The following is a 104056-nucleotide window of genomic DNA, read 5'->3' as shown; positions in this document are numbered from 1 at the left end:
CGATTTAACGGCGCTTACGCAAGGGTTGTCACCTAGTCGTGGCTGGTTTCGTTTTTTGCTCCGCCTTTGAACCAGCGAAACAGGATGGCCATGACGGCCGCCAGCCAGCAGGACCAAACTGTCTCCCGGCAGGGGCAAAAAGACGAATGCGGACTCCAGCAGCACCAGCATCAGGCAACTGATCAGCAGGGGGATGCAAGAAGGGTGATCGGCAGAGATAAAAAGCCCCTCATCTTGCGCGCACAAGGGAGAGGGGCAAACAGGCACAGAAATAAAACGGTTACTCGGCGGTGGCCATCTGCCAGGTTTTAAAGCCGCCGGAGAGATTCTTCACTTTAAAGCCGTGCTGGCTCAGCAAGCGGCAGGCTACATGGCCGCGCAAGCCCACCTGACAGCTGATAAGCAGCTCTTTTTCTTTGGGCAACTCATGGAGGCGACCACGCAACTCGTCGAGGGGGATATGCAACGCCCCCGGAATGCGGCCCAGCTTGTCGAGCTCGGGGCCGTTGCGCACATCCACCACCAGCTGATGGGGATGGCGAGCCTGCACCTCCGCCACGTGGCAGAGCAGGGTATCCCCTTTCAGGTGGTTGCTCGCCACAAAGCCCGCCATGTTGATCACATCCTTGGCCGACCCGAACGGCGGCGCATAGGTGAGCTCCAGATCCTGCAGATCAAACACGGTGAGACCAGCACGCTGGGCCACTGCCAGCACGTCGATGCGCTTGTCGATGCCATCCTTGCCGATGGCCTGGGCGCCGTAAATCTTGCCATCCGGGGCAAACAGCAGCTTGAGGCTGACCGGATGCGCACCGGGGTAGTAACCGGCATGGCTGCCCGGGTGGACATAGACCTTCTCGAACGGCAGCCCCAGCTGCACCAGTCGCTTCTCGTTCAGCCCCGTACTCGCCACCGCCAGATCGAACAGCTTGCAGATGGCGGTGCCCTGGGTCTTCTTGTAGGTTTCGCTGCGGCCCAACATGTTGTCGGCGGCGATGCGCCCCTGCCGGTTGGCCGGGCCCGCCAGCGGGATCAGCACAGACTCGCCGGTGACGAAATCGGCCTCCTCCACCGCATCCCCCACCGCGTAGATAAAAGGATCCGAGGTACGCATCCCGGCATCCACCTTGATGCCACCGCGCGGCCCCAGCGCCAGCCCCGCCTTGGCGGCGAGCAGGGTTTCCGGTTTGACGCCGATGGCGAGGATCAAAAGACCGGTATCAAGATGGGAACCGTCAGTGAGGGTCAGGCGCAGGCCACCACTGTTGGCGGTCGGCACGGCGGAGGTTTTCTCGGCAGGCAGATCCAGACTCTCGATGGCGGTGAGGCCGGTGCGCAAACGCAGGTCGATCCCCTCTTCCCGGATGCGGGCATGGAGCATATTGGCCATCTCCTTGTCCACCGGCGCCATCACCTGATCGGCCAGCTCCAGCAGGGTAACATCCAGCTTGCGCTGATGCAGTGCCTCCATCATCTCCAGGCCGATAAAACCGCCGCCTACCACGGTGACGTGGCGCGGCTGATCATGGTGCATGGCCGCCAAAATGCGATCCATGTCCGGGATGTTGCGCAGGGTATAGACATGGGGGCTGTCGATGCCGGGGAAGGGAGGACGGATCGGCGCCGCCCCCGGGCTCAGCAGCAGCACATCGTAATGCTCGCGCTGCTCTTCACCGGTTTGCAGGTTGCGCACCAGCAAGGTCTTGCCCGCCTTGTCGATCTCAATCACATCGTGGAAGACCCGCACATCGACGTTGAAACGGCGCTTGAAACTCTGGGGAGTCTGCAGCAGCAAGGCATCCCGGTCGGGGATATCGCCCCCGATGTGATAGGGCAGACCGCAGTTGGCGAAGCTGACAAACTCGCCCCGCTCGAACATCACGATCTCTGCCTCTTCACTCAAACGGCGGGCGCGGGCGGCCGCCGATGCGCCTCCCGCGACACCACCAATAATCAGGATCCGTTTCATCTGCAAGACTCCTTATACTTGATAACGGGCACCAAATTAGACCTTTCTAATTTAGAACTCAATGAAATTTTGTTTCGCACTATTTTGCAGTATTCTTGCTACCCCGACGGTTGCTTAACAGGATGTTGTTTGTTCATGTCGTCTACCGCTCTCAGTCATCTTTCTCCAGCCCTCCAGACGCCGCTCTTTTTCCGTCTGGATCTGCGCAGTCAACGGCTGGTCGCCCTGACCGACGTGATGCAAACCCCGCTCTACTGGCTCGACGAGCCGCGCGCCCCCTGGCCTGCCCAGCTCCCCGATGCTCTGCGACGGCCCATCGAACAACTGTTGGCCAACGGCCATGGTGGCAAGATCACCGTGCGTTTTGCCAATCAGCTGTGGCATATCGCCCTCGCCCACGAGCAGGATGGCTTCTGGCTCATCTGTCTGCAGGCCCTTCGCCAGGAGCCCATCGCCGATCTGGCATTGCAGTTGCCACGCCTCAGCCAGATGGCGAGCCAGCGACAGTATGCGCCCCTGCTCGAGAGCCTTAAAGAGAGTATGGGGGCCGATCGGCTCATCCTCTGGCACTATCAGGTCAACGGCGAACTGGGCTGTGAACAGCTCACCCCGGTGTTCACTCTGGGGGTCGATGCGCTCTACCCCATTCGCGGTGACAGTCGCTATATCCGCGCCCTGCGTACCCGCAAATCCTTAAGCTTCTCGGAAGCGGCCCACCAGCCCATGTTGAGCAATCACCTCTATCTGGCCAGCGCAGGTGTCAGTTCACGCCTGGACGGCGCCCTGCTGGAACAAGAGAAGCTGTTCGGCGTATTGAGTCTGGAGTATCTCGACCCCACACCGCTCAGCGACGAGATGCTGCAACTGGTGCGCAGCAGTGCCCAGCTGCTCGGCCACTGGCAGCCACAACCCGAGGAGGGCTCCACCGGGCTGACTCTGCCGGCAGAGCTGAGCCAGCAGACCGGCATCGACTACTGCAAGACCCTGCTGAGCTGGGCAATGACAGCCAGCGGCGCCCGGGTGGGCTGGATCGGCGAGTTCCAGCCCCGTGGTCAGGAGCTCTGGGTCATCCCCCGCTGCGCCATCAACGAGGCGGTCTTCTCCACCCTCAAGCCCATCCAGCTCGACCCTGGTCCCGCTCAGGAGCTGTTCCAGCATGGTCAGGCCATCTATGTGGAAGACCTGCCCGTGCGCTATCCCAAGGCGACCCGGCTGCTGGCCCTCAATGCCAGCGCCTACATCGGCATTCCGCTCCATGGTCAAAGCGGTGCTCCCATTGGCCAGATCACCCTGCTGCTCGATACCCCCCTTGAGGAGCCCGAACAGCTGCTGGATCTGTTGAGCAGCCAGCACCAGCGGGCGGCCATCGAACTCAAACGCCTCGCCACCGACGATGCCCTGCGGCTGGCCGAAGTGGCCTTCAATACCCACGATGGACTGATCGTGATGGATCACAGCGGCATCATCCTCAAGGTAAACCACTCGTTCTGCCGGATCACCGGCTTTGGCGAGGTAGAGGTGATCGGTCACTCCATTCGCAAGCTGCGCCCCACCTACTACGGGGATCGTCTCAAGGAGGATGTCAGCCGCACCGTCAACGAGCAGGCATTCTGGCTCGGGGAAGAGCGCTGTCTGCACAAGGATGGCCACCTCTTTCCGGTGCGCCTGATGGTCAGTGGCATCAAGGATGAACAGGGGGATCTCAGCCACTTCATCTGCAGCTTCTACGACATTACCCAGGAAAAAGAGGCGGCCAAGCACATCGAGCAGCTTGCCTACTATGACGAGCTTTGCGGCCTGCGTAATCGGCGCAGCCTCAACACGATTTTGCAGCAAACCCTGAGCGAACCCAGTGGTCAGTGGGGAGCCCTGCTGCTGCTGGATCTCGATAACTTCAAGTCGATCAACGACTCCCTCGGCCACGCCTGTGGCGATCAACTGCTGCAGGCTGTGGTGCTGCGCTTCCAGGATCTTCCCCAGGACAATCTGGTGCAGGCGCGTATTTCAGGGGATGAGTTTGCCCTGCTCTTTACCCAGCTTGGACAAGGGGAGGTTACCGCCAAAATTTTGGCCGAGCACTTTGCCCGCGAGCTGATGGGGCTGTTTCGCACCCCGTTCAACATCGGCGATCACAAGCTGCACTGCAGCGCCTCGGTGGGGATCAGCCTCTTTTCCAGCAACGAGACGGATCATCTGGTCCTGATGCAACGGGCCGACACCGCGGCCCACATGGCCAAGCGGGCCGGCCAGGGCCACTACGTCTTCTTTACCGAGGCGATGGCCCAGCAAGAGAAGAACCGGCTGACCCTCACCAATGAGCTGCGCGATGCCCTGCGTCATCACGAGCTGCAACTGCACTATCAACCGCAATACCGGGTCGACAATGGCTCGCTGTCGGGGATCGAGGCGCTGCTGCGCTGGCAGCGCAGCGACGGCACCATGGTGCCGCCCGGGGAGTTTATTCCCATCGCCGAAGAGACCAGCCTGATCCTCGAGATCGGCTACTGGGTGATGAAGACTGCCTGTGCCCAATACAGCTTCTGGCTCAACCGCGGCCTGCAGATCCCCCATCTGTCGGTCAACGTCAGTGCCCGCCAGTTCCACACCCAGGGCTTCGTGCAACAGGTGGAGTACATCTTGCGCGATACCGGCGTGCCCCCCTCCCGCCTGCTGCTGGAGGTGACCGAATCGGTAGTGCTGGAGAATCGGCGCGAGAGCATCGCCAGAATACGCCAGCTCAAGGAGCTGGGCATCCTCATCTCCATCGATGACTTCGGCACCGGCTACTCGTCGCTGGCTTATCTGCGGGATCTGCCCGCCGATGAAGTGAAACTCGACAGAAGCTTCATTCAGACCCTGGTACACAGCGAACAGGACCGAGCCATCGTCAAGGCGATTCTCGATCTGGCCCAGGTCTTCCGCTTTACCGTCACCGCCGAGGGGGTGGAAGAAGAGGCACAGCTGGCCATCCTCAAAGCACTGGGATGCCAGCATTATCAAGGTTTTCTCACCAGTCGGCCGCTCACCGTCAAGGCGCTCGAGCAGCTGCTTGGCAGCCGGGCGCCGGACTAAAGGTGTAGGATCAATAGGGGTTTATGTAATAAAATAACGGCCTGCTCGAACCGTTGGAGTTGTCTATGTCAGTCATAAACCGGATCCCTGCCGTTGAAATCAGTGAATCTGCCGAGAGTCACGGCACCCTTGGCCGGATCCATTCCGTTGAAACCTGCGGCACTGTCGATGGTCCGGGGATACGCTTTATCGTATTCATGCAAGGCTGCCTGATGCGCTGCAAGTACTGCCACAACCGTGATACCTGGGATACCGAGGGTGGCCGCGAGGTGACCGTACCTGAGTTGATGAGTGACATCACCAGCTATCGCCACTTCATGAACGCCTCCGGCGGTGGCGTGACAGCGTCAGGTGGTGAAGCCATGCTGCAACCGGCTTTCATTACCGAACTCTTTACCGCCTGCAAAGAGAAAGGGATCCACACCTGTCTCGACACCAACGGCTTCGTCCGTCATCTCGACGAACAGGTGGACAAGCTGCTCGAACAGACCGATCTGGTGCTGCTCGACATCAAACAGATCAATGACGAGAAACACATTCCACTGACCCACGTCAGCAACAGATACACCCTGGAGTTTGCCCGCTATCTGGCGGCCAAAGGCAAGACCATGTGGATCCGCTACGTGGTGGTACCGACCTGGAGCGATGACGACGAGAGCGCCGAAGGGCTGGGCCAGTTCATCGCCGAGCTGGGCGAGAGCGTGGAGAAGGTGGAGCTGCTCCCCTACCATGAGCTCGGCAAACACAAGTGGGATGTGCTGGGCGATCCGTACGAACTGAGCGGGATCAAGCCCCCCAGCAAGGAGACCATGGAACGGGTCAAGGGCATCCTCGGCAAGTACCACAACAACGTCAAATATTGATGGTAAAAGCAGGCTGACTCGTCAGCCTGCTCTGCTATGGGGCGGTCGGGAAGGCCGTTCGGACTCGCCACTACTGCATGCATGGACGACAAGATGAGTGAAGGACAACTCGCCGCCCTCCTGATCTGGCTGGTACTGCTGGCCTTCAGCCTGCGCCGCTCCCTGTGGCAAACCCTCCATGACACCCCCCTCTATCAACATCTGTTGCTGGGCAGTGCCATCGCGCTGGTCCCCCTCTGGACGTTGCGGGCCGGCCTGCATGAGGGACTGGAGGTACACTTTCTCGGGCTCACCTCCCTCACCCTGCTGCTGGGCTGGAGGCTGGCGCTGCTCGCCCCCTGTCTGACCCTGCTGGTGCTCGGTTACTTCGGCGTCACCAATCTGGCCGATTTTGGCTGGCAAGCGCTGGTTGGCATCGCCCTGCCGGTAGCCACCAGCTGGCTGCTGTTTCTGGCCAGCTGGGCCTGGCTGCCTCGCCACCTCTTTGTCTATATCTTCGTTGCCGCGTTTCTCGGCGGCGCCATCACCATCTCGGTCAAGGTGGCAGCCAGTGCGTTGCTGATGGGGCTGAGCGACAGCTACCCCTGGCACACCATCACGGCAGATTACCTCTCCATCTGGCCGCTGCTGCTGTTCCCCGAAGCGCTGCTCAACGGCATGGCGATGACGGTACTGGCCATCTACCGTCCTCACTGGGTCAATACCTTCTTCGATCGCACCTATCTGGGCCAGTAACCTACTTTTTCCTGATCTGCGCCCATAAAAAAGGAGAGGCCATGGCCTCTCCTTTTGGCATTCCGAATGGTGCCAAATCCTGGCTTAGTGCAGCTTCAGGGTCGGACGCAGTACCCGGTTGATGCGACCCACCAGCATGATGAGGCCGGTCTTGACGTAGCCGTGAAGGGCGATCTGGTGCATCCGGTAGAGGGAGATGTAGACCAGACGGGCGATGTAGCCCTCTACCATCATGGAGCCACGCATCAGGTTGCCCATCAGGCTGCCCACGGTGGAGAAGCGGCTGAGGGATACCAGCGAACCGTGGTCGTGGTAGAGGTAGGGCTTCATCTCGCCGCCGTTCATCTTGGCCAGAATGTTCTTGAACGCCTGGCTGGCCATCTGGTGGGCAGACTGGGCGCGCGGCGGCACAAACTTGCCATCCGGCTGCGGACAGGCGGCGCAGTCACCGATGACGAAGATGTTCTCGTCACGGGTGGACTGCAGGGTCTCTTTCACCACCAGCTGGTTGATGCGGTTGCTTTCCAGACCGGCGATATCCTTCATGAAGTCCGGCGCCTTGATACCGGCCGCCCACACCATCAGATCCGCTTCAATCAGCTCGCCATCCTTGGTGTGCAGCCCTTCGGCGGTCGCTTCGGTGATCATGGTGGCGGTACGCACATCCACACCCAGTTTGACCAGCTCCTGATGAGCGGCTCCGCTGATGCGCTCCGGCAGGGCCGGCAGAATGCGGGGGCCCGCTTCCACCAGAGTCACCTTCAGGCTATCCGTCGTGAGATTCTTGAAACCGTACGCGTAGAGCTGCTCGACTGCGTTGTAGAGCTCGGCAGAGAGTTCGACTCCGGTGGCACCGGCACCGACGATGGCAATTTTCACCTTGTCGCCCGGCTGGTATTCGGTGGCGAACTGCAGGAAGCGGTTCATCATGCTGTTGTGGAAACGGTGCGCCTGGGAGGGACTGTCGAGGAAGATGCAGTGATCCTTGATCCCCTTGGTGTTGAAGTCGTTGGAGACAGAACCGATGGCCATCACCAGGATGTCATAAGGCACGGCACGCTCGTGAACCACGATGTCACCATTGTCATCATGGATCGGCGCCAGCACGATGCGTTTGTCGTCGCGCTGGATGTCAGTCAGGGTGCCGAGCTGAAAGTCGAAACCGTGGTTTCTGGCATGGGACTGGTAGCTCAGGGCGTCGATACCCGCATCCATGGAGCCGGTGGCCACTTCGTGCAGCAGCGGTTTCCACAGGTGAGTGCGGTTACGATCCACCAGGGTGATCCTGGCCTTGTTCTTTTTGCCCAGCTTGCGGCCCAGACTGGTGGCCAGCTCCAGACCACCGGCGCCGCCGCCTACAACGACAATACTCATCATGATGATTTTCCTCGGTTCCTCAAAACGAAAGGGAGCCATTGGCTCCCTAAAACGAAATCGGTCGACGTGATGGATCAGGCTTCTTTGAAGGCCTTCATCCGCTGCAGATGATGCGAGATATTTTTGAATTTATGGGTCTCGCGCTCATCCCACACGATGTCGTAATAGTTCTTCAATTCACGTTCAGTGTCGCGATTATCGCGCACTTCATCCCGAACGGAAAGGATGCACAGGCAGTTTCCTGAATTTTTATTACGAAATTCAGTTACACACTTGGTGCCTATATCCTCATATTCCTCCGGCCGGTCGATCTTGCCCTGCATGCTCTCTTCCGGGTGGAGGTTGGGGTTGAAGATCACCTGGCGGATGCCGCACAGAAAGCCGATCCGCTCGCTCCAATAGCCACCCAGACCCACCCCGCAGATCAGCGGTTTGGGATCGGTACTCATGTCGAGCTGCTTTTTCACTTCCTTGAGCAGGTGGCTCATGTCATGACGGGGGTGAACCGTGCTGTAGTGCACGAAACGCACATCATCATCAATAAACTGCAACTGCAGCACTTTTTCGTGATTGCCTGGGCTGGTGGCATCAAAGCCATGCAGATAGATGATCATGGATAAGACCTCAGGATCTGTGTCGGTTTTATCGAAACTACCCCAGCGTCGACCCCACGCGCCACCAAAACATCCAACTTTCTTGCTTTGGATCACGTCCCCGCCCCCGATTGCGCCCTGCGACCCGCAAGGGCCATCACACGCAGGCAGAAGCGTTGCGAACGACTGGCGGATTTTCGGCTATCAAAGTGAGATCGCCAGACCGATAATGATAAACCCCTTACCAATCTGAGATGCCCCCACCTCCTTCCCCTGCCAACAGCCGGACACTTATCTGGCCGGGATGTGACTCATCCCGCAAAACAAGGCGTTAGCGCCCAACGTTTTCGCTCATGAGCGGCGTTGTGCATGTTTTGTGCACTGACCCGTGCGGCACCGGCTCCCTCTCACCACTGCCGAGGGATCTGGTACCTCTGTCAATACACGAGATCAATGACCGGGAAAGCTTCAGCTTTCACTATCTTGCCTGTAGCCGTTGCGCAGGCTTCAAGGAGTGATCTGTTCATGAACGAGACCAATCCCCCCTCCCCCCGACCGGGTTCGCGCAAGCGCCCGGTGGATGAAGTGGAGCGCATGCTCCCCATGGGCCAGCTCTTTACCCTGGGCCTGCAACATGTGCTGGTGATGTATGCCGGCGCCGTGGCGGTGCCACTGGTGATTGGCGGCAGTCTGGGACTACCCAAGGAGCAAATCTCCTACCTCATCAGTTCGGATCTCTTCTGCTGTGGCATCGTCACCCTGCTGCAATGTGTCGGGATTGGCCGCTTTGCCGGGATCCGGCTGCCGGTTATCATGTCGGTCACCTTTGCCGCCGTGATGCCGATGCTGGCCATCGGAGCCAACCCGGATCTGGGTCTGACCGGTATCTTCGGTGCCACCATCGCCGCCGGTATCATCTCGACCCTGCTAGTGCCCCTGATAGGACGCATGATGCCACTCTTCCCCACGGTAGTGACCGGGGTGGTTATCACCTCCATCGGGATCAGCATCATGCAGGTGGGGATCGACTGGATGGCGGGGGGCAAGGGCAATCCGGAATATGGCAGCCTGCGCTACATCGGCACCAGCTTTATGGTGCTCGCCTTCATTCTGGTGGTCACCCGCTTTACCAAGGGGTTTTTCAGCAACATCTCGGTGCTGCTCGGGATCCTGTTTGGCTTCGTGGTGGCCATCGGTATGGGGGAGGTGAGCCTTGATGGCCTTGGCGAAGCGGCCTGGTTTGCCCCCATTGTGCCCTTCGCCTTCGGCTGGCCCACCTTCGATCCCATCTCCATTGCCACCCTGACGGTGATCATGCTCATCACCTTTATCGAGTCGATGGGGATGTTTCTGGCCCTTGGCGACATCGTCGGCCATCCAGCCAGGTGCGGTGATATCGTACGCGGGCTGCGGGTGGATGGTATCGGTACCATTATCGGTGGGATATTCAACAGCTTCCCCCACACCTCGTTCTCCCAGAATATCGGTCTGGTGAGCGTGACCGGGGTATCGAGTCGCTGGGTCTGCGTGATGTCGGGGGGGATCCTGCTCGCCTTTGGCCTCATCCCCAAGATGTCGGTGCTGGTCGCCTCTATTCCACCCTTCGTGCTCGGCGGCGCTGGCATCGTGATGTTCGGCATGGTACTGGCCACCGGCATTCGCATCCTGGCCCGCACCGATTACAACGGCAACCGCCACAACCTCTATATCGTCGCCATCAGCCTCGGGATTGGCATGATCCCGACGGTCTCCGGGGATTTTTTCCAGCAGCTTCCGGCGCAGCTACAACCGCTTTTTCATAGCGGTATTCTGCTGGCCACCATCAGCTCGGTGCTGCTCAATCTCTTCTTCAACGGCTATCAGCCGGATCTCACTCACCAGACCCGTCCTCTGTTCGTTGGTCCGATCAAACCGCAGCAAGAGCAGGCATAACCAACAGCCCCCGGACAGCGAGACTGTCTGGGGGCCTGTTGTTCATATCACAGCTGACCCAGTCAGGCAGGCACCGCGCGCAGCGTTCATGTCCGCTTCCAGCTCGGGGCTATCGAGGCCCGGGTAGATATGGTCGTTATTCTACTGCTGTTGGTACATAGCGTCTCGTAAAGGCCTTCGGTCACCGTTCTCACAGCCGAGGGACCGAAAGCCGCAAAAGAAGGGAGATGGAACAGAGCCCGGTATAGACAAAGACCGGGCGACCACGCTTATCCCTTGGCCGGGGCAAGGCGGCTCACCAGCGTCATCACGACCACCAGTAGCAGGCCCGCCACCACTCCGGCCACGGCGTTGAGCAGGGTCGGCGTCACTGCGGCCAGTACGGCCCCCACAGTGGGCAGGGTAGCAACAACAGCGGCGGCGCCTTCAATGAGGTGATGGGCAAAGGGCCAGCCATGCACCAGAATGCCGCCGCCCACCATAAACATGGCGATGGTGCCGACCAGTGCCAACAGGTGCATCAGACGAGGCGCCGTCACCAGCAGCCCTTGTCCCACTACGCGGCGCAGGGCGCTGCCATCGGGCTTTTGCAGCAGATGCAGACCGATGTCATCGAGCTTGACGATCAACCCCACCAGCCCGTAAACCCCGATGGTCATCAGCAGGGCGATCCCCGCCACCACCGCGAGCTGCAGGGCTAGGCTTGCTCCCTGTACCGTGCCAAGGGCGATAACGATGATCTCGGCGGAGAGAATAAAATCGGTGCGGATCGCTCCCTTCACCTTCTGCTGCTCAAACGCGACCAAATCATCGGGAATGGGGGCTGTGTGCACCTCACCCTCACTCGCCTCATGGGGCAGGAACTTGTGGGCCAGCTTCTCGGCCCCCTCAAAGCAGAGGTAGGCGCCCCCCAGCATCAAGAGTGGCGTGATAAGCCAGGGCACCAGCGCACTGATGGCGATGGCGGCGGGCACCAGAATCAGCTTGTTGCGAAATGAGCCCTTGGCCACCGCCCATACCACCGGCAGCTCCCGCTCGGCGCGCACCCCGGAGACCTGCTCCGCATTGAGGGCGAGATCGTCCCCCAACACCCCGGCGGTCTTCTTCGCCGCCATCTTGGTCATCAGCGCCACGTCATCGAGCACGCTGGCGATATCATCGAGCAGAGCCAACAGACTGGTTCCGGCCATCAGGAATTCCTCATTTCGGGCAAAAGATGGCACAGTGTAACGAGAAGCCGCCGTTTCGGCAGCACCTCTGAGTCATTTGAACTTGGTTCCCTCTGAAGCACCCCAAAGCGTTCCCATGCCCCCCCTGACAACCTCTGTTCGATCTCTGGTTTGGCGACGAAGCCGATGAGGCCATCCGAGCCACAGGACAAGCCCCCCCTCTGGTGGGGAAAAAACAGCGAAACAGATACCTTGCTGGCCAGCCGCTTCGGCGAGCTGGCACAGGCTGCAGTCGAGCAGGTTGGCACACCGGCGCAAGCGACCTTAGCCGGATTTGCCGACTCTGCCCGCCGCCATCGGGTGATCATCGAGCGCGTTGGCCACTTCCCCCACCGCAACGACATACCGGGGTGCACCAGTACACCGGAAGAGGCGGCATTGTTGCAACAACCTGGCTCAGGCTTCTCAACAGCCATATAAAAAAATCCCCACCAGATGGCTGGCGGGGAGAACGGATGCAACAAAACTGTTGGTGTTACTGAATACGGTAGCGGGATATTTGCTGGTGGATGCTCTCGGTGGTGACATTAAGCTCTTCGGCTGCAGCCGAGGTCTCTTGCGCAGTGCTGCTGGTCTGCTGCACGACCTGCGCTATCTGCTCCACCTGATGAGCAATCGACTCGGCGGCAGAACTCTGCTCGCGTATTGCATTGGTAATCTCACCCACCTGTTCCATCACCCGGTGCGATGAACTCCGGATCTCGGAAATAATGGCGCCACTCTCCGTCGCCATGATGACCCCCTGGCTCACCTTCTCCTCCACCAGATGCATACGGGAGACCGTATTATTGGACTCCTGCTGAATGGCCTCAACCGTCGCAGATATCTCCTGAGTGGATTGAGCCGTCCGCTCAGCCAGTTTGCGCACTTCATCCGCGACCACCGCAAAACCACGACCGGACTCCCCGGCTCTCGCTGCTTCAATAGCCGCATTCAATGCCAGCAAGTTGGTCTGCCCCGCGACATCGCGGATCACGTTGACCACTCCGCCAATACGGGAAATGCCCTCACCCAGTGCAATCACCTCGGCCGAGGCCTGCCGGATGGAGTCGGCAATCTCGTTGATGGCATGGACGGTACGCTCGATGGTCCTGCCCCCTTCGGTCGCCAGCTGACCCGACTCGTTGGTGATACGGCTCGTCTCCTGAGTGCGGTGGGCGATATCGGTGATGCTGACCGTCATCTCTTCAACACCGGCGGCGATCAGACTGGTCGCATCATTGGCCTGACTGGCCGAACTGGCAAGGTGTTGTGCCGCTTGGGAGAGGGATTCAGCGGTGCTCTTGATCTGCAAACTGCCGACAGAAAACTCGGTGAATGTCTGTTGCAGCGTATCGAGCAGACGGTTGACTGCATTGAGGGTCAGGCCAATCTCATCCTGCTGCCTGACATCCGCTCTGAGGGTAAAGTTGAGCTCACGCTGGATCCGGGTCAGGGTATCCATAGCGGTGCGAAGCGGACTGGCCACCTGATTGAACAACCAGACAAACAGCCCCAGCGTCAGCACGGTGGCACCACCGGCGATAAACAACAGGATTTGCAGGCTGCTGTCGTAGTGTTCTTGGCCCTCCTTCTTGAGCGCCACTCCCAGATTCATATTGAAAGCGACGTGAAGCTCGATCGCCTTGGCAAATTGCTGGAACACTCTGGAGGCTTCTCCTGCCAGCATGTCTCGCGCTTCGTCGTTTTTGTTTTGGTGAGAGAGCAGCATAACCTTGTCTATCTCCTGATAATATTGCGCAATAATGCGCTGATCATCGTCAGTCAGGCGCCGATCTTCGTCATTGGAGAGCATTTCGGCTTTATATTTGTCCAACAGCGAATTGATCTGTTTACGATGCTCGGCAATGTCCGTTTCGATCTGCTGCATCTTGCTGTTGTCGGTGTTGAGGATATGGGTCTGCACCTGCGAGTGCAGCTCATAGAAATCGGCCTGAACCTCCTTGATAAGCGCAATACTGGGCACTGTATTGCCCGTCACATAGCTCAAGTCACGGTTACCTGCCCCTAGGCGATTGATACTGAACCAACTGAGAAAAATGAGCGTCAGCATCACCAACAGGGCGATCAGTTGAAGTCGACGAGCAATATTCATAACCGTACACTCCGGATGGAAACTATCTCGCAGTGTAGACGAGCCATAAACAACAACGGCCCGCATTGGCGGGCCGTTGTTGTTTATTTTTCATAGCGTTGTGATCAGGCCTTGGCTGGTTCACTCTCGCCCAGCGCGACAGTTTCGTCCAGACTGTCTTCGGTCTTGGCAACCACGCTGGCGGCGATGGCGTTGCCCAGCACGTTGGTAGCAGAGCGGCCCATGTCGAGGAAGTGGTCTATCCCCAGCAGCAGCAGGATGCCCGCTTCCGGAATATGGAACTGGTTCAGGGTGGCGGCAATCACCACCAGAGAGGCGCGCGGTACCCCGGCCATCCCTTTGGAGGTGACCATCAGCAGCAGCAGCATGGTGATCTGCTGGGCCATGGAGAGCTCGATGCCATACGCCTGGGCGATGAACATCACCGCGAAGGTGCAGTACATCATGGAGCCATCGAGGTTGAAGGAGTAACCCATCGGCAGCACGAAGCTGGCGATGCGCTTGTCACAACCGAACTTCTCCAGACGATCCAGGGTCTTCGGATAGGCCGCTTCAGAACTGGCAGTCGAGAAGGCGAGCAGGATGGGCTCGCGGATCATCGCCAGCAGCTTGATGACGCGACCACGCAGGAAGACGCTGCCCATGGCGATCAGCAGCAGCCAGAGGCAGGCCACCGCGATATAGAACTGGGCCATAAAGCTGCCGTAGGTGACCAGAATGCCCAGCCCCTCTTTGGCCACCATGGCGGCGATGGCGCCAAACACCGCGAACGGCGCAAAGTTCATCACGTAACCGGTCACTTTCAGCATGATCTCGGCAGCGCTGGCCATCAGCACCACCACCGGCTTGGCCAGATCGCCGAGCGCAGCGGCAGCCAGACCGAAGAAGAGGGAGAAGACCACGATCTGCAGGATCTCGTTGGTGGCCATCGCCTCTACCACGCTTTTGGGGATGGCGTGGGTGACAAAATCTTTCAGGGTAATGGCGCCGGCCGCAATGCCCGAGCTGGCGGTATCATTGGGCAGGGAGAGCGAAAGCCCCACACCCGGCTGCATCAGGGTCACCATCACCAGACCCAGGCTCAGGGACATCAGGGAGGCCAGCATAAACCAGCCGAGGGTCTTGGCACCGATGCGCCCCACGGTGCGGGTGTCGCCCATCTTGGCGATACCGACCACCAGGGTGGTGAAGACCAGGGGAGCGATGATCATCTTGATCAGTCGCAGGAAGATATCGGTCAGGATCGTGATGTTATTGGCGAAATCCGCAGCCTGATCGGCGGCAAACATGCGATAGCCCTGGCCGGTGAGGATGCCAAACATCATGGAGATGAGGATGGCGACCGTCAGTTTATTCATTTTCATGGGGGAGTCCCGGTTTTGATTGGTGCAAGCTGTAAACAGTGGCGTGGGAGCCACTACAGTCCGTTTTTGTGATCCGAGCCGTTGATTCCTGGCGGCTGGTATGCTGGGAGAATGCCTAAAAGCAGGGGGTAAATCCAGAGGCTTTCTCCAGAATTTTATCCTGCCATTAGGTGCATATGATATGAATCTTGCAAATCACCAATATTAATCGCTGTTTATTTTGATTTCAGCGAGATATTTCACATTCAGCGTTCGCTCATCGATTGCTTGTGACAACAGGCGAAAAGTAAGCAGCGCCGAGATGGTGTGCTGCACCTGCATCTGGGCCATAAAAAGATCCGGTTCATCCTCGTCAAAGCCGAAGATCGGCCGTGATGGGGTCACCCTGACGGCATCGCGGTTAATGGTCAGCTCATCGACCTTGAGCCAGGAGTAACCCTCTGCCAATGCCAGCTCCCCTGCCCGCTTGAGCACATATTTGCGGGCGGTCTCCCTGTCCACCAGATCGTTGCCGACAAACTCCAGCTGCCACTTGTCCGGGCCAAGCCGGGTCTGGGAAAAACCGGTCTGGCCATTCCAGAACGACTTTTCACTCTGGTAAGGGGTGGCGCAGCCTGCCAGCAGCAGGGTGAGCATCAGCAGACAACAGGGTTTAGATACGGATGCAGACACGAGGGGCCTCGCCAGGCAAATGAGCAACATAGTAGTTACTACATCATAAAGCGCGGTGGCTGCACAATCCGCTCGCGCCAGCAGCGGCCAGCGTGTATCACCACAGGCTTCACGCCTCTAGGGCAAATCGCAGGCAAAAGAAAAGGCCTTGTCGTTTGACAAGGCCTTTATCGGGGAATTTGGTCGGTGTGAGAGGATTCGAACCTCCGACCCTCTACACCCCATGCAGATGCGCTACCTGGCTGCGCTACACACCGACTTAAGTCAGCTCGGCTGACGGGGGCAGAGTTTATGGAGATGACCCTGCCCTGTCAACAAGGAAACGCCGCCAATTTCCCGGCCACGGTGCGTTCGCCTGCTTTACGAACAATCAGCGGTTAAAGGTCAGCCGCTTGCCCAGGATCTGGTCAGTCACCTGCCCGTTTTGCCAGGCGATCTGGCCATTTACCAAGGTCATCTCAACCGTACTGTGGAAGCGGTAGCCGTTGAAGGGCGACCAGCCACAGTGGTAGAGGATGTTGTCATCGTTGACCACATAGGGCTTGCCCAGATCCAGCAGCACCAGATCGGCGAAGTACCCCTCGCGGATATAACCGCGATCTTCCACCTGGAAGCGCTCGGCCACCGCGTGGGAGGTCTTCTTGACGATGGTCTCCAGGGTAAACACGCCGTTGTGGTAGAGCTCCAGCAGCGCCTGCAAAGAGTGCTGCACCAACGGTACGCCGGACGGCGCCTTGAAGTAGCTGTTCTGCTTCTCTTCCCAGGTGTGGGGGGCGTGGTCGGTGGCGATGATGTCGAGCACGTCGTTGCGCACCGCATCCAGCAGTGCCTGCTGGTCGGCGGCACTCTTCACCGCTGGGTTGCACTTGATCAGGCTGCCCTGGGTCTCGTAATCGGCTTCATTGAAGAAGAGGTGGTGAACGCACACCTCGGCGGTGATGTTCTTGTCCTTCAGCTCGCTCAGGTCGTGGCTGGCGGTAAAGAGCGACAGCTCCTTGGCCGAGGTCAGATGCAGCACATGCAGCTTGGCACCGTACTGCTTGGCCAGCGCCACCGCCATGCTGGAGGATTTGTAGCACGCCTCGTCACTGCGAATGCGGCCGTGCTCGCCCATCGGCACATGCTCGCCCCACTTGGCCCGCGCCGCCTCTTCCGCCTTGGCGATAGTCGGGGTGTCTTCGCAGTGGGTCACGATCATCACCGGGCTCTCGCGGAAGATGGCCGCCAGGGTCTCCTGATTGTCCACCAGCATGTTGCCGGTCGAAGAGCCCATAAACACCTTGACCCCGCAGGACTGCTTGGGGTCGAGGCGCTTGATCTCTTCCAGGTTGTCGTTAGTGGCGCCGAGATAGAAGCTGTAGTTGGCAACGGAGGAGTTGGCGGCGATCTGGTATTTGGCTTCGAGGGCGTCGAGGGTGGTGGTCTGGGGATTGACGTTGGGCATTTCCATAAAACTGGTGGTGCCACCGGCCACGGCGGCGCGGGATTCGCTGGCGATGGTCCCCTTGTGGGTCAATCCCGGCTCCCGGAAGTGGACCTGATCATCGATCATTCCGGGGATGAGATGGCGACCTGCGGCATCGATGACCAGCGCATCGGACGCCTCGATATCGGGTGCAATGCGGGCAATCCGTTCCCCCTCGATCAAGACGTCGGAAGCATAGATGCGGCCTTCGTTGACCAGGGTGGCATTTTTAATAAGCAGTTTGTTCATGGGGGGTTCCAGTTCCTTTGCCGATAATCGCGGGTCATAATATCGCAAACTGCCCTTTCTCTGTAGCAAGGCCTGACTGATGAAGTTATTTGTAAGAGATTTGACCGTGATCGACTCCAGCTACCTGTGCGAACGCCGCGGCATGGTGGGTGAGAGCTGGCTGGTAGATATCGAAATGAGCGGAGAGCTCAACGAGATGAGCATGCTGCTGGATTTTGGCCGGGTAAAGAAGCTGATCAAGTCGATCATCGATGAAGAGGTGGACCACAAACTGCTGGTGCCCACCGAATGCGCCCTGATCCATGTCGAACATCTGGAAGGGGACGAAAGCACCGTCGACCTGCTGCGCCAGGGGCGATCCATCCATCTACGCTGCCCGACCCAGGGCTTCGCCTTTATCCCGGCTCCGCAAGTCGATAAAGAGTCGGTGACCCGCTACCTGCTGGCGGTGCTGGCCACACGGCTGCCGGGCAATATCAAGGATCTCTCCCTGACCCTGCGTCAGGAGGCGATCACCGGCGCCTTCTACCACTACAGCCACGGCCTGAAAAAACACGATGGCAATTGCCAACGCATCGCCCACGGCCATCGCTCCCCCATCGAGATCCACGTGGATGGTGAACGCGATGGTGAGCTGGAGTTCAACTGGGCTGAACGCTGGGGCGATATCTACCTCGGCACCGAGGAGGACAAGGTGGCGCTGACCGAGCTCACCTTGAGCCCTCGCGCCAATGCCCAGCTTGGCGAGCATCACTTCGGCTTCCAGTATGTGGCGCCCCAGGGGCTGTTCCAGCTGGCCATCCCCAGCGCCGAGGTGGAGATGATCGACACCGACACCACGGTCGAGCTGCTGGCCTGCTATATCGCCCGCGAAGTGAAGAAGATGGTGGGTGACAAGTTCGTCAAGATTGTTGCCTATGAAGGGGTCGGCAAGGGGGCCATTGCCTACGCATAAGCGCTCAGCTAACCGCATTAACAACAAGGCCCCGCATCTGCGGGGCCTTGTTGTTTCAACCTTCGACCATTAGGCGCTAAGGCGAAAGCGCTTGACCAGGCTCTCCTGCTGCTCGACAAGCGCATCCAGCTGCTGACTGGTCTTGGCCACCCGCTCGATCCCCTGATAGTTGAGATCCGAGATATCAGAGATGCGATTGAGGTTGGTGGCGATATCGGCGCTGGTAGCCTGCTGCTGCTCGGCGGCAGAGGCGATCTGGCTCGACATGTCGCTGATGAGCACCACGATCCCCTGCACCTCCTCCATGGCGTTGTTGGCATGGGAGCTCTGTTCCACGCAGCTGTCCATCTCGCGGGAGCACTCCTGCATCACGGTCACCGCCTTGGCGACCCCCTGCTGCAGGTTCTCGATCATGGTCTGGATCTCGCTGGTTGACTGGGCAGTGCGCCCCGCCAGACTGCGCACTTCATCCGCCACCACGGCAAAACCGCGCCCCTGCTCGCCGGCCCGCGCCGCTTCGATGGCGGCGTTGAGGGCCAACAGGTTGGTCTGCTCGGCAATGCCGCGAATGACGTCGAGGATATTGCCGATCTGGCTACTCATGGCGCTCACATCGCCAATCACCTTGCCGGTCTGTTGCAACTTGCCTGCCAGCTGATGGGTGGTGGTGATATTGCCTGCCATCACCTTGCGCCCCATTTCGGAGGCCTTCTCCACATCCATCACCCGCTCCAGGGTCTGGTTCGCAGCCTGCGCCACCTCCCGCACCGACGCCTCCATCTGGGTCATGGCGGCGGCGACCGAGGCGGTCTCCTGACGCTGTTTCTCCAGATCCGCCCGCACCGCTTCAGTGGTATGACGGTTGCCGTGGGCGGCATCGTTAAGCTGGGCCGAGGCCTGTGAAAGCTGCGCCAGCACCTCCCCCATCTGGGCGATCAGCAGGTTGATCTGGCTGCCCAGCTGACCAAATTCGTTCTTGCTGCGAAAACCGATGCGCTGGGTCATGTCGCCCCGGGTCACCTCGGAGAGTACCTGCAGCAGCTCCCTGAGCGGACGACGAATGGCCTTGCCGAGGGTATAGGCCACCAGCATGGCGATCACAATGGCGACCGCAATGCTCGCCCCCTGAGTGAGAGTGCTCCTGCTCTGCGCAGCTTTGGCATGCTGAATGCTCTGGCTCATCAGCTGTTGGCTCTGAGCGGTGATCCGCTCAAGCCGATCCTGAATTGCCACAATAAGCGCGCTCGCCTGCTTGCTCTTCTCCCGCATCTGCTCCTGCTGCAGCCTCAGCGCCAGATACTGGGCCAGTACACCTTCATTACTGGTCGTATCGCGCACGAAACCGTGGACGTAGTGACCCATGTCGTTCTTGAAATTCTCGAGCTCCCCTTGCAGATCCTTGATGGTGCTGTTAAACCCCTCAATCTGCATCCTGTTACGCTTGAGTGCCCCTTCGATGGGGGCCGGAATGGTCTGATTGAGGGCGTCCATGGTGGAGAGTTCAATAGCGGAGAGTTTGGTGGTCAGGGTCTCGGAGAGCATCTTGATGAAGCTGTCGTCGATGGTGACCATCATGTCACCCAGACTCTTCTTGAACTGGGGCAGGCTGACCTGGAACTGCCCCTTGGCCAGATTGACCTTCTGCAGCCTGGTGAGCAGTGCTTCGTGTTCACCGGGCAGGGCGTCGGTCAGTTGCAGATAACTGCCGACCTGCTGTCCCAGTGTGCCCATTTCCCCTTGCAGTTCGGGGTGGTTGGCCACCTGCTGGCGCAAAGCATCAAGGCTCTTGCTCACCGCAGCCTTGGCCTGTTTCAGTTCGGCCACTTCGGCCGGTAGCTGTTGGGGATCCTGCTCGGTGAGCACATCACCCAACCACTTGTTGGCACTGAGCAGGGTGATCTGAGTCTGGCTGCTGGCGATCACCAGCGGCATCGACTGCTGGGTCACCTGCTCCAGCGCGTTCCCCAAGGTCTCCTGACTACGAAATGTGAACAGTGAACTGGCCACCATCACGGCCACCAGGATTGCGAAGCCAAGATAGACTCGCTGCAAGATGGAGAGATCCGACATTATTTGTTTCATTATTGTCCCGCTGTATATGCAAAAGTCCCTTGCCTGAGTACCCCGTCCTTTTGATACCCTGCAGACCCCCTGAACAGGCGCTGCAGATGACGTCCCTCTGGCTATCGGTATTTTTAACAATAACTGAAGGGAATGGGACTTCAGCTGTGTCAAATGTCGGCTTGTGTCACACTTGGCGTGCTGCTCGCCCCCCTTTCGGGAGCCGCTTGGGGTTCTAGTTCAATTTTCTTTTTCATATAAGGGAGTTACTCGTGGCGCAAGAAACCATTTTCAGCAAAATCATCCGTAAAGAGATCCCAGCCGACATCCTTTATCAAGACGATCTGGTGACCGCATTCCGGGATATCCAGCCCAAGGCCAAGACCCATATTCTGATCATCCCCAACACCCTGATCCCCACCGTCAACGATGTGGAAGCCGAACATGAACTGGCCCTGGGCCGGATGTTCACCGTGGCGCGCAAACTGGCCAGCGATGCGGGCATTGCCGAGGATGGCTACCGCCTCATCATGAACTGCAATCGCCACGGCGGGCAGGAGGTCTACCACATTCACATGCATCTGGTCGGCGGCCAGCCGCTGGGACCGCTGCTCAGCCTGTGATCCTCCCACACCTTCGATTGGCCGGCCTGATGCTGGCCAGTACCCTGCTGGGAGGCTGCGCCTCCCACTGGCAGGATATGTTCGTCTCCTACTCCGATCAGATGGTGCCCCTGCGCAACCAGCTGCTGCTGGGCCATGCCGCCGAGGCGCTGCCCGAGGTACGGGATTCCACCCTTGGGGATGATACCTTTGTGCTGGATCGGCTCGAACAGGGGCGTATCGCCTGGCTGGCGGGTCAGGATGCGGGCAGCAAGCAGGCGTTCACCGCCGCCGACAGCCGCCTTGAGTGGGAAGATAATCAGGCCGAATACCGGCTGAGCCACGGTCTGGATCAGGTGGGTAGTCTGCTCACCAACGACCAGTCGATGGCCTATCGTAGTCCCGATTACGAGCGCACCATGTTGCACCACTATCTGGCCCTCAACTACCTGCAACGGGGGGATGCCGATGGCGCCCTGGTAGAGGTACGCCGCGCCAATCAGGTGCAGGAGCAGGCGCTCAAACGGCGAGCCGATGAGGTGCGCAAGGCGAAGGATGAGAGCGAAGAGGCCGAAGCAGAAGGCGAGATGCGCCAGCTGATGTCGCGCGGCGCACCGGATCTCGACCGGTTGATCGGCAAGGTCAAGAACGGTTTTCAGAACGCCTACACCTTCTACTTTTCCGCCGTGCTCTATGAAGCGGCGGGGGATCTCAACGATGCCTGGGTCGACTATCAGCGCGGCTACCAGATAGCGCCGGACAACCGCAGCCTGCAAGATGCCTTGCTGCGACTGGCAGTACTGCGTGGCTCGCCGGACGAGATCCGCGCGACCGAGAAAAAGATAGGCCGCAAGGCGCCGCCGCTTGTAAAAGATCAAGGCCAACTGGTAGTGCTGTTTGAAGATGGTCTGATCCCGGCGCGGCGCGAACTCTTCCTGCCGCTGCCCATCGCCACCTCTGGCGGCGATTTTCGTACCTTTACCGTTGCCATCCCCTATTACGATAATCAGGCCAGCGGCACCGGCCCGCTGACCGTGGAGGTCGGCAAACGGGTCGAGCAGACCAGCGAGCTGGTCAGGCTGGAAGCGCTGGCCGCCAAAGATTTGCAGGAGCGACTGCCCGGCATGCTGACCCGTCAGGCACTTCGACTGGTGGCCAAGGAGCAGATGCGCCACACTGCCGCCAAAGAGGGGGGGGATGTTGGCAATATTCTGGTGGGGATCTTCAATACCCTCTCGGAGCGGGCCGATACCCGCAGCTGGCTGACGCTGCCGGCGCAGGCATCGAGCTGGCAGGGAATGGTGCCGGCAGGTGAGGTAAATCTCACCCTGGGCGCGGGGGCAGCGCAGCGGCAATTGCCGCTTACCATCCACAAGGGACGCACCACCCTGGTCTGGGTACAGCGCCTCGGCGCCGGTCTGACCACCCGGGTAATGCCGCTCTGATCAGATGGCGAAAAGAGATGAGCAAGACGATTAACCGGGCAGCCCCCAGTGCTGCCCGACTCACTCCAATCAAGGAGAGCAAGATGAAAGCATACGGGTTGGCCCTCGGGCTCGCGCTACTGCTCAGCGGCTGCGCCACCAATACCTCCGGCATTGCGCTCTATGGCCCGGCGGGCGGTGCCCCCACGCTGGAGTTGCATCAAAACGTCAATGTCACCCTGACCGAGCTCAGCCGCCGCCAACAAAATGGCCTGCTGCAGGTCAATGTGGCTGCAGCCAGCACCCAGCGCGGCGATAACAAGCTGCAATATATGTTCTATTGGTATGATGAGGCCGGTCAGGAGGTCGCCAGCGATGGCCGCGGCTGGACCCCCATCAAGCTGCATGGCTATCAGACCCGCACCCTCTCGGCCCTGGCTCCCAGCCCAGCGGCGCAGGGTTACCGGATTTACGTACGCGAAGTGATTGAGGAATCCTACTGATGAAAATGAATCATGCCCTGCTGATCCTGACCGGCGCTTTGCTCTTGGGCGGCTGCTCCAGCACCACCGTCAGCTATGGCGATCCCACTGAAACTGAAACCGTCACCGTCGATTACGGCTCAAGCGATCTGCAGGCCATCGCCGACAAGATGGCGGACTCCATGCTGGCCTCCCCTGCCACCAGCGAGATCACCGCCGGCGGTCGTCCGGTGATGTTTATGGACTCCATCCGCAACAAGACCTCAGAGCACATCGATACCGAAGCCATCACCGACACCATCCGCACCAAGCTGCTGCGGGCCGGCAAATTCCGCTTCGTCGACATGAGCAAGGTGGCCGCCGTCAAGCAGCAGCTCGAATACCAGCAGAGCAGCGGCATGGTGGATCCTGCCTCCATGGTGCGTCTGGGCAAGCAGACCGGGGCCCGCTACATGGTCTATGGCAACCTCGCCAGCATCGTCAAAGACAATGGCAAGGTGAAGGATGTCTATTACCAGATGACCATGAACCTGATGGATCTGCAAAACGGCGAACTGCTGTGGGCAGATCAGAAAGAGATCCGCAAACAGGCGAAGAAATCCACCTTTGGCTGGTAACAAGCTCCCGCTGGGGGGCAACTGTGATGCGCTGCTGGCCAGCCTGCCCGCCCCTTGGTGTGACGGACAGCTGGAAGCGCTCGGGTTAGGTCTGACCAACTGTAACTATCGACTGCGCCTCCCCTCGGGGCGCAGTTACTTTTTACGTCAGGGCCACCCCGATCCGGTGCGCTTGGGCATCGACCGTCCCACCGAGTGGCAGCTTTATCAGGGGGCGATGGCTGAAGGGCTGGCGCTGCCTTGCCACTATGGCGATCCCGCCAGCGGTCTGATGCTGCTGGCGTGGTACGATGAGCCAAACTGGTCGCATGCAGCGCCACCGGCTGCCGATCAGCCCCGTCTGCTGGCTGGGGTGCTGCGCAAGCTCCATCGCCTGCCGCTGCCTGCGGTGGTGATGGCGGTGCGGGCCCACGCGGCGGGCTATCGCGCCAGACTGGCCCACATCCCCTTCTGGCTGCCCGCGCTGGAGCGGAGCTTGCTCGCCAGCAGTGAGCCAAATGATTGCTGGCGCCCTTGCCACCATGATCTCAATCCGGCTAACTTGTTGGGAAGCAAACCCTGGGTCATCGACTGGGAGTATGGCGCGGCAGGTCACCCCGGCTTTGAGCTCGCCAGCATCCAGCGCACCCATGAGTGGCCCGCCGAGCGGCGCGACGCGCTGGAAGCGCACTATCTGCAGGCCCTGCCGCGCCACCAGTGGCCCGATTTTCAGAGCGAGGCATTTTTACCCTGGGTCGACTACATCGGCCTGCTCTGGGCCCTGCTGATGGCAGAGCAACAGGCCTCACCCGACTATGACACCCTGATCGCCATCAACCGGCAACGACTGGAGTAACCGATGATAAACAAGGTGCGCTGGCACAAGCCGAAAACCTGGGGTCTGCTGCTGATCGGCCTACTGCTGACCGGTTGCTCCACCCGGGTGATCTACTACTGGCTCGATACTGCCATCATCTGGCAGCTGGATGACTACTTCGCCCTCTCCGACTCCCAAAAGGACCTGCTCAGCCGCGAAGTGAAGGGGCTGATGGCCTGGCATCGCCAGCATGAGCTGCCCCGCTACGCCAATGATCTCGATGCGCTGGCCAAGGCGGTGGCCAGCCCCATGACACCGGAACAGATCTCGACCAACCTCGATGCGGTGCAGCAGAGCCTGACCCGCACGCTTGAAAACACCATCCCCCGCGCAGTCAGACTGGCGCGCACCCTGACCGACGAGCAGGTGGCCCGCTTCATGACCGATCGGGTCAAGCGGCAACAGGAGCGGCAACAGGACTTTGCCACCGAGCCCAAAGAGCAGATGCTGGCGGAGTTTCGCCACAAGATGAACAAGCGGCTGGCGTACTGGATTGGCGAGGTGAAACCGGCACAAGCGCCACTGGTGGCTCAGTGGGCCGAGTGGCAATACGAGCTGATGCCCCCCTGGCTCGAGTTTCAGGCATCCTGGACCCAGGAGCTGGACAGGTTGATGAAGCAGCGCCAGAGTCCCGACTTTACCCGCGAGCTGACCAACCTGCTGGCCGAGGGGGATGGCCTGATGGATGGCCGCTTTACCGGCTATACCGAGCAGTCACGCCAGCGTACCGTCAACTGGCTGAGCGCCATGAGCCAGTCGCTGGATATCTCCCAGCGAGCCCATCTCTACTCCCTGCTCAAGGGCTACGCCCGCGACTTCAAGCAGATGAGCGGCAGCTAACGACCGGCCCCTCTGTGGCGCCACACGCCCGGTGTGTCGTGGCCTGTGACCCTGTTCACACCGCGCGCGTGTGGTAGCGTGCCTGCCTTATTTATCGGGAATTAACTTTTTGCGCCTTATCGACAAAGCCAAACGGGTGCTGGTAACCCTGGTTATCGCCCTCAGCCTGCTTTGTTCCATCACCCAAATGGAAGGCCCGCTGCTACCCGCATCTCCCCAGAGTGAGCAGCAGCAGAGTCAGGTGTTCAATCAGGTTAGCGACTGTGATGATGGCATCATCAAATTTGTCGGCAGCCATCAGAATCACCTGCTGCGTCTTGAACCATCCCTACGCAGTGACAACCAGCCAACAGCTTGGTCTACGAGCTGATCCAGAGCTGGTCGGCCCAGGCCATCCTGCTGTTGCTGCTCGGCTGGCTGATACTGGCCCCCGAGCGCTATCACAGACAGCGTTTTCGCGATCGCTTCGGCGCCATCTGCAGCGCCAACATCTGCAATATCGCTTCACCCAGAGTTATCTGAGTGCCTGACCCCTGAGGGGCTGGCACACCCACTGTTTGCTCATCTCCTCTTCCTGACGGATCCGGCGGCTGCCTGATCCGCATCTGATGCATCCCATTTTTTGCGCCTTGCCGAGCCTTGTTGCTATCGGCCCGGGCACCATTCTCCTGACAGCGGCTTGTTTGCCATGAGAAAGAGCAATCGCACCGTTCTCAACCGCATGAGCAAGTGGCAGTACGCGCTGCTGCTGTTGATACTGTTGACATTTACCTTTTACTCCCTGCCCACCTTTTTCGGTGAGCGGCCCTGCGCGGCGCCAGCGTCACGCGCAGCGCACAGGGCGCCGTGCTGACCCTGCCGGGGATCGCAGATCGGGTGCTAACAGTGGGCATGGCGGTGGATACCCATGAGCTGATCTTCGAGCGGATCAAGGATCGTCTGCGAGAAGGGGGCTCACTGGCCAACGCCATCGACTTTGGCTATCGCTCGGCCTTCCACACCATTTTCGATGCCAACATCACCACCCTCATCTGCGCCGTGGTGCTCTACTCCATCGGCTCCGGGTCGCTGCAGGGCTTCTCCATCACCCTCATTCTGGGTCTGCTCTCCAGCATGACATCGGGATCTGGGGGACGCGCGCCATCATCAACCCCCTGTGGGGACACAGCAGCGAGTGCACGCTGAAGATGTAACGGGACAGCAGTCCCTCTGATGAACGGCTTTGGCTACGCCATCGGCCATGGATATGGCCGGGGCGGCCACTTTTCCCTGGCTTGTCGCGGCACGTCGTGATGGGCCAACAGCCTGATGCAGGATGGCCAAGGAGAGAATGATGTTGAGAATGGTCGTTGCAATGGGGCTGACCCGTTGGCGTTATATTGGCCTCTGGGCCTCCATCCTGCTGACTGTGGCCAGCGTCGCCATCTTGCTGGTGAACGGCCTGATCCTGGGGCTCGATTTTACTGGCGGGGGCCGTTGAGCTGAGCTCGGCCGGTACTCCCGGCGAGTGGCTGATCAAGCGGCCCCCCCACGAACTGCCCTGGCCTGCGGCAGATCTCGCCACCATGCTGACCCAGCAGCTGGGGATGCCGGTCGAGTTGCTGCGTACCACCATTGTCGGCCCCCAGGTGGGTGCCGAGCTGTTCCAGCAGGGGATGCTGGCGGTGTTGGTAGCGTCCCTGGCGATGTCGGCCTATCTGGCGTTTCGCTTCGAGTGGCGTCAGGCCACCGACATCCTGCTCTAAGTGGTCCATGACGCCATCGTGGCGCTGGGGCTGTTATCACTCTTTCAGATCGAATTCGATCTGAACATCATCGCCGGTTTGATGGCGGTGATCGGCGGCTCCCTCAACGACAACATCATCATATCGGACAGACTGCGGGACCTGCTCAGCTCGCGCACCCAGATGAGGATCCACGCCTGCTCCGATGTGGCGATCAAGGCAACCTCCAGCCGCACCATGATCACCTCGGGTATCACTTTGTTTACCGTGGGTGCCCTCTTGCTGTTTGGCGGTGACACCCTCTACGGCTTCTCCTTCACCCTGTTTGCCGGGATCCTGGTGGGCACCGTCTCCTCCATCACCGTCGCCTCGACCGTGCAGTGGCTGCTGGGGCTGACACCTCCAGCGTACCAGAAACAGGCAGCCCCCCAGTCCCGGCAGGCATAACCCTGGCGCCTCCTACCGTTGGCCACTGCGTCTGACTGTCGAAAGATTGATTACCGCCTCGGCATATCATATTTGATATTGCCTACAACAATGATATATTACTTAATAATCAGCGCAGCCGATGTTCTGCGACTGAAATCGCTTACATTGGGCCTCAAAAAAGGCATCATCAGGATGAGTTAACCATAAAGGGATAAAAAATGTTGTTACAACCTGCCAATACAGCAAAAGCCAGACAGTTGCTGAACGAGACCATGGCCTTGGTGCTCGCAGGAGGGCGGGGGAGTCGCCTCAAACAGTTAACCGACAACCGTGCCAAGCCTGCCGTTCATTTCGGTGGCAAGTTCCGTATCGTTGACTTCGTGCTCTCCAACTGCATCAATTCCGGCATCCGCCGCGTCGGTGTCGTTACCCAGTACAAGTCTCACAGCCTGTTGCGTCACCTCCAGTCCGGCTGGTCTTTCCTGCGCTATCAAATGAACGAATTCATCGATCTGCTCCCCGCCCAGCAGCGAGTGGATGAGGTGAACTGGTATCGCGGCACAGCTGATGCAGTCTACCAGAATCTGGATATCATCCGCGATCACGCCCCCAAATATGTGGTGGTGCTGGCTGGCGATCACATCTACAAGATGGATTACGCCGCCATGCTGCTCGACCACGTCAATATGGGCGCCAAGGTCACCGTGGCCTGTATCGAGGTGCCACGCAGTGAGGCAAGCGCCTTCGGGGTGATGGCGGTGGATGATAATCGCAAGATCAACGCCTTCGTCGAAAAGCCTGCCAACCCGCCCGCCATGCCGGGCAAGGCCGACACCGCGCTGGCCTCCATGGGGGTCTATATCTTCGATGCCGAGTATCTCTATCAGTTGCTGGAAGAGGACCTTGCCAACGCACAGTCCCACCACGATTTCGGCATGGACGTGATCCCCCGCGTGGTGAAAGAGGGCACCGCATTCGCTCACCCGTTTGGCATGTCCTGTGTCGGCTGCAGTCCGGATCGCCGCCCCTACTGGCGCGATGTGGGCACAGTGGACTCCTTCTGGGAAGCCAATATGGATCTCGCCTCCGTCACTCCGGAACTGAATCTCTACGATCAGGAGTGGCCCATCTGGACCAGCCAGAACATGACCCCCCCCGCCAAGTTCGTGCAGGACAGCAACGGCCAGCACGGCATGACCATCAACTCGATGTTCTCCGGCGGCACCATCGTCAGCGGCTCCTTCATCCTGAGTTCGGTGCTCTTCACCAATGTACGGGTCGACTCCTTCTGTACCCTGGATCAAGCGGTGATCTTCCCGGGTGTGGAGATCGGCGCGGGTTGCCGGCTGCGTCGGGTGGTGATCGACAAGGGGTGCAAGCTGCCGGAAGGGATGGTGATCGGTGAGAACGCCGATGAGGATGCCCGCCGCTTCCATCGTTCCGAACAGGGGATCGTACTGGTCACCAAGCCCATGCTGGATGCACTGGCAAAAACGGCGCGCAAGCAGGCTGTAGAGCCGGCTGTAGAGCCAGCTGTGCCGGCATAACTCTCTGCCCAGTACTGTTATCGCGAAAAAAACGGGAGCCCTTGCAGGCTCCCGTTTTTTACTGCCAGTTGCCCCGCCATTCGACCTCCCCTTGCCAGATCGTAAAGATATTATTACAGCAGTAGCTTTTCATGGACGAATCTGGCAGTTAATCCAAACCATTGGCTATGAACAGCACTTTTATATTGCCAAAAGGCTATTAAATTCCATATTCACACTTGAAAGTTGGCATTTACTTGGTATTGTGGTGGCTATTGTAACGAAAGCGGTACTTTCGTAAACTTAAATTTACAGCCCAGTGATATCAGAGCCAATGTGCTGACGCTGGCGAGGCGAAGAGACGATGCAACGAGATCCCCTGAACAATATCCATATCCAGTCCGAACAAGTGATGATCACCCCAGCTCAGCTCAAGGAGAAGTTACCCATCTCCGACAAGGCACTGGCATTCGTGCAAGGGGCCCGCACGACCATCGCCGACATCATTCACCGCCGCGATCACCGCCTGCTGGTGATCTGTGGTCCCTGCTCCATCCACGACATGGACGCCGCCAAAGAGTACGCAACACGGCTCAAAGCGCTGCATGACGCCTATCAGGACTCTCTCTACATTGTCATGCGGGTCTACTTTGAGAAGCCACGCACCACGGTCGGCTGGAAAGGCTTTATCAACGATCCGAATCTGAATGGCACCTTCGATGTGGAGCTGGGGCTACACCGCGCCCGCGAGCTGCTCTGCTGGTTGGCGGAGCTGGAATTGCCACTGGCCACCGAGGCACTCGATCCCATCAGCCCGCAATACCTGGCCGAGCTCTTCTCCTGGTCGGCCATCGGCGCCCGCACCACCGAATCCCAGACCCACAGGGAGATGGCGTCCGGTCTCTCCATGCCGGTGGGCTTCAAGAACGGCACCGACGGCAATCTGGGGACCGCCATCAATGCGCTGCAGGCGGCCTCCTCCCCTCACGCCTTTATGGGGATCAACCAGCAGGGTCAGGTCGCCCTGCTGCAGACCCAGGGCAACCCGGATGGCCACGTGATCCTGCGCGGCGGCAAACATCCCAACTACGACTCGGTCAACGTGTCGCTGGCAGAAGAGGCGCTGGAGAAAGCAGGTCTGCTGCCCGGCCTGGTGGTGGATTGCAGTCACGGTAACTCCAGCAAGGATCACCGTTTGCAGCCCAAGGTGGCCGACAATGTCATCCACCAGATCCAGGAGGGCAACCGCTCCATCATCGGGGTGATGCTCGAATCCAACCTGTTCGAGGGTAACCAGTCCAGCGAGCAGCCCAAAGAGCGGATGCGCTACGGGGTCTCCATCACCGATGCCTGCATCGACTGGGACACCACCGCCACCCTGCTGGCCCGCTGCCACAATCAGCTGGCTGATCCTCTCAAGGGCAGAACTGCGCGGTAAGCCGTGGTATCTTGTCGTAACCTATTGAACAATCAGGGTATCACCGCTGGTGGCCTCCAGCCGCTCACGCCGTGATACCTTATTGCATCTTGAATTTCAGGGCGCCCGCGGCGCCAGCAGGGACAGGATATGGCTGAAGAGTTGAATGTGCTCAGGGACAAGATAGACGCGGTGGACAAACAGCTGATCGATCTGCTGGCCGCCCGTCTTGCCCTGGTGGGAGAAGTGGGTGAGGTAAAGAGCCGCCACGGCCTGCCCATCTACGCCCCGGAACGGGAGGCGAGCATGCTGGCCCGCCGTCGTGCCGAGGCCGAGCTGCTGGGAGTGCCCGGCGATCTCATCGAAGACGTGCTGCGCCGTGTGATGCGCGAATCCTACATCCTCGAGTCGGCCAGCGAAAAAGATAACCACTTCAAATGCATGAAGCCGGATCTTGGCAAGGTGGTCATCATCGGCGGTCAGGGCCAGCTGGGCCGGCTGTTTGGCCACATGTTCGGCCTCTCAGGCTATCGGGTCGAGACCCTGGAGCAAGCCGACTGGCCGCGCGCTGACGAAATCCTCGCTGGCGCCGGTCTGGTGATGGTGGCGGTGCCCATCGACATCACCTGCCAGATCATCGACCGGCTCGGCAACTTGCCCGCCCACTGCCTGCTGGTCGATGTCACCAGCGTGAAGTCGGTGCCGCTCGAACACATGCTGGCGGTACACCCAGGGCCGGTACTGGGGCTGCACCCCATGTTCGGGCCCGATGTGGCAAGCCTTGCCAAGCAGGTGATCGTCTGCTGTCAGGGTCGTGACCCCGCCGCCAGCCAGTGGCTGCTGGATCAGATGACCATCTGGGGCGCCCGTTTGCAACAGGTGGAAGCCAAGGCCCACGATGAGGCGATGACCCTCATTCAGGCGCTGCGCCACTTCGCCACCTTCGCCTATGGCTGGCACCTCTCTCGGGAAGAGGCCAATCTGGAGCGGCTGCTGGCGTTGAGCTCCCCCATCTACCGGCTGGAGCTCGCCATGGTGGGGCGGCTGTTTGCCCAGGATCCCCACCTCTATGCCGACATCATTCTGTCGTCCCCACAGAATCTGGCGATGATCCACCGCTACTACCAGAACTTTGGCGAAGCGCTGGGGCTGCTGGAGCGAGGGGACAGAGCAGGCTTTATCGACGCCTTCTCGCAAGTCTCCTGTTTCTTCGGCGAACATGCCGACCAGTTCCTGCGCGAGAGTCGCATGCTGCTGGCCCAGGCAAACGACCGCCGCCAACACAGCTGATCCTGCAAAAGCAACCACCGCTCATATCACCAAAAAGGGAAGATGCCGAGGCATCTTCCCTTTTTTTTGTTACCGATTTAAACGCTAACGTCAGTCACAAGCGGCGATTATCCTGCCTCCCATTCCCGCTATGGCAACAGCTCCCCTTGCGGTTCACCTGCTCCCGATGTTGCCGAGGGCACCAAGACGGGCTTGCCGAGTTCCGTGTATCCGAATGATTGCTCATTGCTTTAGGTGCCACCTGTCCCCCGAAAGCTTTGATGTCAGCGTGATCCCATCTAATAGAGGATCAACCGGCTTCGTACCGTTTTGGCTTCGGCGCATCAGCATCTTGCGCCGGTTTACAATGACGGGGTTTATCAGTGATTCACATACAGCTAGCCTAGCCCCTCATCCGCCTGATGCTGGCAGCATCCCCTGTTTTCCTCGCGGTAAACAGACCCCTTGCGGGTGGGTACATGGTCAGGGTGCTGCAGACAACTCCGTTACCGGACATGCCCTACCCCTAGGCTACCGTGGGCTGAACCACGGGATCCTATCTCCGACTCCCCTACAGGGAAGAAGTGGAGTCGGGTGGAACAATCGCATACACAGCTTGCGCGTACGAATATGGCAAAGAGGCTGACCGGAGGTCTGAATCCTCTTCCTTATTTACATGAATGTCAGGCTGCACTTGACCACTGGGCAGACGCAAATGGACGTCATACCGACACATGGAATGAATTGCAGGACTGAAAGTCGATGGTGGAGAAACCCCGCGCCTGGGGGCGCTTGGAAGACTCATCATCTATGGAGGGCAGTTGGAAGCACAACCCGACCTCAGGGAGGCTAAAGGGTTGGGTGACACTGGGTCGATCTCTGTCAAAGGAGCATAAGATCGAGTGACACTATTGAGTTACCGGTTGCAAATCTTTCGACTTGTCCGTTTCCCGAGGGTTTCCCCTGGGATATTTGGAGTGAGCAGAACCCGCTTGGGCTTCCCTTCGCTCTCACGCTGCCTTAAGGGTAAAGGAGTGGTTCCGGCGCGACCCGGAACCACTTTCTTTATCTAAATCAATAATTTAGACTGATATTTGTACGACTCTCGTCGCACATTAGAAGTTGTACTGCAGAGCAACAGTCCAAGCATCGTCAGCATCATCCAGATTATTCACCTGATATTCAGCCCAGGTCTTGAAGTTGCTGGTAAAGCTGTACTGAACACCCAGTTTGAAGGCATCGGCAGTGTCCAGGCTATTAACATTATCACCGTCTGCTTCCTGATAGGCATAACCGGTGTACAGGGTCCACGCGTCGATGCCGTAGGAGGCAACCAGATCATAACCATCCAGCGTCAAATCACCAGAATAGTTACCTGCTTTCACACCGTTCAAATCAGAGTGAACATAGGCAGCACCCAGGTACAAGGAGTTCCAGGTGTAGCTAGCTGACAATGCATAGTTGGTCTTGTCATCGATGTTATCACTGACCAAGTCTTCGTAGTGAACGCCACCATAGACGGCCAGACCAAAATCGAAGACATAGCCGAGCGTTCCTGCATAGCTGCTATCCAGTTGAACATTGTCAAACCCGAATTCATTACCATCCTGGTCTTGGCCACCGAATGAATATTCATAAGTCGGGTCTTGGAACTGATAAGAGGCGCCGACATAGAAGCCACCGAAATTGCCAGTATAAATTACCTGACCTTCCTGGCGACCGACTTCAATACCGGAGAAGGCTTCATAACCATAAGTATTGAAAATATCGGTTGCGGCTACGGCTTGATAAAACGCGGTATCAGACTGACCAAATACCAGTGTCCCGTAATCAGCATGTTCAAAGCCGGCGAATGCGTGGCGTGCTTTGAAATTGTCTTTATCGTCTTTGTTATCAGTATTTTCGGCTGTGACACCCCATTCGCCTTTGGCGATACCGGCGATTTTGTCGTTCAGCGCAACCTTACCCTTAACACCGAGTCGGGCAGAACCCATGCCATCGACACTATTTTGGCTGTCATTATTATTAAAGTCATCATCAGCACCGTCGTCATATACATCAAATTGCGCACGGCCATAAACGTCAAATACAGTGCCATCTTTGTCATATACGGTGGCGGCGTTAGCCGCAGAAGCAAACAGAGCCGGGATAGCAATAGCCAGAATTGTTTTTTTCATAGTTTCCAATGCCTACTGTAATTAAACACTAAATTGTAAGTTGTTATTCCCTGTGTTAGTGATGATCCATGCATCACTATGCAGCCGAGACTAACATCGGTTTTTTTTAACCGCAATGAAAAAACTTGGAACTTTTTATGAAAATGAGAGTCATGGAGGCAAAAGTGTGATCCAAATCACGCACCATAACGAAGCAAAAGGAAAACGTTTGCAATCAATCCCACTGACTCTTTGGACTCAAATAGCTAGTTTTGCATGCCAATAACGCTAACCACCTGATAAACAACCAACGCGGTCTGAACGGTGTAACACTGCCGTGATAATGGCAGTTGCCTCGACCTCACCAAGGGGTTGCGGGTATCCTTGTCCTTCATTAACTCCTAACTGGCCTTCTCTTCATGCTCTCTACTCGCCTCAAAGCCACCATTCGTCAAACCTACCGCCAGATTGCCGATGGATTACCCGGTTTTGTGCCACGCAAAGAGCAGAACTTTCTGGTGGCCGAGATAGCCAAAACCCTGACCGGGGAGTACGACAAACAGCGCCGGATCCTGGTGGCCGAAGCGGGCACCGGTATCGGCAAGTCCCTTTCCTACGCGCAGGGCGCCATCCCGGTAGCGCGGCTCACCCAGAAGAAGCTGGTGATCTCCACCGCCACCGTGGCCCTGCAAGAGCAGTTGATCCACAAAGACCTCCCTTTTTACCACCGCCACAGCGAACTGCCGTTTCGCTTTATGCTGGTCAAGGGTCGTCAGCGCTACTGCTGCGAGCATCTGCTGGAGCAAGCTGCCAGTGGTGCCGAGATGGCCAACTTCGAGCTCGACTTCGGTGCATTGAGCAAACACAAGCCATCAGACAGCGACAAGGATCGTTACCAGGCGCTGTGGCAGGCCTACACCAATGGCAAATGGGACGGGGACCGGGACAACTGGCCGGCCCCCCTTCCCGACACTTGTTGGGGTCGCATCGCCGCCGACCGCCACACCTGCAACAAGGCGCTGAGCCATCATCAGCACTGCCCCTTTCATCGCGCCCGCAACGATATGAACAGTGCCGATGTGCTGGTCGTGAACCATGCCCTGCTGCTCTCCGATCTCACCATGGGCGGTGGCATCATCCTGCCGCCACCCGATGAGTGCATCTATGTACTGGATGAGGCCCATCATTTGCCCACCATCGCCCGGGATCACGGCGCCGCGTCGGCCAGCATCAAAGGCTCGCGCCGCTGGCTGGAGAAGCTGGTACAAAGTGCAGGCAAGTTGGCACGCACCCTCAATAAAGAGAGCCTGCTCGACCCCCAACTCAAATTGCAGGATGCGCTGGCCTCCATTCAGCCCGACCTCAAGGCGGTCGAGCAGTGGCTCGGCGCCAACGAACGGCTGTTTGGCACTGAACCCCACTACCGTTTCGCCGAAGGGGTGCTACCGGATCCCCTGCCCATGCTGGCAGAGAACCTCAAGGAGTCGAGCAAGAAGGCGCTGCGGGCACTGGACCGGATGCAGGGAGCCATCGGTGAAGCGCTCAAGGATGGCGAGATCCGCCGCAAGGAGGCCGAACCCCTGCTGGCCGAGAGCGGTTTTCATCTGCAGCGGCTGGAGAGTTTCTACGCCCTGTGGGAGATGCTGGGGCGCCATGTCCCGACCGGTAAAACCCCGCTCGCCCGCTGGATGGTCAAGAGCGATGATGGTGATATCTGGCTCCATGCCTCACCGATAGAGGTGGGGTATCTGCTGGAGGAGTGGCTCTGGTCGAAATGTTTGGGGGCCGTGCTGGTCTCCGCGACCCTCACCGCCCTCTCTTCCTTTAGCTATTTTCGCCATCAGGTGGGGCTCAAAGAGCACGACGGTACCCGCTATCTGCGTCTGCGCTCCCCCTTTGACTATCAGAAGGCCGAGCTCTATCTGCCCAGGATGGAGCACGAACCCAACTCGCCGGCCTTTACCAATGAACTCATCAGCGTGCTGCCACGCATGTTGGCGGGCAAGGAGGCGAGTCTGGTGCTCTTCTCTTCCTACCGTCAGATGAATGAGGTGGCCATTGGCTTGCGAGCCAAGGGACTGTCACTGCTGGTGCAGGGGGAGGCTTCCCGCCATGCCTTGCTCACCTTGCACAAGCAAAAATGCGATGGCGATCAGGCCAGCATCCTGTTTGGTACCGGCAGCTTCTCGGAGGGGCTGGATCTGCCGGGTCACTATCTCACTAATCTGGTGATCACCAAGCTCCCCTTTGCGGTGCCCAACTCGCCGGTCGAGGAGGCCACCGCCGAGTGGGTGGAGCAGCGGGGGGGCAACCCTTTCCTGCAACTGACGGTGCCGGAGGCATCACGCAAACTGATCCAGGCCTGTGGCCGCCTCATCCGTAAAGAGGCCGATCGGGGGCGGGTCACCATTCTTGACCGACGTCTGCTGACCAAACGTTATGGCAAGGGATTGCTCGATGCCCTCCCCCCGTTTACACGGCGGATCGAGTAAATAAACCGGCCTTTATTGACAAATAAACAGACAAGAGCGCGAACTTTTACCACCAGAAAGAGCCATTGCCGCTGTAGGCCAAACCTGTAAAAATGAGCCCCTGTTTTCAGTGGGCAATCGCCTGACTGTTCAAGGAGATGAAATGAAACTGACTGTTCTGGTACCGGCGCTGGCTGGTCTGTTGTGGGCCGGTAGCGCCCTGGCCGATGCTCAATTGAAGATCACTGATCCCTATGTCATCCAGTTGCTGGATGGCAAACCCATAGACTCTAAAATGTTCCAACAACATGATGCATTCAAGCTTGATGCAGGCAAGCATCAACTGGTAGCGACCTTTGAAGGCAATTACTCCACCCGCACCGACATCAACCTAGTGACAGCCGAACCGCTGGTGATCAACTTCGACGCGGCAGACAATCAAGTATTGGTGTTGGATTTTCAAAAGCCACGCAATGCCAAGCAAGCCAAGGAGTTTGTGAAAACGCAGCAGGTGGCGCTCATCGATGAAGTGACGGGTAAGCGGGTAAGCAGCGAACAGTTTGTGATGCCGAAAGTCGAGGGCTTCCAGCTGACCCGTGATTATCAGCAAGAGCTGATCAACATGGGCAAAGCCTTCAATCAACCCAAAGCGGTTGCCGTCTCCTCTGCGGCCGTGATGGCTGCTTCCAGCGCACCGCTTCAGGTTGCCCCCAGCAAGGCGCAAAGCAACCCGGAGGCCCTGACCCAGCTACAAAACTGGTACAACAAGGCCGATGCGGAAACCCGCAAAGCCTTCCAGATCTGGGTTATCCAGCAGCAATAAGCCGGGCTGAGATATTGATACCGAAAAGGGGAGCCGAGCTCCCCTTTTCCATCTCCTGCGGTCTCGCTCACGACTCGTCTTGATGTGCGCGCTTGCCTCTTCCCTTTCATCCAGGAAGTGCATGTATGGCGTCATCTATCAATTTCATATATAGAAAGCGCTGCCTTGCCAGGGAGGATGGCACCATGTCATTGCAGATTTTCTATCACCCCCTCTACGCCTCCCTGACCCTGCCCGAGCGCCATCGCTTCCCGCTGGCCAAGTATCAGGGGCTGTTTGAGCACCTGCAGGCACAAGGTTACCCCCTTGCCACAGCGCCAGCGGCCACCCGGGCGCAAATCTGTCGCATTCACGATGCCGATTATGTGATGGCGGCCCTGAGCGGCCAGCTTGCACAGCGCGCCATCCGCAAGATCGGCTTTCCCTGGTCACCCATGCTGATTGAGCGCACCTTGCGCTCGGTGGGTGCCACCATTGCCGCCAGCCGCTATGCACTTGAGCAGGGCTGCGGCTTGCAGATCTCAGGCGGCTACCACCACGCCCATCGGGATCACGGCAGCGGTTTTTGTCTGTTCAACGACCTGGTGATTGCCGCGCAGGCTTGCCTCGACGAGGGGCGCTGTGAACAGGTGCTGATCGTCGATCTCGATGTGCATCAGGGGGATGGCAGTGCGGCCCTGTGCACCGGGCGGCGCGATATCATCACCCTCTCCCTGCATGGGGAGCACAACTTTCCCCATCACAAAGCCACCTCTCACCTCGACTTTCCGCTGCCTAGCGGCATGACGGACGATGCCTATCTCACCACACTGCAACAGGCGCTTTCACTAGCACTGCGCCTCTATTCGCCGGATTTCGTCCTCTATCAGGCGGGTGTCGATGTGCACCATGGCGACGAGCTTGGCTATCTCGCCCTGAGCGATGAAGGCATTCGCCAGCGCGATGCCATGGTGTTTGACTGCGCCTTGCAGCATGGCCTGCCCATCGCGGCAGTGCCCGGTGGCGGCTATCGCCGCGACTGGCAACAGCTGATCCCGCTTCATATGTCACTGTTTGAGACGGCACGCCACCGTTTTGGCTGATACATGCCTTTAGCGTGCGTAGACGCCATCAGAAGCGGGCGGGCACATCACCAGATAAAACAGAAGAGGCGACCCTTGGGCCGCCTCTTCGTGTTTCGTCCTCTCGGTCACACAAGCTCGCTCGTTGTCAGGCAAGCTTGGGATGACTGAGGATCACTATTTTTGCCGCTTGCGGGCGTATTTGCGACGGGCGCGGGCCTGACGCTCCTCTTCCCGATCGGCTTTCTCTTTGGCTTTTTGCTCGGCTTCTGCGGCGGCTTCGACAATCTCGACGCTCACCATCTCCGGCGTCTCCAGGGAGATGCGGCCAAGCAAGCCGGAGCGGAACTCGTTGATCAGGATCTCGGACGCCTTGTGCAGGTCGGCCAATCCCCCTTTACGCATAAACGCCCGCTGGCGGGCGATCATCTCCAGCAGCTCGAGCTCGGTCTCGGGCAGATCTTCAATCTGGTAGCGCGCCTTGACTCGCTCCGGATAGGCCTTGATGAAGTAGTCAGCGGCGAACATGGCGATATCGGCATAGTCGAACACCGTGTCCTTGATGGCTGCCGTGATGGCCAGACGATAGCCGCAGGAGGGCGGGTTGAGCTTGGGCCAAAGGAAACCCGGGGTATCGGTCAGGATGACGTTGTTGTCGAGCTTGATCCGCTGCTGGGACTTGGTCACCCCGGCCTCGTTGCCGGTACGGGCAATGATGCGCCCAGCCAGGGTATTGATCAGGGTGGACTTGCCCACGTTGGGGATCCCCATGATCATCGCCCGCACGCCGCGCAGCTCAAAATTGCGCTCCGGCAGCATCTCGTGGCAGAGGGTCAGCAGCTGCTTGATCTTCTCCGGCTCCTGCTGGGTCAGAGGCAACGCCTTGATCCCCTTCTCTTTTTCCATGTGCGCCACCCACAGATCGGTGATCGCCGGATCGGCCAGGTCCGCCTTGTTCAGCACCTTGATCACCGGGGTATCGCCACGCAGCTCGGGCACCAGCGGGTTTTCGCTGGAGAAGGGGATGCGGGCATCGAGCATCTCGATGATCACATCGACCTGGGGCATGACCTCGGCAATCTCTTTGCGGGCCTTGTGCATGTGACCGGGGAACCAGTTGATGGACATATCCGTTACTCTCTGTGGGGGCTGCGGGCGCGCGTATGGAACAACAGGCACTCTGCCGCGGGCATCGAACGAAGGGGGCGCATTTTACCTGCTGCGGGCCCATTTTGACAGGTCATTCTAGCTATCGTGCCTGCAAATCAACAAACAGACATGACAGCGCAATCCTGTGTGACCGCTGTCGAACAACACACTCAATTGACAGTTAACATATTGATACAAAATAACATTTCCACCATTTTTTCACACAACCGTCACCGATAGTCAGTAAAAGTGTCATCTGCCCCCTCTAGGCTGCGCTCAGGTTTTACAAGGAGCGAACCCCAATGAGAAACATGGCAGGAGTTGCAGTGATGATCGGCGCCGCCCTGGCCGCTGGCTGCACCTCAGACAATGATACGGTGGCAACCAAGCCCGCCACCCCGCCCACCAACGTGATCTTCTTCCTCGGTGACGGTATGGGCCTCAACACCCTGACCGCCGCTCGCATCTATGGTGTCGGCGAAGAGGGTGACCTGACCATAGATACCCTGCCAGAGACGGCCTTTATCAAGACCTTCTCCCATGATGCCCAGGTGACCGACTCGGCCCCTTCCATGGCGGCCTATATGACCGGGGTCAAGAGCAACAACGGCGTCATCAGCATGGACGGCGACGCCACCTTCGAGCGCGACTGCAGCCAGAGTGCCGGCAAACCGGTGACCACCTTGCTGGAGCTTGCCAAGGCCGATGGTCGCGGTACCGGCGTCGTGACCAGCACCCGGGTGACCCACGCCACCCCGGCCGCCACCTATGCCCATATCTGCAACCGGGATCTGGAAGCGGATATCGCCGCACAGCTGGTGCCCGCAGGCAAGGGTTACAACAGCGCCCTCAAGGAAGGGGTGGACGTGGTGCTCGGCGGTGGCAGCAGCTTCTTTTTGCCCAAGGCCGACAAGGGCAAGCGGGAAGATGGCCGCAACCTTATCGACGAGATGAAAGCCAACGGCTACCAGTTTGCCAGCACCCTCGATGAGCTGAACAAAGCCGATGCGGGCAAGCCGCTACTGGGCCTGTTTGGTTCCAGCCACATGAAATATGAGCTGGACCGTCCCGCCAGCGAGCCGTCACTGGCCCAGATGACCCTGGCCGCCATCAAGCAGCTCAAGGACAACGAGAAAGGTTACTTCCTGATGGTGGAAGGGAGCCGTATCGATCACGCTCTGCACGACACCAACGCCAAACGGGCCCTGCAAGATACCCTCGCGTTCGATAACGCCATCAAGGCTGCCATCGATGAGGTGAAGAAGACCGACCCCGAGCTGAAAAACACCCTGATCGTGGTCACCGCAGACCATGACCATACCCTGGTACTCAACGGCTATGCCAAGCGTACCGGCAAGACCACTGCCGAGAACCCGGGCGTGCTCGGACTGGTGAGAAACTACGATACCGGCGAGCCGAGCAAGGACAGCGACGGCATGCCCTACACCATCATCGGCTTTGGCAACGGCTACAACCGGGTGGATGGCCCGCGCAGCAGCGTTGCCCCGCTCGACGATGCCACCGTCTTTGCCAATGACTATCACCAGGAGGTGGTGGTCAAGGTGGGCGAGCTTGGCAGTGAGACCCACGGCGGCACCGATGTCTTCCTCGGCGCCATCGGCAAGGGGGCTGACAGCTTCCATGGCTCACTCGATAACACCGCCGTGTTTGGCAAGATCAAGGCTGCGGCCCAGCTGTAAGGAGCACTTTCATGAGCAAACAGATGAACACATCCATCAAGCACACGCTGGTCTGCGCCGCCCTGTTCAGTGCGCTGGGCGCAACCACCCAGGCACAGGCCGGTGATGCCAAAAACGTCATTCTCTTTATCGGTGATGGCATGGGCCCCACCGTGCTCACCGCCACCCGCCTGTTCAAGGTGGGGGAAGAGGGCAATCTGGAGATGATGAAGCTGCCCCGCAGCGCGCGCATCAAGACCTTCTCCAACGATGCCCAGACCACCGATTCTGCCCCCTCCATGGCGGCCTATACCACCGGGGTCAAGATGAACAACGAGGTGATCGCCATGAGCAGCGACACCAGGGCCGTCGCCCCCGGCAAAGACAGCAACGGCAACAAGACCATCAACAACTGCACTGACGACAACGGCAAACCGGCGGCCACCATCCTGGAGCTGGCCAAGGCGGCAGGCAAGTCGGTCGGCGCCGTCACCACCACAGAGCTGACCCACGCCACGCCTGCGGCCACCTACGCCCACATCTGCCATCGGGATGCCGCTTATGACATCGCCGTACAGGCCGTTCCGGGGGGCGCTGGTTTCAACCAGGCACTGGGGGATGGGGTCGATGTGCTGATGGGCGGCGGTGCCAACCACTGGACTCCCTACAGCGCCAGCAACAAGGGCGGTCGCAATGACAACCGCGACCTGACCGCCGAGATGAAGGCGCTGGGCTACCGCTATGTCACCACCCAAAGTGAACTGGCCAAGGTCACCAGCGGCAAGGTACTCGGTCTGTTCAGCAGCAAATCCCACCTCGACTACGAGCTGGATCGGGTCGCCAAGGGGGCAGCCAATACCCAGCCATCTCTCTCCGAAATGACCGCCAAGGCGATCGACCTGCTGAGCCAGAACAGTCAGGGTTACTTCCTTATGGTAGAGGGCGGCCGTATCGATCACGCCCTGCACGGCACCAATGCCAAGCGGTCGCTCACCGACGCGGTGGCACTGGATGAGGCGGTCAAGACGGCCCTCGGTAAAGTGGACCTCAACAATACCCTGATCGTGGTCACTGCCGACCATGACCACACCATGACCATCAACGGCTACTCCGCCAAGGGCAATCCGGTGCTGGACCTGGTGAAAAATGGCGATGGCGCGACCCAGAACGATGTCGATGGCAAGCCTTTCACCACCCTGGTGTTCGGTAACGGCCCCAACCGTGCGGACGTGCGCCCCACCCTCACCAGCGATCAGGTGATGGCTGATGACTACCTGCAGGAGACCGGCGTCAAACTGGCATCGGAAACCCACGGTGGCGGCGATGTGATGCTGTTCGCCGATGGTGCAGGCAGCAACCGCTTCAAGGGCACGCTGGATAACACCAAGGTATTTGGCAAACTGCGGGAGGCGCTCGGCCTGTAAGCAGCGGGGGCCCGGGTGAACCTGAGCAATCGACTCAGCGGCCCGGGTCCCGGCTCTTTCGAGCGACAGATGATGATGCGACTTTTACTTTCCTTGTGGCTGCTTGGCAGCGCCCTCGCCTTCCCCCTTCATGCCGACGATACCCCCCCGGATCTCGCCGCCCGGATCAGCTATTACGACCGGAACACCGGCAGCGATGGCATCGCCAGAGAGAGTGTCTGGCAGGAGAAGTGGCTGCGCGTGGGCAATCAGGTGTGGAGCCAGCGGCTCATTCCCCTCCCCCTTGCCCGTGCCTATCACGCCACACACGATGCCACGCCGGGCCACAAGCACTTTACCCACCAGATGGCGGCCCGCTGGGTCAGTCGCAGTGACGAAGGTGAACTTCAGTTGCGCTATGCCGACAGCTGGCACAACCAGCTGGTGGAGGTGCCGGCGGAAGAGTATGGCCAGGTGGCCTTCAAGCCAGACTGGCCGCGGATCCGCCATCTCGTCAACCCGGCCCTGATCGAGGGGATGCCCCCCCTGAATGAGACCGCCCCCGAGCAGGCCCGCTGGTATGAAAAACGCGAAGGGCAGCAACGAACCCGCATCCTCTGGTCGAGCCGCTGGCAGATCCCGCTGGTGGTGGAGTCCGCCAGCCTCAACGGCTATCGCAGCTACCGGATGGAGGTAACCCTGCGCAAGCTGCCCGTTCGGATCCCCTGGCTGCAACTCGCTGATTACGAAGTGCGCGATTTGCGGGATTTCTTCGACTGAGATCCCAACCCTTCAGTGGTTGGAAAGACAACGCAGGCAGGAATGTTACACTCTGACCATTCGACTCTGGCTCAAAACCCTGATGCGCGCTCTCTGCCTGCCCTTTTTTGCCCTGCTGTTATTGCTGGTACACACCGGCGCCCAGGCTATTGTGCTGGTGGCTGCCGAGCTGCCCCCCTATGTCATCCACACCGAGCAGGGGGCGCCGAGCGGCATGGGCATCGAAATCATGGAGGAGGCGGCCCGCCGTCTCGGCGAGCCACTCACCATCGAACTGATGCCACTCCCCCGTGCGCTGACCCAAACGATTCATCGCCGGGATGTGTTGATGATACCGACCGTGCGCAGCAGCCAGCGGGAGCACCTCTATCAGTGGGTAACCCCTATTATCGACGAACAGTTTGTGATCGTCAGCCATCGCCGTTTTCACCCCAAGCCGCTGCAAAGCAGCGATTTGAAGAGCCTTGATGTGGGCGTGCTACGCGACTCGTTTGGCCATTACCTGCTCAAGCAACGCCTCGGGATTCAGGGCAAGACGGTGGCAGATGAGCAACTCAATGCCCACAAGCTCCATCGCGGGCGCATCGACGCCTGGGTGGCGGCATGGAACGTCATCCTCTATACCCAGCAGCACGACCAGCTATCGCAGCAACACCTGCTTCGCGGGGAAGTGCTGATGAATACGCAGCTGTATCTTGCCGCCAACAAGGCGTTCCCCGTCAAGGAGGCGCGGCGCTGGCAAACCACAATCGACGAGATGCGCAAGGATGGCTCGCTGGCGCGGATCGGTCTTCAGTACAACTATCAGGCTCCCCGGTAGTCAGCCACCATCGCGGTTCACCTCCGATTGACCAGCCCCATTCCAGCTGATCCCGATCAAGCTTTGCGCACCTTGCCCCCGGTTTTTAGCCCCTTTTCCTGCTGCTGCTTGAGCCTGACTCGGGGGGCAGGTATCTTGTTGGCCGCGTCATGGTCATGACGCACCGAATTTCAGGCTGACATCATGATAAACATTGCCCTCATCGACGATCACCAGATCGTCCGATCCGGTTTTGCCCAACTGCTCAATCTGGAGCCCGATCTGCAGGTAGTCGCCGAATTCGGCTCCGCCAGCGATGCCCTTGCCGGCTTGCCCGGCTGTGGGGCGCGGGTCTGCGTCTGCGACATCTCGATGCCCGACCAATCGGGGCTGGAGCTGCTCAAGCAGCTCCCCTCCGGCCTGGCGGTGGTGATGCTCTCGGTGCACGACAGCCCCGCCCTCATCGAGCAGGCGTTGCAAACCGGCGCCAAGGGGTTTCTCTCCAAGCGCTGCAGTCCGGACGAGCTGATCGCTGCCGTGCGTACCGCCGCCCAGGGGGGGTGTTATCTGACGCCGGACATCGCCCAAAAACTGGCCAGCAGCAGCCGGGATCCCCTCACCAATCGGGAGCGGGAAATCGCCCAGTTGCTGGCACAGGGGCTGGAGGTGAAGGCCATCGCCGAGCAGCTCGGCCTCTCCCCCAAAACCGTCCACGTCCATCGCGCCAACCTGATGGACAAACTCAAGGTCAGCAACAACGTCGAGCTGGCCCACCGCATGCTGGATAGCTGGTGATCTCCCGTTTTGCCAGCTATGTCGCCATCGCGCTGGCGGCCTGTTTCATCTTTGCCGCCGGCTGGTTTTGCCTGTGGAGCATCAGCCTGCATCTGGCGGGTGGCCCGGCGCTGGCGGTGCTGCTGTTCCCCTTCGGCCTGCGACTCGGGTTGTTGCTGCAAAGCCCCGGCCACTACTGGCCGCCGCTGTTGCTGTGCGAAGGGCTGCTGCTCTACTGGCTCAATCTGGAGGTGGGGCTGCCCCACTGGCCGTGGCTGGTCGCGGGCAGTCTGCTGACCCTGTTGCCGCTACTGATTGCCCGTCGTCAGCGGGTGCGCAACGACTGGCAGCAACTGTTGCTGCTGCTCGCTACCGTCACGGCGGCGGCGCTGCTGCAAGCCCTGCTCTGGCATCTGGCGGGGGAAGATGGCCTCTCGGCCCTGCTGCTCAGCCTGACCGGCGGCCTCACCCTCACCTCCACCTGCATGCTGATCTGGCACTACCTGACCCGCGCCACCTGGGTGCCGCTGGGGCCTGCGCTGGTGGATCAGCCGGTGGACTGGCGCTTTCGCCATCTGGTCTGGTATCTGCTGCTGTTCATGTTGAGCCTCTGGCTGCAACTGGGATTGCCCAACTCGCTGGTGCGCTTCACCCCGTTTTGTCTGGCCATCCCCATCATCGCCATGGCGTGGCGCTACGGCTGGCAGGGGGCGCTGCTCGCCACCCTGATGAACACCATCGCCCTGCTGGCCAGTCAGGCCTGGCACGATCACCCCCTCGACCTGCTGCTCTCCCTGCTGGCTCAGAGCCTCACCGGCCTGCTGCTCGGTGCGGGGATCCAGCGCCAGCGCGAACTCAATCAGGCGCTGACCCGCCAGCTCGCCCATAATCGCCAGCTCACCGAACGGCTGCTGGAGACCGAGGAGAGCATCCGCAAGGAGGTGGCGCGCGAGCTGCACGACGATATCGGCCAGACCATCACCGCCATCCGGACCCAGGCAGGCATAGTGCGCCGCCTTGCCCCCGACAATGCCGGGGTGGGCCAGAGCAGCGCCCTTATCGACACCCTGTCGCTCGGGATCTACGACGCGGTGCGCGGTCTACTCGGGCGGCTGCGCCCGCGCCAGCTCGACGACATGACCCTGGAGCAGGCGGTGCGCGCCCTGCTGCGAGAGCTGGAGCTGGAGCGTCACGGCATCGTCACCCGGCTGGAGTGGCAGCTGGCGGATGGGGATCTCTCCGACGCCCAGCGGGTCACCCTGTTTCGGGTCTGTCAGGAGGGGCTCAACAACGTGGTCAAACATGCCAACGCCCACTCGGTCACCATTCGCGCCCGGGCCAGCGGCGAGCAGTTGCAACTGGTGCTGGAAGATGATGGCCGCGGTCTGCCGGAAAGCCGCCCGCAACAGGGCTATGGCCTGCTCGGCATTCGCGAGCGGGTACAGGCGCTCGGGGGCAGTCTGCAACTCTCCTGCATCCACGGCACCCAGCTGACGGTCAACCTGCCCAGTCGCAGACGGGAGGAGAGTCATGGCTAATCACCACCAGAGGGCCAGCCTGTGCTGAGTTTTATGAGAAGCGCGCCGCCCCGGCCCCTTATCCGGGATCAGGCCGAGATCGACGCCACCTATCGTCACTGGCGGCTGCACCTGCTGCTGACCATGTATCTGGGCTACGCGGTCTTCTACTTCACCCGCAAGAGCTTCAACTTCGCCATGCCGGACATGCTGGCGAGCGGCATGCTGGACAAGTCCGATATCGGCATGCTCTGGACCCTGTTCTACATCACCTACGGCTGCTCCAAGTTCTTCTCCGGCATCATCAGCGACCGTGCCAATCCGCGCTACTTCATGGGACTTGGCCTGATGGCCACCGGCGTCATCAATATCCTGTTCGGCCTCTCGTCGGCACTCTGGATGTTTGCCGCCCTCTGGGTCGCCAACGCCTTCTTTCAGGGCTGGGGGTGGCCCCCCTGCTCCAAGCTGCTCACCAGCTGGTATTCGCGTACCGAGCGCGGGGTCTGGTGGTCGGCCTGGAACACCGCCCACAACGTCGGCGGGGCGCTCATCCCCCTTATCGTCAGCACCATCGCCCTGCAACATGGCTGGCGCTACGGCATGATAGTGCCCGGCCTTATCGCCATCCTTGCGGGATTGTTCCTCTGCTGGCGACTACGGGATACCCCGAGCGCCATGGGGCTGCCAACGGTGGGCGAGTGGCGCAAGGATGCCATGGAGCTGGCCCAGCAGACCCAGGATGCAGGGCTCTCCCACCACCAGATCCTGAGTAAATATGTGCTGGGCAACCCCTATATCTGGCTGCTCGCCTGCTGTTACGTGTTGGTCTATGTGGTGCGTACCGCCATCAACGACTGGGGCAATCTCTATATGACCGAGCAGCGCGGCTTCAATCTGATGAGCGCCAACTCGGCTATTTCGATGTTCGAGGTGGGGGGCTTTATCGGCGCCCTGGTGGCGGGCTGGGGATCGGACAAGCTGTTCAACGGCAACCGTGGCCCGATGAACCTGATCTTTGCGGTGGGGATCCTGCTGGCGGTGGGATCGCTCTGGCTGATGCCCTTCTTCAGCTATGTGATGCAGGCAGCCTGCTTCTTTACCATCGGCTTCTTCGTGTTCGGCCCGCAGATGCTGATCGGCATGGCGGCGGCGGAGTGCTCCCACAAGAATTCGGCGGGAGCGGCCACCGGTTTCGTCGGCCTGTTTGCCTACATGGGGGCGGCGCTGTCGGGCTATCCGCTGGCCAAGGTGATGGAGATCTGGCACTGGAACGGCTTCTTCGTGGTGATCTCGGTGGCGGCGGGCGTCTCGGCCCTGCTGCTGCTCCCCTTTCTCAAGGCGCAGGCACCCAGAGTGGCGCAAGGGGGGGCTCCTGAGTCTCACACCGCGCCAACCCGCTAACACTCAGGGTCAATCGATGCCCTTCATGAGAAGGTAGCGGTTAAATTGTCTCCTCTTTTGATTTCAATGGCCTTCGATCACATTTTGCGCTTGAACCGACTCTATTAGATAGATATGTTGTTTTCGTGTGATTTTATGAGTGAAGCCATGAGCAAAAAATGCCTCTAACCTGTTGAGTCTGCTGACACAATCTGTTTTTGGTACATTTTTCACTCAACCACTACTCATAGCATCTCATATGGGGCTTTTGTCCCGTTCAAGACATTCATCCTGTCTTGCCTGTTGCCGGATGCAGCAGTCTCTTGTGCTACGGAGTCGCACGGGATCAGGTTCAAGGCCGAACACACCACCGACAGAGACGTCACTTATGATCAAAAAACTGATTCTTTCTACCCTGCTGTTTTGCGGGATCGCCACGGCGGCCCCGACCCCTGCTCCCACTTCCACTCTGGATGCCGTGCTCGAACGCGGCGTACTGCGGGTCGGCTTTGATGCGGGCTATCAACCCTTCGAGATGACCAACAAGCAGGGCCAGTACATCGGCTTTGACGTGGATCTCGCCAAGATGGTCGCCAAAGAGATGGGTGTGAAAGTCGAGTTCGTCAACACCGCCTGGGATGGCATCATCCCGGCACTGCTGACCAACAAGTTCGACGTCATCATGGGCGGCATGACCGTCACCCCCCAGCGCAACCTGCGGGTCAACTTCGCCGACCCTTACATCGTGGTCGGCCAGACCATCGTTCTGCGTAAAGATAAGGCGGGCGAAATCAAATCCTTCACCGACCTCAACGACCCGAAATACAAGATCGCGGTCAAGCTCGGCACCACCGGCGAGCAGGCAGTCAAGCGCCTGATCCCGAAAGCCACCCTGCTGCAGTTTGAAACCCAGGATGACGCCAAGCTGGAAGTGATCAACGGCAAGGTCGATGCCTTCATCTATGACCTGCCCTACAACGCCATCTTCGCCTCCCAGAATCAGGGCGCCGTGGTGCACCTCGACAAGCCGTTCACTTTTGAACCGCTGGCCTGGGCCATCCGCAAGGGGGATCAGGACACCCTCAACTGGTTCAACAACTATCTGCGCCAAATCAAGGGCGACGGCAGCTACGACCGCCTCTACCAGAAGTGGTTCGAATCCAATGCCTGGCTGAACCAGCTCAAATAACCCCAGAGGGGCGGCCCTTTGCCGCCCCTGCACTCCGCTGCTCCCCCCACAATAACGAGAAGAGGTTGTGACTGTGCACACACCCAAACCGACAAGACAGATGGAAAAACAGCCCAACCCGCTGATCTGGCATGGGGTCTTCCTGCTGATGCTGCTGGTTGCCGTCTTCGGTATCTACAAGGCTGTCCAGTCCGTGGATTACACCTGGCGCTGGGAACGCATTCCCCAATACATCGCCTATCAGGCAGAGCAGAAGAATCTGGCCGAATTTGACGGCACCGTGATGGCAGGCACCAGCGAGGCCGAGCAGGGCCAGCTGTTCTTGCAAGACGATCTCGACCCCAATGTGCGCCAAGCCATCGCCAGCACCGGCATACAAGTCGCCGAAGGGGATACCATCTTTCGCGGCGATACCCTCGACACCCAACTGAGCTGGACCGCCGGCCCCATCGCCTGGGGCGTCTGGGTCACCGTCAAGCTCTCGCTGGTAGCGGGTATCTTCGCCATTTTGCTCGGCACCCTGGCTGGGCTGGCACGCCTCTCCCCCAACCCGGCCCTGCGCAATCTGGCCATCACCTACGTGGAACTCATTCGCGGCACCCCGCTGCTGGTGCAGATCTTCATCGTCTACTTCTTTATCGGCACCGTGCTGAACCTGGATCGCTTCACCGCCGGGGTCGCCGCACTGGCGGTCTTTACCGGTGCCTATGTGGCAGAGATCGTCCGCGCCGGTATCAGCTCCATCCATAAGGGGCAGATGGAGGCGGGCCGCAGCCTGGGCCTCACCTCGGCCCAAACCATGCGCTACGTCATTCTGCCGCAAGCCTTCAAGCGGGTACTGCCGCCGCTGGCGGGCCAGTTTATCAACCTGATCAAGGACTCCTCGCTGGTGTCGGTCATCTCCATCACGGATCTGACCAAGGCAGGGCGCGAGGTGGTCAGCTCCACCTTCAGCCCGTTCGAGGTGTGGTTTACCGTGGCCCTGCTCTATCTGGTGCTCACCGGCACTCTCTCTTTCCTGGTTCGGCGTCTGGAGGTGAAATATGCGCGCAGCAACTGATCCCATTATCAAGGCGACCGGTGTAGAAAAGTTCTACGGCAGCGAGGTGCATGCACTGAAAAACGTCAGCACCGAGGTGGCCGAAGGGGAGGTGGTGGTGATCGTCGGCCCCAGCGGCTCGGGCAAATCGACCTTCCTGCGCACCCTCAACCAGCTGGAGACCATCAATGACGGCGATATCGTGGTTGACGGGATCTGCCTGACCGAACCCGGTGATGTCAACAAGCTGCGGGAAGAGGTGGGCATGGTGTTTCAGTCCTTCAACCTCTTCCCTCACTTGACGGTGCTGGACAATATCACCCTGGCACCCCAGAAGGTACGCGGCCTGTCGCGCCGTGAGGCCGAAGACAGGGCCAAGGCGCTGCTGCTGAAAGTGGGGCTATCGGTGAAAGCGGCCAGCTACCCGTCCCAGCTCTCCGGTGGTCAGCAACAACGGGTGGCCATCGCCCGGGCGCTGGCCATGCAGCCCCGCATCATGCTGTTTGACGAACCCACCAGTGCGCTGGACCCCGAGATGGTGGGCGAAGTGCTGGATGTGATGAAGGGGCTGGCCCGCGAGGGGATGACCATGGTGGTGGTGACCCACGAGATGGGCTTTGCCCGGGAAGTGGCGGATCGGGTGCTGTTTATGGAGAGCGGCGAACTGCTGGTAGATGAAAAACCGGCCGACTTCTTTGACAACCCCCCCTCCCCACGCCTGCGCCAGTTCCTGAGTCAGGTGCTCTAGGCAACAGGCCGCGATGGATAAACGAAGAGGGACCCCAGGGTCCCTCTTGTGGTTCTTCACTGGCGCAGCCCCTGGTCAGCGCCAGTGACACATAAGCCAGCCATGCCTGACAAGAGCCGGTTTCAGCCTTGGTCACCCACAGTACCTGACTGTGCCACCGACCCATTTCTGCGACACAGCGAGAGCTCGACAAAATGTTAATGAAATATTAATGCCATCCCTTATGCTGGAGAGCAATTGCTCTGAATGAATGGATGCCTGCTGATGGATGTGCAACTTATCTTGCTCTATCTCTCCCCGATCTTTGTGGCCTTTATCGGCTGGGAGATGCTCTACCTGCGCAAGCATGGCACCGCCTTTCCCACCGCCACCTATCAGTGGCGGGATTTGTTCGCCAACGCTACCCTGGCCCTGATGCACCAGGGGGGCGATGCGCTGGCGGCCATCGCCATTGCTTATCTGTATGACACCCTCTGGGGCTGGCGACTATTCGACATCGGGCTCACCTTCTGGAGCGTATTGCTGCTGTTCCTGTTGCAGGATCTCTGTTACTGGCTGTTCCACTTCACCAGCCACCATGTTCGCTGGCTGTGGGCCTCCCACGTAGTGCACCACAGCTCGGAGCGGCTCAACCTCTCCACCGCCTTTCGCCAGAGTCTGATGTACCCGGTCTCCGGCATGTGGCTGTTCTGGATCCCCATGATAGTGATAGGTTTCCCGCCAGCGGCCGTGGTCACGACCGTGCTGCTGAGCCTGGGCTTCCAGTTTTTCGTCCATACCCAGGTGGTGGGCAAGCTCGGCAAGCTGGAGTGGCTCTTCAATACCCCCTCCCACCACAGGGTGCACCACGCCAGCAACGCCAAGTACATAGACCGCAACTTTGCCGGGGTGCTCATCATCTGGGATCGGCTGTTTGGTACCTTTGTCGAAGAAGACCCGGCCGAGCCGTGCCGCTTTGGCATCACCAAACCGATCCACAGCTTCAACCCACTCACCCTCACCTTTCACGAGTGGCGCGATATGCTGCGTGCCGCCCGTAGCCTGCCCTGGCCCGCCAAATTCAAAGTCCTGTTTGGCAAACCGGCAGGGCCATCCGCCTCCTGAGGCAGGCCGATAAAAACACATGAGGCCACGCTAAGGTGGCCTCATGTGTTTTTGGCAAACCGGTGGCTTAACGCCCAGCCAGCACTCGTTTGATCTGTTTAACCCAGTCGGAAACCCGACCCTGCTGCGGCAAGCCGCGCCAGATCTGCTCCCACTGGGCAGGGCTGAGCGGACGACCCAGCCTGCGCTGCACACCAGCATAAAGGTAGTCATGAGCCGTCATGGCCGCATGCTCGGAGGTGAGGAATTTGGAGACCGGATCGGTCAGGCGCACATCCCGCATGCCGAGCAGCGGATAGTCGTTGTGCACCGCCGCCAGCATGGTCTCACGCATGGCAGACTCGATGTAGCCACGGGCAAACAGGGCGGTCACCGACTCCAGCGACCCCTGATCCGGGCCGTGGTACTGCTCGTCAAAGACCGGGCTCGGCTCAGCCATGCCGCTTTGCACCACCGCATCGGGGTCCGGCTGCGGCACGACCACGGCGGGCTTGGGAGCTGCCGGCTTGGCAGCCACGGTGGCTTTGCGTGGCGCACTCTGGCTACAGGCACCCAGTGCCAGGGCGAGCGCGACACAGGCCAGCGCACGGCAATAAGACTGCATCTTCATGACTCTATGTCGCTCCTTTTACGATTCCTGAGCAGGCTTCTCGGCCACCACCGGCTCGACCCGGGTAACCAGCAGCTGATCAATCTTGTAACTGTCGATATCCACCACTTCAAACTTGTAACCGGCGTATTTGACCGAGTCAGTGCGCTTGGGGATCTTGCGCAGCATATACATGATGAAGCCGGCGATGGTCTCGTAGTTCTGGTTTTCGGGGAACTCTTCGATATCGAAGGCGCGCATCACGTCGGAGATGGGGGTCACTCCGTCCACCAGCCAGGAGTTCTCGTCCCGCTGGACGATCTGCTCTTCCACCACATGAGTCGCCCACTCGCCCATCACGGTACTCATCAGGTCGTTCATGGTGACAATCCCCACCACCAGCGCGTACTCGTTCATCACCACCGCGAAGTCGCCGCGATGGTTCTTGAAGTACTCCATCGCCTCATAGAGGTTCAGGGTGTCGGGGATGATGATGACGTTCTGCACCAGGGAGCCGCTGTTGAGATCGATGCTCTGGCCGCTGATGACCCGGATCAGCAGCTCCTTGGAGTCGACGAAGCCCTTGATGCTGTCGAGGTTGTGGTCGCACACCAGGAACTTGTTGTGGGGGTGCTCGGCGATCTTGGCCTTGATGCTCTCCTCCCCTTCTTGCAGGGTGAAGTAGATGAGGCTCTCGCGCGCCGTCATGGCGGAGGTAACGCCGAGGGACTGCAGCTCGAACACGTTCTCGATGAGCTGATGCTCCTCGCGCTGGATGACGCCCGCCTCGGCCCCCGCATCCATCACCGCATAGATGTCGTCGGAGGTGATCTCGTCGTTGCGCACCATGGAGATGCGCAGCAGCCGGAACAGGCCGTTGGCCATGCCATTGAACAGCCACACCAGCGGCATCAGCAGGGTGACGCACAGCAGCATGGGGCGCACCACCACCACGGCGATCCGCTCCGGCATGGTCATGGCGAGGCGCTTGGGCATCAGATCGGCGATGAGAATGAACATGCCGGTGACGAACACGAAGGAGGTCGCCGAGCTGATTTCACTCAGCCAGGGCCCCTGATAGAACTCGGAGACCAGCTCCTTGATGGCCGGGTTCAGGGCGGATTCGCCCAGGATACCGCCAAGGATGGCGACGGTATTGAGCCCGATCTGCACCACGGTAAAGAAGTTGCCCGGCTGGGCCTGCAGTGCCAGTACCTTTTCGGCATGGCGGTTGCCCTCATCGGCCATCACCTGCAACTTGATCTTGCGGGAGGCGGCGAGGGAGATCTCGGAGAGAGAGAAGAACACGCTGCCGGCAACCAGCAGCATCAGAAAGAACAAACTATCGGCAAAACTCATGATTAACCTATTGCGACACCCGTCTTAGCACAAGACGGCAAACTGGGCCCGGGAGACCGGACCGTGAGCCCATCCGGGACCCATACAGGGGGAGCATTCTATCAGAAAACCGCCAATTTGGCGCTTTATCTTACTCCGGCCAGCGATGCAACAAAAAAGGCGCCTAACGCGCCTTTTTATTCACTTCTGATTAGTTCTTCCCCAGCAGGGCCCCTAGATCATCGCCCTTGGTATGGCGTACATCCTTGCCTTTCACATAATAGACGATGTACTCGCAGATGTGCTGGCAGCGATCGCCGACCCGCTCGATGGCCCGTGCCGCCCACAGCACATTGAGGACCTGGGGGATGGTGCGGGGATCTTCCATCATGTAGGTCATCAGCTCGCGGATGATGGACTCGTATTCCCGATCGACCTTGTCATCTTCCTTGTAAACCGCCAGCGCCGCATCGAGATCCATGCGGGCGAAGGCGTCGAGCACATCGTGCAGCATCTTGATGGTACGGCGGCCCATGTTCTCCAGCGACACCAGCGGCGGCTGCGGCTTGTTGGCGTTGTCGGTCAGCATGCGAGCGATCTTGTCCGCCACGTCGCCAATGCGCTCCAGGTCGGTGATGGTCTTGATGATGGCCATTACCAGTCGCAGATCGGAGGCAGTCGGCTGGCGCTTGGCGATGATGCGGGTGCACTCCTCGTCGATCGCCACTTCCATCGCATTGACGTTGTGGTCGTTGGCAACGATCTTGCGCGCCGCATCGAGATCCTGATCGTGGATCGCCGCGATGGCGTCGGTGAGCTGCTGCTCCACCAGACCACCCATCACCAGCACCTGATTGCGCACGCTCTCTAGCTCGGCATTGAACTGACCGGATATGTGTTTATTGAGGTTCATATTGTCCATACAAATAATCCTTGATGCTCCGAGTATGCCCTAGCCGTTGAACTGACCGGTAATCTGTTTGTTGATGCTCATCATGTTCATATCAATGACCCTTATTGCACCAGCCATGCCTTAGCCGTAGCGACCGGTGATGTAATCCTCGGTCTTCTTCTTGGCCGGAGTGGTGAAGATGGTGTTGGTATCCGAGTACTCGATAAGCTCGCCCATGTACATGAAAGCGGTCTGATCCGACACCCGCGCCGCCTGCTGCATGTTGTGGGTCACGATCACCACGGTGAACTGGCTCTTTAGCTCGTTGATCAGCTCCTCGATGGTGAGGGTAGAGATAGGGTCGAGCGCCGAGGTCGGTTCATCGAGCAGCAACACTTCCGGCTCGATGGCGATAGCGCGGGCAATAACCAGACGCTGCTGCTGACCACCGGAAAGACCGAAGGCGTTGTCGTGCAGACGATCTTTCACCTCTTCCCACAGGGCCGCCCCGCGCAGGGAACGCTCTGCCGCCTCATCCAGAGTACGGCGATCGTTGATCCCCTGCAGACGCAGGCCATAGACCACGTTTTCGTAGATGGACTTGGGGAAGGGGTTCGGGCGCTGGAACACCATGCCCACCTGACGGCGCAGGGCAGACACATCGACGCTCTTGTCATAGATGTTGTGGCCGTGCAGCTGGATTTCCCCTTCGATGCGGCAGATCTCCACCAGATCGTTCATCCGGTTGATGCAGCGCAGCAGGGTCGATTTGCCACAGCCTGACGGGCCGATAAAGGCGGTCACCTGCCCTTTGGGGATCTTCATGTTGACGTTGAACAGCGCCTGCTTGCTGCCGTAGTACAGGTTGAGATCCTTCACCTCCAGCGCGGTCTGCTCCGGGGTCAGGTTGAGCAGGTCCAGCGCGGTGTGCTGGGTAGACGTGGTCGTTACGTTGATCATCTGTTACCTCAAAATCTATCTGGAGTGGCCGGACAGCTGCCGGCGCCCCTCACGTATTGGTGCAGAGAGATGGCGGCTCGCGCTCGGCCGCCCCTCTGTTATCTCACTCTTGTATCACTCAAGCGGCGCCGGATTAATGCTCCAGCGACCGGAATTTTTCGCGCAAGTGGTTACGAATACCGATAGCGGTCAGGTTCAGACCCACGATCACCGTCACCAGCAGGAAGGAGGTGGCATAGACCAGCGGGCGGGCCGCCTCGACGTTGGGGCTCTGGAAGCCGACGTCATAGATGTGGAAGCCCAGGTGCATGAACTTGCGCTCCACATGCAGATACGGGAAGTTGCCATCCATCGGCAGGGTCGGTGCCAGTTTCACCACCCCCACCAGCATCAGCGGCGCCACTTCACCGGCCGCCCGGGCAATCGCCAGAATAAGGCCGGTCATGATGGCCGGACTCGCCATCGGCAGCACGATGCGCCACAGGGTCTCGGCCTGGGTGGCGCCCAGTGCCAACGAGCCCTGACGGATGGTGCTCGGGATCCGCGCCAGCCCCTCTTCGGTGGAGACGATCACCACCGGCAGGGTCAGGATGGCCAGGGTCAGCGCCGACCAGATCACGCCGGGTGAACCAAAGGTCGGGCTCGGCAGCGCTTCCGGGTAGAACAGCTGGTCTAACGAACCGCCGAGTGTGTAGACGAAGAAGCCCAAACCAAACACGCCATAGACGATGGAGGGTACACCCGCCAGGTTGATCACCGCGATGCGGATGATCTTGGTCAAGCTGTTTTTGCCCGCATACTCGTGCAGGTAGACCGCTGCCACCACCCCCAGCGGGGTGACGATGATCGCCATCAGGAACACCATGAAGACGGTGCCGAAGATAGCCGGGAACACCCCGCCCTCGGTATTGGCCTCACGGGGATCGTCGGAGACAAACTTGCCGATCTGGTGGAACCAGTGACCCACCTTGGCCAGCAGGCTCATGTCGTTGGGCCATACCACATCCAGTACCCTGGACATGGGCATGGTCACCAGCTCGCCACGCATATCCTTGACGGTGATGCTGTCCCGGTCAGCCTGACTGCGCAGGGAGAAGAGCTCTTTTTCCAGCACCTGATAACGATCGTTGAGGGCCTGACGTTCACGCTCCAGCTGAGCTTTCAGCTGATCGGTCAGCTTCTCTTCCAGCTCGGCTTTGCGCTCTTTCAGGCGCAGCCGCTCCAGCTGATAGTTGATGCTGCCGATGTCCCCTTTTTGCAGATCGTTGGCCTGTTCGGAGAGGGCATTGGCTCGCGCCAGCACCCGCTGCAGGGCAGGATGCAGATCCGAAGTCAGCTCGCGGCCATCCTCTTTTACCCCGACGATGTAACCGTAGAAGTTACCGTTGGTGGCACGCTCAACCATGGCCAGCTCGGCTGGCTGGCTCTGGGACTTGATGTCCGTCTCCAGTACCCAGCGAAAATCGAGGTCGACGAACTCACGGTTGCCGGTCTTGACCAGATAGCGGGTCAGCAGCTCGCGCTCTTCCCCCTCCAGCGGCAGACCTGCGGCGCGCAGCCGCTCCACCGGCACCAGCTCGCGATCGTTGATCTCGCCGATCAACACGCTCTTGTTGCCACTGGCGTCCTCCAGCTGCCACTCATAGATTGGGTGCGGCCAGAAGTAGACCAGACCACGCCAGCCGATCAGCAGCAGCAGACCCAGTACCGCCACCAGACTCAGGCTGACGGCGCCGCCGGTCATCCAGATCCAGGGGGCCCCTGATTTAAACCACTTACCCATTGTCGATTCCTTGTCCATTACAGAGCCGCCCCTTACATCGAGCTGTATTTTTCACGCAACCGCTGACGGACAAACTCGGCCAGGGTGTTGAACATAAAGGTGAACACAAACAGGACGAAGGCCGCGAGGAACAGTACCCGATAGTGGGAGCTGCCCACTTCCGACTCCGGCATCTCCACCGCAATGTTGGCGGCCAGAGTACGCAGCCCCTGGAACATGGAGAAGTCCATGATGGGGGTGTTACCGGTGGCCATCAGTACGATCATGGTTTCGCCCACGGCACGGCCAAGGCCCATCATCACCGCCGAGAAGATGCCCGGGCTGGCAGTGAGGATCACCACCCGGCTCAGGGTCTGCCACGGGGTAGCCCCCAACGCCAGCGAGCCCTGGGTCAGATGCTTGGGCACCGAGAAGACCGCATCTTCGGCGATGGAGAAGATGGTGGGGATGACCGCAAAGCCCATGGCGATACCGACCACCAGCGAATTGCGCTGGTCAAACTTGATACCCATTTCGTGGGTCAGCCAGATGCGCGAATCACCGTGCATAAAGGCATTCTCGATGAGCGGGCTCAGGGCGAAGGCCCCCCAGCCAATCAGCAGCAGCACTGGAATAAGCAGGATGGCGTGCCACCCCTCCGGCAGCCAGGACTTGCCTCGCTCCGGCAGATAGTTCCAGATAAGCGCAGTCAGCAGCATCCCCATCGGCAGCAGCACCAGCAGCAGGATCACCCCGGGCAGCGCCCCCTCTATGATGGGTGCCAGCCACAGACCCGCCAGGAAGCCCAAGATAACGGTCGGCAGCGCCGCCATGATCTCGACCGTCGGCTTGACGTATTTGCGCAGCCCCGCCGACATGAAGTAGGCGGTATAGATGGCACCGGCCACGCCGAGCGGCACAGCAAACACCATGGCGTAGAAAGATGCCTTCAGAGTACCGAATACCAGTGGCACCAGGCTCAGCTTGGCTTCAAAGTCGTTGCTGGCGGAGGTGGATTGCCACACATACTGGGGCTCCGGATACCCTTCATACCATACCTTTTGCCACAGGGCCGACCAGGTCACCTCGGGGTGATCGTTCTCCACCGAGAAAAGCTTGAAGGTCTCCCCTTGCTGCATCAGCAACAGGTTGTGACGGGGGGAGATGGCCAGGGCAGAGAGTTCACCCCCTTCCACCGTCTCGGTCAGCAGCTTGGTCTCGCCAGTGGCGTGGAAGAAGCTGATGATGCCGTCCTTGTCGGCACTGATGAAGGCTTTGCGATAGTGCTCGGGGGTCAGAAGATCCACCGCGCCATCGCCCTTGAAGTCACGGATCTGAGTGAACTGGCGTTTGCCATCTTTTGCCACTTCAAACCACTGGGAGATGATGCCGTTGTCGTTGCCCACCAGCAGGGAGGAGGCACCGGAGAGCAGCTCGACCCGGGTCACGTTGGCATCTGGCGCATTGATCTCCAGCACGTTGCGCACGGATATATTGCTCAGGTCATGAATGTCATAGACAGATAGACGATTGCCTTCCCGCACAAAGAGGATCCGCAGATTGGGGGTCAAAAGCATCTGATCCACATGGCGCGGCAGGGACGGAATGGTGTAGTTCTCACTGCTCCACTCAATCTCGCCGGAGAGGAAGTTCTCCTCACCGCTCATCACCATCAGTACGCCACGACCATCTTCGGTCACGGCGGCGGTCGCCATCTTGTCCTTGGTGGCTTCGAATACCATGAACTGCAGCGCCTTGCCTTGGGGATCGATCACTACCGGCTCTTCGCCGAAGGGATATCTCAGGGTGGGCTCGATGACCCGCACATCATTGGGGTAGGACACCTTGAAATGGGGCTCCATGACCAGAGCCTTGCCATCAGCAAAACCGTAGGCAATGAGCTTCTGACCCGGCGCCGGGCTGGTGACCGTCGTGATGTCACCGGCAACCTGGGCCTGACCAATAGCTTGCCCCACCTTGACCTTGCCATCTCCCTGAAGAGCAAAGAAGTTGACCAGCCCCTTATCGTTGAAGCGATAGCCAATCTCGTTCTGCTCCTCCATCCCGAGCCAGGCAGTCTTGCCCGCAATGGGCAGGGTAAACGATGCGGTCGGCTCCATGGTGGCGCCATTGAAAATAGGTTTCACCACATAGAGCAGATAAAAGAAGATAAGCAGCAGCGCCACCAGTACCAGGGCTCCGCCTGTGGTGACGCCATATTTGGCCAATTTATCCTTGATCCGGCGTTTTCTACTGCCCGCCATGACCAGGTTTAACGATTCCGATGACATGCAAGACCTCAATGTAAGCTAGGCTTCGCGGCATTATATGGCGGTTGCATGACAGTTTTGTTACATCGAGAACGCTTTAACAGAGGTTGTTAGTGGAAAAGTGGGCGGGACTCCTTTCGAAGGAAAATGGGCACAATACATTGTTTATAAAAGGATATTTATGATGACAATCAGCAAGGGCCGCCTGTGCTGCCCCTGCACGATTCAGGAAAGGGCATCGTTTGATTGTTGCAGCGCCAGTTTGGCCGCCTTTTTCTCGGCGCGGCGGCGCTTGAAGAAGGTCGACAACTGGGCCGAGCAGGCATCGGCCAGCACGCCGCCGGTCAGCTCGACTCTATGATTGTGGCGCGGGTCCTGCAAGATCTCGAACACCGACCCCGCGGCACCGGTCTTGAGATCTCGGGCGCCGTAAACCACCCGCTTGACCCGGCTATGGATCAGCGCACCGGCACACATACAGCAGGGCTCCAGCGTTACATAAAGAGTGGTGTCGAGCAGCCGGTAGTTCGCCAGCTGCTTGCCCGCCGCCCGGATTGCCATCACCTCGGCATGGGCACAGGCATCGTGTTCACTGATGGAGCGGTTCCACCCCTCGCCCACCACCTGACCATCCAGCACCAGTACGGCACCGACCGGGATCTCGCCAATCCCTTCGGCCCGGGCGGCCAATGCCATGGCATGGCGCATCCACTGTTCGTCCAGCTCGGTCTGACTCGGTATTTCTGGGACCTCTGATGGTTTCACGCCCATCCCCTCTTTATATTGTTCAATTGTGCTGTTTGCATTCTCGCTATTCATACCTGTCAGGTGAATCCATAGATAGCAGGCATGATCGCTCGCAGTGACAGGGCGGCGATTATGCCAAATCTGCACGTCAGACCCAAGCCGCATCCCGACTGAGCAATAAAGAAGCAATCGGCATCTCTATGATAAAAAAGGAGTTGCACCCGTTTGGTCATGCTATTAGACTTCCTCCCCGTCAGCCGAGTCTGACTCCGTCGGTGTGTAGCGCAGCCAGGTAGCGCATCTGCATGGGGTGTAGAGGGTCGGAGGTTCGAATCCTCTCACACCGACCATTTTCCCCGAGAATAGCCCAGTCAAACGACTGGGCTATTTTTTTGCCTCCGATTTATCCTCCTGACGATGCCAGCCCACCAAGAACAAAAAACACTCAGAACCACTTGAATCTTTTTGCCTAACTCATTAAGATGCGCAACTTTCCGCCGGTAGACAACACAGGGAGGTGGAAACACGAGTGAAGGGATCACTGTCCGGCTTGCGTGCAACACAGGACCAGGCATGAACCAGAACACCGATTTCGCACCCGCCATTACGCTTTATTCCGTTCCTCACGACACCCCTTGCCACACCGAAAGCGAAAATGAACAGGTCATCCAGCTGGATGTGATCGATCTTGCCGCACCGGATGATGACTATTGAGCCCGGCCAGATGGCCGCTCAATCACTGGTGCATCGCCTGTTCAACGCACTCCGTTTCACACCCTTGGCGAGAAATCTGCAAAAAAACGACAAACTGCTAATTCTATCAAGGATGACAGTATTATTGACTAATACATCTCCCCCTTCCCTCTCCGACATTACCCCCGACAACTGATACAAACCTACGTTATTGCGCTTCATTTTCCATCGCTGCAACCGCCGGTGCCAACAGAGCCCGCATCACCACATCAGGTTTAAAACGAACGTTCACCAACCAGACCTAGCAATAGCAAAACCTTCATTGCCACATTCAAACGCACTTTATACGGCTGTTTTGGCAAAGCCTGGAGTTAGGTCGGGATTTGTTTTTGCATTTGTAATTTTATTACGTAATAAGTTACAAAACGAGGGGCAGGGTAACGGCCCAAATTAGCCGTTGTCCGATGGGAAAAAGCAGGAGCATAACCATCTGCGTAGAGCTTTTACACCAATCAAACAAAGCAATAAAAAACATAAACTTAACCATATCTAAAAAACAGGTGTTTAAAAAAAACTGTTGACGTAATCAACAATATTTCGCACCTTATCAATCGTGTTACCCCGTTGTTGCGGGAACGTTTCAGGAACAGTAATTCGACTTTAGTCGTAGTTAGTAAGTTCAAAATGTAATTCTCAAAGGAGTGAACCTTATGTCGGCACCGGCTCAGACCCACTGCAGCGCCCGCCTTCGCATCCAGGGCGAGATGCTGCCCGAATACGCGCAAATTCTGACGCCGGACGCGGTGGCGCTGGTCGCCGATCTGGTGGAACGTTTTGCTCCCCAAAGAGGGGAATTGCTGAAACAACGTGTGGCACGCCAGGCCCGTATCGATGGCGGCGAGCTGCCGGACTTCCTGCCGGAAACCGCCCACATTCGTGATGGTGACTGGACCGTGCGCGGCATCCCTGCCGACCTGCAAGATCGCCGTGTGGAGATCACCGGCCCGGTCGAGCGCAAGATGGTGATCAACGCCCTCAACGCCAATGTCAAAGTGTTCATGGCGGATTTCGAGGATTCACTGGCCCCCGCCTGGAATAAGGTGATCGAGGGCCAAATCAACCTGCGCGATGCGGTCAACGGCACCATCTCTTACACCAGTCCGGAAGGAAAGGCTTATACCCTGAACCCCGACCCTGCAGTCCTCATCTGCCGGGTTCGCGGTCTGCACCTGCCGGAAAAACATGTCACCTTCGATGGCGAGCCCATCCCGGGTGGCCTGTTCGATTTTGCCCTCTACTTCCTGCACAACTATCAGGCGCTGCTGGCCAAAGGCTCAGGCCCCTACTTCTACGTACCCAAGCTGCAGAGCCATCTGGAAGGGCGCTGGTGGAGCGAAGTGTTCGCCTGGACCGAGGACAAGTTCGGTCTGCCCCGTGGCACCATCAAGGCCACCGTGCTGATCGAAACTCTGCCGGCGGTGTTCGAGATGGATGAGCTGCTCTACCAGATGAAGGATCACATCGTCGCCCTCAACTGCGGACGTTGGGACTACATCTTCAGCTACATCAAGACATTGAAGAACCATCCGGATCGGGTATTGCCCGACCGCCAGGTGGTAACCATGGACAAACCGTTCCTCTCCGCCTACTCGCGGCTGCTGATCAAGACCTGTCACAAACGCGGGGCGCTGGCAATGGGGGGCATGGCCGCCTTTATTCCGGCCAAGGATTCAGCCGTCAACGAACAGGTGTTTGCCAAAGTCAAAGCCGACAAGGAGCGCGAAGCCAACAACGGCCACGACGGTACCTGGGTCGCCCACCCCGGCCTCGCCGATACCGCCATGGCGGTGTTCAACGCCACCATTGCGGCTGGCGCCAAGAACCAGATCGGTGTGCTGCGCGAGCAGGATGCCCCCATCACCGCCGCCGACCTGCTGGCCCCCTGCGAGGGTGAGCGCACCGAGGCGGGCATGCGCACCAACATCCGCGTTGCCCTGCAATATCTGGAGGCCTGGATCAACGGCAACGGCTGCGTGCCCATCTACGGACTGATGGAAGATGCCGCTACCGCCGAGATCTCCCGCACCTCCATCTGGCAATGGATCCGCCACGGCAAGAGCCTGTCGAACGGCAAGGTAGTGACCAAGGCGCTGTTCCGCCAGATGCTGGCCGAGGAGCTGGAGGTGGTCAAAGCCGAGGTGGGCATCGCGCGCTGGCAGGCAGGACGCTTTGCCGAAGCGAGCGAACTGATGGAGGAGATCACCTGCGCCGACACACTTATCGATTTTCTGACGCTGCCCGGCTACGAGCGGCTCTGAATAACGAGCTCCGGAAGGGGCTTGCCAATAACAAGTCAATGGAAACGTGAAATCAATGAAAGAGGGAACTGATATGGCACTGACCCGTGAGCAACAGATCCAGGCTATCGAGAAAGACTGGGCCCAAAACCCCCGCTGGAAAGGGATCAAGCGCGGCTACAGCGCCGAAGATGTGGTCAATCTGCGCGGCAGCTTGCAGCCGGTGCACACCCTGGCCCAACGCGGCGCCGACAAGCTGTGGGAACTGATCCACGGCGACGCCAAAAAAGGCTACGTAAACTGCCTCGGCGCCCTGACCGGTGGTCAGGCGGTCCAACAGGCCAAGGCGGGGATCGAGGCGATCTACCTCTCCGGATGGCAGGTGGCGGCGGACAACAACTTGTCCTCCACCATGTATCCGGATCAGTCCCTCTACCCGGCCAACTCGGTACCGTCCGTGGTGGAGCGCATCAACAACTCCTTCGCCCGTGCCGACCAGATCCAGTGGGCCAACAAGATTGGGCCGCAGGATGAGGGCTTTATCGACTACTTCCTGCCGATCGTGGCCGATGCGGAAGCCGGTTTTGGTGGCGTGCTGAACGCCTTCGAACTGATGAAGGGAATGATTGAAGCGGGTGCCGCCGGTGTCCACTTCGAAGATCAGCTCGCTTCCGTCAAGAAGTGCGGTCACATGGGCGGCAAAGTACTGGTACCGACTCAGGAAGCGGTGCAGAAGCTGGTAGCTGCCCGTCTGGCAGCCGATGTGTGCGGCACCACCACCCTGGTGATCGCCCGTACCGACGCCAATGCGGCGGATCTGCTGACCACGGATGCAGATCCTTACGATGCAGACTTCCTGACCGGCGAGCGCACTGCCGAAGGGTTCTACAAGGTACGTGCCGGTATCGATCAGGCCATCGCTCGCGGTCTGGCTTACGCCCCCTACGCCGATATGGTGTGGTGTGAAACCGCCAAGCCGGATCTGGATGAAGCACGCAAGTTTGCCGAGGCGATCAAGGCTCAGTTCCCGGATCGCATCCTGGCCTACAACTGTTCCCCGAGCTTCAACTGGAAGAAAAATCTGGACGATGCCACCATCGCCCGCTTCCAGCAGGCGCTCTCCGACATGGGCTACAAGTACCAGTTCATCACCCTCGCGGGTATCCACAACATGTGGTTCCACATGTACGAGCTGGCCTACCAGTACGCCCGTGGCGAAGGGATGAAGCACTACGTCGAGATGGTGCAGGAGCCGGAATTTGCCGCCGCCAGCCGTGGCTACACCTTCGTGGCACACCAGCAGGAGGTTGGTACCGGTTACTTCGACAAGGTGACCACCGTCATTCAGGGCGGCCAATCCTCGGTGACCGCACTGACCGGCTCGACCGAAGAAGATCAGTTCCACTGATAGGCAGAACTGTTTGAGAAAGTCCTTGAGATAGCAAAACCCCGGCCTGATGCCGGGGTTTCTTTTTATCTGCCACTCAAACGAAAGTCAGGCGCATAACCGCACACTGTTGAGAGGATCAGAGCTCGAGGATCTCTTTGACAAAGGGAATGGTCAGCTTGCGCTTGGCGCGAAATGAGGCGTTGTCGAGCTGATTGAGGGTGGTGAGCAGGGTGCGCATATCGCGGGAGAGTCGGTTGAGCAAGAAGCGGCCCACATCAATGGGCAGTTTGAAGCCCCGCAGCTCGGCACGCAGCTGCAGGGCACTGAGCTTGCCTTCATCATCCAGCTCGTCGAGATGGAAACTCACCCCCCAATCCAAGCGTGAGGCGAGATCCGGCAGTTGCAGCCCCAGTTTGCGCGGTGCACTGCAACCGGTTACAACCAGCGTCCCCTCGCCTTTCTCCTGCCAGCGGTTGTAAAAGTCGAACAGCGCCCGTTCCCACACGGCATTGCCGGCGATCGCCTCAAGGCTGTCGAGACAGACCAGCGGCAGGCTTTCGAGTGCATCGAGCATGCTGGGATCGAGCTGTTCAAACTGATCGAGGGAGAGATAGGCCGCCGCCGCATCGCGGGCGTTGACCTCGGCACAGGTGGCATGGAGCAGATGAGAGCGTCCGGATCCCTTGGCTCCCCAGAAATAGAGGAAAGGCGATCCCTGACCGATGGCCGCGTTCTTGAGGGCGGTGATCAGATGAGCATTGTTGCCGGGATAAAAACTGACGAAGGTTTCATCATCCGGTAGTTGTACGGCTAAAGACAGTTGGGCCGGTTGCTTCACTCGTTGGGCTTTGACTGTGACATTTGTGGCTAAGTGTATCATCGCAAAGGCAGATAGAGAACCGCCCGGACAAGCCGGGCGGTCTACAAAAGCCTTATAAAATCAGGGCTGCGACCATTGGTAACGCAAACCGCTGCCATTATCGTCAACCTTGCGCAAACGACTCTCAAGCTGCAGCGCCCGCACCAGCTCGGACTGATCCCCTTGCAGGGTAAAGTTGAAGGTGACCTGATCCCCCTCCAGCTTGCCAATCGCCACCTTGCTGACGTTGGCCATCCCCTGCAGCATCTTCTGCACGGCGATCATGCTGTCCACTTCGGAGAGGCCATCTACCACCAGGGTCTGGCTGGTTGCCGGGCCAGAAATGCGAGCACCGTAGTTTTTCACCAGCCAGGCCGCCAGAGTATCAGCAAACCCTTGCGCCACTTCGGCCTGGGTGCCTGTGCTGTTGCCTCTGGTCAGTTCGGCAACTTCACCGGCCGCTTTGGGGCCGTAGAGTCCCCAGTCAATGCTCCACTTGTCACCTTCCGGTGTCAGCTTGCCCAGCACCACCATCTCGGCACCATAGCGCTGGCTCGCCTGCAAAATCGGGTCGGCAAAGCGCCCCCAGACGTCGGTGGCACTGACAGCCATGTTGTCATCGAGATCCATCAGCGGAATGCTGATGGGCAGCCCCAGCGTCTGGGCCTGCTCGCGCAAGGCTTGCGCCCAACCATCGCTGGATTGATCTGCCAGCAGGCGACGCTCCCCCTGATCCACCACCAGCCAGATGGCCATCTGGGGACGAGCCGGGCCAAGCAGGGCAAACTGGCTCTCGGAGACCAGGCTGTTGACCTTGTCACTCTTGAACTCGGCTTTCAAATACTTGACCGAGTCCTGATCCTGATAGCCATAGCTTTTGACATAGTCGCCCGGGGCTGCCAGCGCCTTGACTACTGCCGGCTGGGTAAGGATGTCGCGCTTGCCGGTCACCTTGATCAGCACCTGACCCAGCGCCTGCCCTTGAGCGGCCACCATGTCACCGCTGGTCGGTGCCTTGCCCTGATAGAGATCGGTCACCTGTGCGGCAGAGACCATAAATGACAAGCCGCAACAGAGGGCGGTCACAACACGTTTGAACATGAACAGAGTCTCGAAATGGGAGAGTGTGCTTATGGTAGCGGCAAGGCGCGCCCTGCGGCAAGGCTGGCACCAGTGGCCACAAACAGCAGAGCCGACGAGGCGCCGGCTCCGATCACCCCTTCCACATGGGAAGCGGGTTAATGCATCAACTTACTTGGTACCGAAGATCTTGTCGCCTGCATCGCCCAGACCCGGCACGATGTAGCCTTTCTCGTTCAGCCCCTGGTCGACGGAAGCGCAGTAGAGCTCTACGTCAGGGTGAGCGGCTTCCAGTGCCTTGATCCCTTCCGGCGCGGCAACCAGTACCAGCACCTTAATGGATTGGCAGCCTTTCTTCTTCAGCAGATCGATGGTGGCGATCATGGAACCGCCGGTAGCCAGCATCGGATCGATAACCAGCGCCAGACGCTCTTCGATGTTGCTGACGATCTTCTCGAAATAGGGAACCGGTTGCAGGGTCTCCTCATCGCGGTAGATACCGACCACGCTGACGCGGGCGCTCGGGATATGCTCCAGCACGCCATCCATCATGCCCAGACCGGCACGCAGGATAGGCACGACGGTGACCTTCTTGCCCTTGATCTGGTCAACTTCCACTGGCCCATTCCAGCCATCGATGATAACCTTCTCGGTTTCGAAGTCAGAGGTCGCTTCATAGGTCAACAAACTGCCCACTTCTTTGGCCAGCTCACGGAAACGCTTGGTGCTGATCTCGCCTTCGCGCATCAGACCGATCTTGTGTTTGACCAGGGGGTGTTTGACTTCAACGACTTTCATTATTATCTCCTCTAACTGCCGCAAAAAAATCGTAGAATCATACAACAAAAGCCGCCGCTTGTAGAGCATTTCCGCGCAAAAACGCGCAAACGATTTCCTTTCTGGTTTTTCACCGCCACTGTTAGAATACGCCCCGAATTTTACCCTCCACTTCTTTATATGACGGGGAATACGCGTGACTGACAAAACCTCACTGAGCTACAAGGATGCTGGCGTGGATATCGATGCCGGCAATGCACTGGTTGAACGTATCAAGGGCGTGTCAAAGCGCACTCGTCGTCCTGAAGTCCTTGGTGGTCTTGGCGGCTTTGGGGCCTTGTGTCAAATCCCTGCGGGCTACAAGGAGCCGGTGCTGGTCTCCGGCACAGACGGGGTGGGCACCAAGCTGCGCCTCGCCATCGACCTGAAGAAGCACGACACCGTGGGCATCGATCTGGTGGCCATGTGCGTCAATGACCTGATCGTGCAAGGCGCCGAGCCGCTGTTCTTCCTCGACTACTATGCGACTGGCAAACTGGACGTGGACACCGCCGCCGCCGTAGTCACCGGGATCGGTGCCGGTTGCGAGCAGTCAGGCTGTGCCCTGGTGGGCGGCGAGACCGCCGAGATGCCGGGTATGTATGAAGGGGAAGACTACGACATCGCCGGTTTCTGCGTCGGTGTGGTGGAGAAGAGCGAAATCATCGACGGCAGCAAGGTCGGTGAAGGGGATGCCCTGATCGCGCTGGCCGCCAGCGGCCCTCACTCCAACGGTTTCTCCCTGATCCGTAAAATTCTGGAAGTCTCCAAAGCCGACGTGCATCAGCCGCTGGGTGACACCACCCTGGCCAACGCCCTGCTGGAGCCGACCCGCATCTACGTCAAGCCGGTGCTCAAGCTGATCAAGGAGTGCGAGATCCACGCCCTCTCCCACATCACCGGCGGCGGCTTCTGGGAGAACATCCCGCGCGTCCTGCCTGCCAACACTCAGGCTGTGATCGATGAGCAGAGCTGGCAGTGGCCGGCAGTGTTCAGCTGGCTGCAGCAGGCGGGCAACGTTACCCGCTTTGAAATGTATCGCACCTTCAACTGCGGCGTCGGCATGATCATCGCCCTGCCTGCCAACCAGCTGGAGAAGGCGTTGACCCTGCTCAAGGCGGAAGGCGAGAACGCATGGCACATCGGTCATATCACCAAGGCAGCCGATGGTGAGGAGCAGGTCATCATCAAATGATGCGGATCCTCGTCCTAATCTCCGGCAGCGGCAGCAATCTGCAGGCGATCCTCGATCACTGCGCCAGCGGCAAGATTGCCGGTGACGTGGTCGGCGTCATCAGCAACAAGGCCGATGCCTATGGTCTGGTTCGTGCCAAAGAGGCCGGGGTCGCAACCGCCATTCTGGCCCAGCAGCAGTTTACCAGCCGGGAGGAGTATGACGCCGCCCTGCTGGCGCTGATGGCTGATTATCAGCCTGATCTGGTGGTACTGGCGGGGTTTATGCGGATCTTGAGTGGCGACCTGGTGCGCCATTTCGCCGGCAGGATGATCAATATCCACCCCTCCCTGCTGCCCAAGTATCAGGGCTTGCACACCCACCAGCGCGCTATCGATGCCGGTGACAGTGAGCATGGCGCCAGCGTCCACTTCGTCACCGAAGAGCTGGACGGTGGCCCGGTGATCCTGCAGGCCCGTGTGCCCATCTTTGCAGGGGATGAGGCCGATGAGGTCGCCGCCCGGGTACAGGCGCAGGAGCACAGCATCTACCCGCTGGTGGTACGCTGGTTCTGCGAAGGCAGGCTGCAGATGGTGGATGGCGCCGTGCGACTGGATGGCGCCCTGCTGGGCCCCGCTGGTTACGCCTGCGAGTAACCACTAACAACTGCATGTCAGATACAACAAGGGAGGCTTAAGCCTCCCTTGTCATTTCTACCTATCCGCACGATGGCAGCGGTCAGATCCGATTACGTTACGCGGCCAAGCGACCCTACACCGGATTGTCGATATCGATAAAGGTGACATCCAACCCGTGCACGGTCGCCAGCCACTCCCCCAGCGCCTTGACGCCGTAGCGCTCGGTGGCGTGATGGCCTGCCGCATAGAAGTGCATCCCCATCTCGCGGGCGGTGTGAATGGTCTGCTCGGAGGCTTCACCAGAGATAAAGGCATCGATGCCCTGCTCCGCCGCCAGATTGATGTAGCTCTGACCGCCGCCGGTGCACCAGGCCACGGAGCGGATCAGCTCGGGGCCGGTATCGCCACAATAGAGGGGTTCGCGGCCAAGGCGCTCGGCAATCAGCTTGGCAAAATCGCGGCCGCTCATCGGCTCTTCCCGCTTGCCCACCATGGCGACGCTCTTGCTGTTCCACGGCTCCAGACCGCGACGCACCTTGATGTCGAGCAGCTTGGCGAGCTGGGCGTTGTTACCCACCTCGGGGTGAACATCCAGCGGCAAATGGTAGGCAAACAGGTTGATATCGTGGGTCAGCAGGGTCTTGAGGCGACGCTGCTTCATGCCGGTGATCTGGGCCGGTTCACCGCTCCAGAAGTAGCCGTGATGGACCAGGATGGCATCGGCCTGCGCAGCCACCGCCGCGTCGATAAGCGCCTGACTGGCGGTGACACCGGTCACCACCTTGCGAATGCGCTCACGCCCCTCCACTTGCAAGCCGTTGGGGCAATAATCCTTGATGGCGTGCGGTTCGAGCAGATGGTTCAGTACGGTTTCGAGTTTTCGATGAGAGATCATAGGGGTCCCTTATTAAGGCTCGGTCCCCTGCTTTACCAGTAAAAACAGGGCCCAGGCTCAAAGCGCCAAGGACCCCATGATAATCGAGCCGGGCCGTCAAGACCATGACAGCCCCCACACAGTGCGGTTTCCCACATGCCTCAGGCTGGCAGGTCGATCCCCGCCTCCCGCATCTGGGCCAGCTTGTAGCGCAGAGTGCGCGGGCTGATGCCGAGTCGGTCGGCCACCGCCTTGCGGCTGCCGTTACAATCTTGCAGGGTGTCGAGGATGATCTGGTGCTCCTGCTGCTTGAGCTCGCTGCCGAGGCGATCGCTGCCATAGCTGCGCTCCACGCTGACAAACTCCATCTCCTGCTCGTCCAGCTCTTCCAGAATGAGGTAGTCACAATCAATGACCCCGTCCGGGCTGAGGATCAGGGCGCGCTGTACCACGTTGTCCAGCTCCCGCACGTTGCCAGGCCAAGGATGGGCCAGCAGCCGCTGCCGCGAGGCGTCCGTTAACTGTGGTGTCGGCAGCCCCTGCTGACTGGCATGAAGCGCCAGCAGGTGCTCCGCCAGCGGCAGAATGTCGCCGGGCCGCTCGCTTAGGGCTGACCAGCGCAGCGGAAAAACGTTGAGGCGATAGTAGAGATCTTCGCGAAACAAGCCATCCTGCACCGCTTTTTTCAAATCCCGGTTGCTGGTGGCGATAACCCGCACATCCAGCGGGATCATCTTGCGACTGCCGAGCCGCTCCACCTCTTTCTCCTGCAACACCCGCAGCAATTTGGCTTGCAGCCCCTGATCCATCTCGGTGATCTCGTCAAGCAGCAGGGTGCCCCCCTGCGCCTGCTCGAACTTGCCGGGGCAACCCTGTACCGCACCGGTGAAGGCGCCTTTCTCGTAGCCGAACAGGGTGGCCTCCAGCATATTCTCGGGAATGGCGGCGCAGTTGATGGCGACAAAAGGCTGCTCGGCGCGATTGGAGTTGTCGTGAATGTAGCGGGCCAGCACCTCTTTACCCGTCCCGCTCGGACCGGTCACCATCACGGTCGCTTCGCTTCTGGCCACCCGGGTCGCCAGCTGGAACAGCTCGGCAGTTTTGGGATCCCCATGGACCACGGCGCGCTTCTCCACCTTCTGGGCCGGTACGTAACGGCTCACCTGATTGAGCAACACCTCGGGGGAAAAGGGCTTGGCCAGATAGTCGATGGCCCCTTCGCGCATGGCGCGCACCGCGCCGTCGATGTTGGCGTAAGCGGTCATCAGTAGCACGGGGATCTGCGGATATTGCTGGCGGATATTGGCCAGCAGGGTGAGGCCATCCATCCCCCCCATCTGGATATCGGAGATCACCATGTCAAACGGCTGACGGGAGAGGGCCAGCAGGGCCCGCTCGCCGCTGTCCGCTTCACGGCACTCATAGCCCCCCAGCAACAGGGTATCCACCAACGCTTCGCGCAGGCCATTATCATCTTCAACTACCAGAATTCTGGCCTGTGTCATGCTACACCTCCTAGCTGCACCGGTTGCTGATGCAGGGGGAACGACAGAGTAAAGCAGGTGCCTTCACCGGGCACCGAGGCCACACCGACCTCCCCCTGATGGGCACGCACTACAGATTGCACCACCGCGAGCCCCAGGCCAGTGCCTTGGGAGCGAGTGGTAAAGAAAGGTTCGAATACCTGACCGAGCTGATGGGAAGGGATCCCCTTGCCATTATCGATGACACGCATCTCCACCCTGCCACCACTGCGCACAGCGCTGACCAAGAGTGACGTGGCCCCCGCCTGCTGGGCATTGGCAATCAGGTTGTTGATAGCGCCCGCCAGCGCACTGCTGTTGGCCAGCAGACAGAGATCGGGCTCCGGCGCCTCCATGTGCAGATCGCACCCTTGCTGCTGACAGAATGCCTCGGCACCGGCCTGTACTTCGGCCAGCAGCCCTCGTACCGAGATGGGGGTGACCACCTGATTGTCGCCGTTGCGAGCAAACAGCAGGATGTCGTTGATCTGCTTCTCCAGATCCTGCAAGCGGGCCATCAGCTTTTGCTGAAACTGAGTGCGGGATTCCGGCTTGAGGGTGCGGTTGGCCAGATTGGCGGCATAGAGCATGGCGGCGGAGAGTGGAGTGCGGATCTGGTGGGCGAGCGAGGCCGCCATATTGCCCAGCGCCGACAGTCGCTTCATGTGGTTGATGCGATCTTGCAGTTTGCGGGTTTCGGTCAGGTCGTTGATAAACACCAGCTGGCCGGGCTGATCCGGCAACGGCTGAGTCGAGAGCTGCACCCGGCGCCCGTCGCGCAGGGAGATCTCGTGGCCATCATCCTCGCGCGGCTCGAAGCAGCGGGCAATGATGTGGCGCCAGAGCTCCCCTTCCAGCGGCTCCCCCAGCAGAGAGATGGCCGCCGGATTCGCGCGGGTGACCACCCCAGCGCCATTCAGCAGCAACACCCCGGTGGGGAGCGCCTTGAAGATGGCGTAGAGCTGGCTCACTTCGTGGGACTGGAGTGGCATGTCCTGCTGCACGATTGTCATAAAGCTGACCTCAAACTGGCTGTTGGGTCAGCTTATTCAATTTTCATGCCACTAAAATATGTAATTTAAAACAATAAGTTAAACATGGGCGTCAAGGCTTTGACCTCAGACGTCCTTGCTCATCCCGTACTTTTTCATCTTCTCCACCAGGGTAGTGCGGCGCATGCCGAGCAGATCGGCGGCACGGGCCACCACCCCATCCTGAAACTCCAGCGCCTGGCGGATCAGCTCCACTTCGAGGTCGGCCAGTATCTCCTTGAGATTAACCCCCTCCTCCGGCAACTGCATGGTGCGGGCCGCAGCGAGAGAGTGATCCAGTTCGGGGGGATCCTGGAATACCGCTGCCAGCGCATCCCTCTCATCCATCTCGGTCAGCCTCTCATCTCGCGGCTGACACGGCAGCAGGCGATAACGGCTCGGCAGATCGGCCACATCGACGATCTGGTGCGGATAGAGGATGAGCAGCCGCTCCAACAGGTTGGATAGCTCGCGCACATTGCCGGGCCAGGGGTATTGCATCAGCGACTCCAGGGCCCGCTGGGTCAGGCGGATAAAGCTGTGGTGCTGCTCGGCATGGCGGTTGAGCAGCTCCTGGAGCAGCAGCGGGATGTCGTCGGTGCGATCCCGCAGCGGCGGCGTCTCAATCGGGAAGACGTTGAGGCGGTAATAGAGGTCTTCACGAAAACCCTGGGTGCGGATCAGCGCCTCCAGATCCCGGTGGGTCGCCGCAATGATCCGCACATCGGCCTGAATCGGCTTGCCACCCCCGACCCGATCGAACAGCCGCTCCTGCAGCACACGCAGCAGTTTGACCTGCATCGGCATCGGCATGTCGCCGATCTCATCGAGGAACAGGGTGCCCCCCTGCGCCAGCTCGAAGCGGCCGCGCCGGGCAGCGATGGCGCCGGTGAAGGCCCCCTTCTCGTGGCCGAACAGTTCGCTCTCCAGCAACTCGGCAGGAATGGCGCCGCAGTTGATGGGCACAAAGGGGCCTTGACTTCGGGAAGAGAGTTCATGGATAGCGCGAGCCACCACCTCTTTGCCGGTCCCCGATTCACCGAGGATCAGCACGTTGGCATCGGTCTCGGCCACCTGGCTGATGAGACGCCGCACCTCCTGGATCCCCTTCCCTTTGCCCACCAGCAAACGCAGCAGCGTCTGCCCCTTGTCATGGGTCTGCTGACGGGGATGCAGGGAGACAAACGCCTGACAGAAGTGCAAATGACGGGTAAGGGATTCATAGGTAAAGGGTGACCGCGCCACCCCGATGAAGTTGCTGTTGGGCAGATCCGCCTCGACCAGCGAGAGGAACGGCGTGCGGGGAAAGGCTATCAGCAGATCCGGCAAGGGGCGGCCGCTCAGCTCACCCACCAGCACCCCTTGCAGCGGGCCGGAGGATTCGATAGCGACATCCAGATCGCTTTGCGCCACCTCTTGCCACGGGATCCCCATAAACGAGAGCACTGTTCCCAATTGCTGGCGCCGCTGCGCATCGGCATCAACAATCAACACGCCCATCTCCACCATATCCATTCCTCGCGATGTCCTAATCTAACTTATTGTTTTATTTGGTCATAAAATGCCGGTGAACGACGTCATGACCGACACACAAAGTGCCAAAATTCCGACGCATTGTCAAAAATTGTCGCATTCAGGCTAAGTGAATCGACAGAAACGGGGGATGAGATACGTTTTGCCGGGCATTTTTCTGCGCCTTGCAGGCCTAGGATACAAACAAAACTGCCCTCGTCAGAGGGCAGTGGCAACGCAGCGAGACCGACTCAGTGGTGGTTATGGTGGTGGGGGGCCGCGTAGCGACACTCGGGAAAGCGGCTGCAAGCCAGAAAGAGCCGACCAGCGTGAGGGCCCTTTTTCGCCTCTCGCTCCACCAGCAACGCATCGCAGCGGGGGCAGTGGTGTGCTTCACGCACCTCGTCATCCTCCACACCGGCAAACAGTTCCTCGGCCAGATCGCCCTCCGTGGCATGCTGTTCTGCTATCCGCTTGCCAGCCCCCGCGGAAGCGGTCAACACGGCGCCACTCGTCGAGATGGCGGAGCCCGGCGCCGAGTGGCCGTGGCCGCCAGATCCCACATCCACGCCATCCAGCAGCAAGGGGTTGAAGGTCGGCTCGCGGCGAGCCCCGGGCGGCAGATCCTCTACCAGCGGCTCACGGGTTTTGACCAGTAGCGGCAGGATCTGTTCGCGCAGCTCTTCCACCAGATAGCTGGCACTTGCCGGGATCTGCAGCAACGGCAGACCGGCGCTGTCGCAGGCAGTTTTCAGAAAGAGATCCCGCGCCTTGCGCTTCTGGTGACGGTGAGAGCTGTCATCGAGTTCGATGGCACAGATAAAGGAAAGATCAGAGGGGTGGCAAAGCAGGTAGTCGAAATGCTTGGCGCTGATCTTGTTGAAGTGCTGCTGCCATTTGCTTTTGCCGATCCCGGCCTGCGGCGTCAGCACATCGGCCACCCGTACCTTGGCAAAGACCCGGGCCTTGTCACTCACAGCCAGATCCAGCACCCCGAGGAAGGATCGTTCGGCGGGACTGAACAGGGTCTCCTGCACATCATAGGGCAGGCGCTTTTGCTGTCTACCTCTGCTCCAGAAGATCGCCAGCACAAGCAGCAACAGCAACAGCAATCCCGATAGGACAAGGGTATTCATGAGAGCACGATCCAGTTCACAACACGAAAGGGGAACCACTTTACCACAGCCGCCACGGAGCAAGGCAGAAGACAAGCGTATGGAAAGTGTAAAAGTCCCGTCTTTTTATCTATTTGCCCGCAGGCGGGGGTTCATATGACCAGCCACAGCAGGCACAATGGGGATCGAGCCAGAGTTCCAATTTCAAGGAGAGCAGGATGCAAAAGCAATTGGTGGTCACCGTGATCGGTGCAGACAAACCCGGGATCGTCGAGAGTTTGGCGGCCGTCATCAGCCGCGAGCAGGGCAACTGGCTGGGCAGCGCCATGAGCGAACTGGCGGGGCAGTTTGCCGGGATCCTTCATGTCTCCGTGCCCGATGAGCACTATCGCAGCCTGTGCGAAGCGCTGGCCCTGCTGCAGGGTCTGACTATCAGCTTTGCCGAAGGGATACCTACTGCCGAACCGGCTCATCAGATGATGATGACGGTGACCGGCAACGACCGCCCAGGCATCGTCCACGAAGTGGCCAGCATCCTGCGCCAGCTCGAGATCAACGTGGCCGATCTCACCACCGGTTGTGAACCTGCCCCCCACTCCGGCGCCCCGCTCTTCTATGCTCACGCGCTGGTTGCCCTGCCCGACGGGCTTGTCATGGATACGCTTATCACCGCGCTGGAATCCCTCTCCGACGATCTGGTGGTCGACATCGACGAAGCGTTCAGCGAGCAGTAACAATAATGTCATTTTTTTGTCATATATTAACGCCATAACTGCCGCGCAGACGCGACCTGAAACAGAGGCACAAGATGAGCACCGACAAGCAGTATGAAGAGAAAGAGCTGAGCTGGCTCTCATTCAATGAACGGGTGTTGCAAGAGGCAATGGACAAGACGGTGCCCCTCATCGAGCGGGTCCGTTTTCTGGGGATCTTCTCCTCCAACCAGGATGAGTTCTTCAAGGTACGGGTATCGGACGTCAAGCGCCGCATCCTCATCAATGAAGTACATGGTGGCGACGATGAAGCCAAGGTGCTGCTGCGCGCCATCCAACAGAAGGTGATGGCGCTCGGTGAGGCATTCGACAACACCTACAAGGAGTTGTTGATTGCGCTGGCCCGGCACAACATCTTCCTGGTCAACGAGAACCAGCTTTCCGAGACGATCCATAAGTGGCTGCGGGTCTTCTTCAAGGAGAAGGTACTGCGCCATATCATCCCGATCCTGCTCAACAAGGAGGTCAATCCGGTCAAGTTCCTCAAGGATGAGTACACCTATCTGGCCGTCGAGATGAAGAAGAACGGTCAGGTGATCCAGTACGCCCTGGTGGAAGTGCCGACCGATGACCTGCCCCGCTTCTTCCAGTTGCCGCCGGAAGGAACCCGGCGCAAGAAGCAGATCATCATTCTGGATAACGTCATCCGCTTCTGTCTCGACGAGATCTTCAAGGGCTTCTTCGACTACGACGAGATTGCCGCCTACGCGGTGAAGCTGACCCGGGATGCCGAATACGGACTCTCCGACCAGCTGGACTTGAGTCTGCTGGACAAGATGAGTGACGGCTTGAAGCAGCGTCTCACCGCCATGCCGGTGCGCTTCGTCTATGAACGGGAGATGCCGGCTGCCATGATAAGCTTCCTGAAACTCAAGCTGCAGATCAGCAGCTACGACGCCATCATGCCGGGCGGGCGCTATCACAACTTCAAGGATTTCATCGGCTTCCCCAATGTGGGCCGGGATTATCTGGAAAATCCCAAGCTGCCAGCCCTGGAGTGCCGCGACTTTGACGGCTTCGTCAACGCCTTCGATGCCATCACCAAGCAGGATATCCTGCTCTACTACCCGTACCACAAGTTCCACCACTTCACCGAGCTGGTGCGCCAGGCGGCATTCGATCCCGCTGTCAGTGCTATTCGCATTAACATCTATCGGGTCGCCAAGAAGTCGCGCATCATCCACTCCCTCATCGATGCCGCCAACAACGGCAAAAAGGTAACCGTGGTGGTCGAACTGCGCGCCCGTTTCGACGAAGCGGCCAACATCGACTGGGCCAACATTCTCACCGATGCCGGGGTCAAGGTGGTGTTCGGGGTGCCGAGCCTCAAGATCCATTCCAAGCTCTGCCTAATCACCCGCCACGAACATGGTGAGGCGGTGCGATATGCCCATATCGGGACCGGTAACTTCAACGAGAAGACCGCCAAGATCTATACTGACTTCTCGCTGCTGACCCGCCATCCGGACATCACTGCCGAGGTGGAGAGCGTGTTCGAATACATCGAATATCCCTATCGGCGCTACAAGTTCAACCACCTGCTGGTCTCCCCGATCAACAGTCGCCGTCAGCTCTATCGCCTGATCGACAACGAGCTGGCCAACGCCAAGGCGGGGCAACCCAGCGGCATCACCCTCAAGATCAACAATCTGGTGGACAAGGATCTCATCAATCGGCTCTATGCCGCCGGTCAGGCCGGGGTGCCGATCCAGATGATCATCCGTGGCATGTGCGCCCTGCGCCCGGGCGTGCCGGGCCTCAGTGACAACATCAAGGTGATCAGCATCATCGACCGCTTCCTCGAGCACCCTCGGGTGATGGTGTTCCACAACAAGGGCAACCCCCAGCTCTATATCTCCAGTGCCGACTGGATGAGCCGCAACATCGACGGCCGGATCGAGGTGGGGACCCCCATCTATGACGAGCGGCTCAAGCAGCGCATCATGGACATTCTCGAGCTACAACTCAGTGATACCTGCAAGGCGCGGGTCATCGATGCCGACCAGCAGAACGAATATGTGAAGCGGGGCAACCGCCGCAAAATTCGCTCTCAGGTGGTGATTTACGACTATCTCAAACGTATCGAGTCAAACAATGGATAATAGTCTCTATGCCGCCGTCGATCTCGGCTCCAACAGTTTTCATATGGTGATCGCCCACCTCAGCGAAGGGCGTTTTCGCATCGTCGATCGCATCAAGGAGCGGGTACGTCTGGCCGAAGGAATGGATGATCAGAAGCGGATGAGCCCAGAGGCGATGGCACGCGGCCTCGCCTGCCTGGCACTGTTTGCCGAGCGGCTTACCAACATCAAGCCGGATCAGATCCGCATCGCTGGCACCTACACATTACGCCGAGCCAGCAACGCCCGCGAATTCGTGAGCGCAGCGGCCAAGGTGCTCAACCACCCCATAGAGATCATCAGCGGCCAGGAAGAGGCACGCCTCATCTATCAGGGGGTCGCTCATACCCAGCATATCGAGGGTCAGGTACTGGTGATCGACATCGGCGGCGGCAGCACCGAGCTCATCATAGGTGAAGGGTTTGAACACAAGGCCCTCACTAGCCGCAAGATGGGCTGCGTCAGCTTTACCCAGAGCTTTTTTGCCAGCGGCAAGCTGAGCGACAAGCATTTCAGCAGTGCCGTGCTGGAGGCCCAGCACCAGCTCGCCCCCATCGTCAACCAGTACCGCAAGCTGGGCTGGCAGAGCTGCCTTGGCAGCTCCGGCTCCATTCGCACCGTGCGCGACGTGCTGCAGGGTGAAGGGCTGACTGATGGCTGCATTACCCTGGAGGGGCTGGAGCGGCTCAAGGCTGTGATGATTGAACGCAAGCGGGTCGATAATCTCAAGCTGGCAGGGCTTACCGAGGAGCGTCAGGAGGTGTTTGCCGCCGCGGTGGCCATCCTGCTTGGGCTGTTTACCTCACTGCCCATCGAGCGGCTCGACTACTCCGACGGTGCCCTGCGCGAAGGGCTGCTCTACGAGTTCGAGGAGCGCTTGCAGCACCACGATATTCGCGAGCGTACCGCACAGGCGCTCGGTACCCACTACCGGATGGACAGGAAGCAGGCCGCCCGGGTGGAGCAGAGTGTCTTGGCCCTATTCGATGCCCTGCAAGAACCCTGGCAGATGGAGATAGATCCCTATCGCGCCATCCTCGGCTGGGCGGCGCGGCTGCACGAAATCGGTCTTGCCATCAACTACAGCGGCATTCACCGCCACTCCGCCTATATCCTGCAACACACCGACCTGCCCGGCTTCAACCAGGACGATCAGGCTCTGCTGGCTGCGCTGGTACGTTTTCAGCGCAAGGGGCTCAAGCTCTCAGAGCTGCCGCCCCTGCCCAACCACGACCTGCAAACCGTGCTGCGCTGCATCCGCATCCTGCGTCTCGCCGTGGCGGCCCACCACAAGCGCCAGGATGATCTGCTGCCCGAGCTGAACGTGCAAGCGACTGGCGATCAGCTGGCAGTCAATCTGCCCGCCAGCTGGTGCGAGGAGAACCGGCTCCTGATGCAGAATCTGGAGAAAGAGCAACGCTACTGCCAGGAGCAGGGCTGGCCACTGTTGTTCCAGCTCGGCTAAACTGGAAAGATAAATGCAAAAGGCAGCTCAATGGCTGCCTTTTGCATATCAACCTACCCGTTACTGCAAGTCAGGCAGCAACCACTTGGCCATCTCGAAGTAGATGATAAGACCGGTGTCATCCACCAGGATGGCGATAAAGGGGGCCAACACCGAGGCTCCAGGCGCGAACCCAGGCCGCCAGTGCAATGGCGCCCGAAATGAGCATGCCAGTGGAGAGCTATTTCTTCAGCACCGAGCCGAGGTTGCGCAGACTCACCTCCCCGACCGCCATGGCACGTACTATGGTGGTGATCTCGGCATGGTGCGATCCTCAGGGCGGGAGCACACTTTGTTAAATCAAGTAACAAACCCGACTTTTGCTCATTAATCACACAACCCAAGAGTAAATAGCACTCGGTTTTACACCGTGGAGTGAGCAATATTTATACCTATTGATGTTGTTTTGCGCTGCCTGCTCATTTTTAGGTTAGTGTGCTCTCACCCTGGTTCGGCGAGCGGCCTGGATAGTGATTAATCGCCGGTTACACAGAAAAATTTACAATCTCGCAAATAAGATGCACAACCCTCCGTTGTGCGGGCGGCATGATTATTCAATCCCGTAGGGAGGTCAACCCTGCCTCAATCATGAAATGAGGTATGGCAAAAGCTTGTTACAATTGTCGGGAAATGACAGAGGAATTCGGCTGGAGGAAACACAGTGAAAAGGCCCAGTAAGGGCCTTTTCTTAGCGAATATAATCAAATAGCGTCAGACGGCTTATTTTACTGAACGAGAGTTGCGAGGCACTCAATGCCGCATCTTCTTTGGACAGTGCCGAAATAACCTCATAGAGATCCGCTTCCGACACCTTGGCTCTCGCCTCAGCGTTGAGGGTGCTAAGCCCTTCATTGGAACCTATCACCTGCTCCAGACTATTCATCCGGCCACCCAGCTCACCCAACCCATGATCGATATTCAGGCGAGCATTTTTCATATGGACGCCGGCATCGGCCACTTTCTGCTGAAAGCTCTCGGCCGAAATAGTGGGCTCACGCAACGCGGTAATAAAATCGGACATACCGTTCAAGATATTGTCATTCTTGGGCGGATTGAGATCAAACTGCTGCACCGCACCGCCAGCCGGCTGGTCAAGGGTTAACTCAAGACCATTAAAGGGGATCTTGCTACCTGGGATATACTCTCCCGTCTGCAGGGTATTGCCGCCAGCATCCTTGATGTCATAGCTATCTGGTGGGCCTATGGTCGTTGACACGGTATAGCTGTTGCTGGGCAGCGCAGAGTTATAATTGGATTTATAGAAATTATCAAAATTGCCCTGATCGCCAATACCGACCGAGATATTCGCGCTGGCCGCACTGGCTGTTCTTCTGGTCGCCACGATTTCAAACAGATCCTGTCCGGAGTCATTGGCGGCGATTTGCACAGTGGGTGACACCTGAATATTTCGCTGGCCAGGGTCTCCCTGATAAATATATTTTCCGTTGGCGTCTTTCACATACGGCTGAGTCTTGCTCTGATTGCCACCGAAAATAAATTCACCCGATGAATTCTTGCTGTTCATCAGGTCGAGCATCTGCTGCTGCAACCCCTCCAGTTCACTGGCAATGGCTTTGCGATCATCCATGCTGATAGCGCCGTTATTGGACTTCTGGATCAGCGTCTGGGCACTCAACATGGCATTATTAATCGACGTTAATACCGTCTCCTCATGCCCCAAGCTGTTTTCCAGCAAGCTGCCATTGACACTGTACTGTTTGAACAGCTCAATCTCCTTGGTGAGGGCCATCTTCTGGCTCATCCCCGCGGGATCTTCTCCGGCAGTCTGAAATTTGTTGCCGGTTTGCAGCTGTTGATAGGCTTTGCTCAGACGCTCATTGGCACTGTTGAGGGAATATAAATTCCGGTCATAAATCATGTTGGTGGTGATGCGCATGGCGCTACCTCACGGAAGAGAGCAGTGTATCGAAAATGGTTTTGGCCGTGCTGACCACCTGGGCAGAGGCAGCATAGGATTGCTGAAAGCGGATCAAGTTGGCTGCTTCCTCTTCCAGGTTGACCCCCGATACGCTCTCAAAAATGCCGGTACTCTGAATCAACTTGGATTCATTGGCCTTGAGCAGGGTCTTTGCCTGGCTGGTATTGTTACCCACTTCCATCACCAACCCGGTATAGGCCTCGTTAAAAGTCATCTTGTCGTTGGTCGTGCCACCATTGGTGCTCTTGCGTACCAGATCCTTGTTTTGCAGCTCGGCCAAAACCAAGCCATTGCTGTTATCGGCAAAGCCATTGCTGTTGTAGCTGAGCTTGAAGCTGTCGGCGGGTTGCACCGTGCCGGTAATGCTGAATTCGTAGCCAGGTGTCTGGTTCGGGTTGGCATAGACCGCTGACCCGGTAGGGAAAGGATTGACGATAGCCGACATCAGATTTTGTCCATTGCTGCTCGCCGGCGCCGTACCGATCAAGGTGGTTCCATCCCCTTGAAAGACCTGATAGTTACCACTGCTGTCTATCTTGACCACCTGGGGCGCAGTTGGGCTTAGCGCATTGGTGCCAAAACCCGACCCAGCCCCTGTATTGAACACCCCACCCAGCTTGATATCGGCACTGCCAACGTTGTTAGTCGTTTTCTCAGCTTTAAGCGGAGATGCCAACGCCAAATCTTCCGGCCTGGTGATCAGTTGCGCCAGCCCGGCAGCAGCGTTCTTGGTCGGTTGCAACAACAGCTTGTCACCCGCAGCCGGAGCTCCTGTGAGGTCGATCGAGATCCCGTGACCGGGCAATTCAAAGGTCGCTGGCGGCATGGTTCCGGTGCTCACCGAGGTGCGGTTGCCAGACTTGTCCAGCGAGAACACCTCATAACCGGTAGCACTGTTAAAGTGTACTTCGTAATCAAACGGGGTCACCGAGGTCCCCTTGCCAGGCACAAAGCTAACGTTGGCACCGACAGTGCCCGTATTGCTGCCATAAGGTAATCCCTGACTGCCCGGCAGGGTGAAGATATCGCCACCGATCTGGTTATCCAGATCCATCCCCAGACGGTTTTGCTGGTTCATGGCATCAGCTATCGCGACCGCCAGCTGGCCCAGTTCACGCTTGGTCGGCTCAAGGTCTGTGCGCGCCTTGAACAACCCTCCCATGGCGCCACCAAATGTATCGCGATCGATGGCGGCCTTGTTATCCCCCAGTGTCAGCTGCAGCTCCCGATCCCGGGAATCTGGATCCCCGGCCACCACCTTGAACTGGGCGACGCCCCCATCCAGCACCAGCGAATGGCCGGTGCTCATATTGACCAGCATACTGCCGTTGGGCTGGGCAACCGTGCGAATATCCATCTTCTCGGAAAGCTGACGGATGGCCTCATCCCGCTGATCAAACAGCATCAAATTCTCTTCGGGTGAGCCCTGGGTGCGGATAATGGCCTGGTTGAGGTCATTGATGCTGGTGAGCAGACTGTTGACCTGCTTGGTTTCATCTTCGATGCGGGTGTTGAGGGTATCGCTCTCTTTGTCGAGCTGGGCCGAGAGGGTATTAAAGCGGTTCACCATGCCGCTCAGCTCCGTCATCGCGACCTTGCGGCCGCCGAGTTCGGCGGGCGACTCATTGGCCGCATGAAATGCCTTGAAGTAGGAGGTCATTGCTGTGCCCACGCTGTTGCTGGTATCACCCAGCAAGCTGTCGACCCCCGCCAGCTGCTGGTAGTGGGTCAGGGAGGCGTGATAGGCGGAGGTATCACGGCGCATCTCTCCCTGCATATAGCTGTTGATGACCCGCTCGGTCTGGATGTCACCGGTGCCAAGACCAATGGAGTTGGTATACACTAGGGTTCGCTCACGCACATAGCCTTGGCTATTGACGTTCACGATGTTGTTACTGGTGCTCTGCAACAAGCGTTGCTGGGCCAGCACGCCCGATGTCCCGATTCCAAGCAGATCGCTTGCCATACCTTACAGCTCCATCTCGTTGTATTGCACAATCGCATCACTGCGCAATACCTGTTTCAGTTTTCTGGCGTAGTCCGGATCGGTGGCATAACCCGCCTGTTGCAGCGCCTCGAAGTAGCGGTCCGGACTATCCACCTTGGCCAAGGCCCCCTTGTAGCGAGAGCCGGAGGTGAGGAAGTCCACATAGTCGTTGAAGCTCTCTTCAAACGACTCATAGGAGCGAAATGCCGCTTTCTGGCGGGAGGCAACGCCTTGCTCATACTCGAGCGTGCTGACCACGGCTTTGGGCCCTTGCCAGCGGGGATCAGCCTTGATGCCAAACAGGTTATGGGTCACCTGTCCCTCACCATTCTTGATCACCCGCTTGCCCCAACCACTCTCCAGTGCCGCCTGAGCGACCAGTACCGCCGGGCTTAAACCCAGCTTGTCGGCCGCTTTCTTGGCCAGCGGCATCAGGCGATTGACGAACTCTTCCGGCGTATCGAACTCTTTGCTCCCACGACCGCCAGCGCTGCCCTCTTCACCGGCAAGGCGTCCCATGGGTGACACGCTGCGATGTGGACGACGGGGCATGCTGAGCCCGTGGCTCTCCTTGACCCCCTCCGCCATCACTTTTTCAGCAAAATCTTTGCCAACTTTTGATGCCGTGATCAAATCATCCGCAGCAGCCGTGGGCGCCTGATAGGGTTTGTAGACCCGCTCCGTGCGCTGCGGCATCTTGAGCACCCGTCCATCCTGATGGGTAAATGCCTCCGGAGCGAGCTGCTTGGCCACCATATCGGCCAGCCCCAGTCCCCCCTTGCTTGACATGTCGGCAACCCGCTGCTCATCCAGCATCCCTTCATAAAACCGGGTATAGCTGCTGTTCATCGGGTTGTCCTGCGTCAGCACCCCGTTGGCCTGACGCATGCTCTGAAACAGCATCTGGGTAAAGATTGACTCGAACTGGCGCGACGCACTCTTGAGCGCTTCGGCCTGTCCCTCTTTGCTTTGGCTCATCTGGCGCAGACGATCCAGGTTTTTGATATCCTGCACCATCCCGAGATTCATGCCGCTGTTGCTGTCAAACTCCGCCATTTTGCTTACCTCATTGCCACCCGTGGCAACCACTTGCCGCTTGTTACAATATGACCAGTTGCCCCTCGATGGCGCCTGCCTGCTGCAGCGCCTCGAGGATAGCCATCAAATCACCGGGGGCGACGCCAACCTGGTTGACCGCCCGAACCAGATCGTCCAAGGTCGCACCGGTATCCAGCTTGAACATCCGCCCAGGCTCCTGCTGGACATTGATGGTCGAGTTGTTGGTCACAGTCGTCTCTCCTCCCGCCAACGGGTTGGGCTGGGAGACCTGCTGGTTTTCGGCGATGGTCACCGTCAAGCCGCCATGGCTGACAGCCGCAGGCTTGAGCCTTACCTGACTGCCGATCACTATGGTGCCGGTACGGGAGTTGACGATGATCTTGGCCGCTTCGTTGGCCGGATCCACCTCCAGGTTCTCGATGGTCGCCAGATAGGAGACTCGCTGGCCCGGATCCCGCGGGGCATAGACCTTGACCGAGGTGGCATCGAGGGCCTGGGCCGTGTTGGGGCCGACCAGATCGTTGACCACGTCCGCCAGACGGCGGGCGGTGGTGAAGTCCGGGCGATTGAGGTTGAAGGTGATGGTATCTCCCTGGCTGAAGGAGTTCGGTACCTCCCGCTCCACGCTGGCACCATTGGCGATACGTCCCACGGTCGGTGTATTGACCACCACCTTGGAGCCATCGGCCCCTTCTGCCCCCAGACCACCCACCACCAGACTGCCCTGCGCCACGGCATACACCCGGCCATCCAGTCCTTTCAGGAAACTCTGCAGCAAGGTACCACCGCGCAGGCTCTTGGCCTCCCCGATGGCGGAGACAGTCACATCGATGGTCTGACCCGGCTTGGAGAAGGGGGGTAGATCGGCATGAATGGCGACCGGTGCTACATCCTTGATCTTGGGCTTGATGTTGTCCGGCACTTTGATGCCGAAATTGTTGAGCATGGTGCGAAATGTCTGCTCGGTAAAAGCGTTGTTCTTCTCGCCCGTACCGGGCAGACCCACCACCAGACCGTAACCGATCAACTGATTGCTACGTACCCCCTCCACCGAGCTGATATCCTTGATCCGGGCGGCATTCGCCAACCCGAGGGGCAACAGACAGCAGAGCAGAGTAACGAGACGGAGTGACTTCATAACATCTCCTAGAGCGGCCACCAGGGACCATTGAAAAAGCTGGTAAGCCATCCTTGCTCCTGGCTATTGGCCAGATCGCCGGTACCACCGTAATAGATGCGGGCATTCGCCACTTTCTGGGACGACACGCTGTTATCCGAGGTGACATCCTCCGGCCTAATCAGACCGGTGATGCGGATATACTCATTGCCATTGTTGAGCATGATCCACTTTTCGCCCCGTACCAGCAGGTTGCCATTGGGCAATACCTTGGCCACACTGACCGAAATATTGCCTTGTAAGCTGTTGCTCTGATCCGCTTTGGCCTGACCCTTGAATGCACTGTTTTGACCGATGGATGCGGAGAGATCATAGGGGCTGGCCGTGACCGGTACGCCCCCTAGCGTCACCGGATCCAGATTAAACTTGTTATCCTTGCCACTCTGGGTATTGGCCTTCTTCGACGCAGAGGTGGACTCCGACAACTCGATGGTGATGATATCGCCCACCTTGTGCGCCTTGATGTCCGAATAGATGCCATTAACCTGATCCGGCTGAAAAATAGCCCCCGTCGGTCTCACCGAAACCGGCTCCGACTCCCCGTATACAGGGGAAAACTCGGGGTCATCAGGCCTGGGTGTATTGGGAGTGCTACTACACCCTCCCAGCACCAGCAATCCCAGCATCCATACGGCTTTCATCATGCACCTCCTAATTAGGTACGCTGGATCAGGAAGGACATCATGCCGTCCACCGCAGAGAGGACTTTGGAGTTCATCTCGTAGACCCGCTGGGCCTGAATGAGGTTCACCAGCTCTTCGGTGACGTTGACGTTAGAGGTCTCCAGCATCCCCTGCTTGATCACCCCCAGGCCATCGGCACCGGCAGTCCCTTGCGCGGCAGCACCGCTGGACTGGGTCTCGACGAACATGTTCTCCCCCATCGGCTGCAAGCCGCTGGCGTTGACAAAGTCGGATATGTTGATCTGACCGACAACCTGAGAAGCGCCATCCCCCTTGAGCTGCACCGAGACCTGGCCATCTTCACCCACAGTGACGCTCTGGGCGTTTTCCGGGATCTGGATTTCCGGTTGCAGCGGGTAGCCATTACCCGGGGTCACGATGGTCCCTTCATCGTTGAGGGTGAACTGACCGTTACGGGTATAGGCCAGACTGCCATCGGGCAACTGAATTTCAAAATAGCCACGGCCACTGATCATCAGATCCAGTGAGTTGTCGGTGGTTTGCACGTTACCCTGACTGTGGTTTTTCTGGGTCGCGACCACCTTGGCACCCGCACCCAACATCAAGCCGGAGGGGAGCTCGGTATCAGCAGAGGAGCGGCCACCGGGCTGGTTGATGTTTTGATAAAGCAGATCCTCAAAGATGGCCCGTGACTTTTTGAAGCCCACGGTGCTGGCGTTCGCCAGGTTGTTCGAAGTGACCGAGATATTGGTCTGCTGTGCATCCAACCCGGTCTTGCTGATCCAGAGTGCAGGATTCATAGGTAACTCCTTGATTAGCTGATTCGCAGCAGTTGGGTTTGAGCTTCATCATTCTCTTCGGCCGTCTTCATGATTTTGACCTGGGTTTCGAACTGACGTTGCAGCCGGATCAAGTTGGTCATCTCATCCACCACATTGACGTTGCTCCCCTCCAGGGAGCCGGCAATCAGGCCGACATTGGCAGAAGCGGCTTCATTCTGGCCATCCTTGCGGCGAAACAGACCATCCTGCCCCTTCTCCACCGCATCGGCGGCCGGGTTGACCAGCTTGATCCGCTGGAAATCTTCCGGCAAGTTGGCGGCGGCCCCTTCCGGTCGACCGCTGATGGTGCCATCCCGATTGATCTCGAGTTTCTCCATCGGCATCGGCAGCACGATGGGCTGACCTCCGTCATCCACCACATTCAAGCCGGTCGAGGTTTGCAAGTTGCCGGTCGCATTGACCTGCAAATTCCCCATGCGGGTATAGGCCTCGCCGCCCTTGGGATCCTGCACGGCAATCCAGCCCGGACCATCCACCGCCACGTCCAGATCCCGTCCGGTGGTCATCAGCATGCCATGCTGCAGGTTCTGACCCGGGCGCTCAGCCATGGCAAATACCCGGCTTGGCAAGCCCTCTCCGAACGCCTGCATGCTTCTGGCCTGCTCGAAATCGGACTTGAAACCGGTGGTATTGGCATTGGCGAGGTTGTTACCGCGAACAGCCAGACTGTTCATGGTCTCTTTGGCCCCGGACATGGCGATATAAAGCAGGTGATCCATGGAATTCTCCGTCAAACAGATGACTCTGACAGGAGAAAAGCAATTATAGTGCCAACAGCAGAAATATGGGGGGAGTAGGACGGAAGTGCTACAGAAACAGGAAGTGCTACAGAAACAGAGAGGGGGAAATACCCCCTCTCATTATCATTGATTGCGCGATTAACGGATCTGCAGAATGGTCTGCTGCAGCGAACTGTTGACCTCCAGCGAACGGGAGTTGGCCTGGAAGTTACGCTGGGCAGTGATCAGGTCCACCAGCTCGTTAGTCAGATCCACATTGGACTGCTCCAGCGCCGATGATTTGATGGTGCCGAAAGTGCCCGAGTTGGGGGTCCCGGGCAAGGCATCGCCAGAGAGCAAGGATTGGCGCCAGGAAGTATCGCCAACCTGGGTCAGCCCTTGCGAGTTGGCAAACTTGGCCATGGCCACCATGGCGACCTTGACCGTGGTTGCGTTGCTGTAGGTGGCGGATACAATGCCATCCGAGGTGATTTCGACCTTTGTCAGGCGACCGACAGTGGAGCCATCCTGTGTCAAGTTGTTGACTTCGAACGGAGAGGCATATTGGGTGATGGTTCCCAGCGTGATCTCCACCTGCTGTGTCGGATCGGCACCATTATCGATAATACCAGCCCCCGAATTCCCCAACTCTTCCGTCTTGATGACGGGAGGGTCGGTCGGGGTGATCATCTTGCCATCGGCGCCAAACTGGATCGTGGCACCCTTTGGCACCTGGTTCAGACCGGCGGCCATGGTCGGGACCGTACCACCTTCGATGTCGATGGGCTTGTCCCCTTGATACAAGTACATGCGCCAAGAGGTGGGATCGGCCGGCTTGGTCAGATCAGCCGGATCGGCCTCCTTGATGAAGTACTGGGTGATGGTATGGGGTTCTCCGAGCGAATCGTAAACCACCACCGAGGTCGAGGAGGAGTAGGTTTTCGAATCTTTCGGATCAAAAGTTGACGCATCCGCCGGAATGGCTGGAGGTACGGCTGGCGTACCACCTGCCGGCAGCGGAGTTGCGGTTGATGGCAGGTTGAAGCTCGCTTCTATCTTGCTGGTCTGGACCGGCTCACCGGCTCGATCCGGGATCTGGATAGGCTTGGTCGCATTGATGCTCACCGCCTTGGGGGTACCGTCATCATTGATTTCATACCCTTGCAGATAGTGGCCCTGGTTATTGACCATGTAGCTATTTTCGTTGAGCTTGAACGCGCCGGCACGGGTATAGGTACGATCGAGATTGGTCAATCCGTCAGAGGTCACAAAAAAGCCGTTCCCCTGGATGGCCAGGTCCAGTGCGTTATTGGTAAATTGCAGCGCCCCCTGATGGAACTGCTGGGCAACCGCTCCGGTCGCCACACCGTTACCGACCTGGGTTTTGGCGCTGACGAAGATGGAGTTGGCATAGACGTCAGCAAACTCGGCACGTGACTCCTTGAAGCCGGTGGTGTTGACGTTGGCGATGTTGTTAGCGGTGACGTTAAGGTCTTTTTGTGCCGCGTTGACACCGCTCAAGGCATTGTTAAATGACATATCCAGCTCCTTAGATCGATGCTGTCGACGTGGTTTTTGACGGTGTAACCGTCGGATTTGAATTGGTGCCTGAAATTTGCAGGATGCTGCTCAACAATGTGCTGCCAAGGCCTTTCACATTGAGCATGGTCGGGTTTGTCGCATTGCCGAGGGCAACGCTGTCAACCTTGCCATAGGCAAATGTTGCGATGCTTTCCGATTTGCCATCCATGGTACCGCTCGCTTTGAGGACATATTTCCCTGGAGCGGCTCGGTTTCCATCTTTGTCTTTGCCATCCCAGGCAATCTCGACGTTGCCTTGCTTGTCTCCTTCGAGGGGAAATTCCTTGATAACCTGACCTTTCTCGTCTTCTACGGTTATCTTGATGCCCGAATATTTATTCGATGTCCCCACAGCAACAACACCGGAGAGAGAGCCCTCCTGATCCAAATAGCCCGTACTGCTCTGCAATAACACATTTTGTCCCACCAATGCGGAGGCTTGCAGTGCCTGGCTGGAAATCATCTGTTCATTTAGCTTACCCATCTGATTGGACAAACTGCTGATCCCTTCGGATGTCGACATGGATGCCATCTGGGAGAGCATCTGGGCATTATCTACAGGCTTGAAGGGATCCTGATATGAAAGCTGCATGGTGAGCAGTTTCAGGAATGACGCCTGATCCAGCTCTTTCTTCGGGGTCGTGCTCGTGCCCGATGTCTGGCTTGTCGTACTGACCCCGCCCAGCGTATTGGTGATATCAACCATGTGACAGCACTCCTATCAAGATTTACCCAGGTTCAACGTCTGCTGCAGCATCTTCTTGGCCGAGTCTGCAACCTGAACGTTGGTCTGGTAGCTGCGCGAGGCGTTGATCATGTCGGCCATCTCTTCAACCATGTTGACGTTTGGCTTGAAGATAAAACCGTCTTTGTCAGCCATGGGATGGTTGGGGTTGTACTCCTTGAGCAGTGGCGCCTTGCTCTCGACAATCCCCTTCACCTCAACCCCTACCGAGCCCTGCTTGTCAGACATCGCCTGATCGAGCTGGGCGGCAAAGACTGGCCGCCTGGCGTGGTAAGTATTTTCCACACTGGAGCTGACGCTGTCCGCGTTGGCCATGTTGCTGGCAACCGTGTTGAGGCGCACTGACTGCGCGCTCATAGCCGAGCCTGCTATGTCAAAGACCTTGAACAAACTCATCACTGCTCTCCTTTCAGGGCCTTGAGCAGGCCACTGATCTTGCTATTCATAAATTCAAGGGAGGTTTGATACTCGAGGCTATTGCGCAAAAATTCGCTGCGCTCCTGCTGCACATCGACCGTATTGCCGTCACCGGTATCCGGTTGCAGCGGGTTGCGATATTGCATGGTACCCGGAGCGTCCATATTCAAGGCAAAGTGCTTTTCGCTGGTCGTTGCCAAACCAAAACCCTGATGCGACTGGGCCTCCTGCAATGCCTGAGCGAAATTGATATCCCTGGCTTTGAAGCCCGGAGTATCCGCATTGGCAATATTGCTGGAAAGCACTTCAGCACGCTTGGCGCGAACGCTTATCGTGTGTTGATGAACACCGAATGCTTTGTCAAATGAAAGAGCCATCGCACACCTCCTGCTTGGTATATTTTGTTTGCAAGAGATGTGCCACAAGCGAATCACTCAGATCGATGGTTTGGGTATGAGCACATTTCAGACCGAAAACGACAGGAGCACCTCGTGCCACAACCAAGCGGCCGCTTCTGGCCACCATAGGGGGAGTCAACCATTTTTGCCGTAGAGGGAGATGGCAGATAAATAGAGATATTGAGATGTATATAAAGAAAGAGGGAAGCTCGCAGCTTCCCTCTTTGCATGAACTGGCAATATTCGGCAGACCCAGAATATCAAGGCTCTCAGGCCTATTTGACCTTGTAGACAATCCCCGGATTACAGCGGATCATCTCGAAGCGGTCAGTCAACCCGGCCAGTGACTCCGACGCACCCAACATCAGATATCCACCGGGATTGAGACTGGCAGCAAACTGGTTGAGGATCTTCGACTTCACTTCCGGCGCAAAGTAGATGAGTACGTTGCGACAGAAAATAATGTCAAATTTGCCAAGCAGGCTATAGCTCTCCAGAAGGTTGAGCGGTCTGAAGGTGGTCAATTTTCTGACTCGCTCGACCACCCGCATCTTGTTGTCGCCACAAGGCTCGAAAAACATCTTCTTGCGCTCGGGAGAAAGGCCGCGTGCCAGCGCCAGGCTGTCATAAACCCCTTCCTTACACTGGTTGAGCATGGTAGTCGAAATATCAGTCCCGACGATCTGAACGCCACCCGGCAAAGTACCCGGCTTTTTCATTTGCTGCTCCAGTGCCGTCATGGCAATGGAATAGGGCTCCTGCCCTGACGAGGAAGCAGCCGACCAGATCTTGATGGGGCGGCCACTTTTTCCCAATTCAGGGAAAATTTTGTCGGTAAGAAGCTGAAACGGATAAGTATCACGAAACCAGAGGGTCTCATTGGTCGTCATGGCATCCACCACAGCCATTTTCAGGTCACGCTCTCGCACACTCATTGCACGGGTAACCAGATCAGACAGACTTTCGATGCCAAACTGAGCCATCAAAGGTGAAAGACGGCTCTTCACCAGATACTGTTTGTTATCCCCCAGTACAATGCCGCTCTGTACCGCCAGAAAGTTGCTGAACTGTTTGTATAAGTCGTCCGAAAGTGTCTTCATGCAGCTGTTCTTCTTTATTAGAGTGCGTTTTGTACGGCCTTGGCCAATTCATCAGGCTGGAACTTGGCGATAAAATTGTTCGCACCAACTTTTTGTACCATTGCCTGATTGAATACTCCACTGAGCGAGGTATGCAGAATAACATGCAAATCCTTGAGGTTGGGATTATTCCGGATCTCGGCAGTAAAGGTGTAACCATCCATTTCCGGCATTTCGATATCAGAGATCACCAGCGCAATCTGATCCTTGATTGGGCCATTTTTAGTCATCTCCAGCAGCATATTCAATGCTTCGCGGCCATCTTTTGCCAGCATACACTCGACACCGATGGCCTCCAGCGCACGCTGTACCTGTTTGCGCGCAACAGAGGAATCATCAGCAACCAGTACGGGACGGCCCAAGGTCGGGTGCTGGACACTGGCTTCTACCAGCTCTTGGCTGACCTCAGTAGAGACCGGAGAGATTTCGTTGAGAATACGCTCAACATCAAGGATCTCGACCAACTCGCCATCAACCTCGGTAACCGCCGTCATATAGTTGATGCGACCCGCACCTTTGGGCGGAGGCAAGATGGATTCCCAGTTCATATTGATGATGCGCTCGACCGAGTGCACCAGAAAACCCTGAATGGAGCGGTTATATTCGGAGATAATAATGAAGCACTTGCTCAAATCTTCAATCGGGCGCTTGCCCATCGCCATGCTGAGATCGATGACCGAGATAGTCTGACCACGAATGTGGGCAACCCCACGGATGCAGGAGTTCAGTTTGGGAATCACGGTCAAGGGGGGACACTGCAACACTTCACGCACTTTGAATACGTTGATGCCAAATCTTTGACGTCCATTGAGACGAAACAACAACAACTCCAGCCGGTTTTGCCCCACTAGCTGGGTACGTTGGTTGACCGAATCCAGGATACTGGCCATAAACACTCCCTAAAAACGCTTGGCATTAATCATGCATGCGTGATGAATTGCGTCAGACTGCCGATGTCACAACGCACAGATTCTGAAGCAATCATAGTTAAATATGGTGATATGCGTGAACAACTTATCGACCAACGAGCGAAAATGATTAACCGACTTTTACTCATCAGCCTTTTTTTTGGCAGCATGTCTGCAAGCTATGCCTCGGAGGTCACAACTTATCTGCGAGAGCAGGCACAAGAGTTCGTTTATGGCCAACTCGATATTCCGCTGGATGCAAGAGCAGAGGTCACAGCTGCAACCCTTGATGAGAGACTTCCGCTAACCCGTTGCGAAGATCTGCTCACTATCAGCTTACCAGCAAAAATGGAAATTCGCCGTAATACAACAGTTTACATGAAATGTGAGGAAGACAAACCCTGGGATGTCTACTTACCAGTACGGGTCAGTATTCAAAAACCCTTTGTGACCGTCACCGCTCCTGTTGCCAAAGGGGATCAGCTGAGCGAAAGCCAGCTAGTGGTAGCGTTTCAGGATCAAACCCTGATCCGTGGTGACTATCTGACAAACCCGGCTCCTCTGATTGGGGTACGCAGCAAGCGGGAGATCAAACCGGGACAGCCCATCCGTTTGAGCCAGGTTTGCGTGGTATGTAAAGGTGATCAGGTCACCCTGACGGCAGAGAATAACAACTTCCAGATCAAAACCATGGCCCGAGCCTTGCAAGATGGCAGCTTCGGAGAGATCATCAAACTCGTCAATATTCGCTCCGGCAAAACCGTTGAGGGTAAAGTCAGTGCGGTAGGTGCCGTATCGGTCACGTTTTAAATTCGGATCCTTGACAACTTTTTTCTAAAGTTTTGACCTGCCGCACCGATAAACAAGTAAGCAAACCGTAAAGCAGACGAAGGTAACGAAAATGGCCATCAACAATATCAACAACTTGGCGAATAATCGGTTGCAAAATACCGCTAATAGCCAAGGGACAGGCAGCAAGTCGGTCACCTCTTCGCCCGAAAATAAAGCGACTACTGTCAAGCCGGATTCCGTCTCCTTGACAAGTGAGGCGCAGCAATTGCACAAAATGCAACAGAACCTCAACACCACCTCAACCGGCAATGAGAGCAAGGTCGAGCGTCTTAAAAAGGCCGTATCAAGTGGCGAATATCAGGTCAACAGCGACGCTGTGGCCAAGAAGATGTTCAGTTTTGAGAGCACTCTGAACAAAGTGATTGGATGATGGACCTGCCTTCGTTACTGTACACTCAAGATGCTTACCTCAGCCAGATGCAAGCCATTCTGGAAGAGGAGTTCAGCTTACTCGAACAGCATCAGGCACTGGCCCTGCCTGCACTTGCTGAGCGCAAACAGCAGTTGCTTGCTGCCATAGAAACCCTGGACAAGAGGCTGGCAGAGATGCCAGAGCTGTCACTACAGCTGGCCACCTATCCCGACGAAATGACGCAGCTTCGTGCAAAACTGGATGCCTGCCAGGCACAAAACGATATCAACGGTCGGTTGCTTGAATTGAGCATCGTCTCCAACCGTCGTCTGGCAACCTTTCTGAGTCAGCTGCGCGATCGCAACAGCCTGACCTATGACGCCAAAGGAAACACTCGCTCTGGCATCCGCACCTACGGTATCAAAGCCTGACAATCTTATCAGGCCTTGCATTTTTGCTTTCCGTTTCAAAGCACCAGTCGCAGCAACTCCCGCCCGTCCTCACAGGCATTAACCCGCAGCACCCCGTCCTCATAACTCCCGTAACTGGCGGGTAACTCGCCGCGCGGGAAGCAGATCGACCCGGGGTTCATCAATACCCGCTCTCCCTGCCACTCGAGCACAGGCACATGAGTGTGGCCACTCAGAAAGAGACTGCCAGCCGGGAGCGGCACCTCACCGGGATGATAGAGGTGGCCGTGGCTCATAAACCAGCGCCGCTCATCGATCAGCAACTGGTTGTAGGGGGCGGTAATGGGAAAACGCAACAACATCTGATCCACGTCTGAATCGCAATTACCCCGCACCGCGATGATCTGCGGCGCAAGCTCGTTGAGCCGATCAGCCACAGCCACCGGGTTATACCCGTCTGGCAGAGGATTGCGCGGGCCATGGTTGAGCAGATCGCCGAGCAGCAGATAGTGATCCGGCTGCCAGGGCTCAAGTTGGGTCAGCACCCGCTCCAACGCAATGATGCTGCCGTGGATGTCGGAAATGATGGCAAGTTTCATGAAATGCTCCTCACTGCGGGCTGAAATAGAGATCCTTGGTGGCAATCGTCCCTTTCAAATTCAGGCTGGGCAGCCCCCGCAGGGTGGGATCGACCAGTCTCATCTGATTGTAATGATACACGGGGAGGATCGGCGCCTCCTCAAGCAGCAACTGTTCGGCATGCCGGTACAGTTCAACCCGGCTCGCACTGTCCAGGGTGTTGGCAGCCTGCTCCAGCAGCAAATCAAAATCGGGATTGCAGTAGCCGCTCTCGTTGCGCAGATCCTGACAACGGAAGCTGCCCAACATGGCTGACGGCTCCACGTAATCACCAAACAAGAAACTTCTGGCCACCTGGAAATCACCGCTATCCTTGGCCACCTGATAGGCGCCCCACTCCAGACTGTTGAGGGTGACCTGTACCCCCAGCTTCTGCCACATGGCGGCAATGGCCATTGCCATCTGCTTGTGGGTGTCGGCGCTGTTGTAGGAAATGCTCAGCTTGAGTGGATTCGCATTGTTGTACCCGGCCGCTGACAGCAGGGCTGTCGCTTTGGCCTGTCTGGCTGGCATATCCTCAAGCGCCACGGGCAACACGACCCGGGGGTAGTCCGGCATATCTGGCAACATCGACCATGCTGCCTGCTCATCTTGCCCGCTCACAGTTCCGGTCAGTTGCGACCTATCAACCGCCATGGAGAGCGCCTGACGCACCCGCACATCCTGTAGCTCGGGGCGCTTCAGATTGAAGGCATAGAGATAGGTGCCAAACAGTGGCAAGCCCCAGAGCTGCTCAGGGGATCCGCGCTTCATCTTCTGGTAGTAGCCGAGGGAGACCTTGTTGGTGAGCTGGATTTCACCGGCCTCATAACGCAGCCGCTCGGCATGCTGTGAGGTGATCGGCAGATAAGTGACCCGCCCGATGTGAGTATGGCGATCATCCCAGTAGTGAATATTGCGCTCGGCTTCGAGCCTCTCGTTAGGCTCCCAACTGGTCAAACGATACGCCCCATTGCTCACCAGCTTGCCGGGCTCAGTCCACTGCTTGCCATATTTGGCTATCGCCTTCTGATTGACTGGCACAAAGGGGCGCTGGCTGATCAGTTGTAAAAAATAAGGAACCGGGCGCTCCAGGGTGATTTTCAGGATCTGATCGCTTTGCGCCTCGATCCCCAGATTGTCGAGATCGAGGGCCCCCGCATAGATGGATTGACCATTGTTGATACCTGTTGCGAGCAGCAGCTCGGCAGAGGGGGACGCGATGGCCGGGTCGAGCAGACGGCGCCAGGCATAGACAAAATCGCCAGCCACCAGCGGCTCACCGTTGGACCACTTCAGTTTGGGGCGGAGAAAAAAGCGCCACTCCAGACCATCTTCACTCACCTCCCAGCGCAGCGCCTGAGCCGGGACGACATGCCCCTGGCCATCCTCGCTGACCAACCCTTCAAACAGATCGACCAACACGGCTTCCCCCGGGAAGCCGGAACGCACCAATGCAGGGTCAAGGGATTCCGGCTCGGCGCCATTGCCTTTGACCAGGATTTGCCGATCGGCAAGCTGAGGCTGCAGCTCGACGGTGGTTGCATGGGCCAAGGGCCCTGCCAGCACGGCAAGCAATAGGGGGGAGAGCCAGCGTTGCGCCAGCTTGGGGAAGAGATCAGACCTCATGACAAAACCTCGAATAAAACGACTGCAGGAGGGGGAAGGCCGACGGCGCGCCTGATGAATGCCTGATACCGCGCTTGTTATCCCCGAAAACGCCCCGTATTGTATCGGGCTTGCCCGGGAGATGGAGTCTTTCGGGTTAATTTTTTCAGGAGTTTTTATGGGTTATGAGTGGCTGGCCCTCGCCTCGGCCAGTTTATGGGCAGTTGCAGCACTTATTTCGGTCAAACCGGCCCGCCATCTCGGTGCCTTCGCCTATAGCCGCTGGCGCATGTTTCTGGTTAGCCTGATGCTCGGATCCATGAGTCTGTTCAGCGGTGGCTGGCAAACGCTCACCGCCAACACACTCCCACTGCTCGCCCTCTCTGGGCTGATCGGCATCTTTATCGGTGATACGGCACTCTATGCCTGCATGAATAAGGTAGGCCCAAGACGCAGCGGCTTGCTCTTCTCCTCTCATGCCCTCTTCTCAGCCCTGCTGGGGCTCTGGCTTTTTAACGAACAGTTGACCGGGTGGCGCCTGCTGGGGGCCATGCTGGTTTGTGCCGGCGTGATGCTGGCTATCCTGTTTGGCAGGCGCAGCAACAACAACGAGTGGGAGCAGATCCGTGGCAGCCTGGGCATTGGCATCACACTGGGTCTCACCGCCGCGCTTTGCCAGAGTCTGGGCGTGATCATCGCCAAACCTGTGATGATGAGCGGCAATGTCGATGCCGTCAGCGCGTCCGGGGTCAGAATGGCCATTGCATTGCTGGCACATTGCTGCTTGCGGATGACGGGAATGCCCATTGCACGCCCGTTCAACCCCATCAACCGCCGGATCCTCGCCATGATCGCCGCTAACGGCTTCCTGGCGATGACGCTCGGCATGACACTGATCCTGATTGCGCTGCGGCATGGTGAGGTCGGCATGGTGGCTATTCTTTCCTCCACCACACCGGTACTTCTGCTGCCGTTGTTGTGGTGGCACTCGGGGGAGCGACCATCCGTTGCCGCTTGGTCAGGGGCGCTGATTGCCACCCTGGGTGCGGCGCTGGTGCTGGGTTTGCGCACTCACTAACACCCGGCACCATCCCTGATCAGAACAGGGCAATCTCGTCCGCGGTGAGCTCGCGGTAGTCGCCGGGGGCCAACTCCTCATCCAGCGTCAGGCCGCCCACCCGCTCGCGATGCAAGCCCACGACCTTGTTGCCGATGGAGGCAAACATCCGCTTGACCTGATGGTACTTGCCTTCGTGAATGGTCAATCTGGCCTCGCACTCACCGAGAATTTCCAACTGGGCAGGACGGGTTTTATCGGTCTCGTTACGCAGGTACACCCCTTCGGCAAACAGTTCGATGGCATCCGGGCTCACCGGATCGGCCAGCAAGACGTGATAGGTCTTGGCACATTCGTGGCGCGGTGAGGTGATACGGTGGGACCATTGTCCATCATCGGTCACCAGCACCAGACCCGTGGTATCGAGATCGAGGCGACCCACCACGTGCAGCTTACCCATCGCCGGCTCATCCATCAGGAAGAAGACGGTCGGGTGATCCGGATCCTCGTTGGAGCAGACGTAGCCTTCCGGCTTGTGCAGCATGAAATAGCGGTTGCACTGCTCCAGCGTCAGCTGCACACCATCAAACTCGATCTGACTCTGCTCATTAATATGAAAGGCGGGCTGCTTGACCACGATGCCATCCACCATGACCTCACCCTGACGGATCAGTTTGCCTGCCAGCGAGCGGGTCAAATCGGAACAATCGCACAGAAATTTATCAAGCCGCATTCACAACCTCGGAGTCCAACAAGTAAAGGGGCATTATTATATCGGGCGTGGGCGACAACGCCACTGTTAAGGAGCGGTCAATTATGACGAACCGATCATCCAATGTTACACTTCTACGGTATGACCCATCCGAACAACACTTACATAATAATAAGAGTCAGGAAGCCCCCATGAAGTCCCAAGCATCCTTCCCCGTCATTCCCGTCAACCAGCTGAAACCCGGCATGTATGTCATGGCTATCGCCAGCCAGACAGGCGGGATGGAGATCGCCCGGATGGGCATGGTGACCAACGCAGCACAAATTGCCAATCTGGTGCGCCAGGGGGTACTCACAGTGCGCATCGATCTGGCACGCAGCAAGCTGGGCAGTGCTGAAAGTGACGCCATCACCTCCCCCGATCTCAATGCCAGCAGTGCTCAGGCTGGACGCCGTGCCAGTGCCAACGGTGAAGGGAGGGAGCTGAAGATCCGCCGCCTTTATCAGGAGGCTCGGGAGCTGCAGGGCAAGTTTATTCGCCAGCTCAAGGCGGGCGAACCCATTGACATCACCCCACTTGCCCTGGTCGCCGAAGAGATGGTGGACACCATGTTCACCCACGGCGATGCCATGCTCTGTCTGGCCCGGATCAGAGCCAAGGATGCCTACCTGATGGAGCACTCCATGAATGTGGCCATTCTGTTGGCCAACTTTGGCCGTTATCTGGGGCTGGAGCGCAGTATCCTCAAGGAGTTGACCCTGGGTGGCCTGCTGCACGATGTCGGCAAGATCATGACCCCGAACGAGGTGCTCAACAAACCGGGCAAGTTGACCGACAAAGAGTACGTCATCATGCGCCAACATGTGGTGCACAGTTACGACATTCTTAAAGATACTCCCGGCATCACCCCCACCATGCTGGAGGTGGCCGCCAACCACCACGAGCGGCTCGATGGCACCGGCTATCCACAACACCTTAAAGGGGAACAGCTCTCTCTCTACACCCGCATGAGCGGCATCGTTGATGTCTATGACGCAGTCACTGCCGATAGAGTCTACAAGGCTGGCATGCAACCCACCCAGGCATTCCGGATTTTGCTCAAGGGGGCCAATCAGCACTTTGATGCCGAGCTGGTGACCAAGTTCATCAAGTGCATGGGGGTCTATCCGGTGGGAACGCTGGTGAAGCTCTCCAATCAGCGCTTGGCCATCGTCATGCAGCGTAACGAGCAACAACCACTCAAGCCGGTGGTCAAGGTGATCTATCACGCCACCCAGCGACACTACATTGAAGTGCAGTGGCTGGATCTGGCCAGGTCGGGGGTGCAGGAGAGCATCGAGTGTACTGTCGACCCCAAAGAGGTTGGCATCAACCTCGCCAACTTCTTCTAATTCTGTCCTTATATCTCAAGACTGGCGCTGACTGTCGAGCCAGTAACGGATCAGAAACTCCTCATCCAGCGGCGAGAGATCGAAACGCAGGCTGGCCTCTTCGATGGCGGTGATGTCGTGCTGGTGGTGTTCGCTGAGCCAGCGCACTGCACGACGCAAGTCTTCACCATGGGGGAGTAGCAGATGGTCGCTCATGGGATACCTCCAATGGACCGCAACGCAGCCAGCGCACCTGGCTACCAATTTCAAGTCTAGTCGGTCAATCCCCACAATCCGCACATCTTCGACACTCCCCATCTATTACTGCAATGAGCGGACAAGGCGATCACCCAGCACTGCGTAGTAGCCTGACCTTGCCACCTGAACTGGCCACAGCCCCCTCAACCAGAAAAGTCCAAACGGCTCTAAAACCTTCACACTCACCATCTGCTCAAGGGTATGAACCTCCCTTGCCGATCGTGCCAAACTGTGTAAAGCCACAGGCTCACCGCACTGCTGATGCCTGGGATTTCAACCATGCTAACCAAGGAGAAGTGTCTGACCACGCTGATCATCCTTTGCTGGGGGGACTGTGCGTTTCATCGGAGTGGTCTTTTACACCATCTTGCTGGTGCCCAACCCCGCCTGGTAGCTGGCTCAGGGCGGTGCCATCAGCCTCGGCCAGTTCGCATTTTTGTTCAGCGCCATGAAGTTCAGTATGCCGACAGGCATGGCCTCACTTGTGCTGCAATCCCAGGTGATGTTTACCCTGCTGTTTGCCATGATTTAGCTCGGTGAGCGCTGGCGACCCCACCACTGAGTGGCTGACTGAGCGGGTTGAAACTACAGAGAGCGACATGATGATCGCCTGCCAATTTGCGCTATTTCATTGACCTGACAAGATAAAATTTTCATGATGAGCCAGTCCCCATCGGGACTGACGTCATCAGAGCGTGATCTGCAGGAAGCAGACTTCAGGAGAGCAAGGACATGCCATCGACCATCACTGCCGGGGGGCGCCGCCTCCCCTCGGTCATTCGCGCCACAGCCATTACTCTGACCCTGTGCTGGAGTCCGTTTGGCTGGAGTGCCACGCTGCCCGCTGACTTAAAGTGGGAAAGCAACAACACGGATCCTATCTATGCAGATCCGGCCGCCAAGCGTGGCGGCACATTTCGCGCCTTTATGACCAGCTTCCCCCTGACCCTGCGCAAATATGGCCCCGACTCCAACGGCGGCTTTGCCGGTTACGTGCGGGAAACCAACCTGCCACTGCTGAGCACCCACCCCGTCACCGGCAACCCCATGCCGATGCTGGCAAACGAGTGGGCCTTCGGCGCCGACAACAAGACCCTCTATTTTCGCATCAATCCCAAAGCGCGCTGGTCTGATGGCGAGCCAGTCACCGCCGATGACTGGCTCTTTACCCTCAAGATGATGCGCAGCAAGGAGATCAACGACCCCTGGTACAACAACTACTACAGCAACCAGATCACCGACATCACCAAGTTTGATGATCGCACCCTGGCCATCACCAGCGGCACCGAAAAGAGCCGCCAGGATCTGCTCGAATCACTGCCCATCAGCCCGGAGCCGAGCCACGCCATCAAGCTCACTGCCAACTGGGTCAAGGAGTACAACTGGAAGGTGTTGCCGGTCACCGGTCCCTATCAGCTCGATCAGGTGAAAAAGGGTAAATCGGTCACCTTCAAACGGATTGAAAACTGGTGGGGGGATGACGAGCGCTACTTCCAGCATCGCTTCAATCCCGCGCGGATCGAGATCAAGGTGCTCAGAGATCTGAACATCGCCTGGCAGCACTTCCTGCGCGGCGATCTCGACACCTTCCCGCTGGTGATGCCCAACTGGTGGCACGACAAGACCAAAACGTCGGAGTTCGAGAAGGGTTATATCGCGCGTATCTGGTTCTACAACCAGACCCCACAATCGCCGATGGGGCTCTATCTCAACACCGCCGATCCGCTGCTGAACAATCTCGATGTACGACTCGGGATCCAGCACGCCCTCAACCTCGACAAGATGCTCACCACCCTGCTGCGGGGGGATTACCAGCGCCTCAACAGTTATGGCGCCGGTCAGGGGGAGTTTACCAACAGCGAGATCAAGGCCCGTCCGTTCGATCCCAAGCTGGCACGGGAGTACTTTGCCAAGGCCGGTTTCAACAAGGTGGGGCCGCAAGGAATTTTGCAAAACGACAAGGGGCAGTCACTGACCCTCGCCATCACCTACACCACCGCAGAGCACGCCCAGCGGCTCACCTTGCTGCGGGAAGAGGCCAAAAAAGCGGGGCTTAATCTCGAGCTCAACCTGATGGATGCCTCGGCCGGGTTCAAATCCATGCTGGAGAAAAAGCATCAGAGTGCCTGGATGGCCTGGAGCGGCGGCCGCTACCCCGCCTATTGGGAGTTTTTCCACAAGGTCAACGCCAACAAGCCCCAAACCAACAACATCATGAACATCGATGATGACGCCATCACCGCGCTGGTGGAGCAGTACGACAAGGAGTTCGACTTTGCCAAAAAGGCGGCCTTGTCACGGCAGATCCAGCAGCGGCTCTATGAATTGGCCAGCTTCGTGCCCGCCTATCAGGTGCCCTACACCCGGGAAGGGGCCTGGCGCTGGATCAAACTGCCCAAGGTACCTGCAACCCCCAAGAGCGAGCTGCTCTACTGGCCCCTCGGCGGCGACAACAGCGGTTACAGCTATGGCGGCTTGCTGTGGATCGATGAAAAGCTGAAATCCGAGACCAGGGCGGCCATCAAGAGTGGCAAGACCTTCCCGGCCGTGCTCCTGACTGACACCACTTACCGGCAACAGTAGTTCTGGCCGACCGCCCCTGTTCCTGCCAGCGCAGGGTGGCCATCCCAAGAACGACAGACCCCGCACTGTGGCGGGGTCTTGTTTTGCAACCGGATTGCTTGCAAGCAAAAAAGCAATTAGCCGCGCTTGGCCTGCTTCTGGGCGATGGCATCGGCCACATCGGCCGGCTCCAGTACAATACCTTCCTGATCCGGGGTAGGGAACACGGCAACACACAGCTCGTCCTGCTCCATACCGTCAACCCAGCGCTCCAGCCACACCTTGAGGGTGATGGATTGCGGCTTGCAATCGGCCCACTCCCCTTCGGCCCACGCCTTGGCGTACTCCGGGTGCGGCCATACCGGGATGCAATCTTCATCATCGGTAGTCAGCATCATGACGCCATGCTCGTCGGTCAGCACGAACAGCTCTTCATGCTCGACCAGCTTGCTGATGAAGTGATCGTAACGGTAGTCAGCGTTCAGTTGCAGCGCAGCATTGCGCTCGGTGTCGCTCAGTTCATAGCTCATTGGCCAAGTCTCTCTCAATCGATAAAGGGCGCCATGTTCACATCTTGTGGTCAGCTTGTCCAGCTTGCCGCCCTGACGCCCATCGGGAAAACGGCAACGCTCATAATGATAGAGCAGGGCGCTGGTGACTGCTCCCCGCCGCAAGCGGCGAGGCTTCCCACTTCTTAGGCCGCTACCGTCAAATTGACGGATTTACGCTGGCCTCCATGGGTAGAAACGACGTGTCCCGCCGCTTTTAATTCTAATATGCCTTGCTGTCGGATGTTCATGGCCGCATTGATGTCGCGGTCATGCTCCGAACCACAAGCCGGACATGCCCAATTGCG

At 58.4% G+C, this 104056-nt stretch carries 87 protein-coding genes, 2 tRNA genes and 6 pseudogenes; 48 read left to right on the top strand and 47 right to left on the bottom strand.

The genetic code is table 11. From position 1 onward, the window contains the following. Positions 1-280: 280 nt before the first annotated feature. Positions 281-1969, bottom strand: a complete 1689-nt coding sequence (locus tag BN1125_RS12720) for an FAD-dependent oxidoreductase (RefSeq protein WP_042012667.1) — start codon at positions 1967-1969, stop codon at positions 281-283. Between the two features lie 135 nt (positions 1970-2104). On the opposite strand from BN1125_RS12720, the gene BN1125_RS12715 reads away from it, so the two are divergent. From BN1125_RS12715 to BN1125_RS12705, 3 genes are all read left to right on the top strand, one after another. After that, on the top strand, positions 2105-5041 hold the full coding sequence (locus BN1125_RS12715; protein ID WP_042012666.1) for a sensor domain-containing phosphodiesterase: 2937 nt from the start codon (positions 2105-2107) through the stop codon (positions 5039-5041). A gap of 65 nt (positions 5042-5106) precedes the next feature. After that, entirely contained in the window at positions 5107-5904 is a 798-nt protein-coding gene (gene pflA / locus BN1125_RS12710; RefSeq protein ID WP_084202308.1) for a pyruvate formate lyase 1-activating protein, read from the top strand. Between the two features lie 93 nt (positions 5905-5997). Beyond that, positions 5998-6639: an energy-coupling factor ABC transporter permease gene (locus tag BN1125_RS12705; RefSeq protein WP_042012672.1), complete on the top strand. Its 642-nt coding sequence runs from the start codon at positions 5998-6000 to the stop codon at positions 6637-6639. Between the two features lie 84 nt (positions 6640-6723). Here BN1125_RS12705 and BN1125_RS12700 read toward each other — a convergent pair whose 3' ends face one another. Then, positions 6724-8016 carry an NAD(P)/FAD-dependent oxidoreductase gene (locus BN1125_RS12700; protein WP_042012665.1) on the bottom strand — a complete coding sequence of 431 codons (1293 nt, stop codon included), beginning with the start codon at positions 8014-8016 and terminating at the stop codon, positions 6724-6726. Positions 8017-8090: 74 nt separating this feature from the next. Continuing rightward, the gene (ycfP, locus tag BN1125_RS12695; protein WP_042012664.1) at positions 8091-8630 is read right to left on the bottom strand and encodes an alpha/beta hydrolase YcfP; all 540 of its coding nucleotides are present in this window, start codon (positions 8628-8630) and stop codon (positions 8091-8093) included. A 504-nt stretch (positions 8631-9134) separates the two neighbouring features. Between ycfP and BN1125_RS12690 the strand changes: the two genes are divergently transcribed. Beyond that, positions 9135-10541, top strand: a complete 1407-nt coding sequence (locus BN1125_RS12690) for a nucleobase:cation symporter-2 family protein (RefSeq protein ID WP_042012663.1) — start codon at positions 9135-9137, stop codon at positions 10539-10541. Positions 10542-10810: 269 nt separating this feature from the next. Here BN1125_RS12690 and BN1125_RS12685 read toward each other — a convergent pair whose 3' ends face one another. Continuing rightward, complete coding sequence (locus BN1125_RS12685) at positions 10811-11731, bottom strand: DUF808 domain-containing protein (protein WP_042012662.1); 921 nt, start codon at positions 11729-11731, stop codon at positions 10811-10813. Positions 11732-11865: 134 nt separating this feature from the next. Between BN1125_RS12685 and BN1125_RS12680 the strand changes: the two are divergent. Then, positions 11866-12190 (top strand): annotated as a pseudogene (locus BN1125_RS12680) (DUF924 family protein). Between the two features lie 55 nt (positions 12191-12245). On the opposite strand, the gene BN1125_RS12675 reads toward BN1125_RS12680, so the two are convergent. The 5 genes from BN1125_RS12675 to BN1125_RS12655 form a co-directional block, all read right to left on the bottom strand. Beyond that, positions 12246-13865, bottom strand: a complete 1620-nt coding sequence (locus tag BN1125_RS12675; RefSeq protein ID WP_042012660.1) for a methyl-accepting chemotaxis protein — start codon at positions 13863-13865, stop codon at positions 12246-12248. A gap of 104 nt (positions 13866-13969) precedes the next feature. Further along, positions 13970-15229, bottom strand: coding sequence for a dicarboxylate/amino acid:cation symporter (locus tag BN1125_RS12670; RefSeq protein ID WP_042012658.1), 1260 nt, complete (start codon positions 15227-15229; stop codon positions 13970-13972). Between the two features lie 204 nt (positions 15230-15433). Further along, entirely contained in the window at positions 15434-15865 is a 432-nt protein-coding gene (locus tag BN1125_RS12665; RefSeq protein ID WP_042012657.1) for a CC0125/CC1285 family lipoprotein, read from the bottom strand. A 216-nt stretch (positions 15866-16081) separates the two neighbouring features. Further along, positions 16082-16158 (bottom strand) — tRNA-Pro (locus tag BN1125_RS12660). A gap of 113 nt (positions 16159-16271) precedes the next feature. Next, the gene (locus tag BN1125_RS12655; protein ID WP_042012656.1) at positions 16272-17615 is read right to left on the bottom strand and encodes a dihydroorotase; all 1344 of its coding nucleotides are present in this window, start codon (positions 17613-17615) and stop codon (positions 16272-16274) included. A gap of 79 nt (positions 17616-17694) precedes the next feature. On the opposite strand from BN1125_RS12655, the gene BN1125_RS12650 reads away from it, so the two are divergent. Further along, positions 17695-18570: a 6-pyruvoyl trahydropterin synthase family protein gene (locus BN1125_RS12650; RefSeq protein WP_042012655.1), complete on the top strand. Its 876-nt coding sequence runs from the start codon at positions 17695-17697 to the stop codon at positions 18568-18570. Between the two features lie 69 nt (positions 18571-18639). On the opposite strand, the gene BN1125_RS12645 is transcribed toward BN1125_RS12650, so the two are convergent. Next, complete coding sequence (locus BN1125_RS12645) at positions 18640-20652, bottom strand: methyl-accepting chemotaxis protein (RefSeq protein WP_042012654.1); 2013 nt, start codon at positions 20650-20652, stop codon at positions 18640-18642. 251 nt (positions 20653-20903) lie between these two features. Between BN1125_RS12645 and hinT the strand changes: the two genes are divergently transcribed. The 12 genes and pseudogenes from hinT (at position 20904) to tyrA (ending at position 31838) form a co-directional block, all read left to right on the top strand. Then, positions 20904-21254 (top strand): purine nucleoside phosphoramidase, encoded by a 351-nt coding sequence (gene hinT, locus BN1125_RS12640; RefSeq protein WP_042012652.1) that lies wholly within the window; start codon positions 20904-20906, stop codon positions 21252-21254. 29 nt (positions 21255-21283) lie between these two features. Next, entirely contained in the window at positions 21284-22678 is a 1395-nt protein-coding gene (locus BN1125_RS12635; RefSeq protein WP_042012670.1) for a COG3014 family protein, read from the top strand. 83 nt (positions 22679-22761) lie between these two features. Next, the gene (locus BN1125_RS12630; protein WP_042012651.1) at positions 22762-23160 is read left to right on the top strand and encodes a YcfL family putative periplasmic lipoprotein; all 399 of its coding nucleotides are present in this window, start codon (positions 22762-22764) and stop codon (positions 23158-23160) included. Further along, complete coding sequence (lpoB, locus tag BN1125_RS12625) at positions 23160-23756, top strand: penicillin-binding protein activator LpoB (RefSeq protein ID WP_005302153.1); 597 nt, start codon at positions 23160-23162, stop codon at positions 23754-23756. The genes BN1125_RS12630 and lpoB overlap by 1 nt, the downstream gene beginning before the upstream one ends. After that, the gene (locus tag BN1125_RS12620) at positions 23746-24591 is read left to right on the top strand and encodes a phosphotransferase (protein ID WP_042012649.1); all 846 of its coding nucleotides are present in this window, start codon (positions 23746-23748) and stop codon (positions 24589-24591) included. Before lpoB ends, BN1125_RS12620 begins: the two co-directional genes overlap by 11 nt. A 3-nt stretch (positions 24592-24594) precedes the next feature. Then, entirely contained in the window at positions 24595-25452 is an 858-nt protein-coding gene (locus BN1125_RS12615; protein ID WP_042012647.1) for a DUF6279 family lipoprotein, read from the top strand. Between the two features lie 109 nt (positions 25453-25561). After that, positions 25562-25982: pseudogene (locus BN1125_RS12610) on the top strand (hypothetical protein). 310 nt (positions 25983-26292) lie between these two features. After that, positions 26293-26645, top strand: a pseudogene (secD, locus tag BN1125_RS19885) (protein translocase subunit SecD); the annotation flags it as partial. A 140-nt stretch (positions 26646-26785) separates the two neighbouring features. Then, positions 26786-27623 (top strand): annotated as a pseudogene (gene secF / locus BN1125_RS12600) (protein translocase subunit SecF). Between the two features lie 200 nt (positions 27624-27823). Then, positions 27824-29152: a glucose-1-phosphate adenylyltransferase gene (gene glgC / locus BN1125_RS12595; RefSeq protein ID WP_042012645.1), complete on the top strand. Its 1329-nt coding sequence runs from the start codon at positions 27824-27826 to the stop codon at positions 29150-29152. Between the two features lie 343 nt (positions 29153-29495). After that, entirely contained in the window at positions 29496-30569 is a 1074-nt protein-coding gene (locus BN1125_RS12590) for a 3-deoxy-7-phosphoheptulonate synthase (RefSeq protein ID WP_042012644.1), read from the top strand. A gap of 129 nt (positions 30570-30698) precedes the next feature. Next, entirely contained in the window at positions 30699-31838 is a 1140-nt protein-coding gene (gene tyrA / locus BN1125_RS12585) for a bifunctional chorismate mutase/prephenate dehydrogenase (RefSeq protein ID WP_042012643.1), read from the top strand. Between the two features lie 1094 nt (positions 31839-32932). Here tyrA and BN1125_RS12580 read toward each other — a convergent pair. Further along, positions 32933-33994, bottom strand: coding sequence for a porin (locus tag BN1125_RS12580; protein ID WP_042012642.1), 1062 nt, complete (start codon positions 33992-33994; stop codon positions 32933-32935). Positions 33995-34392: 398 nt separating this feature from the next. On the opposite strand from BN1125_RS12580, the gene dinG reads away from it, so the two are divergent. From dinG to BN1125_RS12565, 3 genes are all read left to right on the top strand, one after another. Then, complete coding sequence (gene dinG / locus BN1125_RS12575; RefSeq protein ID WP_042012641.1) at positions 34393-36465, top strand: ATP-dependent DNA helicase DinG; 2073 nt, start codon at positions 34393-34395, stop codon at positions 36463-36465. 142 nt (positions 36466-36607) lie between these two features. Beyond that, positions 36608-37267: a YccT family protein gene (locus BN1125_RS12570; RefSeq protein WP_042012640.1), complete on the top strand. Its 660-nt coding sequence runs from the start codon at positions 36608-36610 to the stop codon at positions 37265-37267. Positions 37268-37452: 185 nt separating this feature from the next. Next, positions 37453-38349 carry a histone deacetylase family protein gene (locus BN1125_RS12565; protein ID WP_042012639.1) on the top strand — a complete coding sequence of 299 codons (897 nt, stop codon included), beginning with the start codon at positions 37453-37455 and terminating at the stop codon, positions 38347-38349. Positions 38350-38505: 156 nt separating this feature from the next. Here the strand turns inward: BN1125_RS12565 and ylqF are convergent, their stop codons facing one another. Then, positions 38506-39456, bottom strand: a complete 951-nt coding sequence (gene ylqF / locus BN1125_RS12560; RefSeq protein ID WP_042012638.1) for a ribosome biogenesis GTPase YlqF — start codon at positions 39454-39456, stop codon at positions 38506-38508. Between the two features lie 323 nt (positions 39457-39779). Here ylqF and BN1125_RS12555 point away from each other — a divergent pair, with 323 nt between their 5' ends. The 11 genes from BN1125_RS12555 to BN1125_RS12505 all read left to right on the top strand — a co-directional run bounded on the left by BN1125_RS12555 (position 39780) and on the right by BN1125_RS12505 (position 51889). Next, the gene (locus BN1125_RS12555; protein WP_042012637.1) at positions 39780-41177 is read left to right on the top strand and encodes an alkaline phosphatase; all 1398 of its coding nucleotides are present in this window, start codon (positions 39780-39782) and stop codon (positions 41175-41177) included. 11 nt (positions 41178-41188) lie between these two features. Further along, entirely contained in the window at positions 41189-42580 is a 1392-nt protein-coding gene (locus BN1125_RS12550) for an alkaline phosphatase (RefSeq protein WP_042012636.1), read from the top strand. Positions 42581-42652: 72 nt separating this feature from the next. Then, positions 42653-43339 (top strand): hypothetical protein, encoded by a 687-nt coding sequence (locus BN1125_RS12545; protein WP_042012669.1) that lies wholly within the window; start codon positions 42653-42655, stop codon positions 43337-43339. 82 nt (positions 43340-43421) lie between these two features. Beyond that, positions 43422-44159, top strand: coding sequence for a substrate-binding periplasmic protein (locus BN1125_RS12540; RefSeq protein ID WP_042012634.1), 738 nt, complete (start codon positions 43422-43424; stop codon positions 44157-44159). Positions 44160-44342: 183 nt separating this feature from the next. After that, on the top strand, positions 44343-44933 hold the full coding sequence (uhpA, locus tag BN1125_RS12535) for a response regulator transcription factor UhpA (RefSeq protein WP_042012633.1): 591 nt from the start codon (positions 44343-44345) through the stop codon (positions 44931-44933). Then, positions 44930-46450: a signal transduction histidine-protein kinase/phosphatase UhpB gene (gene uhpB / locus BN1125_RS12530; RefSeq protein WP_042012632.1), complete on the top strand. Its 1521-nt coding sequence runs from the start codon at positions 44930-44932 to the stop codon at positions 46448-46450. Before uhpA ends, uhpB begins: the two co-directional genes overlap by 4 nt. 21 nt (positions 46451-46471) lie before the next feature. Beyond that, complete coding sequence (gene uhpC / locus BN1125_RS12525; protein ID WP_042012631.1) at positions 46472-47830, top strand: MFS transporter; 1359 nt, start codon at positions 46472-46474, stop codon at positions 47828-47830. A gap of 367 nt (positions 47831-48197) precedes the next feature. Beyond that, the gene (locus tag BN1125_RS12520; protein WP_042012630.1) at positions 48198-48998 is read left to right on the top strand and encodes a transporter substrate-binding domain-containing protein; all 801 of its coding nucleotides are present in this window, start codon (positions 48198-48200) and stop codon (positions 48996-48998) included. Positions 48999-49098: 100 nt separating this feature from the next. Continuing rightward, positions 49099-50058, top strand: coding sequence for an amino acid ABC transporter permease (locus BN1125_RS12515; protein ID WP_042012629.1), 960 nt, complete (start codon positions 49099-49101; stop codon positions 50056-50058). Beyond that, entirely contained in the window at positions 50042-50785 is a 744-nt protein-coding gene (locus BN1125_RS12510) for an amino acid ABC transporter ATP-binding protein (protein ID WP_042012628.1), read from the top strand. Before BN1125_RS12515 ends, BN1125_RS12510 begins: the two co-directional genes overlap by 17 nt. Positions 50786-51049: 264 nt before the next feature. Further along, positions 51050-51889: a sterol desaturase family protein gene (locus tag BN1125_RS12505; protein WP_042012627.1), complete on the top strand. Its 840-nt coding sequence runs from the start codon at positions 51050-51052 to the stop codon at positions 51887-51889. 67 nt (positions 51890-51956) lie between these two features. Here the strand turns inward: BN1125_RS12505 and BN1125_RS12500 are convergent, their stop codons facing one another. From BN1125_RS12500 to tadA, 7 genes are all read right to left on the bottom strand, one after another. Next, entirely contained in the window at positions 51957-52499 is a 543-nt protein-coding gene (locus BN1125_RS12500) for a hypothetical protein (protein WP_042012626.1), read from the bottom strand. 18 nt (positions 52500-52517) lie between these two features. After that, on the bottom strand, positions 52518-53837 hold the full coding sequence (gene paeA / locus BN1125_RS12495; protein WP_042012625.1) for a polyamine export protein PaeA: 1320 nt from the start codon (positions 53835-53837) through the stop codon (positions 52518-52520). A gap of 190 nt (positions 53838-54027) precedes the next feature. Continuing rightward, positions 54028-54738, bottom strand: a complete 711-nt coding sequence (gene phoU / locus BN1125_RS12490) for a phosphate signaling complex protein PhoU (RefSeq protein WP_042012623.1) — start codon at positions 54736-54738, stop codon at positions 54028-54030. A gap of 111 nt (positions 54739-54849) precedes the next feature. Then, positions 54850-55668 (bottom strand): phosphate ABC transporter ATP-binding protein PstB, encoded by an 819-nt coding sequence (gene pstB, locus BN1125_RS12485; protein WP_042012621.1) that lies wholly within the window; start codon positions 55666-55668, stop codon positions 54850-54852. A 133-nt stretch (positions 55669-55801) separates the two neighbouring features. Then, a complete protein-coding gene (pstA, locus tag BN1125_RS12480) occupies positions 55802-57451 on the bottom strand; it encodes a phosphate ABC transporter permease PstA (protein ID WP_042012620.1) in 1650 nt (549 codons plus the stop codon). A gap of 32 nt (positions 57452-57483) precedes the next feature. Continuing rightward, positions 57484-59721, bottom strand: a complete 2238-nt coding sequence (locus BN1125_RS12475; protein ID WP_042012619.1) for an ABC transporter permease subunit — start codon at positions 59719-59721, stop codon at positions 57484-57486. A gap of 204 nt (positions 59722-59925) precedes the next feature. Further along, positions 59926-60465, bottom strand: a complete 540-nt coding sequence (gene tadA, locus BN1125_RS12470) for a tRNA adenosine(34) deaminase TadA (protein ID WP_084202309.1) — start codon at positions 60463-60465, stop codon at positions 59926-59928. A gap of 255 nt (positions 60466-60720) precedes the next feature. On the opposite strand from tadA, the gene BN1125_RS12465 reads away from it, so the two are divergent. The 4 genes from BN1125_RS12465 to aceA all read left to right on the top strand — a co-directional run bounded on the left by BN1125_RS12465 (position 60721) and on the right by aceA (position 64845). Further along, a tRNA-Pro gene (locus BN1125_RS12465) sits at positions 60721-60797 on the top strand. A gap of 223 nt (positions 60798-61020) precedes the next feature. Then, entirely contained in the window at positions 61021-61161 is a 141-nt protein-coding gene (locus BN1125_RS19270) for a hypothetical protein (RefSeq protein ID WP_167562317.1), read from the top strand. 689 nt (positions 61162-61850) lie between these two features. After that, positions 61851-63458 (top strand): malate synthase A, encoded by a 1608-nt coding sequence (aceB, locus tag BN1125_RS12460; protein ID WP_042012616.1) that lies wholly within the window; start codon positions 61851-61853, stop codon positions 63456-63458. A gap of 73 nt (positions 63459-63531) precedes the next feature. Beyond that, positions 63532-64845 carry an isocitrate lyase gene (gene aceA / locus BN1125_RS12455; protein ID WP_042012613.1) on the top strand — a complete coding sequence of 438 codons (1314 nt, stop codon included), beginning with the start codon at positions 63532-63534 and terminating at the stop codon, positions 64843-64845. Between the two features lie 118 nt (positions 64846-64963). On the opposite strand, the gene hda is transcribed toward aceA, so the two are convergent. The 3 genes from hda to upp all read right to left on the bottom strand — a co-directional run bounded on the left by hda (position 64964) and on the right by upp (position 67564). After that, on the bottom strand, positions 64964-65665 hold the full coding sequence (gene hda / locus BN1125_RS12450; RefSeq protein WP_042022088.1) for a DnaA inactivator Hda: 702 nt from the start codon (positions 65663-65665) through the stop codon (positions 64964-64966). Between the two features lie 102 nt (positions 65666-65767). After that, positions 65768-66787: a DUF2066 domain-containing protein gene (locus BN1125_RS12445; protein WP_042012610.1), complete on the bottom strand. Its 1020-nt coding sequence runs from the start codon at positions 66785-66787 to the stop codon at positions 65768-65770. A 150-nt stretch (positions 66788-66937) separates the two neighbouring features. After that, entirely contained in the window at positions 66938-67564 is a 627-nt protein-coding gene (gene upp / locus BN1125_RS12440; protein ID WP_042012609.1) for a uracil phosphoribosyltransferase, read from the bottom strand. Positions 67565-67739: 175 nt separating this feature from the next. On the opposite strand from upp, the gene purM reads away from it, so the two are divergent. Both purM and purN read left to right on the top strand, forming a co-directional pair. Then, positions 67740-68777, top strand: coding sequence for a phosphoribosylformylglycinamidine cyclo-ligase (gene purM, locus BN1125_RS12435; protein WP_042012608.1), 1038 nt, complete (start codon positions 67740-67742; stop codon positions 68775-68777). Further along, positions 68774-69412: a phosphoribosylglycinamide formyltransferase gene (gene purN / locus BN1125_RS12430; RefSeq protein ID WP_042012607.1), complete on the top strand. Its 639-nt coding sequence runs from the start codon at positions 68774-68776 to the stop codon at positions 69410-69412. Before purM ends, purN begins: the two co-directional genes overlap by 4 nt. Before the next feature lie 115 nt (positions 69413-69527). On the opposite strand, the gene BN1125_RS12425 is transcribed toward purN, so the two are convergent. From BN1125_RS12425 to BN1125_RS12405, 5 genes are all read right to left on the bottom strand, one after another. Then, complete coding sequence (locus BN1125_RS12425; protein ID WP_042012606.1) at positions 69528-70289, bottom strand: Nif3-like dinuclear metal center hexameric protein; 762 nt, start codon at positions 70287-70289, stop codon at positions 69528-69530. A gap of 140 nt (positions 70290-70429) precedes the next feature. Then, positions 70430-71773 (bottom strand): sigma-54-dependent transcriptional regulator, encoded by a 1344-nt coding sequence (locus BN1125_RS12420; RefSeq protein ID WP_042012604.1) that lies wholly within the window; start codon positions 71771-71773, stop codon positions 70430-70432. Beyond that, positions 71770-72804 carry a sensor histidine kinase gene (locus BN1125_RS12415; RefSeq protein WP_042012602.1) on the bottom strand — a complete coding sequence of 345 codons (1035 nt, stop codon included), beginning with the start codon at positions 72802-72804 and terminating at the stop codon, positions 71770-71772. Before BN1125_RS12415 ends, BN1125_RS12420 begins: the two co-directional genes overlap by 4 nt. Positions 72805-72909: 105 nt before the next feature. Next, the gene (locus BN1125_RS12410) at positions 72910-74331 is read right to left on the bottom strand and encodes a sigma-54 dependent transcriptional regulator (protein ID WP_042012601.1); all 1422 of its coding nucleotides are present in this window, start codon (positions 74329-74331) and stop codon (positions 72910-72912) included. Positions 74332-74585: 254 nt separating this feature from the next. Beyond that, entirely contained in the window at positions 74586-75470 is an 885-nt protein-coding gene (locus BN1125_RS12405) for a DUF2726 domain-containing protein (RefSeq protein WP_042012600.1), read from the bottom strand. A 197-nt stretch (positions 75471-75667) separates the two neighbouring features. Between BN1125_RS12405 and BN1125_RS12400 the strand changes: the two genes are divergently transcribed. The 3 genes from BN1125_RS12400 to ppx all read left to right on the top strand — a co-directional run bounded on the left by BN1125_RS12400 (position 75668) and on the right by ppx (position 79807). Further along, positions 75668-76183 (top strand): glycine cleavage system transcriptional repressor, encoded by a 516-nt coding sequence (locus BN1125_RS12400; protein WP_042012599.1) that lies wholly within the window; start codon positions 75668-75670, stop codon positions 76181-76183. 74 nt (positions 76184-76257) lie between these two features. Then, a complete protein-coding gene (ppk1, locus tag BN1125_RS12395; RefSeq protein ID WP_042012597.1) occupies positions 76258-78324 on the top strand; it encodes a polyphosphate kinase 1 in 2067 nt (688 codons plus the stop codon). Continuing rightward, complete coding sequence (ppx, locus tag BN1125_RS12390; RefSeq protein WP_042012596.1) at positions 78317-79807, top strand: exopolyphosphatase; 1491 nt, start codon at positions 78317-78319, stop codon at positions 79805-79807. Before ppk1 ends, ppx begins: the two co-directional genes overlap by 8 nt. Positions 79808-79867: 60 nt before the next feature. On the opposite strand, the pseudogene BN1125_RS18625 reads toward ppx, so the two are convergent. From BN1125_RS18625 to BN1125_RS12325, 14 genes and pseudogenes are all read right to left on the bottom strand, one after another. Continuing rightward, positions 79868-80099: pseudogene (locus BN1125_RS18625) on the bottom strand (magnesium transporter); the annotation flags it as partial. Between the two features lie 435 nt (positions 80100-80534). Continuing rightward, the gene (gene flgL, locus BN1125_RS12385; RefSeq protein WP_042012595.1) at positions 80535-81743 is read right to left on the bottom strand and encodes a flagellar hook-associated protein FlgL; all 1209 of its coding nucleotides are present in this window, start codon (positions 81741-81743) and stop codon (positions 80535-80537) included. A 4-nt stretch (positions 81744-81747) separates the two neighbouring features. Further along, positions 81748-83751: a FlgK family flagellar hook-associated protein gene (locus tag BN1125_RS12380; protein ID WP_042012594.1), complete on the bottom strand. Its 2004-nt coding sequence runs from the start codon at positions 83749-83751 to the stop codon at positions 81748-81750. Between the two features lie 3 nt (positions 83752-83754). After that, a complete protein-coding gene (flgJ, locus tag BN1125_RS12375; RefSeq protein ID WP_042012593.1) occupies positions 83755-84828 on the bottom strand; it encodes a flagellar assembly peptidoglycan hydrolase FlgJ in 1074 nt (357 codons plus the stop codon). A 43-nt stretch (positions 84829-84871) separates the two neighbouring features. Then, positions 84872-85969: a flagellar basal body P-ring protein FlgI gene (locus tag BN1125_RS12370; RefSeq protein ID WP_042012592.1), complete on the bottom strand. Its 1098-nt coding sequence runs from the start codon at positions 85967-85969 to the stop codon at positions 84872-84874. 8 nt (positions 85970-85977) lie between these two features. Beyond that, the gene (flgH, locus tag BN1125_RS12365; protein ID WP_042012591.1) at positions 85978-86649 is read right to left on the bottom strand and encodes a flagellar basal body L-ring protein FlgH; all 672 of its coding nucleotides are present in this window, start codon (positions 86647-86649) and stop codon (positions 85978-85980) included. Between the two features lie 14 nt (positions 86650-86663). After that, entirely contained in the window at positions 86664-87452 is a 789-nt protein-coding gene (gene flgG / locus BN1125_RS12360; protein WP_042012590.1) for a flagellar basal-body rod protein FlgG, read from the bottom strand. Between the two features lie 14 nt (positions 87453-87466). Continuing rightward, the gene (gene flgF, locus BN1125_RS12355; RefSeq protein WP_042012589.1) at positions 87467-88213 is read right to left on the bottom strand and encodes a flagellar basal-body rod protein FlgF; all 747 of its coding nucleotides are present in this window, start codon (positions 88211-88213) and stop codon (positions 87467-87469) included. A 159-nt stretch (positions 88214-88372) separates the two neighbouring features. After that, a complete protein-coding gene (gene flgE, locus BN1125_RS12350) occupies positions 88373-89752 on the bottom strand; it encodes a flagellar hook protein FlgE (RefSeq protein WP_042012588.1) in 1380 nt (459 codons plus the stop codon). 10 nt (positions 89753-89762) lie between these two features. Further along, positions 89763-90500 (bottom strand): flagellar hook assembly protein FlgD, encoded by a 738-nt coding sequence (locus BN1125_RS12345; RefSeq protein ID WP_042012587.1) that lies wholly within the window; start codon positions 90498-90500, stop codon positions 89763-89765. Between the two features lie 15 nt (positions 90501-90515). Continuing rightward, entirely contained in the window at positions 90516-90935 is a 420-nt protein-coding gene (gene flgC, locus BN1125_RS12340; RefSeq protein WP_042012586.1) for a flagellar basal body rod protein FlgC, read from the bottom strand. Next, a complete protein-coding gene (gene flgB / locus BN1125_RS12335; RefSeq protein WP_042012585.1) occupies positions 90935-91333 on the bottom strand; it encodes a flagellar basal body rod protein FlgB in 399 nt (132 codons plus the stop codon). The genes flgC and flgB overlap by 1 nt, the downstream gene beginning before the upstream one ends. Before the next feature lie 296 nt (positions 91334-91629). Beyond that, positions 91630-92454 (bottom strand): CheR family methyltransferase, encoded by an 825-nt coding sequence (locus BN1125_RS12330; protein ID WP_042012584.1) that lies wholly within the window; start codon positions 92452-92454, stop codon positions 91630-91632. A gap of 17 nt (positions 92455-92471) precedes the next feature. Further along, positions 92472-93383 (bottom strand): chemotaxis protein CheV, encoded by a 912-nt coding sequence (locus tag BN1125_RS12325; RefSeq protein ID WP_042012583.1) that lies wholly within the window; start codon positions 93381-93383, stop codon positions 92472-92474. 144 nt (positions 93384-93527) lie between these two features. Between BN1125_RS12325 and flgA the strand changes: the two genes are divergently transcribed. The 3 genes from flgA to BN1125_RS12310 all read left to right on the top strand — a co-directional run bounded on the left by flgA (position 93528) and on the right by BN1125_RS12310 (position 95036). Next, a complete protein-coding gene (gene flgA, locus BN1125_RS12320) occupies positions 93528-94211 on the top strand; it encodes a flagellar basal body P-ring formation chaperone FlgA (protein ID WP_084202307.1) in 684 nt (227 codons plus the stop codon). A gap of 91 nt (positions 94212-94302) precedes the next feature. Then, complete coding sequence (gene flgM, locus BN1125_RS12315) at positions 94303-94623, top strand: flagellar biosynthesis anti-sigma factor FlgM (protein ID WP_042012582.1); 321 nt, start codon at positions 94303-94305, stop codon at positions 94621-94623. Further along, on the top strand, positions 94620-95036 hold the full coding sequence (locus BN1125_RS12310) for a flagella synthesis protein FlgN (protein ID WP_042012581.1): 417 nt from the start codon (positions 94620-94622) through the stop codon (positions 95034-95036). The genes flgM and BN1125_RS12310 overlap by 4 nt, the downstream gene beginning before the upstream one ends. Positions 95037-95071: 35 nt before the next feature. Here the strand turns inward: BN1125_RS12310 and yfcE are convergent, their stop codons facing one another. Together yfcE and BN1125_RS12300 are read right to left on the bottom strand one after the other, a co-directional pair. After that, a complete protein-coding gene (gene yfcE / locus BN1125_RS12305) occupies positions 95072-95614 on the bottom strand; it encodes a phosphodiesterase (protein ID WP_042012580.1) in 543 nt (180 codons plus the stop codon). A gap of 10 nt (positions 95615-95624) precedes the next feature. Then, positions 95625-97262 carry a peptide ABC transporter substrate-binding protein gene (locus tag BN1125_RS12300; RefSeq protein ID WP_042012579.1) on the bottom strand — a complete coding sequence of 546 codons (1638 nt, stop codon included), beginning with the start codon at positions 97260-97262 and terminating at the stop codon, positions 95625-95627. A 157-nt stretch (positions 97263-97419) separates the two neighbouring features. Here BN1125_RS12300 and BN1125_RS12295 point away from each other — a divergent pair, with 157 nt between their 5' ends. Continuing rightward, positions 97420-98319 (top strand): DMT family transporter, encoded by a 900-nt coding sequence (locus tag BN1125_RS12295; RefSeq protein ID WP_042012578.1) that lies wholly within the window; start codon positions 97420-97422, stop codon positions 98317-98319. Between the two features lie 19 nt (positions 98320-98338). On the opposite strand, the gene rsuA is transcribed toward BN1125_RS12295, so the two are convergent. Next, positions 98339-99031, bottom strand: a complete 693-nt coding sequence (gene rsuA / locus BN1125_RS12290) for a 16S rRNA pseudouridine(516) synthase RsuA (protein ID WP_042012577.1) — start codon at positions 99029-99031, stop codon at positions 98339-98341. Between the two features lie 170 nt (positions 99032-99201). On the opposite strand from rsuA, the gene BN1125_RS12285 reads away from it, so the two are divergent. Further along, positions 99202-100401, top strand: a complete 1200-nt coding sequence (locus BN1125_RS12285; RefSeq protein WP_042012576.1) for an HD-GYP domain-containing protein — start codon at positions 99202-99204, stop codon at positions 100399-100401. A 15-nt stretch (positions 100402-100416) separates the two neighbouring features. Here the strand turns inward: BN1125_RS12285 and BN1125_RS12280 are convergent, their stop codons facing one another. Beyond that, positions 100417-100596: a hypothetical protein gene (locus BN1125_RS12280; protein ID WP_042012575.1), complete on the bottom strand. Its 180-nt coding sequence runs from the start codon at positions 100594-100596 to the stop codon at positions 100417-100419. A gap of 321 nt (positions 100597-100917) precedes the next feature. Here BN1125_RS12280 and BN1125_RS19540 point away from each other — a divergent pair. Both BN1125_RS19540 and BN1125_RS12275 read left to right on the top strand, forming a co-directional pair. After that, positions 100918-101167: pseudogene (locus BN1125_RS19540) on the top strand (EamA family transporter); the annotation flags it as partial. A 203-nt stretch (positions 101168-101370) separates the two neighbouring features. Further along, entirely contained in the window at positions 101371-103221 is a 1851-nt protein-coding gene (locus BN1125_RS12275) for an extracellular solute-binding protein (protein WP_042012574.1), read from the top strand. Between the two features lie 116 nt (positions 103222-103337). Here BN1125_RS12275 and BN1125_RS12270 read toward each other — a convergent pair whose 3' ends face one another. Further along, entirely contained in the window at positions 103338-103730 is a 393-nt protein-coding gene (locus BN1125_RS12270; RefSeq protein ID WP_042012572.1) for a DUF2750 domain-containing protein, read from the bottom strand. Positions 103731-103894: 164 nt separating this feature from the next. Next, positions 103895-104056 (bottom strand): zinc ribbon domain-containing protein (locus tag BN1125_RS19880; protein WP_156993316.1); only part of this gene is annotated, 162 nt, incomplete at its 5' end.

It is taken from the genome of Aeromonas fluvialis (genome assembly GCF_000819885.1).
Classification (GTDB): Bacteria; Pseudomonadota; Gammaproteobacteria; order Enterobacterales; family Aeromonadaceae; genus Aeromonas; species Aeromonas fluvialis.
Note: the sequence above shows the minus strand (reverse complement) of the source record. Positions and strands in the feature narration are given on the sequence as shown.

Coding starts and splice junctions, on each gene's coding strand:
- BN1125_RS12720 (WP_042012667.1), bottom strand. CDS start 1,969: ATGAAACGGATCCTGATTATTGGTGGTGTCGCGGGAGGCGCATCGGCG.
- BN1125_RS12715 (WP_042012666.1), top strand. CDS start 2,105: ATGTCGTCTACCGCTCTCAGTCATCTTTCTCCAGCCCTCCAGACGCCG.
- pflA (WP_084202308.1), top strand. CDS start 5,107: ATGTCAGTCATAAACCGGATCCCTGCCGTTGAAATCAGTGAATCTGCC.
- BN1125_RS12705 (WP_042012672.1), top strand. CDS start 5,998: ATGAGTGAAGGACAACTCGCCGCCCTCCTGATCTGGCTGGTACTGCTG.
- BN1125_RS12700 (WP_042012665.1), bottom strand. CDS start 8,016: ATGATGAGTATTGTCGTTGTAGGCGGCGGCGCCGGTGGTCTGGAGCTG.
- ycfP (WP_042012664.1), bottom strand. CDS start 8,630: ATGATCATCTATCTGCATGGCTTTGATGCCACCAGCCCAGGCAATCAC.
- BN1125_RS12690 (WP_042012663.1), top strand. CDS start 9,135: ATGAACGAGACCAATCCCCCCTCCCCCCGACCGGGTTCGCGCAAGCGC.
- BN1125_RS12685 (WP_042012662.1), bottom strand. CDS start 11,731: ATGGCCGGAACCAGTCTGTTGGCTCTGCTCGATGATATCGCCAGCGTG.
- BN1125_RS12675 (WP_042012660.1), bottom strand. CDS start 13,865: ATGAATATTGCTCGTCGACTTCAACTGATCGCCCTGTTGGTGATGCTG.
- BN1125_RS12670 (WP_042012658.1), bottom strand. CDS start 15,229: ATGAAAATGAATAAACTGACGGTCGCCATCCTCATCTCCATGATGTTT.
- BN1125_RS12665 (WP_042012657.1), bottom strand. CDS start 15,865: ATGCTCACCCTGCTGCTGGCAGGCTGCGCCACCCCTTACCAGAGTGAA.
- BN1125_RS12655 (WP_042012656.1), bottom strand. CDS start 17,615: ATGAACAAACTGCTTATTAAAAATGCCACCCTGGTCAACGAAGGCCGC.
- BN1125_RS12650 (WP_042012655.1), top strand. CDS start 17,695: ATGAAGTTATTTGTAAGAGATTTGACCGTGATCGACTCCAGCTACCTG.
- BN1125_RS12645 (WP_042012654.1), bottom strand. CDS start 20,652: ATGAAACAAATAATGTCGGATCTCTCCATCTTGCAGCGAGTCTATCTT.
- BN1125_RS12635 (WP_042012670.1), top strand. CDS start 21,284: ATGCTGGCCAGTACCCTGCTGGGAGGCTGCGCCTCCCACTGGCAGGAT.
- BN1125_RS12630 (WP_042012651.1), top strand. CDS start 22,762: ATGAAAGCATACGGGTTGGCCCTCGGGCTCGCGCTACTGCTCAGCGGC.
- lpoB (WP_005302153.1), top strand. CDS start 23,160: ATGAAAATGAATCATGCCCTGCTGATCCTGACCGGCGCTTTGCTCTTG.
- BN1125_RS12615 (WP_042012647.1), top strand. CDS start 24,595: ATGATAAACAAGGTGCGCTGGCACAAGCCGAAAACCTGGGGTCTGCTG.
- glgC (WP_042012645.1), top strand. CDS start 27,824: ATGTTGTTACAACCTGCCAATACAGCAAAAGCCAGACAGTTGCTGAAC.
- BN1125_RS12590 (WP_042012644.1), top strand. CDS start 29,496: ATGCAACGAGATCCCCTGAACAATATCCATATCCAGTCCGAACAAGTG.
- tyrA (WP_042012643.1), top strand. CDS start 30,699: ATGGCTGAAGAGTTGAATGTGCTCAGGGACAAGATAGACGCGGTGGAC.
- BN1125_RS12580 (WP_042012642.1), bottom strand. CDS start 33,994: ATGAAAAAAACAATTCTGGCTATTGCTATCCCGGCTCTGTTTGCTTCT.
- dinG (WP_042012641.1), top strand. CDS start 34,393: ATGCTCTCTACTCGCCTCAAAGCCACCATTCGTCAAACCTACCGCCAG.
- BN1125_RS12570 (WP_042012640.1), top strand. CDS start 36,608: ATGAAACTGACTGTTCTGGTACCGGCGCTGGCTGGTCTGTTGTGGGCC.
- BN1125_RS12565 (WP_042012639.1), top strand. CDS start 37,453: ATGTCATTGCAGATTTTCTATCACCCCCTCTACGCCTCCCTGACCCTG.
- ylqF (WP_042012638.1), bottom strand. CDS start 39,456: ATGTCCATCAACTGGTTCCCCGGTCACATGCACAAGGCCCGCAAAGAG.
- BN1125_RS12555 (WP_042012637.1), top strand. CDS start 39,780: ATGAGAAACATGGCAGGAGTTGCAGTGATGATCGGCGCCGCCCTGGCC.
- BN1125_RS12550 (WP_042012636.1), top strand. CDS start 41,189: ATGAGCAAACAGATGAACACATCCATCAAGCACACGCTGGTCTGCGCC.
- BN1125_RS12545 (WP_042012669.1), top strand. CDS start 42,653: ATGATGCGACTTTTACTTTCCTTGTGGCTGCTTGGCAGCGCCCTCGCC.
- BN1125_RS12540 (WP_042012634.1), top strand. CDS start 43,422: ATGCGCGCTCTCTGCCTGCCCTTTTTTGCCCTGCTGTTATTGCTGGTA.
- uhpA (WP_042012633.1), top strand. CDS start 44,343: ATGATAAACATTGCCCTCATCGACGATCACCAGATCGTCCGATCCGGT.
- BN1125_RS12520 (WP_042012630.1), top strand. CDS start 48,198: ATGATCAAAAAACTGATTCTTTCTACCCTGCTGTTTTGCGGGATCGCC.
- BN1125_RS12515 (WP_042012629.1), top strand. CDS start 49,099: ATGGAAAAACAGCCCAACCCGCTGATCTGGCATGGGGTCTTCCTGCTG.
- BN1125_RS12510 (WP_042012628.1), top strand. CDS start 50,042: ATGCGCGCAGCAACTGATCCCATTATCAAGGCGACCGGTGTAGAAAAG.
- BN1125_RS12505 (WP_042012627.1), top strand. CDS start 51,050: ATGGATGTGCAACTTATCTTGCTCTATCTCTCCCCGATCTTTGTGGCC.
- BN1125_RS12500 (WP_042012626.1), bottom strand. CDS start 52,499: ATGAAGATGCAGTCTTATTGCCGTGCGCTGGCCTGTGTCGCGCTCGCC.
- paeA (WP_042012625.1), bottom strand. CDS start 53,837: ATGAGTTTTGCCGATAGTTTGTTCTTTCTGATGCTGCTGGTTGCCGGC.
- phoU (WP_042012623.1), bottom strand. CDS start 54,738: ATGGACAATATGAACCTCAATAAACACATATCCGGTCAGTTCAATGCC.
- pstB (WP_042012621.1), bottom strand. CDS start 55,668: ATGATCAACGTAACGACCACGTCTACCCAGCACACCGCGCTGGACCTG.
- pstA (WP_042012620.1), bottom strand. CDS start 57,451: ATGGGTAAGTGGTTTAAATCAGGGGCCCCCTGGATCTGGATGACCGGC.
- BN1125_RS12475 (WP_042012619.1), bottom strand. CDS start 59,721: ATGTCATCGGAATCGTTAAACCTGGTCATGGCGGGCAGTAGAAAACGC.
- BN1125_RS19270 (WP_167562317.1), top strand. CDS start 61,021: ATGAACCAGAACACCGATTTCGCACCCGCCATTACGCTTTATTCCGTT.
- aceB (WP_042012616.1), top strand. CDS start 61,851: ATGTCGGCACCGGCTCAGACCCACTGCAGCGCCCGCCTTCGCATCCAG.
- aceA (WP_042012613.1), top strand. CDS start 63,532: ATGGCACTGACCCGTGAGCAACAGATCCAGGCTATCGAGAAAGACTGG.
- BN1125_RS12445 (WP_042012610.1), bottom strand. CDS start 66,787: ATGTTCAAACGTGTTGTGACCGCCCTCTGTTGCGGCTTGTCATTTATG.
- upp (WP_042012609.1), bottom strand. CDS start 67,564: ATGAAAGTCGTTGAAGTCAAACACCCCCTGGTCAAACACAAGATCGGT.
- purN (WP_042012607.1), top strand. CDS start 68,774: ATGATGCGGATCCTCGTCCTAATCTCCGGCAGCGGCAGCAATCTGCAG.
- BN1125_RS12425 (WP_042012606.1), bottom strand. CDS start 70,289: ATGATCTCTCATCGAAAACTCGAAACCGTACTGAACCATCTGCTCGAA.
- BN1125_RS12420 (WP_042012604.1), bottom strand. CDS start 71,773: ATGACACAGGCCAGAATTCTGGTAGTTGAAGATGATAATGGCCTGCGC.
- BN1125_RS12415 (WP_042012602.1), bottom strand. CDS start 72,804: ATGACAATCGTGCAGCAGGACATGCCACTCCAGTCCCACGAAGTGAGC.
- BN1125_RS12410 (WP_042012601.1), bottom strand. CDS start 74,331: ATGGTGGAGATGGGCGTGTTGATTGTTGATGCCGATGCGCAGCGGCGC.
- BN1125_RS12405 (WP_042012600.1), bottom strand. CDS start 75,470: ATGAATACCCTTGTCCTATCGGGATTGCTGTTGCTGTTGCTGCTTGTG.
- BN1125_RS12400 (WP_042012599.1), top strand. CDS start 75,668: ATGCAAAAGCAATTGGTGGTCACCGTGATCGGTGCAGACAAACCCGGG.
- ppk1 (WP_042012597.1), top strand. CDS start 76,258: ATGAGCACCGACAAGCAGTATGAAGAGAAAGAGCTGAGCTGGCTCTCA.
- ppx (WP_042012596.1), top strand. CDS start 78,317: ATGGATAATAGTCTCTATGCCGCCGTCGATCTCGGCTCCAACAGTTTT.
- flgL (WP_042012595.1), bottom strand. CDS start 81,743: ATGCGCATCACCACCAACATGATTTATGACCGGAATTTATATTCCCTC.
- BN1125_RS12380 (WP_042012594.1), bottom strand. CDS start 83,751: ATGGCAAGCGATCTGCTTGGAATCGGGACATCGGGCGTGCTGGCCCAG.
- flgJ (WP_042012593.1), bottom strand. CDS start 84,828: ATGGCGGAGTTTGACAGCAACAGCGGCATGAATCTCGGGATGGTGCAG.
- BN1125_RS12370 (WP_042012592.1), bottom strand. CDS start 85,969: ATGAAGTCACTCCGTCTCGTTACTCTGCTCTGCTGTCTGTTGCCCCTC.
- flgH (WP_042012591.1), bottom strand. CDS start 86,649: ATGAAAGCCGTATGGATGCTGGGATTGCTGGTGCTGGGAGGGTGTAGT.
- flgG (WP_042012590.1), bottom strand. CDS start 87,452: ATGAATCCTGCACTCTGGATCAGCAAGACCGGGTTGGATGCACAGCAG.
- flgF (WP_042012589.1), bottom strand. CDS start 88,213: ATGGATCACCTGCTTTATATCGCCATGTCCGGGGCCAAAGAGACCATG.
- flgE (WP_042012588.1), bottom strand. CDS start 89,752: ATGTCATTTAACAATGCCTTGAGCGGTGTCAACGCGGCACAAAAAGAC.
- BN1125_RS12345 (WP_042012587.1), bottom strand. CDS start 90,500: ATGGTTGATATCACCAATACGCTGGGCGGGGTCAGTACGACAAGCCAG.
- flgC (WP_042012586.1), bottom strand. CDS start 90,935: ATGAGTTTGTTCAAGGTCTTTGACATAGCAGGCTCGGCTATGAGCGCG.
- flgB (WP_042012585.1), bottom strand. CDS start 91,333: ATGGCTCTTTCATTTGACAAAGCATTCGGTGTTCATCAACACACGATA.
- BN1125_RS12330 (WP_042012584.1), bottom strand. CDS start 92,454: ATGAAGACACTTTCGGACGACTTATACAAACAGTTCAGCAACTTTCTG.
- BN1125_RS12325 (WP_042012583.1), bottom strand. CDS start 93,383: ATGGCCAGTATCCTGGATTCGGTCAACCAACGTACCCAGCTAGTGGGG.
- flgA (WP_084202307.1), top strand. CDS start 93,528: ATGATTAACCGACTTTTACTCATCAGCCTTTTTTTTGGCAGCATGTCT.
- flgM (WP_042012582.1), top strand. CDS start 94,303: ATGGCCATCAACAATATCAACAACTTGGCGAATAATCGGTTGCAAAAT.
- BN1125_RS12310 (WP_042012581.1), top strand. CDS start 94,620: ATGATGGACCTGCCTTCGTTACTGTACACTCAAGATGCTTACCTCAGC.
- yfcE (WP_042012580.1), bottom strand. CDS start 95,614: ATGAAACTTGCCATCATTTCCGACATCCACGGCAGCATCATTGCGTTG.
- BN1125_RS12300 (WP_042012579.1), bottom strand. CDS start 97,262: ATGAGGTCTGATCTCTTCCCCAAGCTGGCGCAACGCTGGCTCTCCCCC.
- BN1125_RS12295 (WP_042012578.1), top strand. CDS start 97,420: ATGGGTTATGAGTGGCTGGCCCTCGCCTCGGCCAGTTTATGGGCAGTT.
- rsuA (WP_042012577.1), bottom strand. CDS start 99,031: ATGCGGCTTGATAAATTTCTGTGCGATTGTTCCGATTTGACCCGCTCG.
- BN1125_RS12285 (WP_042012576.1), top strand. CDS start 99,202: ATGAAGTCCCAAGCATCCTTCCCCGTCATTCCCGTCAACCAGCTGAAA.
- BN1125_RS12280 (WP_042012575.1), bottom strand. CDS start 100,596: ATGAGCGACCATCTGCTACTCCCCCATGGTGAAGACTTGCGTCGTGCA.
- BN1125_RS12275 (WP_042012574.1), top strand. CDS start 101,371: ATGCCATCGACCATCACTGCCGGGGGGCGCCGCCTCCCCTCGGTCATT.
- BN1125_RS12270 (WP_042012572.1), bottom strand. CDS start 103,730: ATGAGCTATGAACTGAGCGACACCGAGCGCAATGCTGCGCTGCAACTG.